Source organism: Nitrosomonas sp. Nm51 (assembly GCF_900111165.1).
Lineage (GTDB): Bacteria > Pseudomonadota > Gammaproteobacteria > Burkholderiales > Nitrosomonadaceae > Nitrosomonas.
In genome coordinates this window covers 1-111,236 of record NZ_FOGH01000005.1, presented here as the reverse complement: position 1 = coordinate 111,236, position 111,236 = coordinate 1, and the positions used below count along the sequence as shown (strand labels likewise).

The window sequence follows — 111,236 nt, the reverse complement described above, 5'->3', positions numbered from 1 at the left end:
GCCAATAACTTCAGTGTCCAACGGTTGCGCCCATTAGGTGGTTCCGAGCAGCTCAATGCCACCAGGTGCGCTTCCTGTTCACCATCAAGACGTGGCGCTCTTGAGCGCTTGCGAGGTTCCCTTTCCAGAACTTTATGAAAACCTTTCTCAACCAGTCGTTGCCGGACCCGCTCTATTGTCCGCCTGCCAACATCAAGTGATTTTGCTATTTCTTTGTCATGCAGGCCGCCGTCAAAGCGATTTACATTCGCTTTTAACAAAATTTGTGCCCGTTGCCGTTTGTAAGCAGCAACTTTTCCTGTTCTTACCAATTTGGTGAGTGTTTCGCATTCTTCTTTACTCAAGCGGACAATATATTTCTTGGCAGGCATCAATACACCTCATAAATAAGATTAGATTATCTATATATCTTACTCATTTTTAAGTGTACTTGCATCCGTCAAAATAATGTGGCTGATGTACTAGTTTGTGTTCAAGCTGGTAATCAAATGTGTATACCCAGTCCATCTCCTGACTCAGTACAAGATTACTTTTATGAATTGAGAATCTGCTGCTGGTATAATTTTGCAAACGTATCACCTACATAAGTGATTTGCTCAGTGGTATGTGCTGCATTAACACTACACCGTATTAATGATTTACCTTCTGGGGCGGCGGGTGGCAAAATCAAGTTTACGTAAATATTGTTTTCCAGTAGGCCTTGCCAAATTCGTAATGCCTGTTTTGGGCTGTCAAGTACTGCGGCAATGACGGGACCAGGCTCGGGACCAAGTTTGTAACCAGTTTTCTTTAAATGCGCGTATAATTGTGTACTATTTAGCCATAGTTGTTTGCGTAAGTCTTTCCCTTCCCGCAATAATACTAACGCCGCACGTGCGGATGCAATCGTAGCGGGTGAGGGTGAAGCTGTAAAAATATAAGGATGACTGATATAACGTAATTGATCAAGTTGTGGATGATTGCTAACACAGAACCCACCGATGCTGCATAGGCTCTTACTAAAGGTACCAGTAATAAAATCTACTTCTTTTTGTAATCCAGTTTTCTCTACTAAGCCTTGACCTGTTTCGCCGAGTACCCCTAAGGAGTGTGCTTCGTCGAGCAATAGCGTACAGTTATATCTGTTTTTAAGATTCACAATTTCTGTCAGTGGCGCTTGATCTCCCAGCATGCTGTAAATACCTTCGACGATAATCAACGTGTTTTCAGTGCGCTCGCCTAAACGACGTAAACGTTTCCCCATATCGGCTATATCGTTATGTTTAAAGCGTATGATCTCGGCTCCACTGAGTATACAGCCATCATAGATGCTGGCATGAGAGTCACTGTCGATTAATACGGTATCACCACGACCTACCAATCCGGAGATTGTTCCAAGATTTGCCTGATAACCTGTTGTAAAAACAATTCCTGCGCAGTATCCATAGAAGTCAGCGAATTCCTGCTCCAGAGCGCGGTGCCCGTAGTAGCTGCCATTAGCCATTCTTGATCCAGTTGTTCCTGTTCCCTCCGCATCCAGTGCATCATGCGCTGCCTGAATACACTTAGGAGAAAACGATAAGCCTAGATAATTATTCGTACCAAGCAAAAGTACACGGCGATCTCCAATTCGTGCTTCGGTTGCTGAGTAGACTTCTTCTATGGGGACGCCAAATGCGCCAATACCTTCTGGAAGCATTGCTTTTCTTGCAGCCGCAGCTGCATCGAGTTTCTCGAGTAAATTCATTTATTGATTAGATTTTATTCTTGAAATAAGGCTTGCGAGATCGTGAACTGTTTGGACATCCGCCAGTGCATTGATAGGTATGGAAATATCGAATGTATCTTCAATTTCCATAATTAGGTTCAACAACTTAATAGAGTCAATTGATAGCTCACTGATGATATTGGTCTCGGATGTTATGGTAACTTCAGAATTCGCCAGACTGTTGAGACGGTTACATAATAGCTGCATGATCTCTTCATAGTCACTTTTTGTCATATGTCAAATAAAATTTTGAGGTCGTTGCACTACACTATTCGAGGTAACGATTCATATAAATGTATACTAGGTTGCCAGCCAGGCAATGCGCGAATAAGAGGCTTGTTATCACATACCCAGTCATGATGCTGGAGCTCATTTACTTTCCCAGGTGTCAACATTGGAGAATAACGTAACAAACGTGCCAGCCACAGATTCAACACGGCGATGTTTTGAATCAAAAAATGAGGAATCATTATACATCGAACTGGTCTTTTCCAAACTTCTTGTGCCAAATTTGCCAGAGATTCAAAACTGTAACCATTGGGTGTGCCGTCATCTAATTCAAAAATGCCGTTACACGGTTTTTCAGAATCGAGCCATAATTGAATTGCCCGAATTAGATCATCCACATGTATCAACCCAAACCGATTATTTAATTTCCCCACTACGGGAAGCAGACCATTACGGGTCGCCTTAAACAGCGGTTTGAGTTCTTTATCGCCAGGACCGTAGACGGCAGTGGGCCGAAAAATGGTCCAGGCTAAGCTGGCAGAGTTACTGATTACTTCTTGCTCAGCAAGAATTTTGCTTTTGGAATACCAGGATAACTCTGGCTGTCTGGCAGCTAATGAAGAAATAAGTAGAAAACGAGGGTGGTTGTTATGTTGGATAACAATATCAAGCAGGTTCTTTGTGCCGGTTACATTCGTATGAACGAAATCATCAAAAGAACACCCCCTCACTGCGCCTGCACAATGAATAACTGCTGATGCATCTTGCGTTAGTTCAGCTAATGCAGTGCGATTATTTAAATCTCCATGCACCCATTGTATGGATTTTGTATTATTACGTTTACTTCGAGAAAGCGCTATAATTTGCCAGCCTTCATTGACAAGCTTGCTAATCAACCGATTACCAATAAAACCAGTAGCACCCGTTACTGCTACCAATTTTTGCATATAGGCTAGCGATCTCCGGATTCGGCCACAGACAGTTGCTCTTCCAGGTTCGTGCGCTGAATATATCCTTGGCGGGCCGCAAAACGTGATAATTTGCCAGAAGATGTTCTGGGCAAAGTATGTGGAGGTACCAGTTCTACAACACAGTTAACACCAAAGGCCATATAAACCAGTTGCTGCAGTCGTTTGATCAATGAGTGGCGTTCTGCTGTTGAAATCAGTCGGCACTCGATAACCAATACAATGACTGTTGCACCATCTGCATCATTGATCCCGAATGCTGATGCTTCTCTTGATCTGATTTCAGGTTGTTGTTCTGCTAGTTCTTCAATATCCTGCGCCCGGATATTGCGTCCATTGACAATAATCACATCTGTTCGACGGCCTGTAATATACAAGTCTCCATCATACAGAAAACCAATGTCGCCTGTATCGAGCCAATTATCAGGCTTAAGTGCTTTCCGTGTTTCTTCTGGATTGTTGTAATAACCTGTCATTATGCTTGCACCATGGACAAGAACACTGCCAACCATATTGTCATCCAATTGTTGCCCGGTTTCGTCAACAATCTTAACTGTGTGTCCGGGAAGCGGACGTCCACAATTGACAAATTCATTATATTTTCGGCCTTCAGCGCGTAATGTAGTGGCTATTCTTTTGTCAACGAGCGTTTTGCTGTCAACCTGTATGCTGTGGAATCCTTTACTAATTTTTGAGAAAGTAACTGCAAGTGTTGATTCGGCGAGTCCATAACAAGGTAAAAAAGCACTGTCATCAAAACCCGCTGAAGAAAATTTTTCTGCAAAATTCCTTAAAGTCTCCGGGCGGATCATTTCTGCACCTATACCGGCAGCACGCCAACAACTGAGATCAAGTTCATTCAAATCAGATTCGCGGACGCGCATTGTACACAACTTGAGCCCGAAAGGCTGACTAAAGGCAACTGTGCAGCGATTGCGACTGATAAGCCGCAGCCACTGCAAAGGACGTATAGCAAAATCCCGTGTGGCTAGGTAGTCAACCGAAAGCTGCGTAACCATTGGGGCCAAGACCAAACCGACTAACCCCATGTCATGGTAAAAAGGCAGCCATGATGCAGATCGATCATCAGGCTTAATTTCCAAACCATTACGAACAATGCCTTGCAGGTTACACATGAGAGCACGTTCAGTTATTACAACGCCTCTTGGTGTGCGCGTGCTTCCTGATGTAAACTGCAGATAGGCTACTTCGCTCGGGGCATTGGGCTGCAGCATAACCTCTTTTGCGGGTAATTCCTTAAGTTGTGCAGGTGTTCCCACCCAATGCAAATTTATTAATTCCTTTGTGGCTTCTTCAAGAAAATTGACGTAATCCAGATTGGCAAACGCTATGCTTGCTTGACTACTTTCAAGCATTCCTCTTAATTGCTGTACATAGATTCCGTGACTACCTAAATTAACCGGGACAGGCATTGCAAAAGGAATTAATCCAGCATAACGACATGCAAAAAACAACTCGATGAACTCGGGAGATGTGTCGGCTATTATGGCAACTCGACTACCGCGCGCCAAATTGAAGCCAGCTAATCGTTGAGCAAGTGAGTGTGCGTTATTTCTGAGTAGTTTATAAGGTAAAACTGAATGTAAATGACCCTTCGCGTTATAAAAGTTATATCCTGTTATTCCCTGAGCAGCATACTCTAGCGCATTTGTCAGGGTATCAAACCCCGCCAGTTGCTGCGCAAGTATATTGCGTGTCGGTGTTGGTGTTATTTTTAATTCGCTTGAAGGCTGAAAATCAAACGCTTGCGTTAGCGGAGCGTTCAACTTGGCTATTGTCGAACTCAAGATCTTCCCCTCGAAGTAATATAACTTGTACGTTTCATCTTGCTTTCCATAGCAAGGTATTCTTGATGGTGCGTGTTAACTCTTATTATATGTTGTCTATTGACTTTTTCGCTTACAGGAAAATTCCTATTAATCGCTAACAGCTGACATTTCTACGTAATGTTCAATAAGTGTGTCGTATTTGACCAAAGCGCAGCTTATATAAGGAGGTTTTTTCTGTCAAGGTAATCTTCGTCAGTTGTTGTACTAAAACAACAATTATGTACATGGTTAAATGCAGATAGTCTTAAACGTATATTGAATCCAAAATTAGAAACCGTCTGGTCAAAAACATGTTATTTATCATAGAGTATTGGTTTCAATATAAAGTTATTTGTTAAGATGATGTATGAGAGCGATGTTTCTGATGAAGAATGGGGTTAATCGAGCATTTTTTTGATCCGGCGGATAATCGCGGCGGCGCAGGTGCAAAGCATGCCAAGCGCACTATTGTCAACGCCATTTTCTATCTGAATAAGACCGGAGTGCAGTAGCGACTGTTATCCAGGGAGTTTCCCCCGTGGAAAACGGTTTACGATTGCTATAGCCAATGGAACCGCCGTGGCGTTTGGGAAAAGGTGACGGATCAATTGGATCGGAAGTATCGAGAAAAACGGCATATTGTGGTGGATACGATGGGAAATCTTGTTCAGGTAATTGTGCATGCTGCCAACGTACGATATCAAGGGCGGTTGCGATGTATTAAAGAGCGACGCCGGGTATCGCGGCACAGCTGTTGAATTTGTAGAAAACACGTTACAACGCAGATTGCATATCTCCAAAAAATCAAAAATGCCTTTGCTGTTTTGCCAGTGCTGTGGATTGTTGAACGAACCTTTGCCTGGCTTGGGAATTTCAGGCGCTTGCCCAGGGATTATGAAATCCTCGCCAATTCCGCTGAAAATATGATTCGTATCGCCATGATTCAAATTACAATCGCTAACTGCGTCTAATTTTTAACCAGACAGGTTCTGAGAGTGCATTGGGCGCATTTTATCGACGGCAACGGGCGCGTCTTGGATCTCCCAAAGCGATTAGCGCTACCGCGCATAAATTAGCCCGCATCTCTATAGCATGCTCAAGAATGGAGTAGCGTATGTTGACCAAGGACAGGACTATTACGAAAAGCAATATCGTGATCGTGTCGCCAGAAATCTGAGAAAAAGAGCCGCCTCTCTAGGGTTTGATATTGCTCCAAAAGTTGTGGAAAATGGCATACAGAACATCGCATTATCAACAAGTTAGTTTTAAGCTATTCAAGAGCGAAGCGAAGTTTGGAGAATGTTGTGGATTTATGTGCATTGAATGATAAAGATTGTAAAACAGTTGGTATTTATTAAATGTATCACTTCGAGTTATTGCTATGATTTTAAATGAAGAAAGTAAGACTTAATACAACTAACTGTTTAAAAAGTGCAATCATTTATAACATACTGATGTATCGATGTTGTGTTATGAGTCACATTTTTTTTCATTACCGCTAATATTTTACAACTATCAGGTGAAAAAAATGAATTGGAGTTTGAAAAAAACTTATATTATTGTCGGTATCATCATTATATTGTTGGCTGTAGTAACAATCGGCAGTTCGATCATGAGTTTGTACTATAGCCGATTGTCCGATGAAGCGGCTAATCGCCGTTATCAGTCTTATTTGTTGGCTGACGAATTACGACAAAGCTCTGATGATTTGACGCGTCTTGCACGGACTTACGTCGTTAGTGGTGAGACAAAATGGGAAGATCAATATTTAGAAATTCTGAATATTCGTAACGGAAAGCAAGCGAGACCAAAAAATTATGAGCGTATTTATTGGGATTTTCGTGCTGCCGGTATGGATTCAATACGGTCTGATGGTGAAACTGTCGCACTTTTAGATTTGATGGAACAGATGGGTTTTTCTGAGGCTGAATTGGACAAGCTTGCTGAAGCGCAGGCAAACTCAGATAACTTGGTGCGAACTGAAACCATCGCAATGAATATGGTTAAAGGACTATATGTCGACAGTCAAGGTAATTTTACGCAGACAGCCGAGCCAGATATGGAAAAGGCGCGGGAGATGATGCACGATTTAACTTATCATCAAAACAAAGCCGATATTATGAAATTTATTGATGAGTTTTTTGTCATGCTTGACGAGCGAACTGCACAGGAACTCGCAGCAGTGAAGGCGACCCGCGAGCAGTGGTTGGGCGTGGCGACATTTGCGACAGGTTTGGCGGTAGTATTTGTTCTATTGACATTATTTTTTGTTCAGCATAGAACGTCAAAATTGTTTGTAAAAGTAGGTGCTATCGGTATGCGAATTGCGGATGGTGATTTAAGCCGCCCTGTTGATGCGCCTGATCGTAGTGAAGAAGGTAAACTACTAAAAATGATGAATGACATGCAAACCAAGCTGGCTAATATCATTGGAGCGATACGTGGCAATGCCGATAGCGTGGCGGCAGTCAGTAAGCAAATTGCACACAGTAATCTGGATTTGAGTCAGCGTAACGAACTGCAGGCTAGTGCTTTGGAAGAAATGGCGGCGTCTATGGAAGAATTTAGTTCAAGTCTGGATCAGAATGCCGATAGTGTGCGCAATGTCAGCCAATTAGCGACAAAGGCCAGCAAAATTGCGATCGAAGGCGGCGAAGCCGTCGGTCAAGTTGTTAATACCATGCAGAATATCAGCGAATCGTCACAGAAAATAACAGACATCATCAATGTGATCGATAGTATTGCCTTTCAAACCAACATCTTGGCATTAAATGCCGCTGTTGAAGCGGCGCGTGCCGGTGAACAAGGTCGCGGCTTTGCAGTGGTAGCCAGTGAAGTACGTAATTTGGCGCAGCATAGTGCAGGCGCTGCGAAAGAAATCAAAAGGTTGATTACCGTCAGCGTTGAACGAGTCGAGCAGGGCTCGGTGCAAGTCGATCAGGCGCGTAACACAATGAAAGAAATTGTTAATTCAATCCGTCATGTGTCTGATCTTATGAAAAAAATCGATCATGCCACCAGTGAACAGCAAAGTGGCATTTCGCAAGTAAACCTGGCGATTACACAGATTGATGAATCAACTCAAACAAATTCCGCATTAGTCGAACAGACCGCGGCTGCTGCCGAAAACCTGGAGGATCAGGCTGCTCAGTTGGTTCAAACAATCGCACGCTTTAAATTAAAATGTGAATCGCGTGAGTCTGCTTTGGTTTCAGTATTGCCGGCATCGGAACACTCCAGTACCAGACTTCCAAGCGATGATACTCAACAACGAGCAGCTTAAGTTCTATAGTTCATTCAAGAACCTTCACATGCGCCTTGCTGTAAAAAATTGATTGGCGCATGTGGCGACACAGACGCAATGCCGAGGATATTTGACTTGCAGCTAATCTGATTGTCATTTTTCCATGGTGTTAATAAACGCATTGGCTTCATTGATTGACTCTTCCATGGAGGCGATTAACACGGTGACATCCGATTCAATACTGCCGAGTTCGCTTTTTAACGACGCGATTGCGCGAGCGTTCAGGTTGTGTTTGAGAAACATCACCTGGTCCCTGAAAACGGTCAGTATCGGCTGGATCTTGGCTTCGGCCTTTTTCATTGATGCGATGAGCTGCCGGTAGTGTGTTTTTGTGGTGCTCAGTTTCTCCTGACTGCTGCGTTTCAGATTGACGTTGCTGTACTGGGCGATTTCCTGTTCCCACTCGGCAAATAGTGCCTGCGAGACATCTTCGATATCTTCAATGCGGCTTCTGACCTCTTCAGCTTTACTGACACTGGCTTCGTATTCGTCGTTAAGTTTGGTATAAATTGCTTCCAGGTCGCCGCCACTGAAACGGGTGGCTGCGGTGAACTGGGCAAGGGCTGATTTGAATTGTTCTTTGGTTTCCTCCTGCGTGTCGCGTGCCTGTTCCACCCGGTAAACCATAACGTCCCGTTTGGGGATGCCGATTTTCTCTAGGCCTTCGTAGTACATGGTTGAACAAGCGCCAAACACAAGAAGAAAAATAAATGCGGATAACAGCGTTTTTGAGTTCATGGTTCCCCCCATTGTTCTGTGATTGTTTGGATGATGTAACGCTATTCAGCGTATGGCCCCTTTACGCAGTACCTGCCATATGACCACAAAGCCCCAGATAATCGGGTGCCGCCGTAACCACGGTGTGATTTCAAGTTGTACGCCGGTATGCCGCTGGATTTTCCAGGCGGCATAATCCAGGCAGTCCCTGAACGTCAGTGTAGCTTTTGACAGACGCAAGATTGACAGAACGCGTCCCTGCCAGCGACGCAGCATCCAGTGCCGTAATGCACGTCGGCGTGTATGTGGCGTATTTTGGCACAAATAGGTATCGTTGTCCGGCTGATAGCTGAGCAGGTTGGTTAGCGCAGGGTAGGCGGCCTGCGTCAATTGCTTAAAATCGATAAGGTTCGTGGTTGCCAGATGCCGCGCACGGGTTTCGTTTTCCGGCCGCAATTCGGCGGCGTAGCTGAGCATCAGGCAGCGGGTCCAAAGTGTTTCGACTGTGAAAGCCTTATTTTCCAGTGCGCATACGCCCGATCGCAGAAACGCTAGCACCGAATAGGCAAATGCTTGATATGCTCGTTGCCGGATTGCATCGTCGCGTACATAAAGTAATCGCGATGGCTGCGCAAAACGTGCCCAGATATAAGAATGAAACCAGAATCGGGCACCTTTTTCAAAATCAGCAGTAGAAATCACCGCGTACTTGGCACGCAGTGTTTTTCCCTGATACAAGACTTCAAGATAAAATACATTCGGTGCCAGCCAGGCATTCAGCAGGCCAAGATAACGTTGGGTGTACGCATTTTTATAATTATCGACCAGTACGTAGAGATCGGCAATGCCTTCGTCGAGATTGCCGCTACGCAAGCACGATCCGTACAGAATAATTGCATCGGTAGCCGTTTTGAAACGTTCCAGCAAAGCGTCGGCGAAGACTGCATAGTCAACGGCGACACTGCGAGTGCATTGTGTGGCAACAGTGCTGAGCAGTTTTTCGGGCAGCGGTGAGGTCGATTCGGGATCGGTCATTTTTGGTAAATAGATAATCAGAGTACAAGAAAAGTGACGGGGGCTGTGGCGGTGATACGTAAAGGGGCGCCGCCTGGCGAGTGATATAACTCGCCATCGACGATATATTCGTCATTCATTTGAATCGTTAACTTATGGCTGTTGTGACTGTGGTAGCCGTCCTGCGCCTTGAGTCGCTCAGCTTTACCCTTTAGCAGCGGCCATAAGGAGCGCCAGAGATGTTTATGTTGCTGGTCGACCCATGTGATATGAAGCGGTGCCGGTTCATGGCCCCAGAATGGACGCATGTTTAACAGCAGACAATCGAGTGCGCTGACCAGTGTGAAAAGATAGGTGCCTTGAAATGACTCGCCGTTTTCTTTGAGTATGGACATAGTTACAGGCGCCCATTGTTTGTTTTGGTGGCTGAAAATCAGACCAATCAGCGAACGCAGCATGATCAGGAAGGTGAAAATGCCGCCGGTGATGCCGATTTGTTTGACGCTGCTGCGCGAAAATTTGACGCCGCGCGCAACCAGTCCTGCGGCAAAAAACATGCCGTAGATAGTTTGCCGCCCATTTTGTTCGATGCATAAGGCAGACCGCTGAACCTGCTTAACCGTATTGCAGCCGTCAGCATGTTGTAAATACTGTGCCAGACGTTGCAGAATTTTTTCCGGTTTGCCCCGCATGCCCAGATCAAGAGGCGTCATGTTGGTGGTACCTCCCGGAATTATCATTAAAACAGGCCATCGTGTTACCGGCAGGGTTGTGAACAAATAACTGAGTACGGCATGTGAAGTGCCGTCTCCGGCAACAATGACCAGCAGGCCTATCTTGGCCTGAATCAACGTGTCGGTTGCTGTAATAAATCCAGTCGCGTCGGTTGCTTCGCATAGTATTGCATCCGGTATCTGCTTAAGTGCATTCCGGATGGCCCGTTCGCGCTTACGTACCTGGCCGCTCATCGGGTTTAGCAGCAGGCCAATTTTTTTCGACGTCGCGTTTATTGGAGATTTGGCAGCCATGCAGGAGCTGGTAAGCTGTTAAAACTTGGCGGGTTGCAGGCGTTTGGGGTCGATTGGCGCGCGTGTGAATATTTTTACCGCCAGTATGTTGCGGTCACGTGCAGGATCTATATCCTGCAACCAGGAACGCAGCTTTCCTTGTTGACGCCAGATACGCCATCCTGCGATCAGCCGTCCCAAAAGGATAGCCGTCGACAACAAATGCCAGGCAACAACAAGAAGCAAGCCAACATCCGGCCGTTCGATAATCCATCCATAGGTCAGCAGAATCAAGTTGGGGTTGCGCCGGGCGGTGATCAACCGGTTGAATGAATCCGCCTTGCGCCAGATAAACATGTCGAAAGGCGCGAGCCATAATTGGAAAGCGCCTTCGCACAGGCGGCCGCCAATGTAACCGAAAAACATCAGCCAGATCAATAGATCGAGGTTGCCAATCGGTGTCAGTGTGCCTGCCAGACCAATGCCCCAGGCCAGATACCAGAGCGGCGGGTGAATAATATCGAGCCCATGGTCGAGTACGTCACCGAATTTACTCGACGTTACGGTTACCCTTGCTAATTTGCCGTCAACGGTGTCCAGGAAAGTCATCATCCAGCCCATGATCAGACCGATCGCAAAAAAACCGTACCAGAATGCGATGCCGGCCAACAATGCCAGAACGGCGCTCAGCAGTGTGACATGATTGGGTTTCCAGCCTTTGCGTACGCAAAGATGTGTGCACCAAAAGGCGGGTAGCGGCCACAGCCACTTCGTTACCAGATCGGTAACGCCCTTATAGGAGCCTGAAAACAATTCTTTCTCTAGTCGTTTGCGGTTGTCTTCCGTAATTGGCAGAATATAAGGTGGGTCCTTTTTTTTCAGGTTTTGTTGAAAATCGATGTTGAGTTCGCTGAGTGTATAACGCGGCAACCCTGATAAAATATGCTCCGGCCTTTGGTTTTTTGGTTTTACCAGCACGCCCAGCAAGTGAGACGCCTGGCCGCCAAATGTACGGACGGCAGCGGGTTGATTGTCATGACTGTACAATACCATGGGGTCTTTCAACGCGATTAATGCTGTCAGCACTCTGCTGTCAAATAGATAATGAGCGTTCAGAATAAGCAGGGGAGCGTTGTCTGGTATATCGTCCGTTTTTTCAGTCAATTTTACATTCTTAATTGACTGTATCATGCGTTCAAGTCGTTCGTGGCCATCCAGTCCCCATATGGTAGTTCTGTTTCCACCGATAATAAGGATATAAGTTGTTTTTTGCATAGATTGTGAATTCAATGAATTTTTGTTTTATAGCAAACGGTCTCAGCAGCATACCCGGTGCTCAACAGGTGGGATTATCCGACGAGCCGTCTGATTTGCTTTGTTTCAGCCTATTATAACAACAGGTATTTAAAAAACTCTTCGCAGCCACAAAATTGCCAGCATAATTAATAGCACACTGGGTGCAAGCGCCGCGAAAGCGGGCTTCAGATGCAGTAATAGACCGGCGTTGGCAAAAATCTGATCAAGCAGGTAAACTGCAACACCAATCAATGCGGCCAGTACCAGTTTATTGGCCAGGCCTGAGCGAATTGAACCAAATATAAACGGAATGGACAGCAGCAGCATGGCAATTGTCAGTAAAGCACTGCCTGCTTTACGCCATAGAGCAAGCGCATACGAATCCGCATCCTGACCGGTGCTGCGCAGAAAGTCTACATGCCGTACAAGTTCAATGGGGGAGAGGCTTTCCGGCGGCTTGGTAAGTGTCGCAATATCTTCGGGCTTCAAGAATGATTGCCAGCTCAGTGTTTCGGCGCGGCTCAACAGAATCTGTGATCCGGTGAATTTTCTGATGACGACATTGGTCAGAATCCAGGCTTTATTACTGTGTATTTCAGCAAATTCAGCATGGATATGCGCCTGCAAAAGATTCGCCTGATCAAAATTCAGGATTTCAACATCCGCGGCTTTTTTAGCGTGCAACATCTGCCCAATACGCAGAATATTCCGCTCGTTACGCGTCCATATCCCTAGGCCTTTGCCGAGTTCAGCGGTTTGATTCAATGCTACGGCACGGTTGGAAATAGCTTTTTGTTGCAGTTGCGGTGCGACAAACTGTTCAAGTCCGGCGATAAATACTGTCAGGGCAATACCTACAGCAAGCGGCGCCATGCTGATTTGCAGCGGTGAAATTCCGACGCTGCGCATGGCAATGAGTTCGGAATTCACCGCCAGTGCGCCCAGTGCCGCAACCGTTCCCAATAACGCGATAAACGGTGCAATTTGAATAAACCGGCGTGGCAGTAGCATTGAGGTATACATGAATGCATCAATGGTACGGTATGTGCCTTTGCCGACATCGTCTAGCTGATCCAGCAGGTCAAAGAAGCTGAACAAGGGCAGTAAAACGGCTGTGGCGATTATCAGACCAATGAATACCTGAAAAGTAATATAGCGAAAAATAAGCATTAACGGAGTGATAACAATTTCTGACCGGGCTTTAATGCATACAAAAGCAGCAGTATGCACATGCCAGCATAAAGCCACCAAATTCCCGGCGTTGTGCCAATTACGTTTTGTTCAACCCAGTTTTTCGCCAGGCCACTTAAATTGTAATATACGGCAAACACAATAGCCGCAAGTAAATAGGTTTTGGTTGCCTTATCCTGCCGCGGTGCAGTTTGAATAAACGCTACTGCAATTAGCGCCATTAAAATAGTGGAAAGCGGTCGAGACAAACGCCATTGTAATTCGGCAATTTCCCAGGGTTCCTCGGATTTCCAGAGTGTTCTGGTCGGCGTAGCTTTACGGCGGTGTCGCAATGCCAGTTCACTGTCTATAAAATATGTCAGTTTTTCAAATTCAATTGTGTCATCCCGGGACACGTCATGGGTCAATTGATAAATATAGCCGTCATTTAATTGTATGTTAGGTCGTTCCGACTGTGTGGCGGGTTGTATTTGCGTGGCTTTTTTGGCAATAATGATTTCACGCGCATCGGGTGTGTTGATATAGTGAAATATTTGGTTCATTGATTTGCTGGCTTCATCTTTACTATGAACATAGACGACTCTGCCGCTGCGATCGCTGCCGTAAAAACGCCCTGCCTGAAAACGGTTGGTGTTGAGTTCCGCTTCTGCCTGTGCATCCAGTAAATAGCTTTCAGCATAGGCCCAGGGGCGGACATATGATGAGAGAAGGCCACTGATAATGCCGATTGGAACCGCTACCATCAGTACGATATAAACGATGCGCTTGCCGCTGATGCCGCTGGAATGCAGCACGTTTAATTCCTGGTCTTTATGCAGTCTGCCCAGGCCGCTGATGATCGCAACATACAACGCTACCGGAATCAATACTTCCAGCGCGATCAGCGTCTTGAGCATTACCAGCATTAGGAGTGCGCCGAGTCCCAGTATTTCAGTGACAGAACCGGCCAGAAAGCGTGCGCTGCTAAAACTTGCAAATAAGCCGACGAGAATCAGAATGACGACAAAAAATGGAACCGCCACTTCCCGTATGATATGTCGCTCGATTATTTTCATGCAGCAATCCTATCAGAAATCGAGTGAGACCTCATTGCGATAAAACCATGAAGACAGATCAGGGCATTTTGTTGCGTCTGTAAAATGGGATGGCGGTTTTGTTGAGTATGGATTCGGCCTGTAATAAATCCTCAACGTTATCGACATCGATACCCGCGCGAGCATCCTGCAGCATGATGGGTTTGACACATACGCCTGATTTGTCGGCTAAGGTATTCAATGCCTGATCCAGGGAAAGGCGTCTGAATAAATAGGACAGGATAATGCCGGGCCCTACAAAGTGTGCGATCAAACGCCAGGGATGTTTGCGCAGGTTTTCTACGGAGCGCCAGAACGCGGCAAGTTTGCGTCCGTGTGGTTTAAACGTGAACAAATTACAGCCACATACACTACCATCACGCAAACGAAAGAATGTACGTTTATTTTCGGGGAATGCTGCGGTCATCTGTGTTTGTTTGACCAAGCCGACTGTCGCATCGCTATCGACTTTAAGTGACTCCGTCAAGAAATACTGAACAATTTGAGGGGTAAGCAATGCATGGTCGGCAGTTGTCAGCAGCACCGGGATGTTGGCTGGCAAATGTTCGAACCCATATTCTGCGCTGCGGCTTGGCGATTCTTTATTGGGCAGCCAGGTGACTTCGCCCGATTTTATTCGTGCCTTCAAGAGAGAACAGTGATCCAGTCTGGATTTGGGTGGCCCGCATAAAACGGTAGTTTCAATCAGGTTGCTGGCGGCGAGTGCGTCCAGTACACGGATTATCATCGGTTCGCCGCCGACGGGTGCGAAAGCTTTGCAAGCCGCGCCCGTATACCGGGTGATTGGATCATCCGCCGTTCGGTCAGCTGCGAGTACCAGCGCGGCAAATTTCTGTTGTACAGGGTTGTGTAGATTAGTCACAGTGTTTTTTTGTATATGCGGTAACGTTTATACTCCGTGCTGCCAATATTTTTCAGGATGCTGCGCATCGACTTGTTGTCTTCCAGTATCCAGGACAGTTCAACTTCACGTATACCGTGTGCAATGCCGATCTTTCTGGGCGCTTCAATAACGGTGCAGGCAAGTGCCATTCCCAGCGTGGTATTATGATACTGTCTGCGTACGCCCATAAGGGGTATGCGCGCCGTTCTGATTTCATGTCGTTTGAGCTTTTTGATCAGCTTCAGCCAGCCAAGCGGGAACAAGCGCCCGTTGAGTTCCGCAAGTACTTCATTCAGGTTGGGTAAAGCGGCCATAAATGCGGCAGGCCGGCCGCCGACTTCCGCAATCTGAATATACTCGTCGGAAACCAGGTATTTGAGACTGTTACCCAGGTCGGCGAACTCTGCCTCGGTAAACGGCACAAATCCCCAGTTTTCAGCCCATGCATCGTTAAAAATATCCCGCAGCACCTCCATTTCAGCGGCAAGCTGTTTGCGGTTTAAGGATCTGACTCGAATTTGACCGGCATGGCGTTTGATTAATTGCCGCATGACCGAAGGCGGATCAAAATCGACCGCTATCTTGTAAGCCAGTAAATCTTTGGCATGGAAATAACCATATGATTCAAGCAGCTGTGGATACCAGCGCGCGGTATGCGGCATCATCACGGATGGCGGCGTATCATAACCATTTACCAGAATACCGCATTCCTGGTTGATTGATAAATTGAACGGCCCTGTTACATGGCGTGTGTGCCGTGCAGCCAGCCAGGTTTCTGCATGCAGCATGAGCGCTGTAAAGACATCGTTATCGTTAACACATTCAAGCAGCCCGAAATGCCCGGTGTCGCCGCCATAGCGCTGCCGATGCAGCGTATCGATCTGCGCGCTGATTCTGCCTGCCGGACGATGATGCTGATAAGCAACCCAGGCTTGCCATTCGCCATGTTGCAGAAAAGGATTGTGTTTGGAAAAGTGAAAGCGTCGCTCCAGACGCAAAGGCGGTACCCACGCCGGATCGTCGGTATAAATCAGCCAGGGTGTATTGATAAAATCACCCATATCCCGATATGACATAACCGGGCGCACTGTCAATGCGTCAGAAGCAGACTGTTTTGCGGGCTGACTCATACGCTTTTTTGGTTTTTTAATTGTTGATTATTTTTTCAGGTTTCAGGCATATTATGAAGAATATTTACCGGAGGCAATTATTTTCAGAAAAAACTTGTTATATCGTGAGGTTTCTTTACGGGCAAGCTTTGCGGTAAACCAGTTGTGAACGCAGTTCCGAATTATGTGGTTTTTGTTGCGGGCGGTGTTTCCTCCGGTGCGTTATCTGACTGATGCTTATGCGCAGAATCAACCGATTGTCCGTGTAAATCAGCATCCGCCTGATCGGCATTGTCTTTTTTCGGAGGATTATCTTGCGAATCTTCGGTTTTGCTGGTGGGCTTGACATCAAACCAGCGGTAAAGTGTGGGCAATACAACCAGAGTCAGCAATGTGGATGTGATTAGCCCGCCGATCACGACAATCGCCAATGGGCGCTGTACTTCGGAACCTGGTCCGGTAGCAAACAAAAAGGGCACCAGTCCCAGCATGGCGACAGTTGCGGTCATCAATACCGGACGAAAACGTTGTTCGCAGCCACGGACTATCGAGTCAGGTATACTGGCACCTTGTTCTCTTTGTTCGCGGATAAACGAGATCAGTACAACGCCATTTAATACGGCAATTCCCCATAATGCGATAAAGCCGACCGATGCGGGTACCGATAAATATTCTCCGGAAATGAACAGACCCGTGATTCCACCGATTGAAGCAAAGGGAAGCACCAAAATAATCAACGAAGCTAATTTGACGGAGTTAAACAGCATAAATAACAGGAAGAAAATGGCTGCGATTGTTAACGGTACGATTATGGAAAGTGTCGCCATTGCGCGTTCCATATTTTCAAATTGGCCGCCCCACTCAAAATAATACCCTTCAGGCAGCTCCATTTCTTCCGCTACCCGTTGCTGTATTTCTTCGACAAACCCCCCCATGTCCCGCTCATGGACATTGGCGCCAACAACAACACGGCGTTTGGAAAATTCGCGGTTAATTTGAGCCGGACCGTCAACGACCTGGATGTCGGCGACAGATTCTAAGGGAATCAGCGCGCCGCCTGGAGCCATGCCACCATTGCCGGGCAGTTTTTCCGGTGTGCGCAATAGCAAATCCCGGATGGCATCGACATTGTCACGAAAATCCAATGGCAGACGCATAACAAGTGCAAAACGGCGCTCGTTCTCGAAAATGGTCGAGACCTCTTTGCTGCCTACGGTTCTGATCAAATCGTTGACGTCTTCAACGTTGATGCCATATCGCGCGATGGCGTCGCGGTTAATATCGATCACCAGAGACTGCTGCCCCGATAACGGTTGTACCCGGATGTCTCTTGCGCCTCTGACAGTTCTCATAATCCGCGCCAGTTGCTCGGATAGTTGCCGCAATTGCTCCAGATCGTTACCAAAAATTTTCACAGCGACCTGCGAGCGCACCCCGGTAATCATTTCATCGACACGTTGCGCAATCGGTTGAGAAACGACAATACTGACGCCGGGCAATGTTGACAATACTTCACGAACGTCTTCGTCCACCTCGTCCTGCGTGCGTCCCGATTCAGGATCCAGCGTAATAATCGGGTCTGACTCGTGCGGTCCTGCCGGGTCGGATGGTTCTTTGCCGCGACCGAGTCTGGAAACTGCGCTCTCGACGCCCGGTACAGTGGCGATACGCTTCATTGCCTCTATTTCTATTTTTATAGAGTTCTCCAGTGAAATAGAAGGTGCGCGAATAATTACAGGTGTCAGTGCACCTTCTTTTAAAATCGGGATGAACGAAGTTCCTAAAAACGGAAACAACATGAAGGAAGATACCAGCAAACCAATTGCGACGAGGATAGTGGTTTTTTCGTGCGTCAGCGCCTTGTCCAATAAATTCTGATACCGTTTTTTGAGAAATGCGATAACCGGCGTGTCGTGATTAGCGCCGCCCTTGAGGCCATAAGCGCAAAGTACGGGCGATAACGTTAGCGAAATAATTAATGAAACCGCTAATGCAATGGCAATAGTATATGCCAGCGGGCTGAAAGTTTTGCCCTCCATACCCTCCAGTGTCATCAATGGCAGGAACACCAGTATAATAATGCAGATGCCGAAAATCAGAGGTACGCCGATTTCAACTACGGCATCACGAATGACCTGCAATCTTTCTTTTAAGGAACTGCCGGCATGCCCCAAGCGGTGAAAGACATTTTCAACCACGACGACGGTTGTATCGACAATGAGGCCGATGGCAATTGCCAGTCCTCCAAGTGACATCAGGTTGGCCGAAATACCCTGATGATTCATTACCATGAAGGTGATAAGCGGTGCGATAATCAATGTGGCCACAACAATCAGGCTGGAGCGCACATCGCCCAGGAAAATAAACAAGACAATAACGACCAGAATAATACCTTCGATCAGAACCTTGGTTACCGTCCACAATGCGGCGTCGACCAAATCCGAACGATCATAGAATGGAACAATTTGCAGGCCGCCGGATAAAAGCCCGCTTTCATTAATTTCAGAGACTTTCTCCTGAACTCTCGCTACAATTTCCTTGGCGTTACCACCCATCAACATCATGACAATACCGCCGGTTGATTCCGTATAACCGCCTTTAATCAATGCGCCCTGACGTACTCGACCGCCAAATTCCACCTCAGCGACATCGCGGACAAATACCGGGATGCCATCGATTTCCTTGAGCACAATGTTCCTGATGTCATTAAGGGTTGAAATCAGTCCATTCGTTCGGATCAGATATTGTTCGGCGTGCAATTCAAGGATGTTGCCGCTGGCATTTGCATTATTGCTAGCCAGTGCACTGTCAACATCCGACAGGGTCAGGTCGTAATGACGCAATCTTTCTGGATTGACCAGCACTTGGTATTGCTTTTCGTGACCGCCTAATGAATTTATTCCGGCAACTCCGGGAATTGAACGTAACATGGGCTGGACAACCCAGTCCTGGATTGTGCGGCGCTCCATCAATTCTTCCACGGTTAATTCACGTGTGCCGTCATCGGGGTGATCGAGTGTGTATTGATATATTTCACCTAATCCTGTAGTTACAGGACCCAGTTCGGCTACTACCCCCTCGGGTAACTGCTCAACGACGCCAATGTAACGCTCCATGACGAGCTGCCGGGCAAAATAGACATCCGTGTCATCGGTAAAAACGAGCGTAATAATGGTTAAGCCACTTTTGTTCAGGGAGCGCATCTCAACCAGGCCGGGCAGACCTGTCATGGCTATTTCCACGGGTATTGTTACCAAGCGTTCGATTTCCTCCGCGCTGCGGCCTTCAACGCGTGCAGCCACTATAACCTGAACGTTGGTGACATCGGGAAAAGCATCGACTGAAAGTTTCGTGGCAGCCCGTAAACCAAAAGCGACCAGAATAAGTGCAATAATTACGACAAGAAGCCGCTGTCTGAGCATGACCTGTACAATGGATGACAACATGATTATTCCTTTCTATCGAGCTTGCGTTCGCTATCTATAAGGAAAGCGCCATCGACTACTATATGTTGCCCGATTGAGAGTCCCGATATAACAGGGCGCAAATTGCCAATCTCTGGCCCTAATTCGACCGGTACGCGTAAAAAGGTATAATTACCTCTGTTTAGATAAACATAATCTTTATTCAGTTCACGCACGACTGCTGACTCAGGTATCACAAGCTGTTCTTGCGGGGTTTCTATGATACGCATGGATGCGAGCATTGCAGGTTTAAGTTTGCGGTTCTGATTCGCAACGACAGTTCTTACCATGACTGTTCTTGTTTGGGGATTGACCGTATCGGAAACATATATTATCAGGGCGTCTAATACGATGTTTCCAAGTGCAGGCACCTGAATTTCAACATGCTGACCGGGCATTACATTACTGGCAATATGTTCCGGTACGTCACCAACCGCCCATACGGTCGATAAATCAGCAACTTTGAAAAGCTGGTCAGACGGCTGTACCACTTGCCCGGCTACTACGTTACGTTCAATAATTGTGCCGTTTTGTGGAGACGAAATGCCGACAGAGGGAAGTATTTGCCCGCGTCTGACCAGGTCATTGACAGCGTTTTCATAAACGCCCAGTAAGCGCAGCTGGTCTTTTGCCGCGCTGAGTTCTGCGCGTGATACCTGGAGTTCTGCTTCTCTGCGCTGCAATTCGGCTTTACCGATAACATCGGCATCGAGCAGTAACTTTGCGCGCTTTGCTGCGCGCTCATTTAAAACCGTCATGGAGTGGGCGCGAAGATACGCCAGTTGGGCGGTGGTTAACTCAGGACTGGAAATCTTGGCAAGCGTGGTGCCGGCATCTACGTTATCGCCTAATTCAACGTTTACCTCGACAATACGTCCCGTGACGTTGGAACCTACGCGTATTAATTGCTGCTCATTGACCTTGATCTGGCTGGGTACCTGAATTTTATCCGCAAGGCTGGTCAGCTTGAGTGTTTCAGTTTTAATCCCTTCTGCCATCGCTTCGCTGAGCGTGATAATATTTGGATTGTCAGGTTCTTTCGCATCTGGCAGTTCGACAGACGCATTGTTATCATTGTCAGTGGCGGTTTCGCTGTTGCTGCAAGCAATGGTAAGAAACAGAATGGGCAGGAAACAGATTGTTAAGCGGGTTGGGAATTTCATTCGATGATGTGCTCCTTGGAATAATGGGCGCGCAGCCGGTCTATTTCTGCTGCAGCAGACTGCAATTCAAAGCGGGCTTGTAATAAATCACCGAGCACACCACGCAGCACACGCTGGGTATCCAGTACTTCGATAAAACCGCGTTCACCCAGGCGGTAAGCTGTCTGCGCAATTTCCAACGCCAGTTGTGCTTCGGTAACGATGCCGCCTTCAAACATTTCAACCCTGCGTCGGGCGATTTCCTTAGCTTGCCAGGCAGATTCAAGTTGCTGGCCTATTTCAAAGCGCCGGTAGTCCAGTGTGTCGCGAATGCGTGCCGAATCAAAAATGGCATTGTCAATTTCACCGCGGCGGCGATAAAACAATGGGATTTCAAGGCTGACACCAGCCGTGTTGGACATGAACTGGCGGTCTTGATAATTGGTAAACAGTATGTTCATGGAGGGCAAAACGGACGCTTTCTGCTGATTAATGCGAAGGTCGGCACTGTCTTGTTCGGCTTCCAGACGCTGAATATCTGGATTGGCTCGAACTATTTCCTCGCGTAACTGCTGTAGTGGTGGGAATTCTACTGGGTCGCTCAGTGACGCGTCGATTTTAAAGTCGTTACCCAGCGCGCCGGCGGTCAGTTGTACCAATGCAACCCGTGCGCGTTGCGCATTCAGCATTGCGGCTTCCATGCGGTTTTCTGCACTGAGTACTTCGGTTTCAGCTCTGATAAGTTCAAAACGGGCGGTTTCGCCAACATCGACACTGACTTTGATGCGGCGGTAAATCTCTTTCATCAGATCATAAATGCTCGTTTCCATTTGCGCCTCTTCCTGACGTAACAATAATTCATAGGCGCGAATGCGTAATTGAGCGGCCAGGTCGGCGCGCACCTGACCAAGGGAAGCCTGCCTCGCTTCGACAAGCGCTTCGGCTGAACCGATGCGGGCAGAGCGCAGGAAAGGATTTTCGATCGGTTGGCTGACTTTGACTTCATGTTGGTTATTAGACGGACCGGTGACTGAAGCTGGCAACCGTTTACTTTGAGGGCCTGCTTCAACACTGACTCTGGGATTCGGAAAAGCGCGGGCGCTAATGACGTCCGCTTCTGCCATTTCAACTTGTGAGCGCGCAGCCTGCACCAGGCCATTTGCGCGTAAACCCAGACTCTGCAGTTCGTTGATGGTCAGACTGGTAAATTGCTGGGCCGATAAAGGTGTTGCGAGAGAAAATAAAATAAGACTGTATAGAAAGTAGTGCAATAAAAAGGTCTGCATGGTCTGCATTAGGCCTTTACGATAAGTGAGAATGATTAAAACATCGTTAACAAAGCGACTGGAAGCGATAGCGCAGTTTTAAGACTCCATCATTACATGGTTTTGGGACGTTAATTATTTTGTTATTGTTAACTACATGATATCGCAAAATCAGAATTCATCAATGTGCAATTAGTATCATTTTTATTTATTTGTTCCCAAAAATAACATGTTGTTGTCTGCATGCATTCAGATGAAGGCTTTGTTACCGATGCCGATGGTATTTGAAAAAACCTGAATGGTACCTGAACGGGCCGGGTATGCGAATTGAAAGCGAATAAACAAATTGAGCTGGAACACAACCGCGTTCCGAATCATGTTTCGCTATTTGTTGTCGTCAATAATGCTATTGATGTCCTTGGGTACAACATCGTATTGATCGAGCAAGCAATGATGCAGCAGCAGTGGAAATATCGGATAAGGTTGCTTCATAGCCGTTGAGCCGAAATGTCCTTCGCCAGTTATTACAACGAGGGTGCCCCCCAGAGTTTGTCGCATGAAATCCCCTTGTTCATAGCCACAGCTCCAAGGATCATTATCGGAATGAAAAAAAGTCAACTTGTCGCAATTTGTTTTGATTGTGTTCACGCAGAATCCTGCAGGGTATGCTAAATCATACAGCTGTTTGTCAAACAACGGCTTAATAAACCCAGCGACAGAAATAGCGTGCCTTACAGTGTATTCGTTACGGGACAGTAGCCTTAGAACCAGCGACCCGCCTGCGGAATGCCCGATCATCAGATCATAGTTGCGGCAGGAAGATCGTGTGGTTACTTCGTCAACCCACGTATCCAGGTCATCAAAACCGGCGCATTCGGATAATGAAGGTGTCCATACGTTATACATGCGCTTTTCCAATTCGGTTTTTAGCCATGGGATCCAGTAACTTTTTTTCGAACCGCCGAGCCCGTGAAAAATTGCAGCCGTTTTTTTCATAATTTTTATTTATTGCTGGGGTGTCGTCAACAGACAGATAGCAAACGCTATTGTTATGATAATTAATAGTTCTGTTATTTAGATTGGCAGATTACACCATTTGGCATCGGCGTGTGAACACTAAATCATGATCCAAAGTGATAATCAAATTGTTGAAACTATTTGTCATTGAGATGCCAGGCTGTAGCTTACCTGAAATTTTGTTATATTTAACGCAGGTCAGTTTATGAAAAATCAAGAGCAAGCTATAATAAAAATTTTCCAAATAAATTCATGAGACGCCTTTTATTTCCGCTGCTTTTTCTGGTTTTGTCGATGTTGGCAATATTTCCTGCTGCAGTTGTCGCTGATCAACCCGAGATAGCGATAGCAGCCAAAGCCTATATGCTGACGGACTATCAATCCGGTCAGGTATTGGCCAGCCAGAACCCGCATGAACGTGTTGAGCCAGCATCGCTAACCAAACTGATGACGGCTTATATTGTTTTTACGGCGCTTAAGCAGAACCGCATTCAGCTCGATCAAGTGGTGCCTGTTTCTGACAAAGCCTGGCGCATGATCGGGTCACGTATGTTTATCGAACCAAACAAAACGGTTACGGTCAATGAATTGATCCACGGTATGATCGTTCAGTCCGGAAACGATGCTTGTATTGCATTAGCTGAGGCGATCGCGGGATCCGAGGAAATATTTGTACAAATGATGAATCAGGAAGCGCAGCGCCTGGGCATGAAAAATACACATTTTGTAAATACGACAGGCTTGCCGCATCCAGACCATTATACGTCCGTACATGACCTGACTTTGCTGGCGGCGGCAATCATACGCGATTTCCCCGATTTTTATCCATTGTATTCTCTGAAGGAATACACCTACAATAATATTGCGCAACCTAACCGAAACCGTCTGCTGTGGCTGGACCCGCATGTGGACGGAATGAAAACTGGTTGGACAAAATCTGCGGGTTACTGCCTGATTACGTCGGCAAAGCGCGATAAAAGACGCCTAATTTCGGTTGTGATGGGAACGGCGTCCGCGAACGCGCGCAGTATGGAAAGCCAGCGATTGCTGAACTATGGTTTTCAGTTTTACGACACGGTGCATTTATACAAAACAGGTGAAGTGCTGACATCAATTGAATTGTGGAAAGGTTCCCAGGATGTACTCAAGGCCGGTTTCAGCAGCGACGTATATTTTTCCATACCTAAAGGCCAGGCAGACAATCTCAAAGCCACAATGGAATACAAACAGCCATTGATTGCACCAGTAAGCGCAGGACAGGTGGTGGGCACCGTAAAATTCACTTTAAATAGTGAATTGGTGGAGAGCTATCCATTGGTTGCGCTGGAAGATGTGGAATTAGGAAATTTTATCGGCCGCGCCTGGGACAGTTTTATGCTGCTGTTTAATTAACTGCTGACTTGATGTACTTTCAGCTTAGGTATTATAAAGGCCGGGTATGATATTTTTGAATGGACAGTTTGTGCCGATCGAAAAGGCATGTGTCTCCGTGTTAGACCGAGGGTTTATTTTTGGTGATGGTGTGTATGAGGTCATTCCTGTTTATTCACGACGGCCTTTTCGGTTGGAAAAACATTTGCATCGTCTGCAGCACAGTCTGGACGGCATTCGGCTGAAAAACCCTTATACCAATGAAGAATGGGGTGAATTGATAGGGCAGGTTGTCGGTAAAAATAAAGGTGATGATCAGTCCGTATATCTTCATATTACCCGGGGTGTAGCCAAACGCGACCATCCATTCCCGGATGTGCCGCCTACGATTTTCATAATGAGTAATCCGTTGCTGCCTCCGTTGCCGGAATTGCTGGAAAAAGGTGTGGCAGCGGTTACCGCCAGTGATAACCGCTGGATTCGTTGCGATATCAAATCCATTTCGTTGTTACCGAATGTGCTGTTGCGCCAAATTGCCGTGGATGCCGGAGCGGCTGAAACGATTCTGATCAGAGACGGTTATCTGACTGAAGGTTCAGCCAGTAATATATTTATTGTCAAAGACCAAGTGCTGCTGGCGCCGCCAAAAAGTCATTTGATGCTTCCGGGAATCACCTACGATGTGATGCTTGAATTGGTTATAAAAAATCATATCATTCACGAGGTGAGAGAAATTTCCGAAGAAGAATTATTTTCCGCAGACGAGATTATGCTGACGTCTTCAACCAGAGAAATCATGGCGGTTACACGGTTAAATGAGCAACCAGTTGGCACCGGCAGTCCGGGCGCGATGTTCAGGCAATTGCACCAGTTTTATCAACAGTATAAGGCCACGCGCATGCGTGGCGGCACGGACAGTTGAATGTTGCCGTCATGCGTGTAGTTGTCAGTAATCGATATGTACGAAGAGTCGATCATTGAGTATCCTTGCGATTTTCCGATCAAAATCATGGGTAAAGCTGAACAGAATTTTACCTGTGTCGCACTGGAAATTGTCAAACATCATGCCCCCGATTTTGATGAAGCCAGTATGGAAGTCCGCACCAGCAAAGGCGGCAACTATCTTAGTATCACCTGTACGATTCGCGCTACCTCACGCCGTCAGTTGGATCAACTGTACTGTGCGTTAACAGAACACCCGATGGTGTCGGTGGTGCTTTGATATGGCTGTAAGTCCGTTGCCGGCGTTGGATACATACAGTGAACAAAATTCCAGCTTCACTGTGAAGCATATGGGTCTGGTTGCGTATGAAACTGCCTGGCAGGCAATGAAAGATTTTACCCGCACACGTACATCGTTGACCAGCGATGAGATATGGTTGTTGCAACATCCGGCAGTGTATACACAGGGTATCGCCGGTAAACCCGAACATCTGCTGGTTGACAGCAACATCGCCGTGATCAAAACAGACCGGGGCGGACAGATTACCTATCATGGTCCGGGGCAGATTATCGCTTACCTGCTTCTGGATATCAGACGCTTGAAACTGGGCGTGCGCGAACTGGTCAAAAGAATGGAAACGGCCGTGATTCATTTGTTGAACGAATATCAAATCAAGGCGCATGGACGCAAGGATATGCCGGGAGTGTATGTCGATGCCGCTAAAATAGCCTCGCTCGGTTTAAAGATAAAGAAGGATTGCTGTTACCATGGTATTGCGTTGAATGTTGATATGGATTTGAAACCGTTTTCGGCCATCAATCCATGTGGTTACACTGGTTTAGAGGTGACGCAGACAAAAGATCTTGGCATCGAAGATGATCTGGATGTGTTAAGTTATAAACTGTCTGATTATTTACAAAAAGAACTTGTTAACAAAGGACCCGATATATCGTTATGACTTCTGAAATACGTCAGAAAGGTGCTGAGAAAACAGCGCGTAATCCCGTCAAAATTAATCCGCAAACGCGCGAGGAGCTGTTGCGCAAACCCGCATGGATTCGCGTACGTTCATCCAGCAGCCAGAAGTTTGCCGAAGTCAAGCGAATACTGCGCGAGCAAAAGCTGCACACGGTCTGTGAAGAAGCATCCTGCCCCAATATCGGTGAATGTTTTGGCAAAGGTACTGCCACATTCATGATTCTGGGTGATCTTTGCACGCGCCGATGTCCGTTCTGTGATGTGGCGCATGGCCGGCCCAGACCACCCGATCCCGAAGAACCACTGCATCTGGCGCAGTCGATTGCGGCGATGAGACTGAATTATGTCGTAATTACCAGTGTTGATCGTGACGATTTACGTGATGGCGGCGCGCAGCATTTTGCCGATTGCATTGGTGAAATTCGACGGCACGCGCCACAAACGAAAATTGAAATTTTAGTACCTGATTTCAGAGGTCGGCTGCAAGTTGCGCTTGAAAAGCTGACCGCCTGCCCGCCGGATGTGTTAAATCATAACCTGGAAACTGTGCCAAGGCTTTATAAGCAGTGCCGCCCTGGAGCCGACTATATGCACTCATTACGACTGTTAAAAGATTTCAAAGACCGTTTCCCGGACATCCCGACCAAATCCGGATTAATGGTAGGGCTCGGTGAAACTGACGAGGAAATTTTCGATGTCATGCGCGATTTACGTGTGCATGATGTGGAGATGCTGACTATTGGACAATACTTGCAACCGAGTGTAGGACATTTGTCGGTTCTGCGTTATGTCACGCCTAAAAGCTTTAAAATGTTTGAACAAGCCGCGGTGGATATGGGTTTTATCCACGCCGCGTGCGGCCCTCTGGTGCGCTCCAGCTATCATGCTGATCAGCAGGCGCATGAAGCCGGAATCGCCTGATCTGGCGAACCGTTTAAAGCTATTTATGTCTTGGAACAGCATCCAGACAAAGATTAACGGCTTCTAGTCAGATCAGAACTTACCGGCGCCAGCCGGTAGTGGTTCGGTCTCTATGTGATTTTTGTACCAACGTTGTTTCGAGCTCTGGTCTGGTGCATTCGGTGGCATCGCGTTCTATGAAGTACTCAACGGCAACACGTACCTCTTGATGTCGTGAGTGCTGCATACGCATTATCGATATTCTCTACTGGTGGTGAGTTAAACCTGGTATTAAAATTAAACTGATCTGGGATGTGACTCTGGGTGCGCTCGGCGTGGTGATGATTCTATCAGACAGCATGGAAACCGTACGCGCAATCATTGCTTTGGGAACCATGCCATTCGTATATATCCTGCTACTGCCCATGGTCTGCTTGCTGAACAACCTTAAGCCTGAGGCCAGGTGTGCAGATCGATAACATCATTGACACGATTCTAAATATTTCTGTATTTTGTTTTATCGGCGTCTTGATTTGGTTGTATTTCAAAGACGATTCAGGGTAACAGTCGTCGTCAGAACATCAATCGCGTCAAACAACGGCGACACTTTAGGTGCAACAAGGGAAGGCGCTGCGAAGCAGTGTGTTGCTGGTGGAGGATAATATGTTGAATCAACAGATTGCTAGAGCGCTAGGGGTGTCGAAGTGGATTTTGCATTGAATGGTCAACAAGCCTGTCAAATGGTTTGGCAGCATTTGTATGATCTGGTATTTATGGATAGCCAAATGCCGGTAATGGTGGTTATGAAACAACCCGGATGATTCGGCGGTTACCGGAATACGAGTGGTTGCCAATCGTAGCGCCGACGGCTAATGCGTTATTTGACAGTCTGAAAAAGTGTCAGGTGTCGGCTGAGCTGACTATTCGGTAAAACTGTGAATATTGTAGAGGAAATTGCATGCGAGACGTGGTTGTATTGAGCGGTGTGCGCACCGCGATTGGTGATTATGGCGGTGCGCTCAGAGACCTGGCACCGGCCGATCTGGCAGCGCAAGTTGTCAAAGCGGCAGTAAAACGCGCTGCAGTCGATCCTGGGAAAATTGGCCACGGGGTTTTCGGTCATGTGATTCACAGCGAAGCGCGGGACATGTATCTGGCTCGGGTGGCGTGCATGAATGGCGGGTTGCCACAGCAGACGGCGGCGCTCACTGTCAATCGTATATGCGGCAGCGGTCTGCAGGCCATTATATCTGCAAGCCAGAGCATTGTACTCAACGATACCGATGTTGCGGTTGCAGGCGGTGCGGAATCCATGAGCCGTGGCGGGTATCTGTTGCCCGCTTTGCGCTGGGGGCAGCGTATGCATGATACCGGTGCGGTCGATATGATGGTGGGTGCGCTCACTGACCCTTTCGATCATGTACATATGGGTATTACCGCAGAAAATATTGCGCAAAAATGGCAGATCAGTCGTGAAACGCAGGATGCCCATGCGGTTGAGAGTCACCGCCGCGCGATGCATGCCATTCGTCAAGGCTACTTCAAAGAACAGATTCTGCCGCTTGAATTAAAATCACGCACGGGCGTGACCATTTTTGATACCGATGAGCATCCACGTGAAACCGTGGATCTGGAATCCATGGCTAAACTTAAGCCTGTTTTTTGCAAAGGTGGCACGGTAACAGCGGGTAATGCATCCGGCATTAACGACAGTGCGGCTGCGGTTGTTTTAATGGATGGCAAAGCGGCCGAAAAACGCAATTTGGAACCTATGGCGCGTCTGGTTTCTTATGGGCATGCCGGCGTGGATCCGCGCTATATGGGCATCGGACCGGTACTGGCGGTAAAACAGGCGCTTGAACGCGCTTGTTTGAAGATGAACGCTGTCGATGTGATTGAATCTAATGAAGCATTTGCGGTACAAGCTTGTGCCGTAGCAAACGAGCTGCATTTCGATCCGGTTAAAACCAACCCCAACGGCGGCGCTGTGGCGCTTGGGCATCCCGTTGGCGCTACCGGTGCGATACTGACGATTAAGGCGGTATATGAATTGCACCGGACAGGTGGCCGCTATGCGCTTGTGACCTTGTGTATAGGTGGTGGACAGGGTATTGCCGCAGTATTTGAACGATTGTGACGTGTGAAGGAGGTCAGGCTGTGAGATTATGTGTGGTAACAGCGTTATTGGTATTGCTGATATTTCCGTTTGATGTAAGAACTGAAAATGAACTGCAGATTTCCGAACTGGAGCGGGCATTGATGCGTGTTCAACAGGATGCCCAGGCGACTCATCAGCAGTTTCTTATGATTCAGGAATTACGCCGTAACGAAATGCTGGGTGCGCCGTTGGCAGAGTTTCCGGACGCTACCGTTGAAAGCGTACCGATTCCAAAATATGAAGAGATGGTGCGGCAAAAACAAAACAGAAAAGACCGCATTGAGCAGTATACGGCCGATCTTGATCGATTGTATGCGCGCTTCAGGTCATTGGAAGATGAACGGCAGCTGCTGATGGAGCAGATCAATCAACTGGAACGGCGGCAGGCAGAATGAATGGCTTCCGACAGTGGAATTTCTTTCAGGCATGCTTCGCATGCAACCATATCGGGGCAGGCGGTTTAATTTTTCATTCACGGTTTTGTCCTCGTGATTATAGTAATTTTTGTCATTGCGCATATTCCAGATAATATACCGCCGCACCCAGCAAAATCAAAGCCAATTCGAAAACAGTCAACCATATCAGGATGGCAGCGATGCGCCGCCCCATAGGCCGCATGGGTTGCCAGACATGGCGCATGTAGGTGCGCCACACCCGGTAACGCGACCACTTTCTCCAGTTGATCAGATAATGCTGTAAATCGCTGGCCCAGACGGTAATGCTTTTATCTACCAGGTGTAAGCATTGTTTCCGTTGATCTTCGGATACGCCGCCATAAAAATCTGTAATGATCAGCTTTGACTTGCGAAAATGCAGTTCGTCCCGAGAACAGGACGCTGGTTCGATGACTAACGTTGTACGGGTTTTTAAGCCCTGCTGGTAATCAATCCGGATGGCGTCAGGTAACTGTTTGACGGTGAATGTCAATTCAAAGTCAAACGGCGGTTGCTGACTGGTATTTTGTCCCGCGCAATAATAACGATTGGGACCGGTCTTTTGCCATGTGCTGAAATTGAGCATCGGGTTGATGCGAAACAGCCGTTCGATATCCCCGCAGAACAGTCTGAGCTCTGCAGTACTCAGTGGTGTATATAGTTCGGCCCATGCAGCATCGAAGCTGTCCGGCTTGCGCAATGCGGGTGATTTATCCATTTCTACGTTCAGGCATCCGGGTGCTGTTATGCAGGGGGTTGTTTCGGGTAGGGTGCTATCAGTACAGCTGTTTGTATGGCAGTAATAAGCTGTTTAGTCAGCAGCGTAGAACGCAGCCCCGGCATACGCCGCGGGCGCGGCGAACCCAGGACAATCAGGTCGTATGTCTGCTTTTTTAAGCACTGTAACAGTGCCTGGCCGGGCCTGCCAAAAAAAATCAGGCTGTGGTAGTTAAAGGCATGTGCTGAAACTTTGCGGTGCAAACGGTCGCATTGCTGATCGACTTCTTTGCCAAGTTCGGTTTGCAGGTAATTGCTGAATTGATCCCGTGTAACGCCGTTGTTGAGCCAGTCGTCGCCGGTCATTCCCTGCCAGAATTCAGGCACTACGATCAGATGGTCAATCGTTCCCTCGCTGGCACAAACTTGAAGTGCCATATTTTCAGCCGCAACAGCACCTGATGTGCCGTGGCTGGCAAGCAAAATATGTTTGAACAGCGTCACAATCCGCCGGTCTCGATATGCCGGTTAAATCGGCAGGTAACCGTCTGTTGTTTCAATAGATGAAGTAAATCGCCATAGCCAGAATGAAAGCGAGAATAAGGGCGATGACATCTTCTTTACGATCGCTGCTAAAAATCGACAGCGCTGAGCCACGTTCAAAGGTTCTGGTTTCTTTGTGTTGCATCAAATATCTCCGTTGTATAAGTTTTATACGGTGTCATCGACGATCAGAATGACGACGGCCAGCGACAATGCCGCCTTGATAAAACCGACAATGCCGCCAATAATCGCAGGCTCTCCACCCGCCTGTCTCATTGCGCTGACTGTGATTTGCATGCCGAGACCAACCAGTCCAAATGCAAACAGCCAGGTGATCCACTGACGGAATGCCTCGATTTTTTCGGCGGTATGCCGTACCGCATGATGTGCAGCGCTCAGAATTTCAATAGCTTGACCGGATAAGGCGCTGGCGTTGATGATGCTGCGAATGGCATTATCATCTTCAACCGTCATGATTTTTCCGTTTTCGATCAGACTGCGCATTGCTGCGCGGTGTTCTGTCCGGTCAATACTGTTTATTTCAGCGCGCAATACGCCAATCTGTGCGGAATTTAACAAATTTTCCTGTTTGAAGCCCTGTGCCTGCGTATTACCGAAATATTTTCCCTGGTAATGACTGGCCGGTGCGAACGCTCCTGTAGTCGATAATGCAAACATGCATATGAAACCCAGCACAAATACCGGAAATTTTGTGATTACCACATGGCCGACGTTGACTTCGGACGAGACTGCGCCTTCTTTTTTGACATACCAGATGGCCAGCCAGAGTACGATGACGGGGAGAATCAGGACACGGGTAATATTAAAAATTTCGGCGACCATCAGTGTTTCTATGCCGTCAGGTTGGAAAGCCAGCGCTGCCCCTGCAACCTGTGCCGAATTCAGAATGCCCGTACCCGCCCATGCGCCAAACTGTACATAACTCATATCCAGCAAGTGACCAATAATGGGGAAAACAAACATGCAGCCGACACCCCATAGCAGGATGGTACCGATTGTATAGGCAATTTCAACGGGTTTGGCCTGGACGACGGGAGCGACCGCTACTGTAGCCGATACACCACAAACGCCCATGCCGGCGGATAACACGCCGCCCATTGAATTGGAGATTTTTCGCCGCGAACCGATCCATAAAACGATACCGACCGATCCCAGTACGAAAATCCCTATCATGATAATAGACAAACCGCCCAGATTTTTTAATTCGGCTGCGCTATAGAGGGCGCCGAGTAAAATCACACCCGTCTTGAGTCCCAATCGGGACAAGCGCACACCGTTCTGAGCCCATCCGGGCACCTTGAATACATTGACGATAATAATGCCTGTGACAATGCCAAGCACGACATAGTTAAGGCCGAGTAACTCATGGACGTATTTTCCGGTGTTGCCGATTAAACCAATACCTGTACTCATGACTTCGATTTGCGGTGCGATGAACCAGCGTATCAGCATGGTAATGAACAGAATCAACATGCCGCCGGCGATCGTGGACGAATAGTAATCGAGGTGACCGGCTTTATGCGTACCAAGCCAATGCCAGCATCCCGTAACGACGGCTATAACGCCAAAATACAGGGGCAGCGAGCTGACTTCATTCAGATATTTATAGGGTTTGTCCGGTGATAAATGTTCCAGTAGCGGATTCAGTAATCCTGTCTCCACGCCGGACCAGATGGCCAGCATTGATAAGCCGATGATGAGCAAGGCAGGGCTTTTTTGGGTATAGATCATGATAATTAGCCGATGAAAAATTGTGCCCGGATGTGCAGCATATCCAGTTTGTTATAATTATATAAAATAGATTTTGTGCTGGGTAGAAGGGATGTATGTCTGCCGGTTTTTTCCGTTACTGACATCCCGGTATGAATTGACCTATGATAAGCGTAATGAACAGGGTAAACAATCGGTTTAGAGTAAATGGAGCAGCAAGGAATGGAGTGGTTGTTTGTTATCAGTGTGTTGACAATAGCGGGCTTGGCGGGGTGGTTTTTTGCTGCTGTGCATGGGCGTAAATCGCTCAAGCCAGGCCAGGCTGCACCAGACTTCAAACTGATTGATCAGCATGGTAAAACACATTGTCTTGAGGATTTTAAAGGTAAGTGGCTGGCGCTGTATTTTTATCCCAAAGATGATACGCCGGGTTGCACCCGCCAGGCATGCGCTTTTCGCGATAATTTAGAAAAACTGAAAGCGTTTGATGCCGAGGTTGTAGGTGTAAGCGTAGATACGGCAAGCAGCCATGAACGATTTGCCGGCAAGTTCGGTCTGGGTTTTCCGCTGCTGGCTGATACCACCGCTGAGATGGCAGCGCGCTACTGCTCACTTCTGAATTTTGGCGTTGTGAAATTCGCTAAACGCAATACCTTCTTGATTGATCCACTTGGCAGAATCGCCAGGATTTATTGGTCAGCGCGTGCAGCGCATAACGCTGATGAAATTATTTCAGATTTGACGTATCTTGAAACAAAGCACGCATACAAAAGCATGAGAAGTTTTTAAATGCCCCCTGCAAGCCTGAAGACCTTGTGATTACTTGAAAACCGGATAACGGCGCTGCATTGATTATGGCTCGAAGTCGCAGGCTTACAATGGCACGTTTTTATTTTGAAGCAGGAAAGAACATTATGGCAGATTTTACAGAAGAACAGCTGGCTCAAATCAAGTCCGCACTGCATAAACGCTATCTTGAGCTACAGGAAGAAGTGCGTAATGAGCTGGTGCAGAGCGGTGAAGAATTTGATATCAGACAGGCGGATGATATCAACAACATTTTGGCTGATGTTGATACTGCACTGGTTGACAAGCAGATTAATGAAATGCGTGAACTTGAAATGTCGGAAAAATATCTGATGGAGCTGGAATTCGGTGATTGCGTTGATTGCGGCGAAGAAATCGGATTCGAGCGCTTAATCGCCAATCCTTCCGCGCAACGCTGTATTGCGTGTCAACGGAAATATGAAAAATTATATCCGCATGAGTCGAGTCCATCGCTGTAGCAGCTTTCTGGCGCGTTTATCTTGTATGTCCCTTTCCCTTGAGTAAAACCATCAGCGCGCCGCCGCCGCCATGTTCCGGACTGGCCTGGCAAAAGGCAAGCACTGCATGATGCTGCGCCAGCCAGCTGCCGATATTTTTTTTTAACACCGGTATGCGGTCTTGTGAACTGAGTCCTTTGCCATGAATGATCTGTATGCAACGGTACTGCTTATGCAAAGCATCATTCAGAAAGTCCGTCATGTGCCGCTTTGCGGCATCCTGGGTGAGTCCATGCAGATCAAGCCGGCTTCGAATGCGCCAGACACCGCGCCTTAAACGCCGCAATGTCTGGCGTGACACGCCCGGCCGAGAAAAGGACCACTCATCCCCGGCATCCAACGCTAAGATATGCTGATCGGCTGCACTAACAGTTTCGGACAGAGGACCGTCCAGGTTGTACGGATTTATTTGCCGGGGAAGGGGGACCGGTTTCTCGGGTTCCAGCACAGTCTTGTCAGAAGCGGCCAGCGGCGCGACAATTTTCATGGCTTCATGAAACAACGCCATATCATCGTTATTTGTTTTTGCCGTATCTTCTTTCTTGGACATTATTTTGTTAAAATGTATCAGAACAGATGATCAAAATATTTTTCAGCGTCCAGCGCAGCCATGCAACCGCTCCCGGCGCTGGTTACCGCCTGGCGGTAAATATGATCCTGTACGTCGCCCGCTGCAAATACACCCGGAATACTGGTTGCGGTTGCATTACCCTGATTGCCGCCTTGCGTTATGATGTAGCCGTTTTCCATTTCCAGCTGTCCGGCAAAAATAGCCGTATTGGGTTTATGTCCGATGGCAATAAAAACGCCATGCAGGTCAATGGTTCTGGTGTTGTCGTCCTGGGTGCTTTTGATGCGTATGCCCGTCACGCCGCTATCGTCGCCGAGCACTTCATCCAGTACATAATTAAGCGCCAGCTGGATATTTCCATCGTTTACTTTTTCCATCATTTTATCGATCAAAATCTTCTCGGAGCGGAATTGTTCTCGCCGGTGCACGACAGTGACAGTTTTGGCGATATTGGATAAATAAAGCGCTTCCTCGACGGCGGTATTGCCGCCGCCAATCACAGCGACATCCTGTTCTTTGTAAAAAAATCCATCACAGGTTGCGCAGGCTGACACTCCCCGGCCCATGAACGCCTCCTCGGAAGGAATGCCCAAATACTTCGCGGTCGCACCTGTTGCGATTATCAGTGCATCACATGTATACGTGCCCTGATCGCCAACCAACGTCAGCGGCTTGTTCTCCAGTTTGGCTGTATGAATGTGATCGAAAATGATTTCGGTATTGAACCGTTCGGCATGTTTCTGAAAACGCTCCATGAGTTCTGGGCCTTGTACGCCCATTGCGTCAGCCGGCCAGTTGTCGACATCCGTAGTTGTCATCAGCTGACCGCCCTGTTCCAGTCCTGTGATGATGACGGGATGCAAATTTGCGCGCGCTGCATAAACGGCAGCTGTATAGCCAGCGGGGCCGGAACCGAGAATTAACAGTGGACAGTGTCGTGTAGTTGTCATAATTTATGTATTTCTAAATAAATCGGATAAATCCGTCAACTATACTGAGTAACGCACATGATCTCAAGATGCCGGTGTGTTGAGGTTAGTGTGCTGCAGATAAAAAGCCATCAATGTTGTGTGGCATTCAGTGTATTAACTCCGGGATATGGTTCTCAAGAAAATGGGTGTGTGCGACTGAGAGAGCATATGCAGCTTATACTATATGACAGACTAGCGTAAAATGAGGCTTTGGGCGCAGCGCCCCGGTAGCTCAGTGGATAGAGCAACCCCCTCCTAAGGGGTAGGTCGGACGTTCGAATCGTCTCTGGGGCGCCAAATTATCAATAGGTTGCATGGAAGTTATTTGAGAAATTTAATCTGACGCCATACACAGTGCCACAATAAGATCATAAATTTAACAGAGTGATTCAGGTCTGTCTGCGTGATCCAAGACTAACGTATATTCATTTTATGTATTTTGAACAAGATCGTTTATTGTTTTTTTAACAGCTGTACTGGCCATGCTACAAAAAACTTTTAGATTACAAAATAAACCAAAAGTCTGGTTCAATTAATACGTTTCCTGATTAATACTATGAAAGAACATAGCCTAAAGACAATAACACTCCTTACCCCGAAAAAGTAGGGGCTACGAATGGTGATAAAAAAAGTACTGCAACGTTACGGTGCATATTTGCTACCGAAGCGACCAAATTGCCTGTAGTCCGGTTGGAAAACGGCCTTTTTAACGTACGCTCTCTATGGAAGCAATCCGGGGTTCGGGTCAGTTCGGTGGGTCACGTTAGAGTACGGGATCAAGTCACCAAAAAAATGTGCGGCCTCTTCCTGCCACCTTCCTCTCTAGTTTCTTTCATGATCAGGGGTGGCGTCTACCGCAATGATCGTTAGGTAGACTGGACATCAAGCCAGTTCTGGAAAATTTCCAAGCCAATCCCTTCTGGCGAGCTTTTTATGCCGACCCCATCGGCACAGCTTTCGAAACAGAAATTACTTTTCTTTTGCAACATTATCACGAAATTAAAATAACCAGACAATCCGAGAAAAAACTTGCTTGTGACTTTTCAATGTATCTTGATCTTGCCTATGCGCATGTCACGCTTTCGCAGGATAAGCTGCGTATCTTTCAATCGGTATACAGCGAAGTAGAAAAAGAACTGGAACAACCTTCCCTATTAATCTACCTCGAATGTGATCCTGAAATAGAGCTGCAACGTATTCGAAACAGAGGAAGGGATGTCGAGAATTCAATTACAATCGAATACTTGCAAGCAATAAATGAGCAATTGGAAAAAATCCTTAAAGAACGGTCTTGCTCGCATGAATTGCTTATAATCGATAGTGGGCTAAGGGACTTTGCTTATGATGAAGGTGTAAAGCATGTTATCTTGGAAAAAATTAATTCAAAATTCACATTATAATTTAACGAACAGATGGCATCCATCAGCTGGATTTCAGCATTTATAGAATACTTGGCCGTCATATGTAAATTTAGATCAATGGCCGTCGAAAATCATCATAGTGTTGAAAATGTCGGATTGAATCGTTCGAGATAAACTTTAAGGTGATTTGTACCGTTGCGGTTGTTTTTATCAGTCTTGAGACGTTGAACAACCCTAAGTGCCAACCGGACGTTCGAAGCGTCTCTGGGACACCAATCTTTGCTTGCCGTGTATACTGACAAGTTCACCGAACCCGGCAATAAATATCACATGGATAGAGTGATAGGTTCGGGTTATTGGTTCGAATGAGTTGGCAACCACGGTTTATTCCGAAATACAAGTCATGAGACCGGTATTTGTATTCAGATTTTTTGTTCAGAAAGTAAATCAATCATAGTTGGCAGGACAATTAAAGAGGTTTTGAAATGGGGAGAGCAAGTAAGCTGGTTTTGATATTGTGCCTGTCATTTTTGTTTCCGTTTTCGGCAAGTGCTCAAGAGAGTGCTGCCGCAGACACATACTTCAGCAAAGCTGGTATGAAAATTTTAACGGGCGTAGCCAATGTGGCGACCGGTTGGCTGGAATTGCCTAAAAATATTATTTTATGGAATCGAAAAGAACAAAGTCAGTTCATCGGCTGGACGGAAGGTGTGCTCAGAGGGGCCGTGCATACGGCAAGACGCACAGGAAGCGGTGCGCTGGATCTGGTGACTTTCTGGCTTCCGACTTTTCCGACGCCTAGCCCACCACTGATCTGGGATGACTTTGATCAGGAATCAGAATACCGCGCATTCAGAACGGGTGGATGAGCGTTTGTGCAGTATCTAATCTGTCCGTTTATAATGCTGTTATACCGCGCGGACAATAACCGTAGCGATTTCGAAACGGTTTGTTGCATCTGTGATGGCTGCCATCGTTGATTTAAATAGACCATGGTAGACAAATTTTTTACCGTTCCGCGTTTTAATTTTTAATTCGCACTTTAAAAGACGGACGCTGCCTGCTTTATATGCGCATTGGGTTTTTATCATGTAAATACTCCTATCTTTTGTGGTCAGCATGCTTTACCTTTAACCGGAATAATCAGATCAATTGAAAGCAACTGAATCTGCAAGCTGATTGTACAGATTGTCCAATCCGGGGCATGCCGGTACAAACAGGGTAAAAGCAGCTCAATTCATTTATTTGCAGACAAAAAAGCCTGTACCGAAAAGGCACAGTGCATTAGAGAGCAATTTTGCGCACATGGTATAATTATCAGTTTAGCAATTGAATTGCCTGGCAGACACTTGATACTGCAGATTATTTGATGTTATAGGCGGCTTGGAAGCCTTGTTGTGGCAGCCATTAAAAACCAACGCTGTATTAAAAAGGGCGGGTATTTTAGAAAATTTACTCTTTTTTATGAAAGGACTTTATTAACGTATCAAAAACGTAATTATTTTGTCTTATCAAGAAAAATTTAGCTTTGTCACCATGATTCAATCTGGTGGCAATTTCTCCTTTGAGCAATTTTTTTAGAACGGAGAAGCGTATGACATCCGTACTACCATTAATTAGAAAACACACTGCTACAGCTCAATACGATGCGCCTGAGCATTTCCAGGTTTACACTGAACGTCAACTTGACAAAATTGAGGCGCTCAGGGAACTGTCCGAAGAACAGCGCTTTGAAATGAAAGTGGTTGCCAGTGTATTACCCTTCAGGGTGAACAAATATGTGATTGACCATCTGATTGACTGGCGGAATGTGCCGGAGGATCCGGTGTTTCAGTTGGTGTTTCCGCAGAAAGGCATGTTGTCGCATGATGATTTTGAAGACATGGCGTCGGTTTTGCGCAGCACTAACGATCGCAGCATAATTTTGAAAAATGCAAATGCAATCAGGCTGCGATTGAATCCGCATCCTGCCGAGCAGCAGTCTCTGAATGTTCCCTATGAAGATGATGCACCGATAGCAGGTATTCAACATAAGTACCGTGAAACGGTTTTGTTTTTTCCGGGTCAGGGGCAGGTGTGTCATAGTTTCTGCAGTTTTTGTTTTCGCTGGGCGCAGTTTATTGGTGATAAGAATTTGCGTTTCTCGAATACCGAAGCGGAAAAGCTGCACCAGTATCTGGCCAGATATAAAAGTATCAGCGATTTGCTGATTACGGGCGGCGACCCGATGGTGATGAAAACCGACCATTTGAGTGCTTATCTCGAACCTTTGCTGCGGCCAGAGTTTGATCATGTCCAGACGATTCGTATTGGTACGAAGTCATTGAGTTTTTGGCCGCAGCGGTATGTCAGTGACGCGGATTCCGGCCAGTTGCTGCAATTGCTGGAAAGAATGGTTAAAGCCGGCAAGCATATTGCGATAATGGCGCATTTTAATCATTGGCGGGAGATGGTGACGCCGGTCGTGCAGGAAGCGATCAGTCGCCTGCGCGCATCGGGTGTAGTGATCCGTACGCAATCACCGTTGTTGAACCACATCAATAATGATCCCGAGGTCTGGGCTTACATGTGGCGTGAACAGGTGCGTCTGGGATTGGTGCCGTATTATATGTTCGTTGAGCGGGATACAGGTGCGCGGCGGTATTTTGAGGTGCCGCTGGTACGCGCATGGCGGGTTTACCGTGAGGCGCTGAAGCGTGTATCGGGGCTGGGGCGGACAGTGCGCGGGCCATCCATGAGTGCAGGACCCGGAAAAGTGGAAATCCAGGGTATTACAGAAATCAACGGTGAAAAGGTGTTCGTTTTACGTTTCCTCCAGGCGCGTAATCCCGACTGGGTGCAGCGGCCTTTCTTTGCGCAATTTGATCCTGAAGCGACCTGGCTGGATCATTTAAAACCGGCTTTTGGGGAAGAAAAGTTTTTCTTTCAGGATGAATATGATGCCATGCGAAACAAACAAGCCAGTCCGCGCGTCTATGAATAAGCGCGTGGTCTGGGGTAGTATCCGGTTCTTTGAGTAATAAACGTTGATTTATGGTCTAAAATGCGATCCGCTAAGGTATTTGGATTTCAGTCTCACCGTTTTCTGTGTCTGCACCAAACATCCGGTATTGTATGTTGTATGTAATTATTATAATTGTTGTGGCAGCTTTGATCTACGGGCCGTCTTACTGGGTCAGGCGCACGCTCGAAAAATACAGTTATCCCGAGAATCGTTATCCCGGAACAGGCGCCGAGCTTGCACGAATATTGCTGGATTGGGCTAGGTTGCAGTCCGTCAAGGTTGAGGTGACGGAGCAGGGAGATCATTACGATCCTGTGGCGAAAGCCGTACGGTTAATGCCGGACAAGTTTAACGGCAAGTCATTGACGGCTATCACAGTCGCCGCACATGAAGTTGGACATGCGGTTCAGGATCGCGACGGCTACCTGCCACTGAAAATTCGTACCCGGTTGGTTCAGATTGCTGGGCCGGCGGAGAAGCTGGGTGCGGCAATTTTAATGTTCGCGCCACTTATTATGATTGTTACGCGCGCGCCAATGGCGGGCGCGTTGTTTTTTGCCGGCGGTTTATTGACGCTGGGCGCGGCGACACTGGTGCATTTGGTCACATTGCCGATGGAAATGCACGCCAGTTTTGCGCGCGCGCTGCCAATGCTGGACAAAGGCGGCTATTTGATTAAAGGCGATAAAAAACATGCACGCCGGATTTTAAGGGCGGCTGCATGGACATATGTATCGGCATCGTTAATGACGCTGTTGAATATCGGCCGATGGTGGGCAATACTGCGCAGATAGGACCCGGCTTTGGTTCGTGGTGCAGTGATTTTTTTCATGTTCAGAGTTGTCTTTGGAATATTTTGCTTGAGAGAGGATCAAAATGATGCATTTTCGGTATCAGCAACGGCGCGTTCAATTCGCGCGCGGTTTCACATTGCTTGAACTGCTTGTTGTTATGGTTATTATCGGTCTGTTGGCGGCATATGTCGGTCCCAGGTATTTTTCGCAGGTGGGCAAATCAGAAATCAAAATGGCTCAGGCGCAGATTGATGCGCTGGAAAAAGCATTGCACCAGTACCGTCTTGACGTTGGCAACTATCCGGCGACTGAAAACGGGCTTGCCGCTCTGGTCACGCAGCCAAATGATGAGCCTAAGTGGCAAGGGCCGTATTTGTCTAAAATACCGCCGGATGATCCCTGGGGCCGTCCCTATGTTTATAAATATCCCGGTGACAATGCCGAGTTCGACCTGTTTTCAATGGGGAAGGATGGGCAGATTGGTGGAGAAGGCGAGGCGGCTGACATTACCAACTGGTAAACCGTCTGATTGAGTCATGCGTTACGAAATTAAAGCCGTTATGTCCGGTCAGGGCGCTGTGAATCTCAAACTGGAGGCAAGCAGTGAAGAGGAGGCGCGGCGACAGGTGATGGAGCAGGGCGGTATGGTGTTGAGTGTCAAGCGAAGCTTCACCGGCTTGTCATTCAAATCCAATGCGCGTTTTCCGCTGGTTTATTTCAGTCAAGAGATGCTGTCGCTGATCACAGCGGGCTTGAGTCTGGTGGAATGTCTGGAAACACTGGTGGATAAAGAGCAGGATGCAAACAACCGGAAACTCATACATGGTTTACTTGAACGGCTTTATGAAGGTATAACATTTTCCCAGGCGCTCGAGTCGTACCCCCAGGCTTTTCCGATGCTGTATATTGCGACGGTTCGCGCGAGTGAGCGCACTGGCGATCTGGCGGAAGCCCTGACACGTTTTGTGGCGTACCAGACACAAATGGATTTTGTCCGTAAAAAATTGGTGGGGGCTTCGATTTATCCGGTATTGCTGCTGGCTGTCGGATTACTGGTTTCGCTGTTCCTGCTGGTTTTTGTGGTGCCAAAATTCAGTGCAATTTATGATGATATGGATTCGGATTTGCCCTGGATGTCTGTACTGCTGATCGAATGGGGACATTTTGTCCAGGAGCGGGGTTGGGAATTAGCGATTTTTTCCGTGTTGCTGCTGGTAGCCATCGCGTATGCAGTCAGTCGCGAGTCATTCCGCGCCTACGTATTGGAATTGTTGTGGCGTATACCTGCGATTGGCGAGCATATGCGGGTGTACCAGCTGGCGCGTTTTTACAAAACACTGGGTATGCTGTTGCGCGGCGGTATTCCGATTACACAGGCGCTCGAAATGGTCAGTGGCCTGTTACAATCACATTTCCGGCCCAGGATTGAAGCTGCGGCGAACCGTATCCGCGAGGGACAGACGATTTCCAGCGCAATGGAAGTGGAAGGGTTGACGACAGCAGTGGGCAACCGCATGTTGAGAGTCGGTGAACGTACCGGTCTGATGGGAGACATGATGGAGCGTATCGGCGCTTTTCACGACGAGGAGATCGCCCGATGGGTGGAGTGGACTACAAAACTGATTGAACCAATCCTGATGGCGGTTATCGGCATTGTTATCGGCGGTATTATTATTTTGATGTATTTGCCGATTTTTGAGCTGGCGGGCAGCATCAATTGACAGAGGCGCATGTGCAAACTGAAGAAAAGCAATCATTGAATCTCAATGATATCAGCCTGGCCTACGCACAGGCGCTTAAACAAGGTGTTTCCGCGATTGAATTGCTTGAGGAGACCAGCGGATACGCGCCCAATGAACTGATTCGGGAACTGGGGCGGTTACTGCATATTCCGGCGCTGGAAATGAAAACGATCCATGCACTGGAGCCGGCTTTCGATATCCTGCCATTTTCGGAAGCGGTCAGGCATGAATGCGTTTTGTTCAAAACAGACGGTGGTTTCTTGCTGGTTATCAGTAATCCGTTTTCATCGAAATTGCGTTTATGGGCTGAAGAGCGTTTTGAAATGGACGTTGCCTGGCGCCTGGTGCATCCGGCTGATTTGGCGGCTTTCTTTACCCAGCAGGAAAAAAACATGCGCGCCATGGATCATGTACTGCCGGATCAGAATCTGGACGAAATCCAGAGCAGTATTGAAGACCTCTCCCTGAAAACCATTAACGAAGGCACCAGTCCGGTGGTTCGCCTGGTGCATTCCACATTGTATGACGCGCACAAATCACAGGCCAGCGATATTCATCTGGAAATGGTGGTGGGTGCGCTGTCGATCAAATACCGGATTGATGGCGTGCTGATGTCGGTTGGCGTCATTAAAGGCGCCGATCTGGCCGAACAGGTGATTTCCAGAATCAAAGTGATGTCGGAGCTCGATATTGCCGAGCGGCGTGTGCCGCAGGACGGGCGTTTTAAAGTTTCCATTCAGGGCAGGGAAATCGATTTCCGGGTTTCCATCATGCCCAGTATCTTCGGTGAAGATGCTGTACTGCGGATATTGGACCGTCAGGCTTTGTCGGATCATGTTGACGGATTAACGCTGAATCATCTGGGATTCAGTGCATCGGATATCGCAACGCTGCGCCGGCTTAGTTCGGAGCCGTACGGCATGTTGCTGGTTACCGGTCCGACCGGGAGCGGAAAAACAACATCGCTGTACGCTGCGATTTCGGAAGTCAATCAAGGCAATGATAAAATTATCACCATCGAGGATCCGATTGAATATCAGCTGGCGGGCGTGTTGCAGATTCCGGTCAATGAAAAAAAAGGACTGACTTTCGCGCGCGGGCTGCGTTCAATCTTGCGGCATGATCCCGATAAAATCATGGTCGGCGAGATTCGCGATGCCGAAACAGCGCAAATTGCGATCCAGGCTGCGCTGACGGGACATCTGGTTTTTACCACAGTGCATGCCAACAATGTGTTTGATGTGATTGGGCGTTTTTCGCATATGGGCGTGGATCCCTACAGCTTTGTTTCGGCTTTGAACGGTATTGCGGCACAACGGCTGGTGCGCCTGTTATGTCCGCACTGCACGGTGGATGAGTGCCCGGATGACGAACAGATCAAAGAAGCCGGTATCGACCTGGAGGCAGCGGCCGGCTATGCATTCCGAACCGGAAAAGGTTGCGGTCAGTGCCGTGGCAGCGGTTACCGCGGACGCAATGCGATTGCGGAAATACTGATTCTGAATGATGAAATCCGCGAGTTGATTGTAGCGCAGGAACCAATACGCAAGATTAAAGAGGCGGCCAGAAAAAACGGTACGCAGTTTTTGCGTGAAGCGGCTTTGGAAATGGTCAGAAAAGGCGAAACCAGTTTAGAGGAGGCCAATCGTGTCACCATTGTGGCGTGACCGGATTGATGTGTTTTTTGCACCCGGCCGTATCGATCTGGCGCGTTCGAGGCGTGGTTTAAAGCCGGTCCGGCTGCCTGTGATCACCGAGCCGGTTGCTAACGATGAAGATACGCGCCCCGCCTGGTTGCAGCCTGTGCAGCAGCTTGAACCCTTGTTGGCCGATGCAGCCGGCGCAGGTATGACCGTCACGCTCTCCAATCACTTTGTCCGTTATGCCACACTGCCGCCGCAGCCTGAAATCACTTCGCCTGAGGAGGTGCTGGCCTACGCAAATTTCCGCATGCGCGAAATTTATGGTGCGCGTATCGATCAATGGGTGCTCAGTGTCAGTGCATGGAGTCCGATATACGGCGCGATTTGTGCGGCAATTTCCCAGGAATTGTTTGCGACGCTGGCGGAATTGTCAGCGCGTCATCAGATCAGGCTCGATGGCATCGAACCGTATTTTAGCGCGGTTTTGGACACATGGAATAAAGCGCTGGACAGGCAAAGATCTTTTGTCGCTTTAGTTGAAACCGGCCGTATCTGTGTTGCTTTGCTGGAAGATGGGGTGTGGCAGAGTTTACGCAACCAGCGCGTTCTGAACGACAGGATTGATGCGCTATGGGCTGCGCTGGATCAGGAAGCCGTGTTGTCCGGTCAGAAAGCGCCTGTTGAACAGGTTTTTCTGTTCGCGCCGGAACATCCGGTATTGACGTTGCCTGATGAAAGCGGCTGGCAAATCGTTTCGTTGCAGGCTGGCCAAATGCCCGTGCCCAGGCATTATCCGGCCGTTGTGGCGGATAAGCCGGACAAGTCTGGGGAGGGGGCGTGTCCCGCCTGAAGTTATCCTTTCCGTATTCGGGCCAGCAGGTTCGCAGTATCGATATAACGCTGTTATGCGTCGGTTTGATTGCAGTGCTGTTTGCTTTTTATCAGTTCAGACAGATAGCCGAAGAGTCGGGTGTTTTGAGCGCGCGTGTCGAGCGTCTGGAGAAACAGCAATCCGGTACTGCTGCGGCTACCCGTTCGCGTTCGCGCGCAACAGCGCGAACGCGGGAATTCAGCCAGGAAATCAGCAAGGAATTGCAGCAAGCCAACGTGATTATGGGACAGATCAATTTGCCCTGGGAAGCACTGTTTGATGCCATAGAGCACATTATTACCGAAGATGTTGCATTACTGGCGCTGCAGCCGAATGTTACAAACAGGGTTTTGCGGATTAGTGGAGAAGCGAGAAATATGGGGGTATTGCTCGATTTTATCGAGGCGATGGAACGCGAGGCCGTTTTTGAAAAAACGCATCTCGTCAACTACAAAATCAAACAGGACAATCCCTATCGGCCAGTTGACTTTCTGTTAACCACGGTATGGACAACAAATTCTTGAGGCGTGATGTCATACAGGCGCAAAGTCAGCGGCTTATGCTGTTATTGCGCTGGCAGGCGGCCTGCCTTGGCAACACCGGTAAAGTCGGCGTGGGCCTGCTGGTTGTCGCAGGTATTTTTTTGCTGGGCGCAGTATTGCCGGAGAAAAAAGCGCTGGAGGCGTTGCAGGCGCGCGAAAACATTTTGAAACAGCAGATCCGGTCCGGCTCCGATGGTGCATTCGTGGTTGCACAAAAATTGACCAATGATCAGGCGTTACAGAAGTTTTATGATTTTTTTCCGCGCTTTGATTCGTCGCCATTCTGGATACGCGAGCTGGTGCGTGTGGCGCGAAAACAGGGTCTTGAAATTAACAGCGGCGACTTTCGCCTGACTTTTGAGCGGGACTGGCGGTTGTCCCGGTACGATATCACTATGCCTGTCACGGGCAGGTATGCCCAGATTCGCGCATTTATGGCCGATGCGCTGGAAGCTGTGCCGGCGATGGCGATTACAGGGTTTTCCATTAAACGCGACAATATACAATCTGCACAGCTGGAAGTACGTTTCGAAATGCGTCTTTATCTGAATGAATGAATACCATGGATGCGGCGGAGAAAAAGCGAAAAACGATTATTGGCCTGGCTTTGGCGGTAACATTGATAGCCGTGGTGCTGGTCGAGGATGAAGAAGAGATGACTGTCGATACGGCGCAACCGGTTGCGCCGAAAAAAACGACGCGGACGACAGTCGAAAAGTCGCGCGCGCAAACCGTACGAAACGATTCTCTGGACGTTGACCAGCTCGGTCGGAGAAAATTCGATCCACAGGCAGGTGAGCTTTTCGCAACAACCACCTGGGCGCCGAAACGGCCGCAGATCAGTCCGCAGCAGCAGGCGGTGATCGCGAAAAAGCGCGCCGAAGCCGAGGCCGAGGCCAGGGCAAAAGCAGCGCCACCGGCGCCGACACCGCCGCCGCTGCAGTTCAAATATATTGGAAAAGCCATTCAGGGCAACAAAATCTGGGTTTTTCTGGCGCAGGACGGTGAGAACTATATCGCCAGGATTGGTGAAAAAATCGATGCGCAATACCGTCTGGATACCGTCAATGACGAATCGGTTACATTGACCTATTTGCCGCTGAACGCCAAACAAACGCTTACTATAAATGATCAGCAGACAGGAAAATTTTGATGAGGACGAATAAATGCGCTGTTTTTTTATTGATAATGACGTTACTTGCCGGTGGTTGCGCGATTAATAACAAAACCTTCGGCACCCGCAACAAAGCGTTTGAAGAGGGGCAAATTCTGATACAAAACGGTGAACTCGAGTTGGGTCTGTTAAGGTTGGAGCAGGCTGCGCAGGAAGAACCGAACAACAAGGAAATTCGCGCTGTATTGGTTCGCCAGCGCGACGCCGTACTCGGACAAATGCTGACGGATGCCGTCAATACGCGCCTGTCGGGCGATCTGGATTTTGCCGAAGAAAAGTTCTTGCGGATACTGGACTTGTTTCCGCGAAATGAGCGGGCGCAAGAAGGCCTGGAAGCCGTCAGTCAGGACCGCGAACATATTGCATCCGTCGAATACGCGCAGCAATTGCTGGCGTTCAATGATGTGGATGGCGCGGAAAAGGTCGTCAGGGCGGTATTGCAGGAAAACCCGATGCAACCGCAGGCGCGCGAGTTTATCAAGGAACTGAACAAGCATATCGCCCGTGCCGAGAGCACTGACCTGACGCTGGAGACCGCGTTCAAAAAGCCGCTGTCGATGGAATTTAAAGACACTGAACTCAAATCGGTGTTTGAAATCATGTCGCGCACGGTGGGCGTCAATTTCGTTTTCGACAAGGACGTGCGGCAGGAAGCCAAGGTTTCGGTGTTTGTGCGTGACAACACGGTAGAGGATATTCTGAAGCTGCTGTTAATGACCAATCAGCTGGCGTACACACGCTTGAATGACAATTCCCTGTTGATTTATCCGAATACGCCGGCCAAGCAGAAAGAATACCAGGAGTTGACAGTGCGCAGTTTCCATGTGGCGTATACCGATGTCAAACAGATGGTGGCCATGGTCCGGGGGTTGGTCAAGGCCAAGGATATTTACGTCAACGAACAGCTCAATCTGTTTATCCTGCGCGATACGCTGGAGGCGGTCCGCATGGTCGAAAAACTGGTGTCGCTGAACGATTTGCCCGAAGCGGAAGTGATGCTGGAAGTGTTGATACTAACAGTGACTCGCACCAATAATTTCTTGTTTGGGCCGAACCTTCCACAGAGTGCGCAGTTTAGCTTTACCAAAACGGTGCCGGGCGCTGAGGCGGCGTCCGCTACATTCGATGCAATTAGTGGCGCCGGTTTTCCGAGTTTAAAAAGTTTTTCAATAACCGATCAGGTGAAATTGGATTTTCTGCATAACGTAACACTGGGGGATATACTTGCCAATCCACGGGTGCGCGTTAAAAACCGAGAAGCGGCCAAATTTCATATTGGTACAAGAGAGCCGATATTTACGACAAATGTTACTGCAGGTGTTGGCGCAGTGGTGACATCGACGCCGACATATATTGATATCGGAACGAAACTGGATATCGAGCCGGTGATTAGCTCAAATAATGAAGTGTCAATGAAAGTCCAACTCGAAATAAGCAATATTGAAAGAGATAAGCCTGGGCCTAACAACAATTCAGCGCCTGTGATTAACACAGTTAATGCGGAAACGGTAATGATACTAAAAGATGGTGAAACGCAAGTGCTCGCTGGGCTACTTGAGGATAATGATACAAGAACCGTAAAAGGTTTGGCCGGTTTAATCAATATTCCGGGTTTGGATCGCCTGACTTCCGGACAAAAGGTTGATCGGACAAAACGCGAGATTGTTTTGTTGCTGACGCCACGTATCATTCGTAACCTCCCTCAACAAAACAATCATGAAAGCGAGTTCCATTACGGCACCGCCAACGAAGCCGGCAAACTGCCGGTCAGAATACGCAAAACGTCGGCCGGTGGACTGGCGATGGCGCCTGTCGGGCACGCTGGCAGAGGCGGGGCGGCGTCCGTGTTGGGCAGGGGCGCGCAGGCGTTTGCAAATGACCGGGCGCAGGCTTCTCCCAACCCGTTTGCGCGCCAGGCCGCGCTCAATGCGTCAGGTGAACCAACGCTGACGATACAGGCTCCAAGCAATATGACGTTTGAGAAGGAGTTTTCGGTGAGAGTCAGACTGGTGGGCGCCAGAGCCTCGGTAGCCGGTGAGGCACAGGTGAGTTACGATTCGGCGATGCTGGAACTGCTCGACGCTGAGGATAACAGCGGTACGCATACGATTAAATTCGGCAGGAACGAACCGAGTGGCATGGCCGCGCAGCTGCGCTTCAAAGTAGTCACGCCGAATGCCGGGGAAGCGGAAATCAGCGTGCAGAGCGTAACCGGAGAAGATGCCGAATCGGGTGAATCGGTTGACATTGCACTGCCGGAACCTGCAATTATCAAAATTCAGTAAATGACCGGGCATATGGCTTGTTTCAGCAGGCGTTATCAACAACGCGGCTTTACACTGATTGAGCTGATGGTCGTGCTTGCAATTATGGCAGTGCTGGCTACGGCCGCCATGCCGTTGCGCGAATTGTCGGTCAAGCGTGAGAAAGAGCACGAGCTGCGTATCGCATTGCGCCAGATACGCAATGCGATCGATGCGTACAAACAGGCAGTGGATGACGGCCGTATTGAAAAGAAAGAAGATGAATCCGGTTATCCGCCTGCATTGGAAGATCTGGTGAGAGGTGTGCCGGATATTAAAAGCGCCGAGCCGAAGAATATCTATTTTTTGCGGCGCCTGCCGCGCGACCCGATGTTTGAAGATCTGGATGTTGCAGGGATAGAGCAGACGCCGGCGGCTGAAACCTGGGGACTGCGCAGCTATGAAAGTTCGGCTGAAAATCCCAGGGAAGGCGATGATGTTTTCGATGTGTATTCACTCTCGGAAGCAACCGGCCTGAACGGTATTGAATATTCCGAATGGTGATATCGATGGGCCGTAAAAAACCGGTTGCGACTGTGTACGGTGGCTATGGTGGCGCGGGATTCACGCTGATTGAGTTACTGGTGGTCATGGCTATCATCGCAACATTGCTGAGTATCGTTGCGCCACGGTATTTTAATTCAATCGAAAAAGCCAAGGAAGCGGTGTTGCGTCAGGATCTTAAAATCATGCGCGATGCGATCGACCAGTTTTATGCGGATTTTGGCAAATATCCACTTGATCTGGAAGAACTGGTAGACCAGCGCTATCTGCGCAGTATTCCTATCGACCCCATGACCGAAAGTAATGCAACCTGGGTTGAAATGCCCTCGCCGAATGAAGATGAGGAGGGTGTCTATGATGTCCATAGCGGTTTTACCGGCAGGGCGCTGGATGGTACGTTTTATGAAGAGTGGTAGGCGATGAAGTGTTCGGACAGAGGGTTTGTGTATCTTTGGGCGCTGTTTGCCGTGACCGTGGCCGGCGTTGTCATGGCGGCGACGGGGCAGGTATGGCAGATACAAATGAAGCGGGAGAAAGAGCGGGAGTTGTTGTTTATTGGTGATCAGTTCAGAAAAGCGATCATGTCATATTACAACAATCAGATCACCGGTGTGCGGCAATATCCGGAGTCATTGGAAGAACTGCTGGAAGATAAACGCGGCCCTGTGACGATACGGCATCTCAGAAAAATGTATATCGACCCCATGACGATGGAGGATGAATGGGGGGTGGTTGAAGAAGAAGTCCCGCAGCAGCAGGCGCAGAGACAGAATAATGCCGCCGGAAATGCGAATACTGCCAATCCCGCCGGCAACTCGCCCGGCATGCGTCAGGCGAGTGCACGCAAGGGCATCGCCGGGGTTTACAGTCTTTCGAATAAGCGGCCTTTGAAAAAAGACAATTTTCCGGAGCATCTTGCCAAATTTACCGAGGCTGAAACCTATCAGGACTGGCAATTTGTCTTTTCAAAAGATGCCGGTGGTGATAATAACGCAACCCGGCAGGGCTCTCAGCGCGGGTCGGCCGGCACGCCTGCATCGCCGTTTGGTACGCCGGGCGCAGCGGGTGGCGCATCAGGCGGCGCGTCCACGCCGGCGTCCCCACCTGCATCTCCTTTTGCGCCGCCAGCATCCGGCCAGACCGGGCAAAACCCGTTTGCGCGTTGATCGAAATAATGAACCTGCATTACATTGTACGTTGCAACATGCAAACGGATAACAGCGGCTTGAGTGAATGGATTTTTTGCCTGTTTTCCTGAACGTTAAAAATCAACGCTGCCTGGTTGTTGGCGGGGGGGCGGTGGCTTTGCGCAAGATTTCATTATTGCTTGAGGCGGGTGCGGCTATACATGTCGTTGCCCCTGCATTGATTGATGCGCTGGAATCGTTGCTGCAACAGCAAAAAATCACGCATGATGCGCATTCATTCGAATCGAGGCATCTTGACGGTTGCATGCTGGTAATTGCCGCGACAAACGATTCTGAAATCAACCGGAACGTGTACGAATCCGCCTGTGCAAGAAATATCCCCGTCAACGTGGTTGATAGCCCAGAACTATGCACGTTCATTATGCCGGCCATTGTTGATCGTTCGCCGCTGATGATCGCTATTTCCAGCGGAGGGCATGCGCCTGTACTTGCCAGACTGCTGCGCGCCCGGCTGGAAACACTGATACCGCACGCCTATGCGCGCCTGGCTGCGTATGCGGCAAAATTCCGCCCGCTGGTTAAGCAGCGTTTTTCTTACAAAAAGAACAGGCGCCTGTTCTGGGAAAAGGCGTTGCAAGGGCGGTTTGCAGAGATGGTATTGTCCGGCAAAGACAAAGCGGCGCAAGCCTGTTTGCGGCAATTGCTGGAAAACGAGCGCGATCACGCGCCCCGGGGCGAAGTGTATCTGGTCGGCGCAGGGCCGGGCAATCCCGATTTGCTTACGTTTCGCGCCATGCGCCTGATGCAGCAGGCCGATGTGGTCGTTTACGACCGGTTGGTATCGCCTGCCATTCTCGACCTGGTGCGGCGCGATGCCGCGCGTATTTATGCCGGCAAGGAGCGTAACCGCCATACATTGACACAGGAATCGATTAACCAGCTGCTGGTACGGTTGGCGCAGGAAGGTAAGCGCGTGCTCAGGCTCAAGGGCGGCGACCCGTTTATTTTCGGCCGCGGCGGCGAGGAAATTGAAACCCTGGCGGGTCATCAAATTCCGTTTCAGGTCGTTCCAGGTATCACGGCTGCATCAGGTGTTGCGGCATTCGCTGGTATTCCGCTAACACACCGGGATTATGCGCAATCGTGTATTTTTGTCACCGGGCATTTGAAAAATAACAGCCTTGATCTCGACTGGCCTTCTTTGGCGCGGCCGAATCAGACGGTTGTGATTTACATGGGTTTGCTTGGTTTGCCGGTATTGTGTAAAGAATTAATCGCGCACGGGTGTCCGCCCGGCACTTCTGCTGTGATCATCCAGCAGGGCACCATGCAGACACAAAAAATTGTAATTGGTACATTGGAAACATTGCCGGATCTGACGGCCGATGCACAGCTCGCCGCGCCGACACTGATTATCGTTGGCGAAGTTGTGCGGTTGCATCGGAAACTGTCATGGTTTGAACCCGAAGATAATCATTGATTATGCGGTTTGCGGCCGTTTAAACAAAAATCTATTTTTTAGCTAGGGGTGTTAGCAATTATGATTTATTTGCTGATCGTTACATGCAAATCATTAGCAACTCCTATGTTTGGCGTCGGATTGCCGCAGAGATGGCTGCAGAAAACCTAATGAATTTCAATTTCAGCCGGTTAAAGATTACTTGTTAGCTTCGTGTTTTCAGTGCTATTTTATGCCCTAAAATACCACTTAGGGTGCCGCCTGCTATCACCAGTACCATGCCCAGCCAGGCGATGGGCGGCAATAATTCATTCCAGACCAGTATGCCCCACATGCCTGCAAACAGGACAGTGCTATAACCCAGCGAACTGACAACCAGCGTTGTGCCGGTGCGGTAGGCGCGTGTCATGGCCAGCTGCGCCAGTGTGGCGGTGATACCGATACCGATCAGCAGATACATATTCTGTTGTGTAACCGGGTTGAATGTGGTGAGCGCCAGCCATACGCCGGTGATCAATGTACTGATCAGGGTGAAGTAAAACACGATCCGCCATTCCGACTCGCCCAGATTACCAAGTTGCCTGACATTCATATAGGCGATCGCAGCGAAGAAGCCGGACGCCAGGCCGAGCGACGCGGCCGTCCAGTGATCATTGTTTAGTGTGGGACGCAACAGGAATACGACACCGACAAATCCCAGTGCGACCGCAAGAACCATTGGCCAGTGTAATTGTTCCCGTAGGATGAGCGTAGAAAACAATGCCATGAACAACGGCCAGGTATAATTGAGTGAAATGGCGGTGGCCAGTGGCAGTTCGGTAACGCAGTAAAAAAACATCAGCAGGCTGCCAAGGCCGGCCAGACTCCTGCAGCAATGTGTTTTCCAGTATCCGGTTTTGAGTGTGAGGCGATGATGGCGTATAAACAAGTAAGTAATTCCCACGCCCATCAGGGAGCGATAAAACACCAGCTCGATACTGGTAAAATGACCTGCGCCGAGTTTGACCAGAACACCCATACAGGCAAATAAAAAGGCGGCCACCAGCATCCAGAAAGAGCGCATAGCTTAAGGGTACCTCTAAAAATCCGGAGTTTTAAACAAGACAAGGCGAAAGCAAAAAATGTTAACGCAGCATATAATTTATATGTAAGGAAATATTTTTTGTGAACAATGCAGTATTGTAACAAAGTCTGGATTTTTAGAGATGCCCTTGAGTGATAGGAGTATGTTTATGCGCGTTTATAAAAACGGCGCTACTTCACGTCGCAGAAACTGATGGAAATGAACCATGCCGGCTTCCATGGGCATCTGGTAAGGACCTGTTTGGTTGGCAGACTGCTCATACAATGCACGGCGGCCGTCGTTCATGCGCATGCATATTTCTTCATCTTCCGCGGCGGTTTCCATGTAAGCGGCCTGTTCGGCCTCGACAAATTCACGTTCGAAAAGCACGATTTCCTCTGGGTAATAAAATTCAACAACGTTAACACAGTGTTCCACGCCGATGGGTACAATGGTGCTGATAACGAGCGTATGCGGGTACCATTCCAGCATGATATTCGGATAATACAACATCCATATTGCGCCATGACGCGGTAACTTGTCTTCATAGTGCGCCAGAACCTGCTGTTGCCATTTTTCATATACGGGGGTGCCCGAACGTTTCAGGTGACCGCTGTTGACGCCTACCGTTTGCGCGCTGTACCAGTCTCCAAATTCCCAGACAAGATCAGCGGTGTTGACGAAATTACCTAGCCCCGGGTGAAAAGGATCGACATGGTAATCTTCCAGATACACTTCAATAAATGTCTTCCAATTGCAGTGATAGTGATCAATTCGTACGCTATCAAACAGATAATTCGAAAAATCAAAGTCATGCGGTACACTGAGGCCTGCCATGTCTTTTTCTATCGCGCGCTTGCCGCAGAATAACAAACCATTCCAGGTTTGTAGCGGTGTTTTTTCCAGATGCAGACAGGGGTTGTGATCAAAGTGCGGCGCGCCGAGTAACCGGCCATCCAGAGCGTAGGTCCAGCGGTGCAGCGGACAGACGATACGCTTGGTATTGCCTCTGCCCTGAAGGATACGCGCCTGACGGTGACGGCAGATATTCGAAATCAAATCAATGCCGCCCCGATGGCGTATCAGCGTTTTAGCATGATGCATCCATTCGGGCACATAATAGTCGCCAACCGCCGGTACCATGACTTCATGACCGACATAGCCAGGCCCGTTGTCAAACAGAAGTTTTTTCTCTGCCTCCAGAATTTTCGGATTGAAATACCACTCAACGGGCAACTGGATGGATGACCTGGCCAGCTGCGTAATTTCAGTCATGTCCGACATATTAAATAATCCTATCCTAAATCGTTCTATGCAGCGTAAAACTGATGGTGTAAAAACTTGAAAAGCTATAATTTTAAGATCGAAAAATCAAGATAAGAAGAACCTAAACGAGACAGCTTGGCTATAATAGCGGGTGTGGTAGAAAAATTTCATTATCCTTCTATCAGTTAATGAACGTACAACATGTATTATGGTTATGATGTAATACAAACCATTTAATTGATCAATTTATTAAACAAAAGAGAGAGTTTTGATGAAACGCAATCAAAAGTTCAGAATAAATCCATGGGTTTGCCTGGTTTCTGTTGCTCTGGCTGCTGGACTGACTGCTTGTGGTGATAGTAATACAGGCGTGAGTGGCGGCGGCAGTAGCAAAGTAACGGCTGAGAAACGGGTGATGCCGACAGGTGCGGCGACGGGTGTACTGCTTGACAGTCCCGTATCAGGTGTGGCGTATAACGCATCGTCCGGTAAAAAAGGGGTAACCAATGCAGCGGGTGAATTTGATTTTGATTATGGAGATACCGTTGAGTTCAAGCTGGGCGAACTCGTTCTGGGAAAGGTGCAGGGAGCACCGATTGTTACACCGATTGATCTGGCTGATGGCGATGACAAACGGCTGATTAACCTGCTGGTATTACTTCAGTCACTTGATGAAGACGGGGACGCATCAAATGGTATCAATATAACTGAGGAAGCAGCGGCTGCTGTAAATAATTCAATCAAACTCAACAGCGAACCGGAAGTATTTGCTGCTTCGTCCGCGTTGCAAAATGTTATGGAAGCTGCGGGCATCGCGCATGCGGCTAAAACAATTGAGGAAGTCAGTGAGCACTTTATGGTTTCAGGTGTGACTGCTCTGAGCGCGCAAATCTGGGTTAATTATAGCGATAGTACCGCATCTGTATTGCGCGTTGCTGCTGACGGGAGCGGTGAATATTTGCAAGGCCAGGCAACCCCGGATGATTCATGCGATGAAAACCGTGTGTGTGGGGGGCGCACCATTTTTCAGGCTGGTGTTGAACATGGTGCTGCCAAGGCAATCGAATTCGATACGCGGGGTTTCAAGGTCATTGGTGAAACGACGATTGACACCAATTTAAAAGCCGGGTTGTCCGATCCGGGCCCAACGCGCCGCATCCGTACAGACGGTCTGGATATGATTAATTCCGATATCGTAACGGTACAACGGGAAAGAGAACAAAAAAGCGTTTTTGGAGAGATGTTCCATATTGCCAAACCGATTGAGCTCAGCGATGAAAATGAGGTGGTTGAAAAAGAAATCAAGGAAACCCGGTTTTCAAGAATCGATAACGATCCCAATGGTATAGTCGGTGCCTGGGCGTTTGACGCTGATGCTATTCACACCAAAATGCTGGTATTTTTTGCAAATAACCGCTTCATGTCTGTCGATCCGATTGGCGAAGCAGCCCGGGAAAATCAGGAGCGCTGCGCCAAACCGGGTGTGGAGTTTGCAAATTATGATTACAATAAAGCCAGCAATCAACTGAAAATCTCCAGCTTTACGTATAACACGGATGGTTGCATTGGATTCTCCGGAAGCGATGGTGCACATAGTTTCGTCATTGATGCGGACGGCAATACCGCCAAACTCGAGATGCAAGGTGAGGAACCGGTAACGGTTTATCGTGTTTCCGGTTGAACCGGTACTGCAGTCAATTCGCAATATACGCACATATGCCGCTGCATCACCGGAAGTTGTTCGCTCTCCGGTGATGCAGCGCTGATCCAGCCTTCTTTCTATCATGCCCATACTGCGTGTCGCGCTCAATGTTCCGCTCGACACGTTATTCGACTATATCGCTGAAGAAGCCGATGAAAACGATATCGGCTTATGCGCCTGTGTGCCATTCGGAACAAAAAAAGTGACCGGTGTCATTCTGGAAGTCTGCTCAAACTCCAATGTGCCACCCGAAAAACTGAAACCGGTTATTACTATTTTTCGCGAGATTCCGCCATTATCCAGCGAATTGCTGGCGCTATTTCGTTTTTGCAGTGATTATTATCATCATCCTTTGGGAATGGTCGTCATGAACGGGTTGCCGGGGAGACTGCGCAATAATAAACCGGTGAAGATGAAGGCGGGGATGAACAACTGTACACAGTTTATCCTGACTGAGGCCGGCAGACGCGTTGATGTATCGGCCATTCCTGCGCGAAATACGGTTATGCGCCGTCTGCTGACTGTTTTGCGAAATGAACAGTTATTAACAATTCGAAGTGCCAGGGAAATTTCGCCGCGCGCGGTCAGTATTCTGGAAGACTGGCGCCAAAAAGGCTGGCTGGAAGCTGCGACTGAAGTGCCTGAAGTTCGCAGCGAATCGATGGGAGATAATGTTCCTGAACTGACGTCAGAGCAGTCAACAGCCGTTGCGGCGATTACAAAGCAATTCAACCGTTTTGATACCTGGGTTCTGCATGGTGTTACTGGCAGCGGCAAAACCGAGGTGTATTTAAGACTGATAGCAAAGGTGCTGACTGAGGGTGCCCAGGCGTTGGTGTTGATTCCGGAAATCAGTTTGACACCGCAACTCGAAGCAATTTTCCGCAAACGTTTCACAGCCGTACGGATTGTCAGTTTGCACAGCGGCCTGAATGATACCGAGCGGCTGTCCGGCTGGCTGGAGGCCCAGCGGGGGGAGGCCGGCATTATTCTCGGAACACGGCTTGCGGTGTTTACGCCGCTGCCAAGACTGGGATTGATCATTGTAGACGAAGAACAGGATGGATCATTCAAGCAACAGGACGGATTGCGTTATTCGGCACGCGATCTGGCTGTATTTCGTGCCATGCAAATACGAATTCCTGTTGTACTAGGGTCGGCGACGCCTTCTCTGGAAACCTATTATAATGTGACAACTGGCCGGTACCGTGGTTTGCGTTTGCGTAATCGCGCCATACGGGACGCAGTTTTGCCCAAAGTTGAATGCATTGACATGCGTCCAGAGAAGCCCGTAAATGGGTTGTCAGCGCCGTTGATACATGCAATCAGAAAATGTCTCGAACAGCAACTGCAATGTCTGATTTTTATCAACCGGCGCGGTTACGCACCGGTTTTATTATGTCCGTCGTGCGGATGGGCGGCGGTCTGCAAGCGCTGTTCCAGCCGCCTGGTCGTGCATTTGCAGGATAAGCGTTTATCCTGCCATCATTGCGGTCATCTGGAATACTTTCCCTGCGCATGTCCGCAGTGTGGAAATCAGGATATGATTCCCTTTGGACGCGGCACTCAGCGTATCGAAGAAGCATTGACAACGCAGTTTCCATTGGCGCGTATTTTGCGTATTGACCGTGACAGCATCCGCCGTAAGAATACCTGGCAAACGATATTGCGTGCGATTCATCATCGAGAAGTCGATATTCTGGTTGGCACACAATTACTGGCCAAGGGGCATGATTTTCCGAATCTGGCGCTGGTAGGTATCCTTGGTCCGGATAGTTCTCTGTACAGTACTGACTTCAGGGCTGGAGAGCGCCTATTTACGCAACTCATGCAGGTGGCGGGCCGCGCCGGCCGCGCTGCTGTTGCCGGCCGGGTCCTGGTTCAGACGGAATTTCCGGACCATCCGTTATATCAGGCGCTGCGTCAGCATGATTATGATGTGTTGGCCGAAACTATTTTAAAAGAAAGAGAAATGGCAGGTTTCCCGCCGTTTGTGTATCAGGCATTATTGCGTGCCGAGGCGCATAGCTTATCAAAGGTAATGGATTTTTTAGGTACAGCAAAAAAGATAGCGAAATCACCCACCGGTATCGAGATCTTCGATCCTGTTCCTGCAAATATGATGCGATTGAAGGGTATGGAACGTGCGCACCTGCTGGTCCAGTCCCGTTCTCGTAAAAAATTACAGTCTTTTTTAACTTACTGGTGCGGGCAATTGAACGCGTCAACTAAATTAAAAGTGCGCTGGGTGCTGGACGTGGATCCTGTCGAGTTTTAACCTGTCGGTACGAATTGGCGTGCTAAGATTTACTGATTATCCGCGCCGTACGCTCAAAACCGGCAGTGTGCTATTTGATGACTAGTAGAGCTCATTAATCAGTTTCTGATAAATCAGATTCTGCAAAAGCAGCTTCTGATTGTGTTGCAAAGAAGTGAATTTGATACCGTAACATAATGGGTTCTGTGCGTTTTCATGGGATATGTTGAATGATTGGACATTTCCCTTTAATTGCAGTTTGGTACTGTATCCATGCAGACTGATTTCAAAAGCGAGGTCTACGGCCGCGTTAAAACTGCCTATTTCCTGGTTCGTTTCAATTTTTGCTCCTGTTGTGCTGATATCAGTGATAATCGCAGGAGAAGGGTTATTGTTAACTGTCACTTCAATATTTACGCCAATACGCTTGGATTTACGGATTTGCTTGCCAGAAATGTGTTTTGGAAAGGATAAATGCAGATACTTGAAAGGTAGCGTTATGATTTTTTCGACATAAGAAGCAAATTTGAAAAGTGTTTGCCCATTGAAATAGAAAATAAATAATTCGTCGCTCTCAAAAAGCGGATATTCATTAATTTTCGCCGAGCGAGGCTCTGACACCATTAATCCGTAATTTTGGTAGTATCCAATCAGTCTGGTTGAGTAATATGCAATCCCTGTAGGGTTATACGACTTTTTTGCCACCGAGGCGAGTTGAATCTGCAATTTGTCATTGACTTTCAACTGCAGGTCTTTAAAAGAAAAGATACTGTCATCAGTTGCAGTCAGTTCATTATGGGCTGGAGAATTGCTGTCTTTGCTGGTAATTGATGGTTTCTCTACATCATTGATGGTTTCGAATAAACGCATGCCGTTGCTGCTCCTGATAAAGCTAGTTTTCAATTAGGAACTGGAGAAGAAGATACTAGATATTCAGCCGTGCGCCGAGTAAATCCGAGTACATACAAATCTCCAAACGCATCTGCATTGTTGCCGTAATTAATGCGTTCCGTTTGCTTAACGGCAGTTTTAGCTAAAACAATAGATATGTTTTGTGCGTTGCGGCAGGGCCTGAGCAACTTTGTAATGAGGAATGCCTTGTTGGAAATATTTTATAAGGCTGACGATGAGTCGTTTCGTTTCGCCGGTCATACTGAAGTGTAGGCTAAGGAGCCGCGAATAAACAAGTGTGACAATTGGGCGCGTCTGGCGGGATGCAATGCAAGGCGAGAGGATGAGTCATGGCACAAGCTATGGCGACGACGAACAACGCCGCAATGTGCCCGCCAGATGCGATCCAGGTGCTACAGTCATTTATGAACGACTCCTGAGTCCGTCATAACCGCTGGATTAATGTCTTATCCCTTCCATTGGCGCACATGTCCAGTATCAATATGAATAAAATCGGATTTAGGGTAATAGCCGACACCGCCTGCCTGTAGTGACAATGCCGCGTTATGCAGATCGGAAAGCAAGCGTCCAGGCATGCGCAGATCGATAGCTTTGCCTTGCATATGGAGGCTGCGTTTCGCAACACCATTGCTGCGTGCACTTAATTGTGCATTGGTGGCGGGGGAACGGTAACCGGAAATCACATGGAATTCATTATTGGCGCTCATTCTGTAGCTTAGCAGTTGCAGCATATCGAGCAAGTTGCGGTCAATTTCGTACGTTTCGCCGCTGCGGTGGTCGCGCAAAACGTTGTCGATCGCCGTTAAGCCTTCTGAAATATACCGGCCTTGCGCCCAGTAGGTCGTATCAATACGTTCGCCTGTATGCAGGTTCAGAAAAGCCAGTTTTCGTTCACTTAATTCAACTGGGGCTGCGTGCACATGTGGTATGGTCAGTAGTGCGCATGCGCCGATTCCTGCTTTCAAAAAATGACGGCGATCAAAACCCGGTTTATTAGCTATCCTGGATGAAGCTGAGTGAATTTGAGAAAGTAGACGCGTTGACATTCAAGGTTCTCCTTTTTTAGAGTGCCAGCACCCTATCATGGTTTTCCATTATTAACAATGTGCATATGCATGCTATTACCAGCCTGTAAGCGCAAGTGCCCGCTTGTCTCTTTGATACGTATCCGGTGAATAATGTATTGAACGTTCGCTGTCTATCCAGGCGGTCAGATACACAATATAGACCGGCAGCGGCTTTGGCAGGTTGATCTGTTTGGTTTCACCGGTATCGATTTGTGCATTCAGCGCTTCCTGCGTCATCCGTTCTTGTAGCGCAAATTCAGCCAGTTGCAGTGGTTTTTCCAGTCGAATACAACCCGAGCTGAAGGTGCGTATATCCTTACTAAACAAAGTCCTGGATGGTGTGTCGTGCAGATAAATACTAAAAGGATTGGGCATCATGAATTTAATGGCGCCTAATGCATTGTGTATACCAGGCTCCTGGCGCAGAAAATAGGGAAAACCATTCCCAATCGTCTGCCAGTTGATACTATCCGGATGTATCAAATTTGCGTTGTATGCGTAACTTGAATAAATCTTGATGTTCTGCGCTGTGAAAAAATCCGGGTTTTTTTGCTGCTTGGGCAATAGGTCTTTGCGGGCAATGCTGGCAGGAATGTTCCAGTACGGATTGATAATCATATGTGTAATGCGGCTGTTAAAACTGGGTGTTGAGCGATAATGACGTCCGACGATAATGCGCATATCGAGTGTGTATTGCCCGTTTTCCACTGCGGCGAGCTGAAATCCGGCAATATTTACAAGCAGATAACGGCTGCCCATTGCGCGTGGAAGCCAGCGCAGGCGCTCCATATTGATGCGCAGTTGCTGTATCTTCTCGGCGGGTGTTTTGTTCAGTGCTTTTAATGTATGTTTACCGATAATACCGTCTGCATTCAGACCGTGCTGCAGCTGGAATGTTTTGATGGCATTGACCAGGTTGCGATCGTATAACGTGCTGTTTGCTTTCTTTCCGGAAGATGCAGGCAAATTGTATTCCGGTTTGGTGTGTATAACGTAAGCCTGATCAATACGTGCGCGGATAAGCGGTACGGCCGGATGAGACTCGCCGGGCCGCAGCAGTGGTATTTCCGGGATACGTTGCCAGGTCACATTATGTGCGGTCAGTTTGCGAAACTTGGCCAGTGCCTGTTTGAGCAAATGATAGCTTGGTATACCCGGCGCCAGACGCATGAGTGATTGTTTCAGGCTGTCAGTGTCGTCCACAGATAGTAAGAAGTCGGCAGCATCGAATGTCTGTTGTGGAATATGCCAGTCCGGATCCAGTTCGGAGGCGGTAAATCGCCCACGGTATAGATCATTCGCAAATTGCATGAGTGATAGTGTTGTCAGAAATTCGAGTTCGAAGCGGGTCGATGATGCATGTCCTTCCAACAGCTGCGTTAACCGGCCCAAATGATAGTATTGACTGTCCAGTCCTTCATTTTCAGCGGTTGCGATAAAAGACAGCGCGGTTTTCAACCGTATCAGCTGCTCACTCGAATCTGTCCATGCAGCGCGGTAATTTCTTTCCGCATAAAACGTCTGCAGGGCTGCCAGTTTGTCGTTCTTGTATACAGCGCCATCCAGCCTTTCAGACACAAATGTTTCCAGCGCATGGTGGAGGAGTTGCGGGTTTGGCGGCACTGCATAGCTGAAAGATACGCAGAGTAAGCCGATCAACCCACTGAAAATACTAAAATGTAATGGTATATGTTGCATATCCTGAAAGGATTAAAACGTGAGGAGTGCCCCGGTTAATACTCAGCTTATTCTACTGTACGTGAAAAATAGCTGCGTGCAACAGAAGAATAAGATTGGTTTCTGTTGCATATTTTCCTGTTACGATGTACTTAGATTGAAATTGTAATCAATATCTGTATCGCCATTTTTGTATAATCAGCATTTTTCTGCAAATCGGCAAAACTGAAGACGGTGCCAGAAGCGAAAAAAGTGGAATTATCAGGTTGTCAACAGGGTTTTGTTACACTGCCAAAATAGACAATACCACTTTATAAACAGGGGAATATTGCTATAAAAATCATGATTTTCCCTTGTTAGCGGCACTGCAGCATGCTAGAATTTCCGTTCAATTTAGAAACACTGATAAGTTATCTCTGACAGAGAAAATCTAAGTTGCGGATAACAATAAAATTCGGCCAAGAAATGTAGTTGTAGTCGATCATAGTATGGTTATTTTTTTACAGGATGAGATTGCGGCGCAACACTTACGCTTATTGGCTGAACCTGAAAGTTCGGGTTTGTGACGCAAAAAGTGATGCCTGGAATCAAAATTTAGTAATAATCATGTGGGGGAAAATATGAGAAATAAATTAGTAGCAACCCTGGCGGGGGTAGCCGCTCTAGCTTTGTACTCAAGCATGGCGGTGGGGTCAAAATATAACTTTCAAGAACCGCAAAGTGTGATTGCACAGGATATTTATGATCAGCATATCATGCTCTTGTGGATTTGTTTGGCTATATTTGTTGTTGTGTTTGGTGTCATGTTTTATTCGATCTTAAAACATCGCAAGTCACTGGGTTACAAGGCGGCAAACTTTCATCACAGTACTACAGCAGAGGTGATCTGGACAGTAATTCCTTGTTTCATTCTTATAGTAATGGCATGGCCGGCAACCAAGACTGTCATCGCTATGAAAGATACATCCAGCCCGGATATGACGATTAAGGCAACCGGTTATCAGTGGATGTGGGGCTATGATTACCTGCAGGGCGAGGGTGAGGGTATCAGCTTCTACAGTAAGCTCTCAACACCCAGAGCGCAACTGGAAAACAAAGAGGCGAAAGGAGAAAATTATCTGCTTGAAGTCGATAATCATGTCGTCGTCCCGGTGGGCAAAAAAGTGCGTGTGATTTTGACGGCTAATGATGTGATACATGCCTGGTGGGTACCTGCGTTGGGTGTCAAGCAGGATGCGATTCCGGGGTTTATTCGTGACGTATGGTTTGCGGCAGATGCGCCGGGTATTTACCGTGGGCAATGTGCCGAATTGTGCGGCAAGGATCACGGCTATATGCCGATTGTGGTAGAGGTTTTGGAAGAGGACGCCTATTCGGAATGGGCAGCTGAAAAACTGGCAAGTATGAAAAAAAATCCGGTCAATTTAGCATCGGCAGCGGACGATGTCGATGTGGCTGAGGCAGCAGAAAAAGATTCTGAAAATAATTAAGAGGAGATAACTTATGGCAGCAGTACATGGCGACGTGCATGGTCACGGGCATGATGACCATCATCCAACAGGCATTATGCGTTGGGTAACTACGACCAACCATAAGGACATTGGTACAATGTACCTGTGGTTCAGTCTGACAATGTTCTTTACGGGCGGCTTTCTGGCGATGGGTATTCGCGCCGAATTATTCCAGCCGGGTATTCAGATCCTTGAACCGGAATTATTTAATTCATTTACCACATTGCATGGCTTAATTATGGTATTTGGTGCCATCATGCCGGCGTTTGTGGGTTTTGCTAACTGGCAGGTACCGATGATGATTGGTGCACCCGATATGGCGTTTGCCCGTATGAATAACTGGAGCTTCTGGTTGTTGATTCCGGCGGCACTATTATTGATTTCATCATTCTTTGTGCCGGGCGGCGCAGCCGCGGGTGGCTGGACATTTTATCCGCCGCTGTCAACGCAAGGTGGTCTCGGTGTTGATATGATGTTGTTTGCGGTACATATTCTGGGCGCTTCTTCAATTATGGGTTCTATTAATATTATTACCACCATTCTGAATATGCGCGCGCCGGGTATGACGCTGATGAAAATGCCGTTATTTGTATGGACCTGGTTGATAACAGCGTATCTGCTGGTTTTGGCTATGCCGGTACTGGCGGGTGTAGTGACAATGCTGATTACAGACCGTCATTTTGACACAAGCTTTTTTAATGCTGCCGGGGGTGGTGATCCAGTTTTGTTCCAGCATATCTTCTGGTTTTTTGGTCATCCGGAAGTCTACATCATGATTCTGCCGGCATTTGGTATTGTTTCTGAGATCATTCCAACATTCTCACGCAAGCCGCTGTTTGGATACTCTTCAATGGTGTATGCAACAGCCTCCATTGCAATTCTGTCTTGTATTGTGTGGGCACATCATATGTTTACCGCTGGCATGCCGACCGTAGGGCAGCTGTTCTTCATGTATGCGACCATGCTGATTGCAGTGCCGACAGGAGTTAAGGTATTTAACTGGACGGCGACCATGTGGAGAGGGGCAATGAGCTTTGAAACGCCGATGCTGTTTGCGATAGGCTTCATTTTCCTGTTTGTGATCGGTGGTTTCAGTGGTGTTATCTGCGCGATTGTGCCAATTGATATTCAAGTACAGGATACCTATTATGTCATAGCGCATTTCCATTACGTATTGGTTTCTGGCGCATTGTTTGCGTTGTTTGGCGGTGCTTATTACTGGCTGCCAAAATGGACGGGGCACATGTATGATGAAACGCTGGGTAAATTGCATTTCTGGTTATCGATGATATTCTTTAACATGGCATTTTTTGTTCAGCATTTCCTGGGGCTTGCGGGCATGCCGCGCAGAATTCCAGACTACGCCCTGCAGTTCGCCGATTTTAATATGATTTCCAGTCTCGGCGCATTCGGATTTGGTCTGACACAATTGTTGTTTGTTTACATTGTCATCAAATGTATTCGCAGCAAAGAACCGGCACCGGAAAAACCATGGGAAGGCGCGACAACTCTAGAATGGACGCATTTGCCAACACCAGCGCCATATCATAGTTTTGAAACACCGCCAGTCGTTAAATAAAACCGAAGAGAATCGTATGTCAGAAGAAGCAGATTTGAAACGTAGAAAGATTAAAACGGCTGTTGTTTTGCTGGTTATAGTGATTGCATTATATCTGGGCGCTTTCTTTTATATGAAGCTGTAAGGGAAAACACTCTGTATTAATGGATCGCATTAAGGAAATAGCTGTTGTATAGAATGCGTTGAACTGATCTGTAAAGTTAGCGCTGTAGCAGATAAAGAAGTGAACAGGTGAAAAATAAGATGGCAACAGAAAATAAAGTTGAAAATAATCTGACAATGATGAAAAAGCTGTTAATTTTTACAGTTGTCATGTTTGTTTTTGGCTATGCAATGGTGCCGTTTTATGAAAAATTTTGCGAAGTAGCTGGGATTAATAATCTGTTGCAGCCTGACACACTGACTCAAGAACTGGAAACAGATACCGGACGCTGGGTTACGATAGAGCTTGATGCAAATATTCGGGGTTTACCCTGGGATTTCAAGCCACTTCAGCGCAGCGTTCGTATTCATCCTGGGGAGCCGGTGGAAGTGATGTACGAAATTGTTAATAATTCGGATCGAGAAATTACAGGACAGGCGATTCCGAGCTATAGTCCACGGTTTTTAGACAAGCATCTTCGAAAGTTCGAGTGTTTTTGTTTTTCCAGGCAGGTTTTGAAACCAAAAGAAGTCAAGCAGATGCCGGTTCAATTCGTAATTGAACCGACTTTGCCTAAGGAATTTCATACGATCACAATTTCATATACTTTTTTTGAGCTTCCCGTAGGCACGCCTGCGATCAATGAAAAATAAAATATGACTAAAGACGAAAGAACTACATCTACTGTATTCATACAGGTGGCAAAAGCTGTTATTGCGGCTTTTATGGGCATTCGAAAACAAAGTGATCTGGAAAATGATGCTGCAAACTTAAAACCTGCTCAGGTAATTATCGGTGGACTAATCGGAGCAATGCTTTTTGTGGTTAGTATTCTGATACTGGTCAAAATAATTGTAAACTTGAATTGAAAAATTTGGAACTAGGAGGGTAAGAATGAGTCAGCAAACGGGTCACTATTATGTACCAACCCCGTCAACGTATCCGATTATCGGGTCAACAGCGCTTTTATTCATGGGGTTTGGCGCAGCGTTAACGGTGAACAAAATGGAGCTTGGCTATGGTTTTTTGGCGATTGGCTTTGCGATTCTTATTTATATGTGCTTTCGGTGGTTTGGTACTGTCGCCGCTGAAAGTGAGAGTGGAAAATACGGCCTGGATGTAGACAAATCATTCCGCTGGGGGATGACATGGTTTATTTTCTCGGAAGTTATGTTCTTCGCTGCCTTTTTTGGCGCATTGTACTACATGCGTACTTTGTCGATTCCATGGCTGGCTGATGAAAGCCAGGTTTTAGGCCAATCTTTCTGGGGTGCGTATGAAGGCGGATGGCCAACCACTGGGCCTGGAGAGCATGAAGCATTTACGCCAATGGGTGCCTGGGGTTTGCCGGCAGTTAATACGCTGATTCTGTTAACTTCAGGTGTGACCGTTACTTATGCTCACTGGGCTTTAAAAGAAGGTCGGCGTGATGCGCTTAAGAAATGGATGTTGGCAACAGTTTTCCTTGGCGCGCTGTTTCTGGGATTGCAAGGGTATGAATATGTGCACGCCTATAATGATCTGAATCTGAAACTGGATACAGGTGCTTATGGTTCAACATTCTTTATGCTCACCGGATTTCATGGTTTCCATGTGACACTTGGAACGATCATGCTGCTTGTTATCTATTTCAGGTGTGCTGCAGGACATTTTACACCGGAAAGACACTTCGGCTTTGAAGGTGTAGCCTGGTACTGGCACTTTGTAGACGTGGTCTGGTTGGGTCTGTTTATATTTGTATATCTGTTATAAGTAGATATTTTTATTGTAAAATTCCAGTTTTTACATTGTCCGCATAGCTAATACCGGTTTTGTAGTGTTGATGTAAAAATCTGGAATCTACTTGATATATAAACCTTTAAAACAAGGCCGATCATAAAATATTCCCGCTGCAACATGAATTATGACTTTTAAGGGTTATCAATTTAAGCCTAAGCTCTGGGCTTGGATTGTTACAGCGGGTTTAGTCGTTGTTTTTCTGGAATTAGGAAAGTGGCAACTATCACGGGCTGCTGAAAGAAATGAGCGGCTTGCACAACTGGAGCAACTGTCAAAAGAGCCTGTAGTTAATATTCCGGATAGTCGTATTAAACTGGAAGATTTTTTATATCGTCAGGTAGAAGTAAGAGGAAGGTACCGTTCCGAATTTACAATTTATTTGGATAACAAGACGTATAAAGGGCGGGCAGGATATCATGTGCTGACACCTTTACAAATTTCTAATAGTAAGTGGCATGTGATGATTAACAGGGGGTGGGTGCCAACAGAATATGATAGGTCTGAACTGCCCAGGGTGCCTGTGATCACTGGAGAAGTAATAATAACAGGTACTGTCGTGTCGCCGGAATTGAAAATACTTGAACTTGGTGAACCTGATAATTCAGGAATCGTTTGGGCCAATTTCAATTTAGAACACTTTCAGCAACAAACCAATCTGGCAATGCAGCCGATCATGATTCAACAAGATGATGAAGTTAGCAATGGTTTGGTTCGAGATTGGTATAAACCCGAATCAGGCGCTTCCAGGAATATCGGCTATGCAATCCAGTGGTTTGCTTTTGCTATAACAACAATCATTATTTTTCTGGTGTTAAATGTTAGACGAGGCAACAAAAAGATCCAATAGGATTAAATTTGTAATGATTGGAGTGTTGCTGCTTGCACCAGTCATTATTTCATACGCGCTTTTTTTTGCGGGTTATCGGCCCGGTAGCACCATGAATTACGGTGAACTCATGGGCCTACAGAAACTGACAGGCAGCGGCGTAACACAAAATGATAATATTATACTTAGAATCAAGGATCTGCATGGGAAATGGGTGATGCTGACTGTTGATTCAGGCAATTGCGATCAGGAATGTCAGCAAAAACTGTATTTCATGCGACAGATCAGAACAATGCAAAACAAGGATATGCATCGAATAGAACGGTTGTGGCTGGTCGATGATAATGTCGCAGTCGAAGATAGATTATGGGAAGAATATGGTGGTACTTTGATTGTCAATGCACGGGATAGCGAACTGCTTGATCAAATACCCACCAGGGAAGCGCAGCGTAATCATATCTATCTAATAGATCCGTATGGGAATTTAATGATGCGTTTCCCTGAAGCGCTTGATCCGAGAAAAATGAGCGATGATATCAAGCGGTTATTACAGGTGTCTCACGATGAACACATGTAATTTTATTGAAAACTGAAATTAACAACCACCAAATTAAGCGTTTGAATTGATAGTACAATTCGTCGAGAATTTAGGAGATGAATAAAATGGCAACGAGTCTAGTATGGCATGAAACTGCATCACGTATACAACAGTTTTATCGGTTAACAAAACCGAGAGTGGTTTCTTTAATTGTATTTACTGCCGTGATTGGAATGTTTTTATCCGTTCCAGGCGCTGTACCAATTGATGCATTATTTTTCGGAACCGTTGGTATTGCTTTGGTCGCTGGCGCGGCTGCAGCTTTGAATTGTCTGGTTGAGCATAAAATGGACGCAATCATGGCCAGAACGAAAGGCCGTCCATTGCCACAAGGAGGAGTCAGTGTTCCAGAAACGCTCTTTTTTCTGACAATTGTGGGCGGTATAGGCCTGTTTGTATTGTATGAATGGGTGAATCCACTGACGATGTGGCTGACGCTGGGAACCTTTGTCGGTTATGCAATTATATATACGATTATTTTAAAACCGCTAACACCGCAAAATATTGTTATTGGTGGTGCCTCCGGTGCAATGCCGCCGGTTTTAGGTTGGACTGCTGTGACAGGTGAAATTACAGCGGATGCATTGCTGTTGTTTTTAATTATTTTCGCGTGGACACCACCGCATTTCTGGGCCCTGGCGCTTTACAGAAAGAATGAGTACGCATCAATTGGTATGCCAATGTTGCCTGTGACGCACGGCGATCAGTTTACCAAATTGCATGTGCTGTTATATACAATCATTCTTTGCATCATTACCGTGTTTCCTTATATCACTCAAATGAGCGGGTTGATTTACATAATCAGTGCCATTGCATTAAATGTGGTATTTATGTACTACGCTATTGAAATTTACCGTAATTACAGCGATCAATTGGCACGAAAAGCATTTCGTTATTCAATCTTGTACCTTGCATTGCTGTTTGTAGCGCTGCTGGTAGACCATTATTTTTATTTCTAAATGGTGAAATCATCGGAGGCCATGGTTGTAAAGGCTGTGGTCTCTGTCTTTATGTCTACTATTGTACTGGCTATTAGGTAACATGGGCAGAATGCGCTGTCTCTCGGCTGTATGTACCTAAGCAGTACTCCTGACAAAGTATCGCGTATTATGACAAAGCAGGGATCTGGTGGAAACGTGCTCGCAGCAATATGCAGTTTTCTGATTCCAGGCTTGGGTCAACTCGTACAAGGGCGTGCACTGGCTGCGTTTTTGTTTTTTGTTATTGTCAGTATTAATTATTTCTTTGCAGCATTGATCATTCCTGCGGTTGTTGGTGGGGTTATCCACCTATGGTCGATACTTGACGCGGCAAAATTCAGTATAGAAATAAGGGATTAACCAGTATTCATATGGATAGAGTCTAGTTTTGTGCATTTTTAATCGCCGTTTGCAATGCGTGAAATAAAAGGCGGTAACTCTTCGGCGGTTTGTCGCTGTTTTTTTCCTTGTGTGCTTTTCGCACCAGTAATCGAATTTGCTGAATTTCGGTTGCTGGAAACTGTTTTACAAATTCTGTTAATGCATTAGCATCGGATAGAATTCGTTCACGCCAGTGTTCGGTCAGGTGTACTAAAGCAGTTTGGTGTAAGGATTTTTGCTGCCATGCATTCAATTTGTCCTGAATTGGGAAAATATCGATTTGCCGTATTAATTTTCCAATATACTGTAATTGCCGTTGTCGAGCGCCGAATTTGCCGATTTGCCTGATGTGGTAGATGGCTTCAAGTAAGTTGTCCGGTAAATTCAAATCATCAAGTTGTTTATCACTCAATGTAGTCAGCTGCTCCCCGATTTTTTGCAGCGCGTGCATGGTTTGCTTGCGTTGCGTCTTGCTCGGTTTCTCCACGCCATTGCCGGTTTTATCAAAAGTGTCTTGCACGCCGGTTATTCTCTAATACAGAAAAAATTTACTGATTGTCCACACACTTATCATATCGCTTCGATAAAGGTTTAACCAGCTATATTCGACAACTCAAACCTTGATACGGTCTGATTCAACAATATTGCGTATAATCCTTCATTCAATTGAATATAAAAATAAGTCCCGCATGCTGCGTTAGCAAAAAATGAATATGATTTTTGGGCGATTTCCTATCCATGCCATAGCTTGTGCTCAGGGCTTCAATGAATGGCAGTAATTTAATAACAATTTTAAATGCTTTAATCGGCAGCTAAGTGAATTTTTATGAATACGTTATCTGCAAAGAACACACAAACCCGTTTTTCTAATACTTTTTCCAGACTTGAACAAATAGCCCAGGATATCCTGGATCATGCCAAGCGTGGCGGTGCCAGCGCTAGTGAAGCGCATGTGTCCGATGGTTTCGGGCAAACGGTAACAATCCGTAAAAATGAAGTTGAAACCATTGAGTATAACCGTGACAAAGGGCTTACGGTAACGGTATATATTGGACAAAAGCGTGGAAATGCCAGCACATCCGATTTTTCACCGCAAGCGATTAGCGATACGGTTAATGCCGCCTTGTCGATAGCACGGCATACAGCAGAGGATGATTGTGCGGGTCTGGCAGATGCAGCGCTGTTGGCTGAAACTTTTCCTGATCTGGATTTGTATCATCCCTGGGATCTGTCTGTAGAAAAAGCCATTGTATTGGCGAAAAGTTGTGAACAGGCTGCTTTCACCGTGGATAAACGGATTACCAACTCTGAGGGCGCGAGTATATCAACAGATGAATCACAATTTGTATATGCCAACAGCCTGGGGTTTGTTGGTGGATATCCTTATTCGCGGCATAGTGTGAGTTGCGTGGCGATTGCGGAGCAAAGCGATGCAAAACAACGGGATTACTGGTACAGCGTAGCGCGTGCTGTTCATGATCTGGAAGCTATCGAGCAAATTGGAAAAAAGGCCGGAGAACGCACCGTTGCACGTCTGGGTGCGCGTCAGATTGCCACGTGTGAAGTTCCTGTTTTGTTTGAAGCGCCGGTTGCCGCAAGTTTGCTCGGGCATTTTGCATCAGCGGTCAGCGGCGGTAATCTTTACCGTAAATCATCTTTTTTACTTAACAGTAAGGGACAGCGGGTATTTGCTTCCGATATCAATATTCGTGAATTACCGCATTTGCCCAAGGGACTGGCCAGTAGCGTTTTCGATGATGAGGGTGTTGCGACAACGGAGCGGAATGTGGTCGAGAATGGTGTTGTACAAGGCTATTTTTTGAGCAGTTACTCGGCACGAAAACTGGATATGCAGACCACCGGAAATGCCGGAGGCGTACATAATCTGATCATTGATAATGGTGACTCCTTAAGTTTTGACGCTATGCTAGAACAAATGAACACAGGGTTGCTGGTTACCGAGTTAATGGGACATGGCATTAATACCGTGACTGGTGATTATTCGCGCGGTGCCTCGGGCTATTGGGTGGAAAATGGAGAAGTCTGTTATCCCGTCGAGGAAATTACAATTGCCGGTAATCTGAAAGATATGTTCCAGGGTATAGCAGCGGTCGGCAACGATATTATCGTACGCGGTTCCAAACAATGCGGCTCTATTTTGATTAATCGCATGACTGTAGCGGGTGGTTAAACGATACCGGATATGCGGTCATTGCGTAAATTCGAGCAATTTATAGATCGAATATCGGGGGCATTTGGCTGGCTTGCCGGTTGGTTGTGCATACTCATGCTCGCCGTCGTGTTCGTCGATGTGATAGCACGCTATTTATTCGAGTCCGGTTCCATTGCGATGCAGGAACTGGAGTGGCATTTGTTTGCGGCTGTATTTTTGCTGGGTGCAGCGTATACCATGCGTGAAAATGCGAATGTGCGGGTTGACGTACTGTACGAAAAAATGTCCAAACGCAAGCAAGCTGCGGTCGATATCTTCGGGACGGTATTTTTTGTCATTCCGATGTGTACATTGATTCTGTACAGCGCATTTGATTTTGTCGCCTATTCGTATGCAGTACGGGAGGTGTCCAACGATCCGGGCGGGCTGCCATACCGGTTTGCATTCAAAGCATTACTTCCATTTGGTTATTTTCTTGTTCTAATTCAGTCGTTCGCGGTCATTTCACGAAATATCCGCTTGCTTGCGGGCGATCCGGTGGAATCAAACAATAGTAAGCCAGTGTACACGGAAAAACTATGATCGCTTTGGTCATGTTTGTTGTCTGCTTGTTGATGCTGACACTGGGCTATCCTGTGGCTTTTACATTTGGCGGCGTGGCTGTTTTTTTCGGGTTATACGCTGAAGGGCTTGATCTGTTTATGCTGGTTGCATACCGCTTGCATGCGATCATGACCAATATTACGCTGATGGCGGTGCCGCTTTTTATTTTCATGGGGCTTGTCCTGGAGAAATCCGGCATCGCAGAGAGGATGCTTGAATCAATGGGATTGCTGTTTGGACATGTCCGCGGGGGGCTGGCGGTTTCCACGGTTGTTGTCGGTATGTTACTGGCTGCGTCGACCGGTGTTGTAGGGGCTTCAGTTGTAACCATGGGTTTGATTGCGTTACCAGTCATGCTGAAGTACAGCTATGATCAGCAACTGGCCAGTGGTGTGATTTGCGCCTCAGGTACGTTGGGGCAGATTATTCCGCCTTCAATTGTGCTGATTATTCTGGGTGATGTTTTGCATCAGCCTGTGGGTGATTTTTACCGCGCTGCATTGCTGCCCGGCCTGTTGCTGGTTCTGCTCTATATTATTTACTGCCTTGCGGCAGCCTACTTTAAGGGGGAAGCCGCACCGGCCATACCGCGGACTTCCAAGGTCGGTATAAAGCAGTACTGGCAGGCATTCATGGCAATTGTGCCCGCGTTGACGCTGGTGACGGCGGTACTTGGTACTGTAATAGCAGGTGTTGCCACGCCGACTGAGTCAGCGGCAATGGGCGCTGCCGGTGCAATTATTCTTGCGGTGCTTGGCGGCAGTTTGCGCGTCTCTGCGTTGCATCAGGTTGCGATGGAGACTACAAAAATCAGCGCCATGGTGTTTACCATCCTCGCAGGCGCGACATTCTTTTCCATGGTTTTTACCTATACCGGCGGAGATGAAGCGGTTGAGAAAATTCTGGATTATCTGCCGGGCGGTCAGTGGGGCTTTGTTGTTTTGATGATGATTGCCATTTTTCTACTGGGATTTTTTATTGATTTTGTAGAGATCGCTTATATTTTCGTTCCCATGATTGCACCTGTTCTGCTGAAACTGGATATTGATCCACTCTGGTTCGGTATTCTTATCGCGCTGAATCTGCAGGCTTCTTTTCTAACCCCGCCGTTTGGATTCTCACTGTTTTATCTGCGTGGTGTTGCTCCGCTATCAATCCGCACACCGCATATCTACCGCGGCGTAATACCGTTTATTCTTTTGCAGTTGATTGCATTGGGGCTGGTCATGCTGTTTCCGGGAATTGTGCGGGTGTTTTTATAAAACGCAACCGTTAACACGCTGCGTCGAAACAGCTAAATAAAGGTGTAAACATTCCCTAAACTGGAAATCGCTTTTGTTGGTTATCGGTTAGACTTTCGCTCGATATCAATGAATCGCTTGTTCTGTGTCAAATAGTACAGCTTCAACAGATAGACAGGGTCGAAACGCTAAAACGCAACGATGCAGAACAGATTGCGCGTATACAGGATAAACAATGAATGAGGTATTTCTAGGCAGGCTACCGATACTGGACAATAAACAGAATATCGTGGCATTCGAGCTCTTGTTTCGTTCCAATCAACTGAATAAAGTGCATGTGACCGATAATCGTGCTGCGTCGGCCAATGTGATTATCGATACTTACGGGCAACTGGGTATTGAAAATGTCATGGGTAAACGGCGCGGATTCATCAAAGTGGACGCTAAATTTATAATGAGCGACGCCGTGTTTTTGCTGCCTAAAAAGCATATCGTGTTCGAAATCCTAAGAAATGTAGAAATTGACGATGTCATCATTGCACGGTGCAAGGAAATAAAGCGTAAAGGCTATCAAATCGCTCTGTCCGGTGTGGTTCGTTTCGATGAGCGCCTGGATCGCCTGATGCCAGTGGTTAGTGTCGTAAAAGTCAACGTAAGCGGGCTGGAGAATAAGGAATTAACCGGACTGATCAGAAAACTGAAACGGTGGCCAGTCCTGTTGCTGGCGGAGAAAGTTGAAAACCGGGAAACAGCGAAGAGATGTGTCGGTCTGGGTTTTAATATGCTGCAGGGCTTTTATTTTGCAAGGCCCGAAATTATTGCCGGAAAACGTATCGACCCGTCAAAATTAGCGTTGTTAAAATTGCTGCTGCTCGTTGTTAAAGACAGTGAAGTTGCTGAAATTGAGAACGAACTCAAGTATCAGCCGGGGTTAAGTTACAATCTGTTGCGCATGGTGAATTCTGCCGCATCGGGTTCGACCAGAACGGTTAATTCAATTAAAAGAGCCATCATGATTCTGGGCAGAACACAGCTTCAGAGATGGGTGCAGATCCTGCTCTATACCGCGAAGCAAAAAGATGGCAGCGCCTCCGATGCGCTCATTCAAACAGCATCCGTACGCGGCAAATTACTCGAACTCATTGCCATTGCCGACCGTCCGCATGATAAAAATCATCAGGACCGCGCCTTCATGGTCGGCGTGTTATCGTTACTTGATACACTGTTGGGTATGAAAATGTCCGAACTCGTTAAGACGCTGAGTATTCAGAAAGATATGAGCGATGCCCTGTTGTCGAGGCGAGGCTATTTGGGCCGCCAACTGGCATTGATAGAAGCGCATGAAATCGGTGAATTCGAGACGGTTTCATCGATACTGTCCGAACTGGGATTTCTTAATTTGACCGATTTCACCCAACTGGAACTGGAAGCGCTGGTCTGGGCAAATCGTATTAACGATATGGTCAACTCAACGGACTGAAAACCGGTAAGCGATAATGTCTATCCCATTGGGCTAGGTTTTTCGGTTTTCCATGCATTCAAGCGTCCTCAACTCTGCGTCAGTAAAACCTGCCCGTTGTCTTGCTTCATAATGAAAAGGACCCGATAACTGACCCGAGTAATATTGATCAAGTAAGTCGCGGAATGTGCGGTCCGCATTCAATGCGCGCTGATTGCAAAAATACCGATACCAGTGCGAACCGATTTTTACATGCCCGATTTCATCGCGCAGGATGATCTCCAGTATTGCAACGGTTCTTTCCTCTCCAGCGGCACGCAGGCGATTGATAATGCCTGGTGTTACATCCAGTCCCCTGGCTTCCAGCACGCGCGGCACCAGCGCCATACGCACCATCGGATCAAAAGCGGTTTTTCTGGCCATTTCCCACAAACCGTTATGGGCCGGAAAATCCCCATAATCGTGCTCCAGTTCATTCAGCCGTTTTCGCAATAACTGGAAGTGATAAGCTTCCTCGCAGGCAACGCGTATCCAGTCGTTGTAATACTGCGCGGGAAGCTGCCGGAAGCGATACACCGCATCCCAGGCAAGATTGATGGCGTTGAACTCAATATGTGCGACAGCATGAACCAGTGCAATCAGCCCGGCCTTTGTGCCAAGGCGGCGTTTGGGTACATTGCCGGGCCGTACCAGATCGGGTCTGGCCGGACGTCCGGGTTCGCCTATGGGGTCTGGTTCGCGCCTGGAGTTGATCGATAATAAGCCCTGATGCCACATACGGGCGGTTTGTCCGGTCAAATGCAGTTTTTGGTCGATCTCGCTGGCATTCAAACAGCATCCTGCTGCATCAAAAAGCGACTTCATGGCGATTGTCGGAGATGGAAAAGTTGCATTTTTTCGCGTGTTATTAAAAAAGTTTTTAATCATGCGAGTATATCAGCCCGAACTGCCGCCGGGAAAAAGGGCGTTTACAATGTTTTTCAGAGCGTGCTCAGTCAACAACGTGGTTAACGGATAGCCGATAAGCGGTGACGGTATTTGAAGTGAGGCTTTTCGTAGCCAAATACTGGAAACTTGAATTGCGAATTGATTTCATTGTGGATGAACCGTTTGCAGGAACATCAATGAAGCGCCGCGCTCGATGCCAGGCCAAAATAAAGGTTGACAGAAGTTCTTTCACTTGACTTGCCGATGTAGCTGAGAATCATTTTTACTTGCGGCATTCATGCCGCTGTGCTTAGTACTCTATCAATATGATATTGCCGGGTTCAATGCGCTTGTCAGTGTACATGGCAAGGCACAACGCAATCCATGGGCGCTGAAAAACTCACCCACAGGGCGTTACCACGTTGTTCTGCAACTGTGTTACAGTACTTGAAAAGGGAACAACCCTTACCTGCGTACTGATGCAATATTGGGTTAAATACGGTTATGAATGCTGCATCCACAAAAAACCTTTTCTTGATGCAGAGCTTGACGCGTATGAAGCGGATAAACAGCATTTACTCCAAAAACTGGGATCGTTGCATTAAACACAATCTGGTTTGACGAAGCTCCCTTTGTCAGCCATTGAGATATTTGCCTGACCGGGGATTTTCCATTAAATTGCTTCAGATTTTTCAAACAAAAGAGACATACACAATGAGCAGTCTGCCCCAGCGCACCCGGGTTTATCAAAACCACCATATGGACAGTACCCGATGGGATTATTTCGAGCCGCGGCACGATGATATCGTGATTGCAACTTCGTACAAAGCAGGGACGACATGGACGCAGGCTATAATCGCGCATCTGCTTTTTCCTGATGGCCGTTTTCCTGCGGCGCCATTTGACATGTCGCCGTGGCTGGATATGCGGATCATTCCGCTCGAAGTGGTTTTGAACAAGCTGAAAGCACAGCAGCACCGCCGTTTCATCAAAACGCATCTGCCGCTCGATGGACTGCCGTATCGTGAAAATACCAAATATCTTTATATCGCCCGCGATGCCCGTGATGTATTCATGTCATTATGGAATCATTATTCAACGATGAAAGACGAGACATTAATGCTGATGAACCACCTGCCTGGCCGGCAGGGCGACGCGCTTTTGCCGCCTCCGGATGATATACATGTATTCTGGAAAAACTGGATAACGCGCGGTTCCTTTGCATGGGAAAACGATGGCTGGCCGTACTGGTCGCATTTGTCCAACGTGCAGTCCTGGTGGCCTTACCGGCATTTAACGAATATCGCGCTGTTTCATTACGGCGATATGCTGGTTGACCCGGAACGTGAAATTCGGCGCATGGCGGCATTTCTTGAAATTGACGTGCCGGATCATGCCTGGGATGCTATCGTCAAAGCCGTGTCATTTGCCGAAATGAAACAACAGGGTGATTTGTATGCGCCGGCTGGCGGCCAGCTCTGGAAGGGCGGCGCAGCGGCTTTCCTGCATAAAGGCACAAACGGGCGCTGGCGCGATGTGCTGTCAGAGAATGAGCTGGCGTTTTATGAAGCCGCATGTAAACGTGTTCTGACCGACGAAAGCAAAACATGGCTGGAAAAAGGCGGATCGTTTTGACAAACATACGCAGCCGTCAGTTCAACAACATTCCAATAATCAACATAATGGCAGAAAATCGTTATGGATGATAAAACCAGAGGTCCCGTACTTCATGTTTCCCTGCCGGAAGGTCAGCCGGTGCTGCGTATGGTGCCCAAATCGTCTGACACCAATCACGCGGGCGATATTTTCGGCGGCTGGATCATGTCGCAGGTCGATATTGCAGGTACGATACCGGCCATTCGGCGCGCACATGGACGGGTCGCCACGGTGGCCGTCAATTCGTTTGTCTTCAAGCAGCCGGTTCTGGTTGGCGATCTTGTCAGTTTTTACGCCGACATTATCCGGATAGGCCGCACATCGATCACCGTGGCTGTGGCGGTATATGCGCAGCGTGGCGTGCGTGAAGGCCGCGAGGAAATCTGTATTAAAGTCACCGAAGCCGAACTCACCTATGTGGCCATCGACGACAACCGGTGTCCCAGGGTGGTGCCGCAACCGTAAATGCGTGCGCACCGGCGTGAGTCTTGCCTGCTTTTTATACGATTATCCATTCTTCGGCAGAGAAATTTCCAATACAATACTTTAAAGCAGAGAAAACACCATGAAACTTGAAACCCTGGCCTTGCATCATGCGTATGTGTCTGAGCCGACAACCCGTGCCGCTGCAGTGCCGATTTATCAGACCACTTCCTTCACATTCAAAGACACGCAGCATGGCGCGGATCTTTTTGACCTGAAAGTGGAAGGGAATATTTACACGCGCATCATGAATCCAACCACCGCCGTGCTGGAACAGCGTCTGGCGGCGATGGAAGGCGGTGTCGGCGCGCTGGCAGTGGCTTCCGGCATGGCGGCGATCACTGATGCGATTCATTGTATTTGTGACGCGGGTACGAATATTGTCAGTATCAGCCAGTTGTATGGCGGCACGTATAATCTTTTTGCACATTCCCTGCCCAGGCAGGGAATTGATGTCCGCATGGTGTCGCATGAAGATTTTGATGCGATCGAGAAAGCGATTGATGCGAATACCCGCGCCGTTTTTTGTGAATCAATCGGCAACCCTGCAGGAAATGTGGTTGACATTGAACGTCTGGCAACCATTGCGCACGAGTATGGCGTTCCGCTGATTGTCGATAATACCGTTGCGACACCGTATTTATGCCGCCCGTTTGAACTGGGGGCAGACATCATTGTGCACTCGCTGACCAAATATATCGGCGGGCATGGTACCTGTATTGGCGGCGCCATCATCGATTCCGGCCGGTTTGACTGGGTTGCCAATAAAGACAAATTCAAAATGCTAAACGAGCCGGATCCGTCATACCATGGCGTGATTTATACCGAAGCATTGGGTGCGGCGGCGTATATTGGGCGCTGTCGTGTCGTGCCGCTGAGAAATATGGGCGCTGCTTTATCGCCTTTTAATGCGTTCCTGATTTTGCAAGGTCTCGAAACATTGGGACTGCGCATGGACCGGCATTGTGAAAACACAGAAAAAGTGGCGGCGTATCTGCAAAATCACAACAAGATCGAATGGGTAAATTATGCGGCACTGCCGGATAGTCCATATTATCAGATCTGTCAGAAAATCACCGGTGGAAAAGCATCAGGCATTTTGAGTTTTGGTATTAAAGGCGGATTCGATGCCGGTGTGCAGTTTATTGACGCACTGAACATGATTCTGCGTCTGGTGAATATCGGGGATGCCAAGTCTCTGGCCTGCCATCCCGCTTCAACCACGCACCGGCAGTTAAATGAGGCTGAGCTGGCGGCCGCCGGGGTGCGTCAGGATCTGGTGCGCTTGTCAATCGGTATTGAGCATATTGACGATATTATCGGCGATATCGAGCAGGCATTAGCCGCGACATCCGGTTAATAGCTCGCCGCTGTGACGGCTTGCAGAAGGGGATTCTTTGCTCGTTGACATTAACGGCCATGGATTTAATCGAAAAAGCCACCATCATGCACTATCATCGCCACAGGGTGGAGCAATACCGGCATGGTACCGCCGAGTCGCTCGGTTGGCGCAGTGCAGACAACCAGAAAAAGCGCTTTGAAGCGCTCGCCGATGTGGGCGATCTAGGCGGTGCGAGCGTACTGGATGTCGGTTGCGGCTACGGCGATTTGAAAGCCTGTCTTGATCTGCGTTACACCGATGTTGACTATATCGGTATCGATCAGCAGCCGGAATTCGTGCGTGAAGCCCGTGCGCGTTATGCCGGTTATCCCCGCACGCAGTTTTTTCAAACCGATTTCACTACTGCCGAATTGCCGCAGATGGATTACGTGCTTGCCAGTGGCGCGCTCGGGTACCGAAGCAACACCAGCAATTATTATGCTGACATGATTCACAAGTTGTATTGCATTGCGAAAATTGCTGTTGCGTTTAACATGCTGGACAAGGCGCGTTTCCCGCGCCATGATTTGCTTATCGGCCATGATCGTGACAAAATACTTGCGTATTGCCGTACGTTGTCGTCACACGTGGTTATGCGTAACGACTATCTGGCTGACGATTTTACCGTGTTTATGTACCGGTAACGCTAATCGCTTTATAGTCAGTTAGTGCCAAACAAACGGAGGAAGGCATGAAACGCGTCGTATCGCCAGATTCGGAACAGCGGCGTCATAGCAACAGCACTGCTGATGACCGCCATGCAGTTAAAACGCCTGACTTCACAGATAACCGTCCTGATGTTCTTGCGCAGCGTCAGCTTATCGCAGGCATTGCTGCCGCCCCGAAAATGACCGCGCAGCGAAAAATGATTGCGTCAATTCATACCAGTCCCCGCATGCTTGCGCAAAGAAAGCTGTTCAATTACGCAAGCGATGCTGCGGCGCAGTTGCAGCGCATGCCCGAAGAAGATCTGTTGCAGGGACGGTTCGATCCGGCGCAGCGGATGCAGGAAGAGGAGCCGTTGCAAGGAAAATTTGACACCGTGCAGCGCGTAGAGGACGAAGAATTGCTGCAAAGGAAATTCATCGCCGTACAAAAGATGGAGGAAGAAGAACCGCTGCAGGGCAAATCCGGTTCCGGCGCGCCGGTACAGCGCGAGGAAGCACATGCGGCGCCATCGCCATCGAACAACACCGGCCTGCCGGATAATCTCAAGTCCGGTATCGAGTCACTTTCCGGCATTTCCATGGACAATGTACGCGTACATTACAATTCCGGCAAGCCGGCGCAACTGAATGCACTTGCGTATGCGCAAGGCACCGATATACATCTGGCTCCGGGGCAGGAACAGCATTTGCCGCACGAGGCCTGGCATGTGGTGCAGCAGGCGCAGGGGCGGGTTCAACCAACGATGCAACTGAAAGAAGGCGTGCCGGTGAATGATGATCAGGGGCTGGAGCGTGAAGCGGATGTGATGGGCGCCGCCGCTGTTCAGAAAGCGTCCGAATCAGCCGAGTCTGATATTCTGCATGACTCCGATGCGAAACCTCAAAAAATATCCAGTCTAATTGATACTCTCCCAGGACAACGACCATCGGTACAACGCAAAGTGGGATTTGAGTTTGAAGTCGGTTTGCCATTTGGAACCCCTGGCGAAAAAGTCGAGACTATGATTGACAGTTATTACAAGCTGGTGGACCCAAAATTAGGGCCGGATGTTCATATTCATGACGGCGCGGGCTTCCATGTCGTGGAGGACCACGGTGGAATGAAAATTCTGGATGTCGAATCGATTGTTGAGTATGTCATAGACGCGGAAGAAGAATATAAAGACGAGACCACATTCCTGGCCAATGTAAAAAATGCTAAAGCGCATATTGATAAATTCCCTGCTGGTACTCAAACTAAATTTCCAAGTTCCGACAGTGAATATCTTTTAGGCGGGGGGGAGATGCAAGGTGCGGGCAAACGTGGTGTAGGACAGGCAACATTTGCGGTTCGGATGGAAGGTATCACATCAATGTTCGACAATAAAATAAAAGACGACTTTCTTGGCGGGGAAGATAACGTGCTATTTAGCAAAAGAATACTCGAGTTAGCCAAGCAAGTCGCAGCAGAAACTATAAAGCTTAACGGCATCTCTACGCTAGGCGAAGTAAAAAAAGTGGAGGGATATCTGGCTTTAGTGGCGCAGTATCTCGCTGCAAATTCCCTGAGCAAGATAGATGCAGAAATACTGGATAAGAATCGCGTCCCATTTCTGGTTCGAAGTCAATTGAGCGTGATAAGAAACAGTACATTGAATGCTGCATCACAAGCGGCTCTAACAACGCATAAAGACAATATTTATAATAAAATGATAGCCGTTTCAGGAGCGGAGCCTGATAAGGCTATTATTCCAGGAAAAACCGATCCAAAAACAAAAGTCTGGCTGGAGGGTGCGATTTCCGGTATGGATCCGGCTATTGCCTGGGGACAAAGCAAAACCATTAATCCGGAAGAAATCGGAAGCTCCGGTGCTAACAGAGAAAGTGGCGGCGTGGTCGAACAGCGGCACTTAAAATTTGGCCCAATCAACGTAAGTGACTGGGAAGCTTCAGCCACAAAAGTGTATAACGAAGCCAGGAAGTTAAATGGGATAGATTAAAAATGGCAACTACGCGCTCCCACCAGAGCCTGCCCGGCCAAAGACATTTGAATAGCGAGCATGGGCTGTTGCCTTTGTTGACCGCACCAGCAGTCATGCACAATGATGCCGCTAACGGGCAATAATATGACGGGTTCCAATGGTTCCCCGACGACAAGAAGAAAGGCGGCGGCAACACCAAAAATGGCAACCATTTTCTGGTATGGGCGTATGTCGAGTCGACCAGTTTTGCGATACATTATTGCGAACCGGCAAAGAAGTACTGTCGGCAAAGGAAAGCCAAACGCAACTGTATTGTTGTCATCAAATCGGTGAACATAAACTGACGCGCTCGTTATCACATATTAAGCACAAGAGGTGTTTTCTGTTACACGCTCTTTTGCATGCAGTCTGCTGCCGCACAAGCCGGTCTTCCTCGTCAGTAATCACAATAAAACTGCCGTTTAAATGCAGGTCTGTGCCGCAAAATCTCATCTCGTCTTCAGTCGATAAAATTGGTTCGAACCATGAGACTTTATTCCCTCCGGCGGCAGCCGGCTGGATGATTACCGGTTTTCAACCGTAATGGGGTAATTGTAAATCGATACCAACATAAATTGGTTTTTAGCATTTTTTAACATTTTCTTGACATTTTTTTGACACTGGAACGTTTATTATTGGGTTTGCTTGCAAGAATTAGCTAAAACACAATATCAATAAAACCTTCATCAACAATATCAATAAAGCCTTTTCTTAGGCCTTTTCTTAGGCCTTTTCTTAGTTTCATCAAGATCAACTCCGTTAATTTATTGGGAGGACAAGATGGAAGCTTTAGAACCACTTTCTAAATGTCGAGAACAATCGCCATTTACAACATGCAACAAAGTCCGGACACAGTTCAGCTGATTTGCAAAATCGTAGCATTGTAGTAAATGCAGTTTGCAGCGCTGAATTATAAAACCCGGTGTTGTGTATGAATTTGAAAGATTGATTGGTAACAGAAAAGGAGGAGATTCAATGACTACTCTATCAGTTGATAAAGCAGAGAGAGCTTGTGATTTAACTCAGGTCAAAGACTGCAACATAACACGCAGTTGTGCTATACCTGCAATGCTTATGCTTTCAGGTGACGGGAAGATACTTTATGTCAATAAGGAAGCGGAAAAATTGCTGAATTTCCCTGCAAAACAACGTCATAAACTACATATTTCAAAAGTGATATTGGCCTTAGGAAAAGTTGATTTGCTGGAAAAAAGCAAAGATCGCGTTAACACCTTTTTGCGTTTTCTCTCTCGTATTGGTTACAGGTTTAAACTCTGCAGTTTTAATGGAAAAAGATTTACAGGCGAGCTTTTTTTTAATGATATCGATCTGGACGGTTGCCATAATGTAGTTGTTTTAATTTATCCAGACGCAAGAGCCTCCTCGAATATGTGATATGCCAATTTAATGAAGGAGAGTAACAATGAACAAGGTAACGAAACCCCTGTTCAGTTTAAAAATAGAAAGATGACAGTCTCTCCAGATACATGCTTTGTAAAGTTAAGGCTGCATCGATAAGAACCGGTTCGGGTGAGTTGTTTGATTCTTTCTGTGACTTATTGCTGCGTTAACAAGGAGTGGCCGTATGAGTAATACAGTCAGTGATTTTTTGCTGCAGCGTCTTTCCGACTGGGGTATCACACGCATTTATGGTTTTCCTGGGGACGGTATTAACGGTATTTATGGCGCGCTGAATCGCGCCTTGGACCGTTTTGAGTATGTCCAGGCCCGGCACGAGGAAATGGCTGCTTTCATGGCATGTGCACATGCCAAGTTTACCGGTGAAGTAGGCGTGTGCATCGCCACGTCAGGTCCCGGCGCAGTTCATCTGTTGAACGGTTTATATGACGCCAAGCTGGACCATCAACCGGTGGTCGCCATTGTCGGTCAGCAGGCGCGTGCATCGCTGGGCGGTAGTTACCAACAGGAAGTCGATCTGAACAATCTGTTTAAAGATGTGGCGGGCGATTATGTGCACAGCCTTATAGTACCTGCACAAACACGCCATATCGTTGACCGGGCTTTGCGCATTGCGCAGTCCGAGCGTACCGTTACCTGTGTAATCGTTCCAAACGATGTGCAGGAGCTGGACGCGGTTGAGACCCCGCCGCGTGTGCATGGTACGGTTCACTCGGGTAGCGGTTTTAGTTCGCCGCAAGTGGTGCCGGCTAAAGATGATCTGCATTCCGCTGCCGAAATACTGAATGAGGGGGAGAAAGTCGCGATCCTGGTTGGGGCCGGTGCATTGGCTGCTACCGAAGAGATAATTGAAGTCGCTGAACGGTTGGGGGCGGGCGTCGCTAAGGCGCTACTGGGCAAAGCGGTATTGCCTGACGATTTGCCCTACGTCACCGGGTCTATCGGTTTACTGGGTACGCGTCCAAGCTGGGATATGATGACCGATTGCGACACGCTGTTGATGATCGGCTCACGCTTTCCTTATTCGGAATTTTTACCCCGGGAAGGTCAGGCGCGCGGCGTACAGATTGACCTCGACCCGGCTATGCTGGGTATACGCTATCCGATGGAAGTGAATTTAACCGGAGACAGTTCCGCGACACTGCGAGCGCTTATCCCGCTTTTAAAACCGAAGACCAATCGAAACTGGCGTGAAACAATTGAAAAAAATGTAACCGAATGGTGGGGGGTAATGGAAGCGCGCGCCATGAGTTCGGCTAAACCAGTCAACCCGCAGCGCGTGTTCTGGGAGTTATCGCCACGCCTGCCGGATAACTGTATTCTGGCGTCTGATTCCGGCTCGGCGGCCAATTGGTACGCTCGCGATCTGAAAATACGCCGCGGTATGAAGGCATCGCTATCCGGAACTTTGGCTAGTATGGGTGCGGGCGTGCCCTATGCTATTGCGGCTAAGTTTGCTTTCCCTGAGCGGGTAGTGATTGCCTTGGTCGGTGATGGCGCAATGCAAATGAACGGTAATAGCGAGTTAATCACTATCGCTCACTATTGGCGCCAATGGCGCGATCCACGGCTGATTGTGATGGTGTTGAACAATGGCGATCTTAACCAGGTTACCTGGGAGCAGCGGGCAATGGCAGGCGATCCGAAATTTGAAGCGTCGCAGATTGTTCCGGACTTTCCTTATGCGCGCTATGCCGAGTTATTGGGTTTGAGAGGAATTCGGGTCGATAATCCCGATCAGATTGGCACGGCCTGGGATCAGGCGCTGGCTGCCGACCGGCCCGTCTTATTGGAAGCTGTCACCGATCCTAGTGTACCGCCACTGCCGCCGCATATCACATTTGACCAGATTAGAGCTTATGTGTCCTCGCTATTGAACGGCGATCCGGACAGCAGCGAGATTATTAGAGCATCAGCCAAGCAATTGTTTAACAGTCTGAAACCGGATCACAGACAAGAGAAAACATAAAAGCAGTCTGTAGATGCCATTACCGATTGAAAACTACATCTTGACCGGTAACTTCAGCGACGCCGCGAGCCGGTTCCGCTTAGATGTCAGCGTTGAGGTGACTGGCGGGTTTCATCAGAAAGCGCAACTGGCGCGAACAATCAGCAATCAAACTTTAAGGAACGGACAAGTAGCATGAGCAATAACTATACCACTGCCAGGAACAGTGATTGCATGGTACCAATCCGTCGGATCGATGTTTCGGTTTATACGATTCCGACTGATCAACCGGAATCGGATGGCACACTCCAATGGAACAATACCACGCTGGTGCTGGTCGAGGTACAGGCTGGCGATCAGCGCGGACTTGGCTATAGTTATGCCGATACTGCTACCGCCAGGCTGATTCAAGATAAGCTGGCAGATTTGCTTTTGGGATACGATGTGCTGTCGCTCCCCGGTGCCTGGACGAAAATGACTCATGCCATACGCAATCTGGGCCGTCCGGGAATCAGCTCAATGGCGATCGCAGCGGTTGATAACGCGCTGTGGGATCTTAAGGCGAAACTGCTTGAATTGCCGCTGGTAACATTGCTGGGCAGGGCGCGCGATGCCATACCGGTCTACGGCAGCGGCGGTTTCACATCATATAGCATCGAACAATTGCAATGCCAGCTTGGCGGCTGGACAGATACAGGCATTTCCCGCGTCAAGATGAAAGTCGGCCGTAAACCGGAGCAGGATATTGAACGCGTCAAAGCGGCGCGGGCTGCCATTGGCGATGCTACAGAGTTATTCGTCGATGCCAATGGTGCCTATAGTCGTAAACAGGCTATAGCCATGGCTGAGGCGTTTGCCGAGTATGGCGTGGTCTGGTTTGAAGAACCTGTTTCGTCCGATGATTTAGAAGGCTTGCGTCTACTGCGTGACCGCGGACCAGCCGGGATGGCGATCAGTGCCGGTGAGTACGGTTACGACTTGTACTATTTTCGCCGCATGCTGGCGGCTGGCAGCGTGGATGTTTTACAGGCTGACGCTACCCGCTGCGCCGGCATCAGCGGATTCTGCGGAGCTGCGGCGTTATGCGAAAGCTTCGGTTTGCCGCTGTCATCGCATTGTGCCCCAGCGTTGCATACGCACCCTGGTTGCGCATTGCGCTCCATTTGCCATCTGGAATACTTTCATGATCATGCCCGAATCGAACAGATGTTGTTTGACGGCGCGTTAACGCCGCAACACGGCAAACTGTATCCGGATTTGTCGCGACCTGGCCTGGGGCTGGAATTCAAGCGCGCCGACGCAGCGCAATATGCTGTTTGAGATTATTATGAATAATGCTACTCAACATTCCCAGGTAAACGATAAGCAGCGAACAGCACCGCACGCAGAAATAGCGGTACGGCCTGCAAACGTCAGCGCATTAGCTGCCGAATTATCAGCCGCTATTGAAGGCGAAGTTCGCTTTGATGATGGCAGCCGTGCTGTTTATGCTACGGATGCCTCAAATTATCGGCAGGCCCCGATCGGCGTAGTGTTGCCAAAGAACGTCGACGACGTTGTCAAGACCGTGGCGCTGTGCCGCAAGCATGGTGCGCCGATTACCGCCCGCGGCGGCGGCACCAGCCTGGCCGGACAATGCTGCAATATCGCCGTTGTGATAGATTTTTCCAAGTATATGCATCACGTACTTGAACTCGACCCGTATCGGCGGCGGGCAAAAGTACAGCCAGGCGCTAATCTGGATACGCTGCGCAGGCAAGCGGAGCAATATCATCTGACTTTTGGTCCGGATCCGGCGACCCACGACCACAACACTCTGGGCGGTATGATCGGCAACAACTCCTGCGGGGTGCACTCGGTGATGGCCCAGTTTTACGGGCCGGGGCCTTTAACCGTGGATAGTATCGAATCCCTGGAAATCCTCACCTATGACGGTCTGCGCCTGACGGTTGGCGTTACTTCCGAAGAAGAATTATCCAGAATTATCAATGAAGGCGGTCAACGTGGAGAAATTTATGCTGGCTTAAAAGCACTACGCGATTGCTATGCCGATCAGATCCGGACTAAGTATCCTGATATTCCGCGCCGTGTGTCCGGCTATAATTTGGATCGGTTGCTTCCCGAGCATAATTTCAATGTTGCAGGTGCGCTGGTTGGTAGTGAAGGTACTTGCGTTATTGTGCTATCGGCTACGCTCAAACTTATGCCCAACCCGGCGGTCCGTTCGTTGCTGGTGCTTGGCTATCCGGATGCATATCACGCTGGCGATCATATTATGGAAGTTCTTGAGCATAAACCGGTCGGATTGGAAGGGATTGATCAAGCGTTGATCGGCTATATGAAAAAGAAACACATGCATCCTGAGGATGTCGAAATGTTGCCGGATGGCGGCGGCTGGCTGCTGGTCGAATTCGGCGGCGATAACAAGGAAGATGCCGACAATAAAGCGCAAAAACTGATGGATGAGTTGAAAAAAAAGGATGATGCGCCATCAATGAAGCTGTTCGATGATAAAGAACAAGAGCACCATATATGGCTGGTGCGTGAATCCGGGTTGGGTGCAACTGCCAATGTACCCGGCATGTCGCCCACCCATCCGGGCTGGGAGGATGCCGCCGTCCCGCCGGAAAAGGTGGGTCCGTATTTGCGCGATTTTCGCAAACTGCTAAATGAATTTGGCTACCAATGTGCGCTGTACGGACACTTTGGCCAAGGCTGCATCCACTGCCGTATAGACTTTGATTTACTGACTGCAGATGGAGTAAAAAAGTACCTGGCCTTTATTGATAAAGCTGCCGACCTGGTAATCAGTTACGGTGGTTCGCTGTCCGGCGAGCATGGCGATGGCCAGGCGCGTTCAATGTTACTTCCGAAAATGTATGGTGAGGAGCTGGTTGGCGCGTTTCGCGAATTCAAGAAAATCTGGGATCCCGGCTGGAAGATGAACCCGGGTAAAGTGATTGATAGTTACCGTCCAGATGAGAATTTGCGTATGGGTCCGCACTACAACCCGCCACCAGTCAAAGCCCGTTTCGGTTATCCGGACGATGATGGCAGCTTTGCTAAAGCAACCGCGCGTTGTGTGGGCGTGGGCATGTGCCGGCGTGTGGATAGTGGTGTGATGTGCCCCAGTTACATGGCCACCCGCGAAGAGGCCTATTCTACGCGCGGCCGTGCCCGGCTATTGTTTGAAATGCTGCAGGGCGATATCGTTGCCGATGGCTGGCGCGATCGGCGTATTCATGATGCGCTGGACTGGTGTTTGGCTTGCAAAGGTTGCAAACATGACTGTCCGGTCAATGTCGACATGGCCACTTACAAAGCCGAATTTATGTCGCATTATTACCGGTATCGCCTGCGGTCACGGCACGAGTACGCAATGGGTTTGATATACTGGTGGTCACGGGCAGCTTTAAAGCTGCCGCTGTTAACGAATTTTTTTACCCAGCATGAGCCGTTTGCATTCATTATCAAGAAAATTGGTGGGATTGCATCCGAACGGCGCCTGCCGCCTTTTACCAAGCAAACGTTCAGAGATTGGTTTCAACAGCGGCAGTCTAACCGGCCGAACAAACCGAGGGTCATTCTGTGGCCTGACACCTTTAGCAATCACTTTCTGCCAGAACCGGCCAAAGCTGCAGTCGAGGTGCTGGAAGCAGCAGGTTATCAGGTTGAACTACCACCACGGCCGCTGTGTTGCGGTCGGCCGCTGTACGATATCGGTATGCTGGATCTGGCAAAGAAACTCTGGCGTCAAACGCTGACCGCACTCCAATCCGAGATTACAGCAGGCACGCCGATAGTGGGGCTGGAGCCTTCCTGTGTAGCAGCTTTCCGCGATGAATTGATCAATCTTTTTCCTAACGATTACAATGCGCGCCGGCTCAGCCAGCAAACCATGCTGCTGAGCAGTTTTTTGCGAAAGATAGATTATCGGCCCCCTAAGTTGCGGCGTCAGGCGCTAGTGCATGCGCATTGCAATCACCGCGCAATAATGGGCATGAAAGCAGAGGAGGCATTGCTCAACCGGCTTGGCCTGGATTATGAATTGATGGATTCAGGCTGTTGCGGCATGGCGGGTGCATTCGGTTTCAGCGAAAAAAAATATGATATTTCAATCAAAATTGGCGAACGTGTTTTGTTGCCGGCGGTACGTAACGCCGCACAAAGCACACTGGTAATCACGAATGGATTTAGCTGCCGCGAACAGATCAGTCAAACTACCGGTCGCCGGGCATTGCACCTGGCTGAAGTATTGGCGCTTGCTTTGCGCGAAGGTAAGCAGCCATCGTCAGACGACGATCCGGAATTCAACGTATGCAGCCGCCCGCGTCATCCGGCATTTTCACTGAAAGGTTCCGGGGAAATTTTCAATGAGAAAGATAACTAAACCTTGAACCTAAAATTCTTCTTGCAAATATCGGGAAGTCCTTATAGAGGATTCTAGGTTGAAGCGCAGTAATAATCAGTCTTTCCGTAGGAGTGTCCATGCACCATGAGCTTTGCAGTCGCCAACAAGTGGAGGATTCGACGTTTTACCTGGATTGATAGGTGATAGGAGGTTATGATGAGAAATAACACTATCGGAAGAACCCGCTGGGCGATTGCTGAAGGTTATATACCGCTTGGCAGCACAAACGGCGAAGATCCACGTTTTTTAAGTCACGAAACGGCGTGCATGCTTAATGCCGGTGATCAGTGCGCGCATGTTACAATCACAGTTTATTTTAGAGACCGGGAGCCGGCTGGCCCATATTGTATCCTGCTACCCGCTCGGCGAATTTTACATCAGAGGTTCAATGACCTGAATAAGCCGGAGCCAATTCCCAAGGATACGCCTTTTGCCAGTGTGATCGAATCCGATGTGCCGATAGTGGTGCAGCATACCCGGCTCGATTCGCGGCAGCCGGAATTGGCTTTATTAAGTACAATTGCCTATTCCGATGAATAATTACAGGTGAATCATTTTTTGGTGGGATTGAAAGTTTAATAGGATTTCTCAAAAACAGGTTTTTACCCGGTGAATTAAACGATTGATTTCGAGGATGCGATCCCGTGAAGCACAATTTATACATGATGCCATTCTTGGCTGTACTGATCACATTAATTGTGGTGTTACCAAATGCAGTCCAGGCTTCAGAAGCGCCACTGAATTATTTCTTGCATAGTTACGGTCCGGCGGCCAGGCCAACAATGTATCTGGGATGGGTGCTTGCAGGATTATCAGTGGTTATTTGTATCATTATTTCACTACTGCTGTTAACCGCTTTAATCCGCAAAAGATCCCGCAGCGATCCATACTCCATTGATCGCGAAGGTGGTGGACTTCTCTGGATATATATAGGTACAGGAATATCGACTATTATTTTATTTGGATTGGTGATTTATGCATCGATGATTCTAAATCAGGTTGCAAAGCCTCCTCAGACGCCGGCCCTTACTGTGACAGTTACCGGGTATGACTGGTGGTGGAAAGTTGAATATGAGCATGATGATCCTGCCCAACACATTATCACTGCAAATGAACTCCATATTCCTGTGGGGCTGCCTGTTCTTATCAAGCTTAAAAGCGCTGATGTTATTCATGCTTTTTGGGTGCCAAAGCTTGCCGGAAAAACACAAATGATTCCGGGTCTGGTAAATCAGCAGTGGATTCAGGCAGATGTGTCAGGTGTATATACTGGACAGTGTGTTCAGTTTTGCGGAGCTGGTCATGCCCATATGGGTTTTGAGGTTATCGCAAAAAGTCCCCAAGAATTCGAAGACTGGCAGGATGCTCAAAGAAAAACTGCAATGCCTGGTTTCGAGACATCTGAAGATCCAGGGTATAAAGTATTTATGGATCAATGCGCTGGCTGTCATGCCATCCGGGGAACCGAGGCTGCCGGCACGCATGGGCCAGACCTGACTCATCTGAATTCACGACGCAAAATTGCGGCAGGACTATTAACCAACACGCCCGGCCATCTAAAAAAATGGATCATGAATGCACAAGAGCTTAAACCAGGATCGCGCATGCCAAACTTTGCGCTGTCAGACCATGAAATTGCTGCACTAATGCTTTTTTTATCGAATTTGGATTAACAGTATATGGCTATCTCCGACAAGAAACATAATCTTCCGGATAATCGTCTTGAGCGCGTGCCTGAATATGGTTGCGCTCCAACCGGGTCGACTGCCCAGATGCGTCTCGCAGACACATGGGAATGTAATCCGGGTTGGCGTGGCTGGTTTTCAACAGTCGATCATAAAACGATCGGTCTGCGATATCTCGTTACTGCATTCATTTTTCTGTTAATAGGAGGTATTGAGGCGCTTATCATGCGTGCGCAGCTTTCCCTGCCCGATCAGACTTTATTGACACCGGAACAATATAACCAATTGTTCACGATGCACGGCATAACGATGATTTTTCTTTATGCCTTGCCGATCCTGTCAGGCTTTTCCAATTATCTTTGGCCGTTATTACTGGGTTCTCGAGATATGGCTTTCCCGCGCCTGAACGCCCTCTCATACTGGATATTTCTATTTGCAGGCGTCTTTATGTACGCAAGTTTTCCACTAGGACAGGCTCCTAACGCAGGCTGGTTTAACTACGTACCCTTTTCTGGACCTGTTTATAACACAGGTCCAAATATTGATGTTTTTGCTCTTGGTATGGTGCTTTTGGGAATTTCAACGACCGTTGGCGCAGTTAATTTCATAGTTACACTCTTTAAAATGCGGGCGCCCGGCATGACGATTAATAGAGTGCCAATACTCGTTTGGGGTACGCTAACCGCATCCGTAGCAAATCTCATAACTATTCCCGCAGTAAGCCTGGCTTTCTTGCTTTTATGGCTGGATCGTCAAGTCGGCACCCAGTTCTTCGATGTGGCCAACGGCGGTAAACCGTTGCTATGGCAGCATTTATTCTGGATTTTTGGCCATCCGTGGGTGTATGCCATTGTTCTGCCTGCCATGGGTATTGTTTCTGATGCATTGCCAACATTTTGCCGAAGGCCTCTTGTCGGTTATACGGCAGTAGCTCTCGCCACCATGGCGACAATGATGTTCGGTTTTGTGGTATGGGTTCATCATATGTTCGCAACGGGTTTACCCACTGTATCTTTATCAATATTTGGCGCCGCCAGTATGGCAATCTCTATCCCGAGCGCAGTGGCTGTGTTTGCCTGGATCGCAACTATCTGGCTGGGAAGGCCGGTGTTCAAAACCCCCTTTTTATTCTTTGCCGGTTTCGTTATTCTATTTGTAATCGGTGGCTTGTCCGGTGTCATGGTGGCGGCAGTATCGCTTAACTGGCAACTGAATGAAACCTATTTCATTGTCGCGCACCTGCACTATGTTTTGCTTGGTATTAATGTATTTCCGGTCATAGGAGGGATTTATTACTGGTTTCCCAAGTTTACCGGCCGTATGATGAATGAAAAACTGGGCAAATGGAGCTTTTGGGTTATGTTCGTCGGATTCAATGCAGCATTCTTCCCAATGCACATCGCCGGTTTGCTGGGCATGCCCAGGCGTATCTATACATATTCATCGCATATGGGATGGGATAGCGTCAATATGATTACATCAATCGGCTCCTTCATATTCGCTATCGGCATTCTGATTTTTCTGGTTAACGTTATGATCAGCCTTAAACGCGGCGTATTGGCAGGTTCAAATCCCTGGGACGCGGCGACTCTCGAATGGTCGATTTCTTCACCGCCGCCTGCTTATAATTTTGCAGTCATTCCTGTTATCGCAAGCCGTCATCCATTATGGGAAAACCGGTTAAATGAAAGTAGTGAACGTTCAAGTCTTTCCGAAGGATATTTGCTGACGACAGGCCATGAAACAATCGGTACCTCACCGATTGATGCGAAACCGCAGGTTATCCTAAAAATGCCGGGCGATTCCTATACGCCATTTTTTGCCGGGTTATTTGTATCATTGCTGTTTGTCGGTCTGTTATTTCATTGGTGGACTTTTACCGGTGTGATGACCGCAGCATGCTGTGTTACGCTAATCTTATGGATGTGGCCTCGACAATCACTGGTTCAACGGGCAGTATCCAACGCCGGTCATTCTTCACAGAACAATTCGGAAAAAATATGAATCTATTTGATCATAACCGGTCTCTGCCGATAGGAAGCGACGCTAAACTGTCAACGGGATGGTGGGGTGTTCTGGCATTAATTGTGACAGAAAGTGCTTTGTTTGCGTATTTGCTGTTTACATATTTCTATTTGTCGGCTCAGACTGAACAGCAATGGCCTCCGGAAGGATTGCCCAGTCTGACTATGCCAGTCATAAATACAATAATTTTACTCGCCAGCAGCGTTTCTGTCTGGGCCAGTGAACACTACATTCGGCTGAAGCAGATACGCTGGAGTATCGGCCTGATGGCGTTATCAATAATTCTTGGCATCAGCTTTGTGCTGATCCAGCTTATCGAGTGGCATAAGAAACCTTATGGCTTGACGTCGGATCTCTACGGATCACTGTATTTTACGATTACGGGATTTCATATGTGCCATGTGGTTATTGGAATCGCTGTTCTATTGTTGCTGCTGGTTTGGCTTTCGTTAGGTTACTTCGATGATAGACGGCATGCCGCTGTCACAATAGGGGGTATGTACTGGCATTTCGTCGATGTTGTTTGGCTGTTTGTTTTTGCAACTTTGTATTTATTTCCTTACAGTGATTCCGTGTAGAAATTGAAAGCATTCTATCAGGGGCAAGTAAATACATTAATCTGTCATTTCTGGCTTATGAGTACATACAAAAAATTGTTCGCTTTATTCGGTGCTCCCGCAGCATGGATCATGCAGATGCTCTTAAGCGAGTCGCTCACCGCATATGCCTGTTATCCATATCAGGAGCCGCTGTCAACGCCGCTCTGGACAGATTTACCGGCGATACTTGCAGCAATCAGTATAACCTGTTTGACATTAAACATTCTTTCGGCATACGTAGCATGGAATTTTTGGCAACAATCCGACAATCCAATGATTGATAAAATCAGTACACGTGGGCAGTCTCTCAAAATTATGGATGAACAGTCTCAATTTCTGGCAATGCTGGGTATTATGTCGAATGTCGTATTTTTCGTGGCAATTTTATTTACTGGCTGCGCGATTTTATTAGTACCATTGTGTAGCGACTGGGCCTGACTCAAATGATATCAGCGGCTTCATTAATTAACCCAATACCAGGCGGTTTTGCATGCCGTTTGTTAATCATCTTAACAATATGGATGGTCGCTGAAAATGCCCAGAGCGCTGATCCGGAAATCATTGCCCGGGGTGCATATCTTGCCAAAGTGGCTGACTGTGAGAGCTGCCATACGGCAGGCCCCGATCATCCGCCATTTGCTGGTGGTTTGCCAATTAGCTCTCCTTTCGGGGTCATTTATTCGACTAACATAACACCCGACCCGGCAACCGGAATCGGTCAATACAGTTACGAAGACTTTAGCCGCGCCGTTCGAAAAGGGATTGCCAAAGACGGCAGATATTTATATCCGGCAATGCCGTATCCTTCATTCGCGGCGGTCCTGGATGATGACATTCAAGCGCTGTACGCTTATTTTATGGAAGAAGTAAAGGCTGTTAATCACATGCCGCCGCAAACCGAACTTCCCTTTCCTTTTAATCAGCGTTGGACACTTATGTTCTGGAATGCCGCATTTGCCACTCAGAAACCGTACAAAGTCCGCACCGATCGTAATATGCAATGGAATCGCGGCGCCTATCTGGTGCAAGGGCTGGGGCACTGCGGCGCATGTCACACGCCACGCGGCCTGGCATATCAGGAGAAAGCATATTCGGAATCATCACCTGAATATTTGAGCGGCGCAGTAGTGGATAACTGGTCTACCGCGGACTTGACCGGTAATAATGCGTCCGGTTTGGGGAGATGGTCCAAAGCTGAAATTTCAACATTCCTGGAAACTGGCCACAGCAGGTTGGGGGTGGCGTTTGGCAGTATGGTAACCGTGATTGAAAATAGCACACAATATTTACGGAAAGAAGATCTGGATGCTATTGCGGCCTATCTCAAATCGCTTCCATTGCGAAAAAGCAGGTCGTCTTACAAACCCTCCGTTACACAGGATCAATCGGATAAGATTGATCTGGAAATTGGGATCAATCAATTTGAGCGCCCGGGCGCCGGTCTTTATTCCGGGCTTTGCGCAAAATGTCATCAACCCAATGGCACAGGCGATCTTCCAAAATATCCACGGTTGAGCGGCAATTCGATGGTTCTTTTAGAAAACCCTGTATCTATCATCCGTCAAGTGCTGGAAGGGGGGAAAGGTCCGCTGACAAAAAATGGACCTATACCGAAAGAAATGCCAGGTTTTGCAAAAAAATTATCCGACCGGGAAATTGCAGAAGTGCTTACTTTTGTGCGCAACAGCTGGGGTAACACAGCGCCGCCGGTCACATCACGCGATGTATCCAAAATACGAAAAAAATGCTGTAACACTACAGCTCCGTCAACGCATGAGTAAGAAATTCGTTGTCAGTTTTCCAGAGCCACTTCTTTTTTGACTGAAAGGAGAGTTTTGTGTCCTGAAAAGGCGAAAAGCTTTACTTGGAGAGTTTGACGTGATGCATGCCAAACCAGCTCAGATAAATCAGCAAAGCCACGATTGTAGCGGGAAATATTTTTAGTATGTCGTCGTCGAATCCTGAAAAATGCCAAATGGAAACGGTAATAACCGCGGCCGACATCATGGCCAGCGCAACGGGCGCTGTCAATGGCAGATGAAACATGCGAATAACCAGCACCGGGCCAAGGCTGGCGCCCATTGCCGACCAGGCAATGAGCACTAAACCGAAAACCCCTTCATGTGCAAAAAGCGCGATCGCAAGCGCAGTGGTTGTGACCGCGAGTGTGCTTAGTTTGGAGGCAAGATACGAATCTTTCCAACGTGGAAAAATTTCCTGGGTCAGGGTGCCTGAACAGACGATAATTTGTGAATCCGCCGTGGAGACCGTTGCGGCAAATAGCCCCGCGAGCGCGATTCCGACAAAAACACCCGGTAATAACTGCATGGTGAGCAACGGTAATGCCAGCTCGGTGGGTTCTTTCAAACCCGTAACACTCGGTAAATTAGACAGGTCCGGGATGATCGCGCGGCAGTAGAGGCCTACGCCAATGGAGGCGGCAAAAAAAAGGACGTACCATATAAAATAATATACGCGTGCGCGCTTGATCGCATCCACTGATTTGATTGCCAGCAGGCGTGTCATTAAATGGGGCTGGCCAACCGTGCCAAGGCCCGCAAAAAAATAGCCGGTAATAAATGCGAGTATGCCGAATTGAAGTTCCTGTGGAAACCAGGCTACTAGCGCCGGATCTTGGGCGCCGAGATTTGCCGTCAGCGCATATGGGCCGCCTACTTTTAGAAAACCGGCAATCAGAATCGCCAGCATTGTGATGATCATGGCAAACGACTGTGCTGCATCGGTCCAGATGTCGGCGCGTATGCCGCCAGCATAGGAATACACGATTACAATAGCTGCGCCGATAATTGCGCCAATATACATATCCCAGCCGAATAACGCATGGAGTGCGGTGCTGCCGGCTTTCAGCTGTGCCGCCGCATAGATTCCAAGGAAAACAATGGTAATGAGTCCGGCGCTGACGATTATCAAGCGATTGGCGCTGTTATCCTGGGTTCCGATTAACAATGGCAGTGTATTGATTTTGGCTTTGCCGGAAATTTTGCGCACACGCGGGTGTACGAACATCCAGACCATAAGGTCGCCCAGCACCCATCCCAGCATAAGCCATACGGATTCATAGCCGAAACGATAGGTATAGGCGATCATGCCGATGAACATGAAACCACTGTTGTTGGTGGCGACAGTCGAAAGCGCCGTAAGCCAGGGGTTTACTTTGCGGCTGGCAACCAGATAATCTTCAGGAGTTTTGCGTTTTCGGATCATCGCCATGGTGCCGCTCATAGTAAGCAGGATCATGACAATGATGAAAGACCAGATTGTTTCGCTCATGTTGATTCTGTCGCCGTATAGGTATGGTTTCGATTGTTGAATTAGGCATTAATAAACAGATGTGTAGCTGGTTGTACACGGCTGTTTCCTGACTGACAAACAGGAAAACCCGTTTCAGCCAAAATTGTTCCACTATTCTAAAATTTGTTCCGAATGCCGAATTTGAGTTTCTGACTAGCCTGGATATTGTATCAGTTGCCGGCATTTAAACGCTGAACTGTTTTGAATTGAGTGTATCCGCGAGCGCAGACGCAGTTATTCTGGGCTAAGCGGCACCATTCGGAGCGGGCTTTGCCAGCTGTTTTCCGACTCGCTTTGATGTGCGCAAGTCACGCATTGCCTGCAACAAGATTTCAAAAATTGGTTTATCTCTGGTATCGTTGTTTTTACAATGTTGCCTGAGAAATGTTGAAACCGGAGTTTTTGTTGGTTTAAAAAGCGCTGGTGCCAGAGCAGCCTGTAACCCGGGAAAATGTGAAACTGTACTTCAAACTGAATCTGCCAGTCTATTGAATCATAAAGGAAAACAGAGCCATGTCCAGCCGACAAAAACCAATTGTGATCGTGACAGGCGCTTCCGGAAATATCGGCGAAGCGCTCAGTGAAAGCTTGAAACAAAAATACCGGGTCGTTGGACTCGATATCAATTCCTGTAAAGAAGCCGATACCAGTATTGAATGCAACCTGACATCCGATGATTCCGTAAAGTCAGCCCTGGATGCTGTGCGTGCACAGCACGGAGAAAAAATAGCGGCCGTGATTCATCTGGCGGCTTACTTTGATTTTACCGGAGAGCATCATCCGCTGTATCAGGAAGTGACAGTTGACGGAACCCGGCGTTTACTGAAATTTCTTCAAAGTTTCGAAATCGAACGGTTTATCTACGCCAGCACGATGCTGGTTCATGAGCCAACGGTGCCGGGTCAGAAAATTGATGAAAATACGCCGCTAAAACCGGCCTGGGCGTATCCGCAATCCAAGGCCGAAGCGGAAGAAGTCATCAGGCAGCAGCATGGTCAAATACCGTATACCATTTTACGCCTGGCAGGCGTCTACGATGATGACAGCGCAGTTCCGACATTGACCTATCAGATTTCCCGGATTTATCAGCGCGATTTTAAAAGCCATCTTTATGCAGGCGACTTGATGGCCGGGCAGGCTTTTATTCATAAAGAAGACATGGTGGCGCTTTTTCAGAAGGTGGTGGACAGGCGCAAGAAACTGCCGGACACCAATATCATTCTTGCAGGCGAAAACGAAGTGATGGGGTATCGGGAGCTGCAAAACCGGATCGGGTATCTGATTTTTGGCAAAAAAGAGTGGCAAACCATCGATATGCCCGAATTTCTGGCGAAATCAGGCGCATGGCTGGAGGAAAAAGCCGAACCCATTATCCCGGATGAGATTGATCAGGGCGAAAAGCCTTTTATCAAACCGTTTATGATCGATCTGGCATCCGACCATTACGATCTCGACATCGGCCGGGCACAGGAATTGCTCGACTGGCAGCCCAAACATCGCATTTATGATGGATTAAAAAATATTATTGCGAGTCTCAAAAAAGATCCGGCGGCCTGGTATAAAAAAAACCGTATTACGGAACCTGACTGGATGCGGGCAGCACAAGAAAAACACAAAAATGCTGATCGAATCAGAGAGAAGCATGAAGCGTCGTATCGCCGCCAGCACCATGAAAATATCTGGGCGCATTTTCTGAATATGGGCCTGGGTTGTTGGCTCATAACGGCGCCTTTTACACTGGGTTATGAATCACAGGCAATGATCTGGAGCGATATTGTATCGGGTTTTGTGCTGCTTGTGCTGTCATTTGTATCGTTATCCTGGCGTTTTGGTCTGGCACGCTGGCTTTGTGGCGGAGTGGGGCTCTGGTTGCTCGGAGCGCCGTTAATTTTCTGGGCGCCGACGGCCGCCGCTTATTTAAACGACACGATCGTCGGTATGCTGGCCATGGGATTTGCGGTTTTGACCCGGCCGGTACCGGGCGTCTCACCCGTCGCCGCCCAAACCGGGCCCACAATACCGCCAGGCTGGACCTATTCGCCTTCCAGCTGGTTTCAGCGTTTGCCAATCATTATTCTGGCATTTATCGGATTTTTTATATCCCGTTATTTGTGTGCGTATCAGCTTGGGCATATCGACAGCGTATGGGAACCTTTTTTTCCCGGCGCATTGCAGGATCCGAAAAACGGCACTGAAGAGGTCATCACCTCGTCGGTTTCCAAAGCCTGGCCGGTGCCGGATGCCGGACTTGGAGCGATGACGTACGCGCTTGAAATTTTAACCGGTATCATGGGTTCGTCCAGGCGCTGGCGCACCATGCCGTGGCTGGTTATGCTGTTCGGCATTCTGATAGTACCGCTGGGAATTGTGTCGATTTTCTTCATTATCATACAACCTATCTTGATTGGAACATGGTGTACCCTGTGCCTGATTGCTGCTGCTGCGATGCTGATACAAATCCCTTATTCCCTGGATGAATTGATTGCAACCAGTGAATTTCTGTACCGTAGAAAGAAACAGGGTCATTCTCTTTTGCGTGTCTTTTTTCAGGGTGATACAGACGAAGGAAAATGGGAAACGGTTGAAGATAGTTTTGCACAGAAACCTTCCTTTATTATCAAGGAGATGCTGGGCGGGGGTGTGACGTTACCCTGGAACCTGGTGCTATGCATTCCTATCGGTGTCTGGCTGATGTTTACGCGTGTGACGCTCGGCAATGAAGGGGGGATGGCGAATGCCGATCATTTGATCGGCTCGCTGGTGCTGACGGTAGTCATTACGGCTTTGGCTGAATCCGGCCGCGCTTTCCGCTTTTTTATACTGCCATTGGGAACCGCCTTGCTCGTGACGCCTTTTTTCTACGATACAAGTACGCTGTCCTTGACCTCCAGCATGGTCTGCGGCTTGTTACTGATTGGCCTGTGCCTGCCGCGCGGCACAATTTATAACGAGTACGGGGACTGGAGGCGGTTCATTGTTTGAAACGTTTTCAATACCGGTTAATTTGTTGATTTTTTCCGTGCTTGCCGGTGCGATCTGGGTGTCCGGTACGCGTTTATCATACCTGGTTGATGCGATCGCCGAACAGACAAAAATCGCACGTGCTTTCATGGGGCTTATTTTTCTGGCCACAATCACCGAACTGCCGGAAATGGTGACAAGTATTACTGCAGTCTCGGCAGGTAACGGGGCGCTTGCCATTAATAATATGTTCGGCGGTATTATGATGCAGCTGGCCGTATTGGCCGTTGCCGAAATTTTTATCATAAAAGGCACGCTCAGTTCCGCGCCGCGCAATCCTTCCGTATTAGTCGCCGGCCTGTTGCTGATTCCATCGCTTGCGCTGCTGCTGCTGATAAGTTACACCGGCGATATGCCAGTAATCGCACATATGGGACTTGGCAGCCTGTTAATCGCGCTGCTGTATATTTTCTTTATGTACTTGCTTTGGAAAATTCAGGACCGCGATACCTGGAGTCCGGTTGATCTTCCGAATGAACAGATAGAACATGGAGAGGTGCGGAACAACCGCTATGATGATTTACCGTTACGAAGACTCATTTTGTTTTCGGTGATGGCCGGGCTGATCATATTGCTGTGCGGCGTGTTTATCGTTCATGTTGCTGAGACACTGGCTGATCAGACGGGACTGGGCAGCAGTTTCATTGGCGTTTCTTTATTGGCGCTGACTACGTCATTGCCGGAACTGAGTACCGCCATAGCGGCAATCAGGGTGAAAGCCTATACCATGGCGATTTCCAATATTTTCGGCAGTAATCTGATCATGATATTTTTGATACTGCCGGTGGATGCTTTCTTTCTGAAGGGGCCGATTCTAAACCATATCGATTTGTCGGCTTCGATCGCGCTGGTTGGCGGTATATTTCTGACCGCGACCTATTGCATTGGGCTTTTGATCCGTCCGAGAATGAAATTCTTCCGCATGAATATCGATTCGTTTTTAGTCCTGCTTTTTTATCTGGCGGGATTGTTCATCCTTTATCAGGTGCGATAGATAATGACAGGGTATAGCCAATCCGGGCGATATCAGCCTGGCGGCTTGGACGCCCCGTCTTCGTTCATGGTGTTTCCGGGGGTGCGCCCGCCGATCGGCGCCAGGCCGGTCTGCGGTTGTTACTTCGGCTGTTGAAAAACCGTCACGGCCTCGCGCCATCGTATAAACCTGAAATCCTCAGTTGACGCGACACAGTTGACCGCTACAACTATGGCCAGTCTTGTGAAATAAAACCAATAGTTCTTTATATGCTGCTCACCAGAAGGGTGGTCACGCTGTGATGCTTTAAGCACACCGTTTTTCCTTTTTTGCTGCGTGCAATTCGTTTCAACAGCGCGCTATCACGCCTCGTTGCGCCTTGCCAAAAAGGAAGAACAGTGTACTCCAAGCATCATCCTTTAAGGCTGCCGATGAAAAACCGAGCAACGCAATCCATTGCGTACGCCAGGTGGCAACATAATGCAGTGTTTCGCCAACTGGGCGGACAGACCCAAGGTAATGATGACGCTGCATAAGTTTATGATAGTCTGCCTGTTCCTGCTGAGTAACAGGACGAACGACGATTTCTTTAAGCTGCAAAAGCTGATTTCAATCGGGTTTTGTTGAGGCTCCTTTATATCAATATTCGTTGGTTATGTTCAGCTTTAGTTAAATGCGCACGTCCCTATTAGCTCTCAGGGTTAGAGCAAATTTGCCCTGGTTGAGCGGGTGAAATTCTTGATTTTTAGTGTTGATTGAGTTGAAAATGTGTGATTTTCTGGTTTTTTCTCAGTGTAATTGACAGATTGATGTGGGTTGAGTACATTTCAGTTGGACGAGAAGGGCGCTTACTCTGCTATACTCGGTGCTGTCGGGCAATCGCAACTGCGAGGGTTGCGTTCACCTCTAGGTTAAGGCGAGTTATTTGGCTTTGCTGCAATTGTTCGTCGTCTGCGTGCTGGCAAGCACGGTAATGTGCAACCTGACGCGTGATCCGCTAGGCGCCGACGGCAAGACGATGCATCTCAAGGATCGAGGACATCTAGCCGACGATCTGGCTCAGAGGGGCTGATCCGGGGCTATTAAGCGCCCGTCTATTATCTAACGAAGCCCGCAACCTCTGCGCGGCTGACAACCTTTGGAGGAATCATGCATTCACTGGCACACGATTATCCCGCTACGTTGCTGGCAGAGCGCGAGGCGCCGTGCCTGTCGCTCTATCAGCCGACCCATAGGCATCACCCCGACAACGAGCAGGACCCGGTTCGCTTCCGCAACCTCGTCAAGCGATTGGCCGTATCGCTGCGCGCGAAATATCCGGCGTGCGACTTACAGGCGCTGCTGCACCCGTTCGAAGCGCTCGCCGAAGATCGCAATTTCTGGAATAAAACCGGCGATGGGCTCGCCGTTCTGGGCGCAACGGATTTCTTTCGAGTCTACCGGTTGCAACGGCCGGTTGCCGAACTGGCTATCGTCGCCGACAGCTTTCATGCTAAGCCGCTGATGCGCATCGTGCAATCGGCCGACCGTTACCAGATTCTCGGTTTGAATCGGCAAGCGTTTAAGGTATTCGAGGGCAACCGCGACGTGCTGGATGAATTATCCCCGATCGCCGACGTGCCGCAGACCGCCGTTGAATTGTTGGGCAAGACCCCCGACGACCGGGAAGGCGCTCACCGCACTCACGGACCGAACGGCGTAGCTGCAGTGACCCAACAGGGCGGCGGCGTGCCCCACGCCGCCGCCACCGTAACCCGCCACGGCACCGACGTCAGACAGGATATCGAGGACCGCGATACCGAACAGTTCTTCCGCGCTGTTGACGCGGCGGTACTGAAGCACTGTTCACAACCGTCGGGGCAACGTTTGATCCTGGCGGCACTGCCGCAGCACCATCATTTGTTTCGCGCCGTCAGCGCCAATCCGTCGTTGATGGATGAAGCAATCGATGTCCATCCGGATGCGCTGTCAATGGATGCGTTGCGCGAACGCGCTTGGCAAGTCGTACTGCCGCATTACTTGCAGCGACTGGCCGGATTGGTCGAATCGTTCGGCGCTGCTGCCTCGAACGGCCGCGGCGCCGACGACCTACATAGCATTGCCGAAGCAGCGATTGCCGGGCGGATAGAGACGCTCCTGATCGAGGCTGACCGACTGCTGTCTGGTCATATCGAGTCTAGCAGCGGCGAGATCACGATCGCGGATCTGGCCCATCCGGAAATCGATGACGTGTTCGACGATCTGGGCGAAATCGTTCTGAAGAAAGGTGGCGAAGTCATCGTCGTCCCCAGCGACCGCATGCCGACAACCTCTGGTGCTGCCGCAATCTACCGCTACTGATGACTGGTTTCGCCCGCCTGCATGCACTGCTCGTCGACGATGACTCATTGGCGCAGGTGTGCCGCGATCTACCCGAATCCGCGTGCCGAGCGCAGCCGCACAACTACGGCGTGAACGTCGTATCGCTGAGTCTGACGAGAGTCGGAGAGGGCTTGGCCGATCCCAAGCTCGTGCTCGCCTGGTTACTCGACGCCATCGGCACGCCAGCTTGGGCGCTCGGCCTGCTGGTCCCGGTACGCGAATCGCTGGCGATGCTGCCGCAACTGGTAATTTCGGCGCGTATTCGGCGGCTCGCCATTCGCAGAACCGTTTATGTGTTCGGCTGTATCGTACAGGGCGTCGCGATCATCGGCTTCGGCCTGATGGGGTGGTTTGCACAAATGTTTTCCGGTGCCCTCGTCGGCATCGTTGCAATCACGCTGATCGCGATATTCGCTCTTGGCCGCAGCTTGTGTTCGATAAGCTTCAAGGACTTGCTCGGCAAAACCGTGGACAAGGGCCGCCGTGGCTCGATCAGCGGCACGGCGGGCACCATTGCGGCCATAGCGACGCTGCTATTGGCGATCAGTTATTCAATCGGCTGGATTCCGCTCACGATACCGGTCGTCGCCGGCATGGTCGTGCTCGGAGGAATCTGTTGGTTGTTGGCTGCGTTCGTCTTCGGATTGATTCGAGAAGAGCCCGGCGCAACCACAGGCGACATCAATGGTCTGGCCGCGGTCATTGCGCAGCTCGGTTTGCTGCGCAGCGATGCACAGCTGCGCCGCCTCATCGTGACGCGTACATTACTGCTGTCGACAGCGCTGGCGCCACCGTTTTACATCGCACTCAGCGGCGATAGCGCAGCCAGTGGGCTCGGCACGCTGGGCACCTTCATGATTGCGGCGTCTGCGGCGAGCCTGTGCAGCACCTACATCTGGGGGCGGTTCTCCGACAGGTCGAGTCGTCTCGTGCTGATACTCGCGGCGACACTCGCCGCGCTAGGGAACGCAGCTGCTGCTTTCGCTGCACTGATAATGCCGACCATGCTGGAAGAGTCGTCATTATTGCCGGCGTTGCTTTTCGTACTTATGATCGCGCACCAAGGCGTGCGACTCGGGCGATCAGTGCACGTCGTCGATATGGCGGACCGCGACAACCGCGCAACGTACACCGCGCTCAGCAATTCGATAGTCGGCCTGGTCCTACTCGCAGGCGGCGTCTTCGGCGTCATCGCGCAGTGGCTCGGCATCGGCGTTGTGCTGGCGATATTCACATCAATGGCAGCCCTGGCGATAGTCGCGGCAGCTGGGTTGAATGACGTTCAGGCCACTTAGCCCATCTTTTCCAACTGGTGACTTACTAATTCTACTTTGTCAGATTACTCAAAAGCCACTTTCCGTCTGGCAGAAGACTTTTTAGCGCTGAGCCGTCGCCGGTGCCGCTTATGAATAATATCAGCCAGATCCTCGGTGGTAAGTTGTCTTTGCGGCAGCATGTGCGCTAATGCGGTCACCAGGTCATTGAAGGATAACATCGGCCATCGTTTGCGCCCAAGCATCCTTTGCTTGACCAAGAATAGCGTTGCCAGCATGACCAGCGCCATGTGATGATGCCATGCATCCCACCGGCGTACTTGATAATCGGCCATGCCGCATTCGCTTTTCGCCTCATGAAAGCTGTGCTCAATGAAGAAACGCTGTGCCTGTACTTGCGCCAGTTCTTGTAACGGCGTTTCAAGTGACGCGTTGGATAAGCAATAATGTGATATTTCGCTAGCGCCGACCTCCCGCCTGGCCAGCAAGTGCCAGCGATGCGCCTGTTTCTCGCTGCCATCCCATGCCCATACAAACGCATGAAGATATTCCGCTTCCAGCATACCTTTCTCGCCCTCGCGCAGTTTAATGCGCCGCCATACAGTATCCGGCTGCTCAGATGCCCATTGATCAACACGTATCGCCTCAGATTGTGCTTTCAGGTGTTTCGGTTGCCTGCCACGGCCATTCCTGGCAGGAATACTCGGCATTGGGTCTACCGAAAATCACAATGGGTTGCGCTCTTTACCACCGACCTGGATCTCTCCGTCGAGCAGATCATCGAGTACTACGGCGCACGCTGGAAAATAGAAGCTGGTTTCAAGGAAATCAAACAGGAAATCGGTAGCGCTAAAAGCCAAGCCAGAAACTGTCATTCCGTTACCAATCATCTCAACTTCTGCATGATGGCTGCCACCATAACCTGGATATACGCCGATCACCTTGAAAAAACACCGCAGCGTTGTTACGCTGTTAGCAATCGAGCGCATTTCGCTTTTTCCGATGTCAGAAAGTTGATTACTCGGGTCGCGCTCGATAAAGATTTTGTTAGCTTTTGCCCTAAACCCGGCAACCCCCACAAAATTCATTCATCAGCGCATTGTTACGGATGGTCGCATAGGAAAAAGCGGGAAACTTCAGTCAGGAATTACTATGGCGGTATTTATCAAGGGAAAAGGGGTGCACGCATTTTACACCATCCAGCCGGAGATTTCAGGCATGAAGAAAATGCATAATGCATTGGAAGCCACCGGTTTGAGCCGGTGGCCGGTTCGTCTTCATTTTTGATGACAAACCGCACAAGAATAAGATTCCGCGGACAAGACGGGTTTATATGCGCCCGTTGAACCATCCGGGGCTGCGTTAAAACGACTGACATTAAGTGGCGCGTTTATGATCCGCTCTTCAAGTTCACTTCGATATTTCCATGTAGAATAACCCGGAATCACGCGCGCATTAGCATAAATTTTTTGTGCAGTATTCCAGTCACCGGCTTTAACCAGCATATCGCCCATATTCATAAAAAAGCCTTCTAGATTGTGCGGGGCTTTATCGCTGTTCCAGCAAACCCTTTTTCTTCCTTCAAGCGTTTCTCGTGTCAAAAAAGGCGTAAAATCAGGGTCGTCGCGATTAATTTTTTCGCCAACACAAAGTTCGTAGTTCTGCCATTGCATCTCCAGGGATTGTTTATAGATTTGATTCCCGGGTGGAAATATGCGGCTGAATAAAAAACCGGGTGTGAGCAGATTGAACTCAGGCCAGTCCAGAATGGATTGTGTGAGTACTTTGAAACCATCTTTTGTGCGTGCATCGTTGAAATCCGTTTGCCCTTCAAGGATGGTCAAGCCGCCGAGTTGCCCTAAAAAAATTGCGTTAGGAAATAAATCGACGCTTCTTCGCAGATATTTCCGTGCAATGATGACGCTATCGGTAATTGTCGGTGGAATATCGTCCAGTCTGGATTGTTCCGACAAACGCCAGAGGTGCGTGCTGCCAATGTGTCCGGCAGTAAGCGGATCTTCCGGGTCAATCAGATAAGCGCCGACGAGTGCATTGAGTACCTGGTCAATCAGATCATATCTGCCGTTATTGAAAGCAAACCAGAAAAAATTATCGGCTTCGATGGCGGCTTCTGTACGCTGCCTGGAAGGAATCGTTTCTGAAGGATCCCTGTAGCTGAAATGACGGTTGTGGTGGTTGAAAAAATCACGATCAAGTTGCGTCGCTTCATTACGAGCAATTGCAATTGTACTCATGCTTAATAACAAAACTAAAACGAATGCGGCGGAAAGTAATGAAGATACCGTGTCTTGCCTGACCATTGCTATGACCCCCTTACAAAAGCAAGTGTGTTACGGATTAGTCGTTCGGATTTTGCGTTTCTCGATACGCGCGCCGCGCACTCCGGTCCAGGCGTACAAGTTGCTGTATGGTAATCAAACCGCTGTGTTTTAACTGAAACAGGTGCTGCCTTACACAATTCGTATAGTCGCGCCGGTTTTCCCACTGCGCATCGTAACTGCACGGAATTTCGGGTATCGAAATCCGTTCACCTGTTGCGACGTCGTATAAGCGATTGCGCACACCGCCGGGCCAGAGTATGTCGACCGTACCTTTTTTTGCTTTGCCCATACCGAAAAGCAGTTCAAGACTGTTTTGCGAGGCGTGGCTTGAGCCAGCTAATAACGGCTTGATTACACGAAGCCCGTTTTCGGGTTGAAAAGAGACGATTGCGCCAATGCCGTTACGGTTGACGCGACCATAATCGGTTAATCCTGCGGTACCGAGAAGCGCAATAGCCGCCCAGCCATTGTTATTGCCGCCGCTGTTAATTTCAACCGAGAGCGAGCCTTTGGTTTTAAGAATGCCGGGATTGAATATCAGCTGACCCGGTTCGTTTCCAGGAAGCCAGGTCGGTACAATATATGCGGTAGCATCAAATTCTGACGAACCTGCCGGTGGTGCGGGAATGAGTGGATTGGGTTCTGGTGTGTCGTAGTTGGATACCGAAACGATATCGCTGAAACCATCCTGATTAAGATCGGCGACTGCAACACCAAGAACAGCTCTGCGGCTGTGGTCGGTATCGCTTTTAGCCGCCAAATCATATTCGAAAGTTGCGCTGCATTCCTGATTATTCAGAATAACACCCGGATTTGAGGCTTCGAGCGCAATAAACATATTGAGGCCGCCATGAAATACAATATCCTGGTCGCCGTCATTGTCGTAATCAACTATCGTTGTTCCCCAGCCAAAAGGGGTCGCCATCAAATCACCCACGCCGGGATCTGAAAATGTGCCGTCAGCCATGCCAAGCAGCCAGCGTGAACTTTGCTCTCCAATATGATAGGGTGTTCCCGTAAATGGTACGAAATAATCGCCTTGATTCGTCGCGAATATATCCATCAAACCATCGCAGTTAAAATCGCCAAAGTCCAGCCCCATCCATGCGCCAAAGCGGAACATTTTCTTTTCTCCGGTAACGTCGGTAAAATTTCCGCTGCCATCGTTTTTAAGAAAATGAATGAATCCGCGGTCAAGACCGCCTAATTGCGCGTGCGGGAAAGCACCCTGATCATGTGCAATGATAATGTCGATATGGCCGTCCTGATCGTAATCGACCATGGCGATTGACCATGTGATACCTGACGCACCAGATGGCGCAAGTGATTCAGCCGGGAAAGCAAGATCGCGAATACCCGATGATTCGCTGATATCGGCAAAAGTGTTATCACCCTGATTTAGAAAAAGCTGGTCCGGTTCGTTCAGCGCATAAGGCTCGACGAACATTGCGCGATTAGAATTAAAGTTGTATGAATTGCCCACAACAATATCCAGTAATCCATCGCCATTGACATCACCCATGGCGCAAACCTGCGCATTCAGGTTACCTGCGCCCATTCTGGCGGTTTCGGTAATATTGACGAAACGGCCATTACCTTGATTCTCAAATAATAAATTAGGTTCGCTTCTGCCAAGTACGTATAAATCCAGATCGCCGTCATTGTCGATGTCGCCGTAACAGACACCTGCGCTATCTTGCGAAATAGCGCCGGCACCAGAGCGCATACCTACATCAACAAAAGTAAGTTCGCCGGTTTCCTTGAACTGGTTTTTAAACAGACTATTGGGTGTTCCAGGACCATTGGTGACATATATGTCTTGGTCGCCGTCACCGTCATAATCCAGGATGGCTATACCCGGCGAACCTTCGGGGCGATTGACCGAGTCGGTAAGGGCGCTGAGAGATGGATCGTCAACCAATGAAAGAACACCTTTGGCATTAAAGGTATCAAGTATTTCAGTCAGTTCCAGTGAGGGCGTACGTTCATAATTCAATCCTGAAGATGGGTCGGCAGCGATATCATGAAATTTGATACTGCCTGCAACCGTACTGGTTGCTGACAAAACGCTGATTAATAAAACAGTGGATTGGACCTTTGTCACACTTGTTTTGAGTAATGATAATAGTTGTTTGGATTGCCGGGTATCCAGGCTGTTAAATGTCATCGGGCTGTCTCCATTTACATTTGATGTTCAAAAAGCTCAAGGCGCGTGACTGGAGCGCTGAAGATTAATTGCGCTATGGTGGTTTGTGGTCTGTAATTTACAGGAGAATCAATGTGATGCGCTGTGAGAATAACCACAAATCGGATGTGAAACGCCGGCCGTACTTGTGTTGTACAATCAGGATCGTTAGATAGTGTCGTCGCAAGTTAGAAATAGCTGTATCATTTTATTGTAAGTGGTTATTAAATATGGAAAAATATGAAACAAGCCTATCATCGGCACGATTTTTCAGACCATGTTCGGCCGTTATTGGAACCGCATGTGCCGGGGCGAGCTGGTAGCTGGGGAGGAGTTGCGAGAGACAATCGTCGATTTATCAGCGCGGTATTCTGGATTTTGCGTACAGGCGCACCTTGGCGTGGTCTGCCGCCTGACTATGGCGACTGGAAGAACACGTATCGACGCTTCTGCCGATGGCGGGATAAAGGGATTTGGGAGAAGCTACTGGAATCGCTAGTGAATGCCCCGGATTTTGAATGGCCAATGATCGATGCCGGTCACATCAAAGTTCATCCACATGCATCTGGAGAAAAAGGCGGAAATCAGGCGATGAATCGCACAAAAGGGGGCTCAACACAAAATTACATTTGGTCGTGGATGTGCATGGTAGCCGGTCCGAATGCTTATTACAAGCGGCATCACAGCGGATTGCACGGATTGCACTCAAGCTGTTGAGTCGATAGAGGGAATTGACGCCGGTTATCTGCTGACCGATCGAGCTTATTGATGCTAACGAAATATTGAAACACTGGGGACTGTAAATTAAACTGTGTAACTGTCTGGGTTAAACATACTCAATCAGTCGATCCTCGAATTCGATCATAAACCGGTTCAAAGCCGCTTTCC

General features: G+C 48.3%; 101 protein-coding genes, 1 tRNA gene and 2 pseudogenes. 67 read left to right on the top strand and 37 right to left on the bottom strand.

From position 1 onward, the window contains the following. From BMY60_RS03765 to BMY60_RS03745, 5 genes are all read right to left on the bottom strand, one after another. A partial coding sequence (locus tag BMY60_RS03765; RefSeq protein WP_143057345.1) for a helix-turn-helix domain-containing protein occupies nt 1-371 on the bottom strand: 371 nt, incomplete at its 3' end. Between the two features lie 161 nt (nt 372-532). Then, nucleotides 533-1,726 carry a serine palmitoyltransferase gene (locus tag BMY60_RS03760; RefSeq protein WP_090331315.1) on the bottom strand — a complete coding sequence of 398 codons (1,194 nt, stop codon included), beginning with the start codon at nt 1,724-1,726 and terminating at the stop codon, nt 533-535. After that, complete coding sequence (locus tag BMY60_RS03755) at nt 1,727-1,954, bottom strand: acyl carrier protein (RefSeq protein WP_256250668.1); 228 nt, start codon at nt 1,952-1,954, stop codon at nt 1,727-1,729. Between the two features lie 56 nt (nt 1,955-2,010). Beyond that, the gene (locus BMY60_RS03750) at nt 2,011-2,922 is read right to left on the bottom strand and encodes an NAD-dependent epimerase/dehydratase family protein (protein ID WP_090331311.1); all 912 of its coding nucleotides are present in this window, start codon (nt 2,920-2,922) and stop codon (nt 2,011-2,013) included. A gap of 5 nt (nt 2,923-2,927) precedes the next feature. Then, entirely contained in the window at nt 2,928-4,751 is a 1,824-nt protein-coding gene (locus BMY60_RS03745; protein ID WP_090331310.1) for a fatty acyl-AMP ligase, read from the bottom strand. Between the two features lie 779 nt (nt 4,752-5,530). Here BMY60_RS03745 and BMY60_RS16580 point away from each other — a divergent pair. Next, nucleotides 5,531-5,743 carry a transposase gene (locus BMY60_RS16580; protein WP_371264184.1) on the top strand — a complete coding sequence of 71 codons (213 nt, stop codon included), beginning with the start codon at nt 5,531-5,533 and terminating at the stop codon, nt 5,741-5,743. A 557-nt stretch (nt 5,744-6,300) separates the two neighbouring features. Then, the gene (locus BMY60_RS03735) at nt 6,301-8,055 is read left to right on the top strand and encodes a methyl-accepting chemotaxis protein (RefSeq protein ID WP_090331335.1); all 1,755 of its coding nucleotides are present in this window, start codon (nt 6,301-6,303) and stop codon (nt 8,053-8,055) included. A gap of 114 nt (nt 8,056-8,169) precedes the next feature. On the opposite strand, the gene BMY60_RS03730 is transcribed toward BMY60_RS03735, so the two are convergent. The 12 genes from BMY60_RS03730 to BMY60_RS03675 all read right to left on the bottom strand — a co-directional run bounded on the left by BMY60_RS03730 (nt 8,170) and on the right by BMY60_RS03675 (nt 23,254). Next, on the bottom strand, nt 8,170-8,814 hold the full coding sequence (locus BMY60_RS03730) for a DUF2959 domain-containing protein (protein ID WP_090331308.1): 645 nt from the start codon (nt 8,812-8,814) through the stop codon (nt 8,170-8,172). Between the two features lie 45 nt (nt 8,815-8,859). Beyond that, entirely contained in the window at nt 8,860-9,828 is a 969-nt protein-coding gene (locus BMY60_RS03725; protein ID WP_090331307.1) for a hypothetical protein, read from the bottom strand. 17 nt (nt 9,829-9,845) lie between these two features. Continuing rightward, on the bottom strand, nt 9,846-10,835 hold the full coding sequence (locus tag BMY60_RS03720; RefSeq protein WP_090331305.1) for a diacylglycerol/lipid kinase family protein: 990 nt from the start codon (nt 10,833-10,835) through the stop codon (nt 9,846-9,848). 18 nt (nt 10,836-10,853) lie between these two features. Beyond that, nucleotides 10,854-12,089, bottom strand: coding sequence for a CDP-alcohol phosphatidyltransferase family protein (locus BMY60_RS03715; RefSeq protein WP_090331304.1), 1,236 nt, complete (start codon nt 12,087-12,089; stop codon nt 10,854-10,856). 129 nt (nt 12,090-12,218) lie between these two features. Beyond that, complete coding sequence (lptG, locus tag BMY60_RS03710) at nt 12,219-13,280, bottom strand: LPS export ABC transporter permease LptG (protein WP_090331303.1); 1,062 nt, start codon at nt 13,278-13,280, stop codon at nt 12,219-12,221. Beyond that, nucleotides 13,280-14,356, bottom strand: coding sequence for an LPS export ABC transporter permease LptF (gene lptF, locus BMY60_RS03705; protein WP_090331302.1), 1,077 nt, complete (start codon nt 14,354-14,356; stop codon nt 13,280-13,282). The genes lptG and lptF overlap by 1 nt, the downstream gene beginning before the upstream one ends. A 58-nt stretch (nt 14,357-14,414) precedes the next feature. Further along, nucleotides 14,415-15,257 carry a nucleotidyltransferase family protein gene (locus BMY60_RS03700; RefSeq protein WP_090331300.1) on the bottom strand — a complete coding sequence of 281 codons (843 nt, stop codon included), beginning with the start codon at nt 15,255-15,257 and terminating at the stop codon, nt 14,415-14,417. Continuing rightward, nucleotides 15,254-16,408, bottom strand: coding sequence for an N-acetyltransferase (locus tag BMY60_RS03695; protein ID WP_256250665.1), 1,155 nt, complete (start codon nt 16,406-16,408; stop codon nt 15,254-15,256). Before BMY60_RS03695 ends, BMY60_RS03700 begins: the two co-directional genes overlap by 4 nt. 161 nt (nt 16,409-16,569) lie before the next feature. Continuing rightward, a complete protein-coding gene (locus BMY60_RS03690) occupies nt 16,570-19,833 on the bottom strand; it encodes an efflux RND transporter permease subunit (protein ID WP_090331299.1) in 3,264 nt (1,087 codons plus the stop codon). 2 nt (nt 19,834-19,835) lie between these two features. Then, nucleotides 19,836-21,014, bottom strand: coding sequence for an efflux RND transporter periplasmic adaptor subunit (locus BMY60_RS03685; protein ID WP_090331297.1), 1,179 nt, complete (start codon nt 21,012-21,014; stop codon nt 19,836-19,838). Continuing rightward, nucleotides 21,011-22,288 (bottom strand): TolC family protein, encoded by a 1,278-nt coding sequence (locus tag BMY60_RS03680; protein WP_371264183.1) that lies wholly within the window; start codon nt 22,286-22,288, stop codon nt 21,011-21,013. Before BMY60_RS03680 ends, BMY60_RS03685 begins: the two co-directional genes overlap by 4 nt. Before the next feature lie 354 nt (nt 22,289-22,642). Beyond that, nucleotides 22,643-23,254 (bottom strand): RBBP9/YdeN family alpha/beta hydrolase, encoded by a 612-nt coding sequence (locus tag BMY60_RS03675; protein ID WP_090331294.1) that lies wholly within the window; start codon nt 23,252-23,254, stop codon nt 22,643-22,645. A 273-nt stretch (nt 23,255-23,527) separates the two neighbouring features. Here BMY60_RS03675 and BMY60_RS03670 point away from each other — a divergent pair, with 273 nt between their 5' ends. From BMY60_RS03670 to BMY60_RS03640, 8 genes are all read left to right on the top strand, one after another. Further along, the gene (locus BMY60_RS03670) at nt 23,528-24,667 is read left to right on the top strand and encodes a D-alanyl-D-alanine carboxypeptidase family protein (RefSeq protein WP_090331293.1); all 1,140 of its coding nucleotides are present in this window, start codon (nt 23,528-23,530) and stop codon (nt 24,665-24,667) included. A 46-nt stretch (nt 24,668-24,713) separates the two neighbouring features. Next, nucleotides 24,714-25,568, top strand: coding sequence for a D-amino acid aminotransferase (locus BMY60_RS03665; protein ID WP_090331291.1), 855 nt, complete (start codon nt 24,714-24,716; stop codon nt 25,566-25,568). A 36-nt stretch (nt 25,569-25,604) separates the two neighbouring features. Next, nucleotides 25,605-25,868 carry an HP0495 family protein gene (locus BMY60_RS03660; RefSeq protein ID WP_090331290.1) on the top strand — a complete coding sequence of 88 codons (264 nt, stop codon included), beginning with the start codon at nt 25,605-25,607 and terminating at the stop codon, nt 25,866-25,868. 1 nt (nt 25,869) lies between these two features. After that, nucleotides 25,870-26,547: a lipoyl(octanoyl) transferase LipB gene (gene lipB / locus BMY60_RS03655; RefSeq protein WP_090331288.1), complete on the top strand. Its 678-nt coding sequence runs from the start codon at nt 25,870-25,872 to the stop codon at nt 26,545-26,547. Further along, nucleotides 26,544-27,488, top strand: coding sequence for a lipoyl synthase (gene lipA, locus BMY60_RS03650; RefSeq protein ID WP_090331287.1), 945 nt, complete (start codon nt 26,544-26,546; stop codon nt 27,486-27,488). The genes lipB and lipA overlap by 4 nt, the downstream gene beginning before the upstream one ends. A gap of 269 nt (nt 27,489-27,757) precedes the next feature. Next, complete coding sequence (locus BMY60_RS16575) at nt 27,758-27,946, top strand: BCCT family transporter (protein WP_143057346.1); 189 nt, start codon at nt 27,758-27,760, stop codon at nt 27,944-27,946. Nucleotides 27,947-28,425: 479 nt separating this feature from the next. Continuing rightward, complete coding sequence (locus BMY60_RS03645; RefSeq protein ID WP_090331285.1) at nt 28,426-29,604, top strand: acetyl-CoA C-acyltransferase family protein; 1,179 nt, start codon at nt 28,426-28,428, stop codon at nt 29,602-29,604. Next, nucleotides 29,601-30,020, top strand: coding sequence for a hypothetical protein (locus BMY60_RS03640; protein WP_143057343.1), 420 nt, complete (start codon nt 29,601-29,603; stop codon nt 30,018-30,020). Before BMY60_RS03645 ends, BMY60_RS03640 begins: the two co-directional genes overlap by 4 nt. A gap of 112 nt (nt 30,021-30,132) precedes the next feature. Here BMY60_RS03640 and BMY60_RS03635 read toward each other — a convergent pair whose 3' ends face one another. The 4 genes from BMY60_RS03635 to BMY60_RS03625 are packed head-to-tail and all read right to left on the bottom strand — an operon-like array spanning nt 30,133 to nt 33,071. Continuing rightward, entirely contained in the window at nt 30,133-30,777 is a 645-nt protein-coding gene (locus BMY60_RS03635) for a hypothetical protein (protein ID WP_090331282.1), read from the bottom strand. Nucleotides 30,778-30,803: 26 nt separating this feature from the next. Beyond that, on the bottom strand, nt 30,804-31,280 hold the full coding sequence (locus BMY60_RS03630) for a universal stress protein (protein WP_090331281.1): 477 nt from the start codon (nt 31,278-31,280) through the stop codon (nt 30,804-30,806). 52 nt (nt 31,281-31,332) lie between these two features. Continuing rightward, nucleotides 31,333-31,464, bottom strand: coding sequence for a hypothetical protein (locus tag BMY60_RS16150; protein WP_256250664.1), 132 nt, complete (start codon nt 31,462-31,464; stop codon nt 31,333-31,335). A 23-nt stretch (nt 31,465-31,487) separates the two neighbouring features. Further along, nucleotides 31,488-33,071, bottom strand: coding sequence for a putative sulfate exporter family transporter (locus BMY60_RS03625; RefSeq protein ID WP_090331279.1), 1,584 nt, complete (start codon nt 33,069-33,071; stop codon nt 31,488-31,490). 186 nt (nt 33,072-33,257) lie between these two features. Here BMY60_RS03625 and BMY60_RS03620 point away from each other — a divergent pair, with 186 nt between their 5' ends. Both BMY60_RS03620 and BMY60_RS03615 read left to right on the top strand, forming a co-directional pair. Further along, entirely contained in the window at nt 33,258-33,839 is a 582-nt protein-coding gene (locus BMY60_RS03620) for a peroxiredoxin (protein ID WP_256250663.1), read from the top strand. Between the two features lie 125 nt (nt 33,840-33,964). Then, the gene (locus BMY60_RS03615) at nt 33,965-34,336 is read left to right on the top strand and encodes a TraR/DksA family transcriptional regulator (RefSeq protein WP_090331331.1); all 372 of its coding nucleotides are present in this window, start codon (nt 33,965-33,967) and stop codon (nt 34,334-34,336) included. A 16-nt stretch (nt 34,337-34,352) separates the two neighbouring features. On the opposite strand, the gene BMY60_RS03610 is transcribed toward BMY60_RS03615, so the two are convergent. Together BMY60_RS03610 and trxB are read right to left on the bottom strand one after the other, a co-directional pair. After that, entirely contained in the window at nt 34,353-34,925 is a 573-nt protein-coding gene (locus BMY60_RS03610) for a Smr/MutS family protein (protein ID WP_090331276.1), read from the bottom strand. Between the two features lie 17 nt (nt 34,926-34,942). Continuing rightward, complete coding sequence (trxB, locus tag BMY60_RS03605) at nt 34,943-35,896, bottom strand: thioredoxin-disulfide reductase (protein ID WP_090331274.1); 954 nt, start codon at nt 35,894-35,896, stop codon at nt 34,943-34,945. Nucleotides 35,897-36,138: 242 nt separating this feature from the next. Between trxB and BMY60_RS03600 the strand changes: the two genes are divergently transcribed. The 3 genes from BMY60_RS03600 to BMY60_RS03590 all read left to right on the top strand — a co-directional run bounded on the left by BMY60_RS03600 (nt 36,139) and on the right by BMY60_RS03590 (nt 38,147). Then, nucleotides 36,139-36,214: transfer RNA gene (locus BMY60_RS03600), tRNA-Arg, on the top strand. Between the two features lie 578 nt (nt 36,215-36,792). Then, nucleotides 36,793-37,317, top strand: a complete 525-nt coding sequence (locus BMY60_RS03595; RefSeq protein WP_090331273.1) for a deoxynucleoside kinase — start codon at nt 36,793-36,795, stop codon at nt 37,315-37,317. Nucleotides 37,318-37,874: 557 nt separating this feature from the next. Continuing rightward, complete coding sequence (locus tag BMY60_RS03590; protein WP_256250662.1) at nt 37,875-38,147, top strand: exosortase system-associated protein, TIGR04073 family; 273 nt, start codon at nt 37,875-37,877, stop codon at nt 38,145-38,147. Nucleotides 38,148-38,186: 39 nt separating this feature from the next. Here the strand turns inward: BMY60_RS03590 and BMY60_RS15950 are convergent, their stop codons facing one another. Then, nucleotides 38,187-38,369, bottom strand: a complete 183-nt coding sequence (locus tag BMY60_RS15950; protein ID WP_090331270.1) for a hypothetical protein — start codon at nt 38,367-38,369, stop codon at nt 38,187-38,189. 503 nt (nt 38,370-38,872) lie between these two features. Between BMY60_RS15950 and BMY60_RS03580 the strand changes: the two genes are divergently transcribed. From BMY60_RS03580 to cysG, 14 genes are all read left to right on the top strand, one after another. Further along, nucleotides 38,873-40,261, top strand: coding sequence for a KamA family radical SAM protein (locus BMY60_RS03580; protein ID WP_256250661.1), 1,389 nt, complete (start codon nt 38,873-38,875; stop codon nt 40,259-40,261). 131 nt (nt 40,262-40,392) lie between these two features. Then, entirely contained in the window at nt 40,393-41,076 is a 684-nt protein-coding gene (locus tag BMY60_RS03575; protein WP_090331268.1) for a zinc metallopeptidase, read from the top strand. Nucleotides 41,077-41,161: 85 nt separating this feature from the next. Beyond that, a complete protein-coding gene (gene gspG, locus BMY60_RS03570; protein ID WP_090331328.1) occupies nt 41,162-41,596 on the top strand; it encodes a type II secretion system major pseudopilin GspG in 435 nt (144 codons plus the stop codon). A 16-nt stretch (nt 41,597-41,612) separates the two neighbouring features. After that, nucleotides 41,613-42,797 (top strand): type II secretion system F family protein, encoded by a 1,185-nt coding sequence (locus tag BMY60_RS03565; protein WP_090331266.1) that lies wholly within the window; start codon nt 41,613-41,615, stop codon nt 42,795-42,797. A gap of 11 nt (nt 42,798-42,808) precedes the next feature. Further along, nucleotides 42,809-44,485, top strand: coding sequence for a GspE/PulE family protein (locus BMY60_RS03560; protein WP_256250660.1), 1,677 nt, complete (start codon nt 42,809-42,811; stop codon nt 44,483-44,485). Then, entirely contained in the window at nt 44,466-45,311 is an 846-nt protein-coding gene (locus BMY60_RS03555; RefSeq protein ID WP_090331263.1) for a hypothetical protein, read from the top strand. Before BMY60_RS03560 ends, BMY60_RS03555 begins: the two co-directional genes overlap by 20 nt. Continuing rightward, nucleotides 45,299-45,856: a PilN domain-containing protein gene (locus BMY60_RS03550; RefSeq protein WP_090331261.1), complete on the top strand. Its 558-nt coding sequence runs from the start codon at nt 45,299-45,301 to the stop codon at nt 45,854-45,856. Before BMY60_RS03555 ends, BMY60_RS03550 begins: the two co-directional genes overlap by 13 nt. After that, complete coding sequence (locus tag BMY60_RS03545; RefSeq protein ID WP_177166566.1) at nt 45,838-46,431, top strand: hypothetical protein; 594 nt, start codon at nt 45,838-45,840, stop codon at nt 46,429-46,431. Before BMY60_RS03550 ends, BMY60_RS03545 begins: the two co-directional genes overlap by 19 nt. Continuing rightward, nucleotides 46,428-47,027, top strand: coding sequence for a hypothetical protein (locus BMY60_RS03540; RefSeq protein ID WP_256250659.1), 600 nt, complete (start codon nt 46,428-46,430; stop codon nt 47,025-47,027). Before BMY60_RS03545 ends, BMY60_RS03540 begins: the two co-directional genes overlap by 4 nt. Then, nucleotides 47,027-49,333: a secretin and TonB N-terminal domain-containing protein gene (locus tag BMY60_RS03535; protein WP_090331260.1), complete on the top strand. Its 2,307-nt coding sequence runs from the start codon at nt 47,027-47,029 to the stop codon at nt 49,331-49,333. The genes BMY60_RS03540 and BMY60_RS03535 overlap by 1 nt, the downstream gene beginning before the upstream one ends. Further along, on the top strand, nt 49,334-49,855 hold the full coding sequence (locus BMY60_RS03530) for a type II secretion system protein (RefSeq protein ID WP_090331258.1): 522 nt from the start codon (nt 49,334-49,336) through the stop codon (nt 49,853-49,855). Nucleotides 49,856-49,860: 5 nt separating this feature from the next. Continuing rightward, a complete protein-coding gene (locus tag BMY60_RS03525) occupies nt 49,861-50,271 on the top strand; it encodes a type II secretion system protein (protein ID WP_090331323.1) in 411 nt (136 codons plus the stop codon). A gap of 3 nt (nt 50,272-50,274) precedes the next feature. Next, on the top strand, nt 50,275-51,021 hold the full coding sequence (locus BMY60_RS03520) for a hypothetical protein (protein ID WP_090331257.1): 747 nt from the start codon (nt 50,275-50,277) through the stop codon (nt 51,019-51,021). Between the two features lie 67 nt (nt 51,022-51,088). Beyond that, on the top strand, nt 51,089-52,483 hold the full coding sequence (gene cysG, locus BMY60_RS03515) for a siroheme synthase CysG (protein WP_090331255.1): 1,395 nt from the start codon (nt 51,089-51,091) through the stop codon (nt 52,481-52,483). A gap of 184 nt (nt 52,484-52,667) precedes the next feature. Here cysG and BMY60_RS03510 read toward each other — a convergent pair whose 3' ends face one another. Both BMY60_RS03510 and BMY60_RS03505 read right to left on the bottom strand, forming a co-directional pair. Beyond that, nucleotides 52,668-53,525 carry a DMT family transporter gene (locus BMY60_RS03510; RefSeq protein ID WP_256250658.1) on the bottom strand — a complete coding sequence of 286 codons (858 nt, stop codon included), beginning with the start codon at nt 53,523-53,525 and terminating at the stop codon, nt 52,668-52,670. A 177-nt stretch (nt 53,526-53,702) separates the two neighbouring features. Beyond that, nucleotides 53,703-54,809, bottom strand: a complete 1,107-nt coding sequence (locus BMY60_RS03505) for an aromatic ring-hydroxylating oxygenase subunit alpha (protein ID WP_090331252.1) — start codon at nt 54,807-54,809, stop codon at nt 53,703-53,705. Between the two features lie 253 nt (nt 54,810-55,062). Between BMY60_RS03505 and BMY60_RS03500 the strand changes: the two genes are divergently transcribed. After that, the gene (locus tag BMY60_RS03500) at nt 55,063-56,472 is read left to right on the top strand and encodes an adhesin (protein ID WP_090331250.1); all 1,410 of its coding nucleotides are present in this window, start codon (nt 55,063-55,065) and stop codon (nt 56,470-56,472) included. Between the two features lie 103 nt (nt 56,473-56,575). After that, nucleotides 56,576-58,771, top strand: a complete 2,196-nt coding sequence (locus tag BMY60_RS03495; protein ID WP_090331249.1) for a primosomal protein N' — start codon at nt 56,576-56,578, stop codon at nt 58,769-58,771. Between the two features lie 81 nt (nt 58,772-58,852). Here the strand turns inward: BMY60_RS03495 and BMY60_RS03490 are convergent, their stop codons facing one another. The 3 genes from BMY60_RS03490 to BMY60_RS03480 form a co-directional block, all read right to left on the bottom strand. Beyond that, nucleotides 58,853-59,620, bottom strand: coding sequence for a flagellar brake protein (locus tag BMY60_RS03490; RefSeq protein WP_090331247.1), 768 nt, complete (start codon nt 59,618-59,620; stop codon nt 58,853-58,855). A 488-nt stretch (nt 59,621-60,108) separates the two neighbouring features. Further along, nucleotides 60,109-60,708 carry a peptidoglycan L,D-endopeptidase MepK gene (locus tag BMY60_RS03485; RefSeq protein ID WP_090331246.1) on the bottom strand — a complete coding sequence of 200 codons (600 nt, stop codon included), beginning with the start codon at nt 60,706-60,708 and terminating at the stop codon, nt 60,109-60,111. A gap of 75 nt (nt 60,709-60,783) precedes the next feature. Continuing rightward, the gene (locus BMY60_RS03480) at nt 60,784-62,427 is read right to left on the bottom strand and encodes a L,D-transpeptidase family protein (protein ID WP_090331244.1); all 1,644 of its coding nucleotides are present in this window, start codon (nt 62,425-62,427) and stop codon (nt 60,784-60,786) included. A 599-nt stretch (nt 62,428-63,026) separates the two neighbouring features. Between BMY60_RS03480 and coxB (BMY60_RS03475) the strand changes: the two genes are divergently transcribed. From coxB (BMY60_RS03475) to BMY60_RS03435, 9 genes are all read left to right on the top strand, one after another. Beyond that, on the top strand, nt 63,027-63,896 hold the full coding sequence (gene coxB, locus BMY60_RS03475) for a cytochrome c oxidase subunit II (protein WP_090331242.1): 870 nt from the start codon (nt 63,027-63,029) through the stop codon (nt 63,894-63,896). Between the two features lie 13 nt (nt 63,897-63,909). Beyond that, a complete protein-coding gene (ctaD, locus tag BMY60_RS03470; RefSeq protein ID WP_090331241.1) occupies nt 63,910-65,496 on the top strand; it encodes a cytochrome c oxidase subunit I in 1,587 nt (528 codons plus the stop codon). 243 nt (nt 65,497-65,739) lie between these two features. Then, on the top strand, nt 65,740-66,291 hold the full coding sequence (locus BMY60_RS03465) for a cytochrome c oxidase assembly protein (protein ID WP_090331239.1): 552 nt from the start codon (nt 65,740-65,742) through the stop codon (nt 66,289-66,291). A gap of 3 nt (nt 66,292-66,294) precedes the next feature. Beyond that, the gene (locus BMY60_RS03460) at nt 66,295-66,507 is read left to right on the top strand and encodes a DUF2970 domain-containing protein (RefSeq protein WP_090331238.1); all 213 of its coding nucleotides are present in this window, start codon (nt 66,295-66,297) and stop codon (nt 66,505-66,507) included. Between the two features lie 25 nt (nt 66,508-66,532). Beyond that, entirely contained in the window at nt 66,533-67,390 is an 858-nt protein-coding gene (locus BMY60_RS03455) for a cytochrome c oxidase subunit 3 (protein WP_090331236.1), read from the top strand. A gap of 151 nt (nt 67,391-67,541) precedes the next feature. Then, nucleotides 67,542-68,264, top strand: a complete 723-nt coding sequence (locus BMY60_RS03450) for an SURF1 family protein (protein ID WP_090331235.1) — start codon at nt 67,542-67,544, stop codon at nt 68,262-68,264. A gap of 13 nt (nt 68,265-68,277) precedes the next feature. Then, nucleotides 68,278-68,820, top strand: coding sequence for a hypothetical protein (locus BMY60_RS03445; protein ID WP_256250657.1), 543 nt, complete (start codon nt 68,278-68,280; stop codon nt 68,818-68,820). An 86-nt stretch (nt 68,821-68,906) separates the two neighbouring features. Further along, nucleotides 68,907-69,800 (top strand): heme o synthase, encoded by an 894-nt coding sequence (gene cyoE, locus BMY60_RS03440; protein ID WP_177166565.1) that lies wholly within the window; start codon nt 68,907-68,909, stop codon nt 69,798-69,800. Between the two features lie 150 nt (nt 69,801-69,950). Then, nucleotides 69,951-70,181: a hypothetical protein gene (locus BMY60_RS03435; protein ID WP_090331230.1), complete on the top strand. Its 231-nt coding sequence runs from the start codon at nt 69,951-69,953 to the stop codon at nt 70,179-70,181. A 22-nt stretch (nt 70,182-70,203) separates the two neighbouring features. Here the strand turns inward: BMY60_RS03435 and yjgA are convergent, their stop codons facing one another. Then, nucleotides 70,204-70,722, bottom strand: coding sequence for a ribosome biogenesis factor YjgA (gene yjgA, locus BMY60_RS03430; RefSeq protein WP_256250656.1), 519 nt, complete (start codon nt 70,720-70,722; stop codon nt 70,204-70,206). A gap of 306 nt (nt 70,723-71,028) precedes the next feature. On the opposite strand from yjgA, the gene pmbA reads away from it, so the two are divergent. From pmbA to BMY60_RS03410, 4 genes are all read left to right on the top strand, one after another. Further along, nucleotides 71,029-72,393: a metalloprotease PmbA gene (gene pmbA / locus BMY60_RS03425; RefSeq protein WP_090331228.1), complete on the top strand. Its 1,365-nt coding sequence runs from the start codon at nt 71,029-71,031 to the stop codon at nt 72,391-72,393. Nucleotides 72,394-72,405: 12 nt separating this feature from the next. Continuing rightward, nucleotides 72,406-72,957, top strand: coding sequence for a TRAP transporter small permease subunit (locus BMY60_RS03420; protein WP_090331226.1), 552 nt, complete (start codon nt 72,406-72,408; stop codon nt 72,955-72,957). Next, the gene (locus BMY60_RS03415; RefSeq protein ID WP_090331224.1) at nt 72,954-74,240 is read left to right on the top strand and encodes a TRAP transporter large permease; all 1,287 of its coding nucleotides are present in this window, start codon (nt 72,954-72,956) and stop codon (nt 74,238-74,240) included. The genes BMY60_RS03420 and BMY60_RS03415 overlap by 4 nt, the downstream gene beginning before the upstream one ends. Before the next feature lie 214 nt (nt 74,241-74,454). Next, a complete protein-coding gene (locus BMY60_RS03410; protein ID WP_090331223.1) occupies nt 74,455-75,699 on the top strand; it encodes an EAL and HDOD domain-containing protein in 1,245 nt (414 codons plus the stop codon). Nucleotides 75,700-75,732: 33 nt separating this feature from the next. Here the strand turns inward: BMY60_RS03410 and BMY60_RS03405 are convergent, their stop codons facing one another. Further along, on the bottom strand, nt 75,733-76,542 hold the full coding sequence (locus tag BMY60_RS03405) for a ferritin-like domain-containing protein (RefSeq protein WP_090331222.1): 810 nt from the start codon (nt 76,540-76,542) through the stop codon (nt 75,733-75,735). Nucleotides 76,543-77,319: 777 nt separating this feature from the next. Here BMY60_RS03405 and BMY60_RS03400 point away from each other — a divergent pair. From BMY60_RS03400 to BMY60_RS03380, 5 genes are all read left to right on the top strand, one after another. Continuing rightward, nucleotides 77,320-78,240, top strand: coding sequence for a sulfotransferase domain-containing protein (locus tag BMY60_RS03400; RefSeq protein WP_090331319.1), 921 nt, complete (start codon nt 77,320-77,322; stop codon nt 78,238-78,240). 63 nt (nt 78,241-78,303) lie between these two features. Continuing rightward, nucleotides 78,304-78,726, top strand: a complete 423-nt coding sequence (locus tag BMY60_RS03395) for an acyl-CoA thioesterase (protein ID WP_090331220.1) — start codon at nt 78,304-78,306, stop codon at nt 78,724-78,726. 100 nt (nt 78,727-78,826) lie between these two features. Further along, a complete protein-coding gene (locus BMY60_RS03390; RefSeq protein WP_090331219.1) occupies nt 78,827-80,104 on the top strand; it encodes an O-acetylhomoserine aminocarboxypropyltransferase/cysteine synthase family protein in 1,278 nt (425 codons plus the stop codon). A gap of 59 nt (nt 80,105-80,163) precedes the next feature. Next, a complete protein-coding gene (locus tag BMY60_RS03385) occupies nt 80,164-80,769 on the top strand; it encodes a class I SAM-dependent methyltransferase (RefSeq protein ID WP_090331217.1) in 606 nt (201 codons plus the stop codon). Nucleotides 80,770-80,816: 47 nt separating this feature from the next. Then, nucleotides 80,817-82,772 carry an eCIS core domain-containing protein gene (locus BMY60_RS03380; RefSeq protein ID WP_218141611.1) on the top strand — a complete coding sequence of 652 codons (1,956 nt, stop codon included), beginning with the start codon at nt 80,817-80,819 and terminating at the stop codon, nt 82,770-82,772. On the opposite strand, the gene BMY60_RS03375 is transcribed toward BMY60_RS03380, so the two are convergent. After that, a complete protein-coding gene (locus BMY60_RS03375; RefSeq protein ID WP_143057342.1) occupies nt 82,769-83,011 on the bottom strand; it encodes a hypothetical protein in 243 nt (80 codons plus the stop codon). The genes BMY60_RS03380 and BMY60_RS03375 overlap by 4 nt on opposite strands. A gap of 757 nt (nt 83,012-83,768) precedes the next feature. Between BMY60_RS03375 and BMY60_RS03365 the strand changes: the two genes are divergently transcribed. From BMY60_RS03365 to BMY60_RS03320, 11 genes are all read left to right on the top strand, one after another. Continuing rightward, the gene (locus BMY60_RS03365; RefSeq protein ID WP_090331213.1) at nt 83,769-84,188 is read left to right on the top strand and encodes a hypothetical protein; all 420 of its coding nucleotides are present in this window, start codon (nt 83,769-83,771) and stop codon (nt 84,186-84,188) included. A 190-nt stretch (nt 84,189-84,378) separates the two neighbouring features. Continuing rightward, nucleotides 84,379-86,181 (top strand): thiamine pyrophosphate-requiring protein, encoded by a 1,803-nt coding sequence (locus BMY60_RS03360; protein ID WP_090331211.1) that lies wholly within the window; start codon nt 84,379-84,381, stop codon nt 86,179-86,181. A gap of 13 nt (nt 86,182-86,194) precedes the next feature. Next, a complete protein-coding gene (locus BMY60_RS15630; protein ID WP_177166563.1) occupies nt 86,195-86,359 on the top strand; it encodes a hypothetical protein in 165 nt (54 codons plus the stop codon). Then, nucleotides 86,356-87,480 (top strand): enolase C-terminal domain-like protein, encoded by a 1,125-nt coding sequence (locus tag BMY60_RS03355; protein ID WP_090331210.1) that lies wholly within the window; start codon nt 86,356-86,358, stop codon nt 87,478-87,480. Before BMY60_RS15630 ends, BMY60_RS03355 begins: the two co-directional genes overlap by 4 nt. A gap of 7 nt (nt 87,481-87,487) precedes the next feature. Next, a complete protein-coding gene (locus BMY60_RS03350; RefSeq protein WP_090331316.1) occupies nt 87,488-90,550 on the top strand; it encodes an FAD-binding and (Fe-S)-binding domain-containing protein in 3,063 nt (1,020 codons plus the stop codon). Between the two features lie 177 nt (nt 90,551-90,727). Continuing rightward, nucleotides 90,728-91,111, top strand: coding sequence for a sensory rhodopsin transducer (locus tag BMY60_RS03345; protein WP_090331208.1), 384 nt, complete (start codon nt 90,728-90,730; stop codon nt 91,109-91,111). Nucleotides 91,112-91,215: 104 nt separating this feature from the next. Beyond that, complete coding sequence (gene coxB / locus BMY60_RS03340) at nt 91,216-92,244, top strand: cytochrome c oxidase subunit II (RefSeq protein WP_256250654.1); 1,029 nt, start codon at nt 91,216-91,218, stop codon at nt 92,242-92,244. 6 nt (nt 92,245-92,250) lie between these two features. Continuing rightward, on the top strand, nt 92,251-94,260 hold the full coding sequence (gene ctaD / locus BMY60_RS03335; protein WP_090331205.1) for a cytochrome c oxidase subunit I: 2,010 nt from the start codon (nt 92,251-92,253) through the stop codon (nt 94,258-94,260). Then, on the top strand, nt 94,257-94,859 hold the full coding sequence (locus tag BMY60_RS03330; RefSeq protein ID WP_090331204.1) for a cytochrome c oxidase subunit 3: 603 nt from the start codon (nt 94,257-94,259) through the stop codon (nt 94,857-94,859). Before ctaD (BMY60_RS03335) ends, BMY60_RS03330 begins: the two co-directional genes overlap by 4 nt. A 111-nt stretch (nt 94,860-94,970) precedes the next feature. Continuing rightward, on the top strand, nt 94,971-95,318 hold the full coding sequence (locus tag BMY60_RS03325) for a hypothetical protein (RefSeq protein WP_143057341.1): 348 nt from the start codon (nt 94,971-94,973) through the stop codon (nt 95,316-95,318). Between the two features lie 83 nt (nt 95,319-95,401). Then, complete coding sequence (locus BMY60_RS03320) at nt 95,402-96,661, top strand: c-type cytochrome (RefSeq protein ID WP_256250653.1); 1,260 nt, start codon at nt 95,402-95,404, stop codon at nt 96,659-96,661. 79 nt (nt 96,662-96,740) lie between these two features. On the opposite strand, the gene BMY60_RS03315 is transcribed toward BMY60_RS03320, so the two are convergent. Continuing rightward, complete coding sequence (locus tag BMY60_RS03315; protein WP_090331199.1) at nt 96,741-98,171, bottom strand: sodium/proline symporter; 1,431 nt, start codon at nt 98,169-98,171, stop codon at nt 96,741-96,743. Between the two features lie 534 nt (nt 98,172-98,705). On the opposite strand from BMY60_RS03315, the gene BMY60_RS03310 reads away from it, so the two are divergent. Next, nucleotides 98,706-101,174, top strand: coding sequence for a vitamin K epoxide reductase family protein (locus BMY60_RS03310; RefSeq protein ID WP_090331198.1), 2,469 nt, complete (start codon nt 98,706-98,708; stop codon nt 101,172-101,174). Continuing rightward, nucleotides 101,167-102,207 (top strand): sodium:calcium antiporter, encoded by a 1,041-nt coding sequence (locus BMY60_RS03305; protein WP_177166562.1) that lies wholly within the window; start codon nt 101,167-101,169, stop codon nt 102,205-102,207. Before BMY60_RS03310 ends, BMY60_RS03305 begins: the two co-directional genes overlap by 8 nt. Before the next feature lie 327 nt (nt 102,208-102,534). Here BMY60_RS03305 and BMY60_RS03300 read toward each other — a convergent pair whose 3' ends face one another. Next, complete coding sequence (locus BMY60_RS03300; RefSeq protein ID WP_090331195.1) at nt 102,535-102,786, bottom strand: Druantia anti-phage system protein DruA; 252 nt, start codon at nt 102,784-102,786, stop codon at nt 102,535-102,537. Nucleotides 102,787-103,335: 549 nt separating this feature from the next. Here BMY60_RS03300 and BMY60_RS03295 point away from each other — a divergent pair. Both BMY60_RS03295 and BMY60_RS03290 read left to right on the top strand, forming a co-directional pair. Further along, a complete protein-coding gene (locus tag BMY60_RS03295; protein WP_090331193.1) occupies nt 103,336-104,526 on the top strand; it encodes a baeRF3 domain-containing protein in 1,191 nt (396 codons plus the stop codon). Further along, the gene (locus BMY60_RS03290; protein WP_090331192.1) at nt 104,526-105,842 is read left to right on the top strand and encodes an MFS transporter; all 1,317 of its coding nucleotides are present in this window, start codon (nt 104,526-104,528) and stop codon (nt 105,840-105,842) included. The genes BMY60_RS03295 and BMY60_RS03290 overlap by 1 nt, the downstream gene beginning before the upstream one ends. A 44-nt stretch (nt 105,843-105,886) precedes the next feature. Here BMY60_RS03290 and BMY60_RS03285 read toward each other — a convergent pair whose 3' ends face one another. Continuing rightward, the gene (locus BMY60_RS03285) at nt 105,887-106,531 is read right to left on the bottom strand and encodes a hypothetical protein (RefSeq protein WP_143057340.1); all 645 of its coding nucleotides are present in this window, start codon (nt 106,529-106,531) and stop codon (nt 105,887-105,889) included. On the opposite strand from BMY60_RS03285, the pseudogene BMY60_RS16570 reads away from it, so the two are divergent. Together BMY60_RS16570 and BMY60_RS16140 are read left to right on the top strand one after the other, a co-directional pair. Then, nucleotides 106,484-106,678 (top strand): annotated as a pseudogene (locus BMY60_RS16570) (transposase); the annotation flags it as partial. The gene BMY60_RS03285 and the pseudogene BMY60_RS16570 overlap by 48 nt on opposite strands. Nucleotides 106,679-106,973: 295 nt before the next feature. Then, the gene (locus BMY60_RS16140; protein ID WP_256250650.1) at nt 106,974-107,108 is read left to right on the top strand and encodes a hypothetical protein; all 135 of its coding nucleotides are present in this window, start codon (nt 106,974-106,976) and stop codon (nt 107,106-107,108) included. Here the strand turns inward: BMY60_RS16140 and BMY60_RS03275 are convergent. Further along, nucleotides 107,099-108,076 carry a hypothetical protein gene (locus tag BMY60_RS03275; RefSeq protein WP_143057339.1) on the bottom strand — a complete coding sequence of 326 codons (978 nt, stop codon included), beginning with the start codon at nt 108,074-108,076 and terminating at the stop codon, nt 107,099-107,101. The two genes, BMY60_RS16140 and BMY60_RS03275, sit on opposite strands and share 10 nt — an antisense overlap. 103 nt (nt 108,077-108,179) lie before the next feature. Next, entirely contained in the window at nt 108,180-110,330 is a 2,151-nt protein-coding gene (locus tag BMY60_RS03270; RefSeq protein ID WP_090331187.1) for a CRTAC1 family protein, read from the bottom strand. Nucleotides 110,331-110,588: 258 nt separating this feature from the next. On the opposite strand from BMY60_RS03270, the pseudogene BMY60_RS03265 reads away from it, so the two are divergent. Beyond that, nucleotides 110,589-111,114, top strand: a pseudogene (locus BMY60_RS03265) (IS5 family transposase); the annotation flags it as partial. Nucleotides 111,115-111,236: the final 122 nt, after the last annotated feature.

Bases quoted from the DNA above. Each gene is read 5' to 3' on its own strand.
- BMY60_RS16140 (WP_256250650.1), top strand. From the start codon at position 106,974: ATGGCGGTATTTATCAAGGGAAAAGGGGTGCACGCATTTTACACCATC.
- BMY60_RS03665 (WP_090331291.1), top strand. From the start codon at position 24,714: ATGATATTTTTGAATGGACAGTTTGTGCCGATCGAAAAGGCATGTGTC.
- BMY60_RS03680 (WP_371264183.1), bottom strand. From the start codon at position 22,288: ATGCAGACCATGCAGACCTTTTTATTGCACTACTTTCTATACAGTCTT.
- BMY60_RS15950 (WP_090331270.1), bottom strand. From the start codon at position 38,369: ATGATAAAAACCCAATGCGCATATAAAGCAGGCAGCGTCCGTCTTTTA.
- BMY60_RS03540 (WP_256250659.1), top strand. From the start codon at position 46,428: ATGAATACCATGGATGCGGCGGAGAAAAAGCGAAAAACGATTATTGGC.
- BMY60_RS03405 (WP_090331222.1), bottom strand. From the start codon at position 76,542: ATGAAGTCGCTTTTTGATGCAGCAGGATGCTGTTTGAATGCCAGCGAG.
- BMY60_RS03760 (WP_090331315.1), bottom strand. From the start codon at position 1,726: ATGAATTTACTCGAGAAACTCGATGCAGCTGCGGCTGCAAGAAAAGCA.
- BMY60_RS15630 (WP_177166563.1), top strand. From the start codon at position 86,195: ATGCCATTACCGATTGAAAACTACATCTTGACCGGTAACTTCAGCGAC.
- BMY60_RS03420 (WP_090331226.1), top strand. From the start codon at position 72,406: ATGCGGTCATTGCGTAAATTCGAGCAATTTATAGATCGAATATCGGGG.
- ctaD (WP_090331205.1), top strand. From the start codon at position 92,251: ATGGCTATCTCCGACAAGAAACATAATCTTCCGGATAATCGTCTTGAG.
- BMY60_RS03400 (WP_090331319.1), top strand. From the start codon at position 77,320: ATGAGCAGTCTGCCCCAGCGCACCCGGGTTTATCAAAACCACCATATG.
- ctaD (WP_090331241.1), top strand. From the start codon at position 63,910: ATGGCAGCAGTACATGGCGACGTGCATGGTCACGGGCATGATGACCAT.
- BMY60_RS03735 (WP_090331335.1), top strand. From the start codon at position 6,301: ATGAATTGGAGTTTGAAAAAAACTTATATTATTGTCGGTATCATCATT.
- BMY60_RS03345 (WP_090331208.1), top strand. From the start codon at position 90,728: ATGAGAAATAACACTATCGGAAGAACCCGCTGGGCGATTGCTGAAGGT.
- BMY60_RS03450 (WP_090331235.1), top strand. From the start codon at position 67,542: ATGACTTTTAAGGGTTATCAATTTAAGCCTAAGCTCTGGGCTTGGATT.
- trxB (WP_090331274.1), bottom strand. From the start codon at position 35,896: ATGACAACTACACGACACTGTCCACTGTTAATTCTCGGTTCCGGCCCC.
- BMY60_RS03385 (WP_090331217.1), top strand. From the start codon at position 80,164: ATGGATTTAATCGAAAAAGCCACCATCATGCACTATCATCGCCACAGG.
- BMY60_RS03375 (WP_143057342.1), bottom strand. From the start codon at position 83,011: ATGTATCGCAAAACTGGTCGACTCGACATACGCCCATACCAGAAAATG.
- BMY60_RS03660 (WP_090331290.1), top strand. From the start codon at position 25,605: ATGTACGAAGAGTCGATCATTGAGTATCCTTGCGATTTTCCGATCAAA.
- BMY60_RS03525 (WP_090331323.1), top strand. From the start codon at position 49,861: ATGGGCCGTAAAAAACCGGTTGCGACTGTGTACGGTGGCTATGGTGGC.
- BMY60_RS03355 (WP_090331210.1), top strand. From the start codon at position 86,356: ATGAGCAATAACTATACCACTGCCAGGAACAGTGATTGCATGGTACCA.
- lptG (WP_090331303.1), bottom strand. From the start codon at position 13,280: ATGCTTATTTTTCGCTATATTACTTTTCAGGTATTCATTGGTCTGATA.
- BMY60_RS03435 (WP_090331230.1), top strand. From the start codon at position 69,951: ATGACAAAGCAGGGATCTGGTGGAAACGTGCTCGCAGCAATATGCAGT.
- BMY60_RS03285 (WP_143057340.1), bottom strand. From the start codon at position 106,531: ATGCCGAGTATTCCTGCCAGGAATGGCCGTGGCAGGCAACCGAAACAC.
- BMY60_RS03720 (WP_090331305.1), bottom strand. From the start codon at position 10,835: ATGGCTGCCAAATCTCCAATAAACGCGACGTCGAAAAAAATTGGCCTG.
- BMY60_RS03610 (WP_090331276.1), bottom strand. From the start codon at position 34,925: ATGTCCAAGAAAGAAGATACGGCAAAAACAAATAACGATGATATGGCG.
- BMY60_RS03390 (WP_090331219.1), top strand. From the start codon at position 78,827: ATGAAACTTGAAACCCTGGCCTTGCATCATGCGTATGTGTCTGAGCCG.
- BMY60_RS03270 (WP_090331187.1), bottom strand. From the start codon at position 110,330: ATGACATTTAACAGCCTGGATACCCGGCAATCCAAACAACTATTATCA.
- BMY60_RS03410 (WP_090331223.1), top strand. From the start codon at position 74,455: ATGAATGAGGTATTTCTAGGCAGGCTACCGATACTGGACAATAAACAG.
- BMY60_RS03530 (WP_090331258.1), top strand. From the start codon at position 49,334: ATGACCGGGCATATGGCTTGTTTCAGCAGGCGTTATCAACAACGCGGC.
- BMY60_RS03330 (WP_090331204.1), top strand. From the start codon at position 94,257: ATGAATCTATTTGATCATAACCGGTCTCTGCCGATAGGAAGCGACGCT.
- BMY60_RS03535 (WP_090331260.1), top strand. From the start codon at position 47,027: ATGAGGACGAATAAATGCGCTGTTTTTTTATTGATAATGACGTTACTT.
- BMY60_RS03495 (WP_090331249.1), top strand. From the start codon at position 56,576: ATGCCCATACTGCGTGTCGCGCTCAATGTTCCGCTCGACACGTTATTC.
- BMY60_RS03275 (WP_143057339.1), bottom strand. From the start codon at position 108,076: ATGAGTACAATTGCAATTGCTCGTAATGAAGCGACGCAACTTGATCGT.
- BMY60_RS03325 (WP_143057341.1), top strand. From the start codon at position 94,971: ATGCAGATGCTCTTAAGCGAGTCGCTCACCGCATATGCCTGTTATCCA.
- BMY60_RS03500 (WP_090331250.1), top strand. From the start codon at position 55,063: ATGAAACGCAATCAAAAGTTCAGAATAAATCCATGGGTTTGCCTGGTT.
- BMY60_RS03575 (WP_090331268.1), top strand. From the start codon at position 40,393: ATGTTGTATGTAATTATTATAATTGTTGTGGCAGCTTTGATCTACGGG.
- BMY60_RS03310 (WP_090331198.1), top strand. From the start codon at position 98,706: ATGTCCAGCCGACAAAAACCAATTGTGATCGTGACAGGCGCTTCCGGA.
- BMY60_RS03360 (WP_090331211.1), top strand. From the start codon at position 84,379: ATGAGTAATACAGTCAGTGATTTTTTGCTGCAGCGTCTTTCCGACTGG.
- BMY60_RS03480 (WP_090331244.1), bottom strand. From the start codon at position 62,427: ATGCAACATATACCATTACATTTTAGTATTTTCAGTGGGTTGATCGGC.
- BMY60_RS03510 (WP_256250658.1), bottom strand. From the start codon at position 53,525: ATGCGCTCTTTCTGGATGCTGGTGGCCGCCTTTTTATTTGCCTGTATG.
- BMY60_RS03755 (WP_256250668.1), bottom strand. From the start codon at position 1,954: ATGCAGCTATTATGTAACCGTCTCAACAGTCTGGCGAATTCTGAAGTT.
- BMY60_RS03295 (WP_090331193.1), top strand. From the start codon at position 103,336: ATGCATTCACTGGCACACGATTATCCCGCTACGTTGCTGGCAGAGCGC.
- BMY60_RS03590 (WP_256250662.1), top strand. From the start codon at position 37,875: ATGAAAATTTTAACGGGCGTAGCCAATGTGGCGACCGGTTGGCTGGAA.
- BMY60_RS03490 (WP_090331247.1), bottom strand. From the start codon at position 59,620: ATGCGTTTATTCGAAACCATCAATGATGTAGAGAAACCATCAATTACC.
- BMY60_RS03485 (WP_090331246.1), bottom strand. From the start codon at position 60,708: ATGTCAACGCGTCTACTTTCTCAAATTCACTCAGCTTCATCCAGGATA.
- BMY60_RS03365 (WP_090331213.1), top strand. From the start codon at position 83,769: ATGACTACTCTATCAGTTGATAAAGCAGAGAGAGCTTGTGATTTAACT.
- BMY60_RS03415 (WP_090331224.1), top strand. From the start codon at position 72,954: ATGATCGCTTTGGTCATGTTTGTTGTCTGCTTGTTGATGCTGACACTG.
- BMY60_RS03380 (WP_218141611.1), top strand. From the start codon at position 80,817: ATGAAACGCGTCGTATCGCCAGATTCGGAACAGCGGCGTCATAGCAAC.
- BMY60_RS03645 (WP_090331285.1), top strand. From the start codon at position 28,426: ATGCGAGACGTGGTTGTATTGAGCGGTGTGCGCACCGCGATTGGTGAT.
- cyoE (WP_177166565.1), top strand. From the start codon at position 68,907: ATGGCAACGAGTCTAGTATGGCATGAAACTGCATCACGTATACAACAG.
- BMY60_RS03290 (WP_090331192.1), top strand. From the start codon at position 104,526: ATGACTGGTTTCGCCCGCCTGCATGCACTGCTCGTCGACGATGACTCA.
- BMY60_RS03505 (WP_090331252.1), bottom strand. From the start codon at position 54,809: ATGTCGGACATGACTGAAATTACGCAGCTGGCCAGGTCATCCATCCAG.
- BMY60_RS03690 (WP_090331299.1), bottom strand. From the start codon at position 19,833: ATGTTGTCATCCATTGTACAGGTCATGCTCAGACAGCGGCTTCTTGTC.
- BMY60_RS03625 (WP_090331279.1), bottom strand. From the start codon at position 33,071: ATGATCTATACCCAAAAAAGCCCTGCCTTGCTCATCATCGGCTTATCA.
- BMY60_RS16150 (WP_256250664.1), bottom strand. From the start codon at position 31,464: ATGCAACACAAAGAAACCAGAACCTTTGAACGTGGCTCAGCGCTGTCG.
- BMY60_RS03465 (WP_090331239.1), top strand. From the start codon at position 65,740: ATGGCAACAGAAAATAAAGTTGAAAATAATCTGACAATGATGAAAAAG.
- BMY60_RS03620 (WP_256250663.1), top strand. From the start codon at position 33,258: ATGGAGCAGCAAGGAATGGAGTGGTTGTTTGTTATCAGTGTGTTGACA.
- lptF (WP_090331302.1), bottom strand. From the start codon at position 14,356: ATGAAAATAATCGAGCGACATATCATACGGGAAGTGGCGGTTCCATTT.
- BMY60_RS03320 (WP_256250653.1), top strand. From the start codon at position 95,402: ATGGTCGCTGAAAATGCCCAGAGCGCTGATCCGGAAATCATTGCCCGG.
- BMY60_RS03750 (WP_090331311.1), bottom strand. From the start codon at position 2,922: ATGCAAAAATTGGTAGCAGTAACGGGTGCTACTGGTTTTATTGGTAAT.
- BMY60_RS03545 (WP_177166566.1), top strand. From the start codon at position 45,838: ATGGACAACAAATTCTTGAGGCGTGATGTCATACAGGCGCAAAGTCAG.
- BMY60_RS03350 (WP_090331316.1), top strand. From the start codon at position 87,488: ATGAATAATGCTACTCAACATTCCCAGGTAAACGATAAGCAGCGAACA.
- BMY60_RS03460 (WP_090331238.1), top strand. From the start codon at position 66,295: ATGACTAAAGACGAAAGAACTACATCTACTGTATTCATACAGGTGGCA.
- BMY60_RS03520 (WP_090331257.1), top strand. From the start codon at position 50,275: ATGAAGTGTTCGGACAGAGGGTTTGTGTATCTTTGGGCGCTGTTTGCC.
- BMY60_RS03580 (WP_256250661.1), top strand. From the start codon at position 38,873: ATGACATCCGTACTACCATTAATTAGAAAACACACTGCTACAGCTCAA.
- BMY60_RS03635 (WP_090331282.1), bottom strand. From the start codon at position 30,777: ATGGATAAATCACCCGCATTGCGCAAGCCGGACAGCTTCGATGCTGCA.
- BMY60_RS03615 (WP_090331331.1), top strand. From the start codon at position 33,965: ATGGCAGATTTTACAGAAGAACAGCTGGCTCAAATCAAGTCCGCACTG.
- lipB (WP_090331288.1), top strand. From the start codon at position 25,870: ATGGCTGTAAGTCCGTTGCCGGCGTTGGATACATACAGTGAACAAAAT.
- BMY60_RS03675 (WP_090331294.1), bottom strand. From the start codon at position 23,254: ATGAAAAAAACGGCTGCAATTTTTCACGGGCTCGGCGGTTCGAAAAAA.
- BMY60_RS03685 (WP_090331297.1), bottom strand. From the start codon at position 21,014: ATGAAATTCCCAACCCGCTTAACAATCTGTTTCCTGCCCATTCTGTTT.
- BMY60_RS03695 (WP_256250665.1), bottom strand. From the start codon at position 16,408: ATGAGTCAGCCCGCAAAACAGTCTGCTTCTGACGCATTGACAGTGCGC.
- BMY60_RS03730 (WP_090331308.1), bottom strand. From the start codon at position 8,814: ATGAACTCAAAAACGCTGTTATCCGCATTTATTTTTCTTCTTGTGTTT.
- BMY60_RS03715 (WP_090331304.1), bottom strand. From the start codon at position 12,089: ATGCAAAAAACAACTTATATCCTTATTATCGGTGGAAACAGAACTACC.
- BMY60_RS03315 (WP_090331199.1), bottom strand. From the start codon at position 98,171: ATGAGCGAAACAATCTGGTCTTTCATCATTGTCATGATCCTGCTTACT.
- BMY60_RS03455 (WP_090331236.1), top strand. From the start codon at position 66,533: ATGAGTCAGCAAACGGGTCACTATTATGTACCAACCCCGTCAACGTAT.
- BMY60_RS03395 (WP_090331220.1), top strand. From the start codon at position 78,304: ATGGATGATAAAACCAGAGGTCCCGTACTTCATGTTTCCCTGCCGGAA.
- coxB (WP_090331242.1), top strand. From the start codon at position 63,027: ATGAGAAATAAATTAGTAGCAACCCTGGCGGGGGTAGCCGCTCTAGCT.
- cysG (WP_090331255.1), top strand. From the start codon at position 51,089: ATGGATTTTTTGCCTGTTTTCCTGAACGTTAAAAATCAACGCTGCCTG.
- pmbA (WP_090331228.1), top strand. From the start codon at position 71,029: ATGAATACGTTATCTGCAAAGAACACACAAACCCGTTTTTCTAATACT.
- BMY60_RS03670 (WP_090331293.1), top strand. From the start codon at position 23,528: ATGAGACGCCTTTTATTTCCGCTGCTTTTTCTGGTTTTGTCGATGTTG.
- BMY60_RS03725 (WP_090331307.1), bottom strand. From the start codon at position 9,828: ATGACCGATCCCGAATCGACCTCACCGCTGCCCGAAAAACTGCTCAGC.
- BMY60_RS03445 (WP_256250657.1), top strand. From the start codon at position 68,278: ATGATTGGAGTGTTGCTGCTTGCACCAGTCATTATTTCATACGCGCTT.
- lipA (WP_090331287.1), top strand. From the start codon at position 26,544: ATGACTTCTGAAATACGTCAGAAAGGTGCTGAGAAAACAGCGCGTAAT.
- gspG (WP_090331328.1), top strand. From the start codon at position 41,162: ATGCATTTTCGGTATCAGCAACGGCGCGTTCAATTCGCGCGCGGTTTC.
- BMY60_RS03565 (WP_090331266.1), top strand. From the start codon at position 41,613: ATGCGTTACGAAATTAAAGCCGTTATGTCCGGTCAGGGCGCTGTGAAT.